This window comes from Mesorhizobium sp. 131-2-1, assembly GCF_016756535.1.
Classification (GTDB): domain Bacteria; phylum Pseudomonadota; class Alphaproteobacteria; order Rhizobiales; family Rhizobiaceae; genus Mesorhizobium.
The window spans coordinates 4,389,072-4,494,764 of sequence record NZ_AP023247.1; the positions used below are offsets into that span (position 1 = coordinate 4,389,072).

Here is a 105,693-nt window from a genome sequence, read left to right on the forward strand (position 1 = left end):
AGGCCGAGAGCACGCCGGTCAGAAGCGTCACCATCACAAGAAGCATGAAGGGGGCATGCGCGTGCTCGATGGCGTAGCCGCCAAGTGCGCGGAAGGCACCCGACACCTTCAGATGCGCGACGACAATCATCATGCCGAGCAGCAGCGTGATGGTGTCGAAATTAATAGCGCGGTAGGCATCGTCCATGCTGATCGCGCCGACGGCGATCATGGCCGCGCCGCCAAGCAGCGCAATGCCGGCACGGTCGAGACGCAGGCCAGGAAAACGGCCGACGGCGACCCCGGCATAGGTCAGGATGAGGATCAGAAGCGCCGCCGCTCCAGTCCATGTCATTGGTGGAAAGTCTCGTTCAAGGTCGATCGGTTCCCGCCCCGGCGAATCTGCCGGTTAGCAACGTTTAGCAAGTGCGCGGCAAAGCGAAAGCGCCGGAAGCGATCCCGGGCAACTTTGGTCAGCCGCGCCGCGACGCCAACGATCTCGCGCGGCCGGGCCTGTTTTGATCAGCCTTCGGCCGCAGCTTCGTCGCTCCCAGGACCCAGAACCCCGAAATCCTGCGACTTGGCCCCTTGCTCCGCCGTCAGGAACCCGTCAGATAACAGGCCGCGCCGCAGCAACTCCCGCACGGCGGCGGACCGGCTTGGCATGCGCTTTTCGAAGCGCCAGTTTTCCAGCGCGGCCAATTCGCTGGTGGTCAGCATGATCTGCAACCGCTCGGGCCTTTCCAGTTCGGCCATCCTCGCCTCCGCCCTCAGACCAGAATACATCGAGTTAGTATGTGGCTCACTATCAGTAGAATTAGAATTCACTGCATTTGGCGTCAAGAGGGACCGATGGGTGATCGACGTGTAAGACCAACGATGAGGACAAGGCGTCGATCAAGCAATCGGCAGACTATACTAACTAATTGATTTTATTTGAATATTCTGAACATTTCGCTTGCCATGGGGAGGCACGCGATGCATCGTGACCATGAGGGACGAACCTGCTCCCGAAAGGCTGTTTTCCATGTTCCGGACATTTTCGAGCCGACTGAGGGAGGATCTCAATTCCCAGGTCCTTGCCGCCCTGCAAGGCAAGGGCGTGGTCCATGTCACCGCCGTGGCCGAGGACGTGCGCCTGCGGAACCTCGACGAGAACGTCGCGCGCGAGGATATTGAGTACCTCGTTGTTCAAACGGCCGAACTTTACGGGGCAGCCATGGAGTTCGATTGCTTGACAATTGCCGAGATCATTGAAGTTCCTTGTCCAGCAACGCCGGCTTCCGAACAAGGATAGGACCTCAGCGCGCATTTTCGACCGCACCACAGCGGTCAATCCATATCGTCGGGAGAGTTCTTCACGTATCGCAACGGCGCTTCGAGCGTCCAGCTTGCACCGTGCTCGCCGAACTCCAGCAGTCCGGTGCCGCCCAGCGCCTGCGGCGCGATCCGTTTCAGCACAATCGATCCGAACCCGCGGCGTGTCTCGCCATCCAGGGGCGGTCCATCGCGCTCGCTCCAGACAAGCCCGAAGATTTCCTCACCATTGGCGGCGGCGGTCACGGCCCATTCGACGTCGACCTGGCCGCCCGGGTGGGACAGAACGCCGTATTTTGCCGAATTGGTGGCCAGTTCATGGAAGGCGATGCCGAGATATTGGACGGCGTTCGGCTTGAGCATGATCACCGGTCCCTGTGCGGACACGCGCGACTGGGCCGCAAAGGCCCTTACCTGCGCCTCGACCAGCTCGGCGACGGTCGCTCCACGCCACTCCGCGTTGACCAGGAGATCGTGCGATTCCGAAAGCGCCAGGATGCGTTCGCGCACCCTTTCCAGGAAAACCGCCGGGGTGCTCGCCTGCTTGCTGGTCTCGCGGATCATCGAAATGATCACCGAGTACTGGTTCTTCACGCGATGGTTGACCTCGCGCATCAGCAGGCGGATGCGCCGCTCGCTCTCCTTGTGGGAGCTGATGTCGCGCGCGATCTTGGAAGCACCGACAATCCTGCCGATGCCGTCACGGATCGGCGAGACGGTCAGCGAAACCGGAATACGCGAACCGTCCTTGCGCTGGCGCACCGTCTCGTAGGACGGCACGCGCTCGCCGGCGCGTATGCGGCTGATGATCGAAGTCTCCTCGTCCAGATGGTCGATCGGAATAAGCATCGTCACCGGCCGGCCGATCGCCTCCGCGGGCGTGTAGCCGAAGAGGCGCTCAGCCGCGTCGTTCCAGCTGGTGATGATGCCGTTTATGTCCTTTGAGACGATCGCATCCATCGACGAATCGACAATGGCGGCAAGCCGTGTGCGAGCCTCGTCCGCCATCGTCTGCGTGCGCAGGTCCAGCAAGGTGTTGATCGCGCCGACCAGATCGCCGGCGGCATCGCGAAGCAGGACGGGGTGCGCACTGAACGGGATGAGTTCTCCGTTCGGCCGCTCGGCTATCGCCCGCCCCCAGCAGACGTCCTTTTCCTGGCGCAAGGCTATGGCCATCGGGCATTCGTCATGCGCCATGATGCGGCCGTCGAGATGACGCAGTTTCCACGAGCCGCACCATCGATCCTCGTTGATGACGGGACGATGGCCCCAAAGCTCGGCCGCGGCTTCGTTGAAGAAGGAGATGCGGCCCTCTCTGTCTGTGGTGTAGACGGCAACCGGCAACGCCTGCATCATGTCGACGGTCTGGGCGCCGGGAAGCCCGATACCCTCATGTTGAATGGTATCCACCGCCCATCGCCTTTCGATGCTCGCGGATTGTCACAAAAGAGAATGCGCGTGACGGGTTTCGGTTCCGCGAAGCGGCGCCGGCCCGCCAGCGCATTCCAATTCCCGGCTGCTTTTCCGGTGAGGAACCGATCTGGCCGCAGTGACGTTTCCCATCGTACCCGAAACAAGGACCTGGGAGAGAGGACGTGGCTTCATCGGCGCTCATCGGCATCCTGATCACCTTCCTGGTGATCATCCTCGTACTCTACCTGGTCCAGCGGCTGCCGTTGGACGGCCGGACGAGACAGATCGCGCAGATCGTCGTCATCATCATCGGCATCATTTCGCTGTTGAAGTATCTGGCTGTGTTCTAGTCTTTGAGGAGGATTATCCAACCGAGGCTCCACAATGAAAGCCCGTTCGATCGCATGGATTGCCGGCGCGATGGTTTTTGCCGTCACGGCCACCGCTGATGCCCGCCCCGACACGCGCACCATGAGCTGCGAACAGGTACGGTCCCTGATCCAGGGCCATCGTGCGGCCGTGCTGACCACTGGCCAGAACACCTACGACCGCTATGTGCGTCCATTCGGCAATGAATGCGACTGGCCGGATGTGCCGACCGCCGCCTCCGTTCCGACACGCGACGGCCAATGCCGCGTCTATCGGTGCGGAGAGCCGGTTTTCGATTTCCCCCGCTGACGCAGGCCGCCCCTCCCCTCACGAGGCGTGGAACCGTTTGCCCCTGGTGCGAATTGATTCGCGGTAGACATTCCGGCGATGTTCGGCCAGCTCAGCCAGAGCGGCTCGTATGAGGAGGAACAGCCATGTCCAGCGATATCAGGCGCAGCGGCAGCTGCCTGTGCGGCGGCGTCCAGTTTTCGGTCACCGGCGAGCCGCTTCGGGTCGGGCTTTGCCATTGCAAGGATTGCCGCAAGACCAGCGGATCGGCCTATCAGGCCTTCGCTATCTGGCCGCTCGAGGCTTTCGAGACGGCCGGTATCGTCAGCACCTATGGCGGCAGGAGCTTCTGCCCGACCTGCGGTGGCCGCGTCACATCGGTCGGCGAAGAGGAGGTTGAAGTGATGCTTGGCAGCCTTGATGTGGCGCCGACGGAGCTTGAACCCACATACGAGCTGTGGACGGTGCGCCGCGAGCACTGGCTGCAGCCCTTGCCCAGTGCCCGGCAGTTCGGACACGACCGGGCCGATGGTGAGGCGATGGACGAAGGCGAAGCAAGCATCGCCGCCGATGGCGACGGGGAGGCGGCGCGCAGTGCGGCTTGAGCCAGCAACAGCCTCCAACCAAGAGGGCAAGCCGACTGCATTTTGCAACCGACGGTCGGTTTGCCGCAGGTACCATGCTCAGTTAAGATTCGACTTGCGGTGGACCTTCTGGAAACCGCTTTGGCCGGCGCGGCTCAGGCAACGCTCCCAACATAGCCGCGTCGGCCTTGCAGAGTCGAAGAACGCGCGGCGTGTTCTTCCGGGCAGAGCGCTACAACCTTTGATATTGTTTTACGACTCACGAAGCCTAATTATCTAGTGAAGTACCAAGTTATGGTTGGGCTGCCAGCGCCATACATTCTTTCGATGAAAGAAAATTCTCTCAAAGTTATATTTTTCACTGCGTCAACTACGCTGTCCAAGTAGCAGACAAGCTGACGCGGGGCGATCCTTGAGGAGTCTTGTACAAAAGGCCACCTTGTTTCTTTTCGTTCATGTCACATACTGTTGCGAATCTTGAAACCGAACGGGGCGGTTTTCATGACGGCGGCAGCTGAAGGGGGGCGCAGAGTTCACCTGCAATACCCCCCAATAGACGGGTTCTGGACCTGGGACATCAAGCGGAACCGTGTCTACGGTGACGCCAACCTCTCCGACTATTTCGGGCTCACGCTCGAGGAATTCTCCCATGGCGCGCCTCTCGAGAGATGCATGGAAAGCATCGAGGCCGATGATCGGCTGAGGGTCCATGTAGCGATCCGCCGGGCGGTGGAGCGCCGATCGAGTTTCCGGGAGGTATGCAAGGTCCGCTCGGAAAAGATGGGGCTACGCAAGATCCTGGCCGTCGGCCAGTGCTATGTCGACAACCTTGGGGAGGCAGCGCTCTATCCCGGCTGGTTCGTCGACCTGACGCAAGAGGAGGATACAGAGGCGGCCTCCCTGCGGGAAATCCACCTCCATATCAAGCAGGCCAAGGAAATCTCGCAGTCGATCGGACACAACCTGCTCTTCTACCTGCTGGATAATGCCCAGGAAGAGGTGCAACTGCGTCTTGGCGGCGGATCGAGGAGGCGCAAATCGTCTTAGCGCGCACCCTAGCTTCTGGGCGGGATCTTGCCGTGCTTGCTGACTTCAGCCGTCACCATGCGCGCGAAATGGGACTGCGGCGAACGACGCTCAAGCAGGCGGGCGCGTTCGAGCGCCGTATCGCCATAGAATTCGACCAGCACCGCGGCCGCCGTGGCCGCGTCGGCCTTCAGCCTGCCGACGTCGGCCTGTTCGCTGTGGCTCGAGGGGCCGTTCCTGGCGATCACATCCAGCATGGCTTGCAACTTGTCAGGAGTGCTGCCCTCGTCTTCGTGCATCGTCGCGGTCCGATTGGTCGCGCAAAATATCGACATTTCCGAAGAATGTCCAACAGCTTCGTTGATCGGGCGTCGATACAACCAAGCACAGCTTCACCGCGAGTCACTCCAAAATCTTGATGCAAGCAACAGTCAGCCACACTTCCCACGCAGATATTGGGGGCACCGATGGACCAGCCGAGCAAAATGGAAAACCTGCAGTTCGCGCAGGGGATCTTGAGGGAACTGCGCCAGAAAGCTGAAGCCGATGGCGAGAAGCTTCTGACCTATCTGATCGATATGGCCTATCTCGAAACCAGCGACCGCATCCGCGCACACTGGATCGGGAGCCATGAGAGCGACGGCCGCCGCGCCAAGGGCTGACGCCTGTCAAAAGTGTGTCGCGGTTCTGGGGCGACGCCATGCATTAGCTTGAAGCGCATCGCCTGAGTTCGTTCGGGCACGACGTGCTTTAAGTCGGCATGGTACCAAGGCAGCCGCGGCTCGTTGCCTGGACCTGAACCGCAAAAAGCCCGCCGTGCCTTTCGGCACGACGGGCGAAAACTGGTGGGATCGGCGGTCCGGGCCGAGTTGTCGATGCAAAGCAAGCCCGCGCCTCTCGCGAGGACGCGGGCCCGGATCGGGATGCCGGCCCCGATCAGGCAGCATACCGTTGCGCGCTGCCGGAACATGAACTCTTAGCGCATGCTGATGTTCCAACGCAGGCGCCAAAAATTTGCCAGGCGGCCGATCGGGCTTATGAAGCGGCCTTTTCGCGGACCGGGAGCTTCCAGCCCGGCCTGACGAAATGGCAAGTGTAGCCGTTCGGATATCTGTCCAGATAATCCTGATGCTCGGGTTCGGCCTGCCAGAAGGGGCCGACCGGCGCGAGCTCGGTGACGACCTTGCCCGGCCACAGGCGTGAGGCATCGACATCGGCGATCGTGTCTTCGGCGATGCGTCTCTGTTCGTCGCTGGTGTAGTAGATCGCCGAACGATAGCTCATGCCGACATCGTTGCCCTGACGGTTCGTTGTTGTCGGATCGTGGATCTGGAAGAAGAATTCGAGCAGTGTGCGGTAGCTCAGCCTGGCCGGATCGAAAACGATCTCGATGGCCTCGGCATGAGTGCCGTGGTTGCGGTAGGTGGCGTTCTGCACATCGCCGCCGCTGTAGCCGACGCGGGTCGAGATGACGCCCGGAAAGCGCCGGATCAGATCCTGCATGCCCCAGAAGCAGCCGCCAGCAAGCACCGCGCGTTCGGTGGAAGTCGCCATGTCACACCTCCCTTGGATTTCTCCATAGATGGGGATTGTGACGCTCTTCGTCCAGCGGCTCAACCCACCGAGGCAGGGTCGCCGATGCCGCAGCAGCGGTCGGCCCGGAGCTTGTTGGGCAAAAATCAATTCTCGGGAAGCGGCAACGGTGTGTCACTCAAGGTCCGCAGGTAAGCGAGGTCTGCCCGCTGCTTCTCGTCCTGCAGACCCGGGAAACTCATATCTGTTCCAGGCAAAGCGAGTGCGGGGTTTGAGATAAAAAATTGAGTTCCTCAAAGGTCCAATCGCCACCAGCGTCCTTCAGACTTGACGAATACTGGACATCGCTTTGCGAAGCTTTCCGTCGTTCTACGATGGTCACTCTTCGTTTGTCGGCTTGAACCTTCGCACGACGACCTCGAATACGATGTCCGATATCCACATCGCCGAGACGCCGATCAGGAAGGCGGCGGCGAGCGTGGTGGTGTCGTCGGCCGGATCGGGGATCGGCAGGCCGCTTGCCTTGAACCAGGCTACGACCGGCAGCGTCAGATAGGCTGCGGCGAGCGCGCCGCAGATCGGCGAAGCGATCATTTCGCGCAACTTGTAGCGATGACGCGACAGGGCCCTAAGCGCGCCGCCGGCCAATCCCGCAGCCACCACCGGACCCTTGATGCCCAGGAGATCGAACATATCTTGCATCAGGGCCTCCAGCCGCAGAGTTCCTGGCCCTTGCGGTTGTGCGCAAGCAGCGCCCTCGCCTCCCGGTCCGACAGCGCGTCGACGGCTTTGACGGAGAGGCGCAGCGGCGCGGAAACGGCGCAGAAGCTTCCTTTGGTCGTGGTGCATCCGGCGGCAACGAGCAGCGGAAGCACGAGGATCAATCCCTTCCCCATGTTTTCAGCTCCTTGCTGGCCGCGCCCGCAGGCAGCGCGCCGATATCGTTGTCGACCTGGTCGGCGAGCGCGCGGGCCGCTGCCTCGGCCTTGGCCTGCCGAGCGCGCTCCGCGCCGGCGCCGGCGAGCCGCTGGCGGAAGCCCCAGCCGAGCGCGGCCGCCACCGAGGCCAACAGGCCAAGGATCGCCGGATTGCCGAGCAGAAAGGAAAGCAGCGCCGTCATGACAGCCACCACACGACAAGTGCCGCAACGATGAGGAGCGCGCCCGCCATCCAGGGCAGCACCTGGCGCAGGAGCTCGGTGAAGACCTCGACCATTCTGCCCCTCATCGATGCCAGTGGAATTTGCGGGCGAGCACGTACCAGGCTTCGGTGCCGAGGCTGATCGCCAGGCCGATGCCGGCCTCGAGCGCCATCTGGATGTCGGGATCGCCAGACAATGCGGCGGCGTCGCCCGCGCCGAGCAGGCCGCGCGCCACGAGGACGGCCGCGCCATAGCGCAACGCGATGCGGATGATGACGGCTATCATGATTTCTTGCCTCCAAGAATGGTTTTGAAGATGGCGAGCAACAGGCGCCAGAATGCGTTGCCGGCAGGCAGGGCCGGATTAGGCGCAACCTCCGGATGGGCAGCTTTAACCGAAGGTACGGATAGGCCCGCTTGCCCAGGCGCTGGTGCCGGCGCGGCCGGCTCAACCGCCGACAGCAGCAGCGCCTCGGCGCGCACGGAGCCTACCCGGTCGCTCCAGCCCCTGCCGAAGGTCGGCCATGTGGGCAGCCGCTTGAGGAACGCCAGGCGTGCGTCGCAGAGCGTGTCAATGACGACGCCGGCTGGCCGGGCCTTGACGGCGCCGAGCGTCGCCGGACCGATCCGGCCGTCCTGGATAACGCCGACGATCGCCTGAAGGTATCTCGCCGCCCTGCCCGGCCCGCTATTCACGGCGAAGTCGAACACGGCATAGTCAATGCCGTCCGGAAGCTCGGCGCCGGCGACGGCATCCCAGTAGAACTGCCGGTACGGTCTGGGGTTGGCCGGTCGGGCGAGGTTTGTGGTCGTCGATGCCTTTGTTGAATGGGCGCAGGCGTCGGCGGATCCAGAAATCAGCAAGCTGGCGGCGGATTGCTTCGAGCACAACCAGATATCGCAGCATGCGGTCTGGCATTCTTCATTGCCGACAGCCACCCGAACTATGCCTGACCGAACTGGGCAGCGAACGTGACGTGTCGGGACATGGAGTTCCCAGGTTGAATCAGGATTTGGCGATAAAGGTTTGTTCGGACGTAATTTTCCGGCCGAGCGCGGCGCTTCTTGCCTTCTCCCCTTGTGGGAGAAGGTGGATCGGCGCGCAGCGCCGAGACGGATGAGGGGTGCTGGACGGAATGAGGCGCTGAAGATCCTGTCGCAAAGTCCCAGTTTGGCAAGAGTCCATGCCAAGCTGGAGCACCCCTCATCCGACCTCGCTTCGCGAGGCCACCTTCTCCCACAAGGGGAGAAGGAAAGGCCTCGCCAAGTCACTCACCCCTTGCCCATCCTCTCCACCTCCGCCGCCGACAGAAACCGCAGCACCACATCGCTCATGCCGAGCAACGGCGTGAAGGTGACGATGGTGATGCCGGCGGTGGCGTTGGTGCGGGTGAGGCCTTCGGAATAGATGTCGAGCGGCGGCTCCTCGTCGAACCAGACGCCGTGCAAGGTCTCGCCCTGCCATTTCTCGCGGCCCTTCTCGTAGGACTTGAAGGACAGCACGCTCTCGCCGGCCTGGACGTCGCCGCCACCGCCCCAGCGCACGACGACGCTGTCGAGCGCCGCCGGCGCGCCACGGCCCATCACGATGTGCACAATCGCGTCGGCCGGGATCATGCCGGTGCCCCAGGCGGCCTGCTGTTGCGGCGGGCCGATGAGCACGCGCTGCGGGTTATCGCGCGTGCCCTCGCCGGTGACGCCGGCGGCCCAGAGCCGCACAGGGGTGTCGAACACCTTGCCCCGCCACCAGTCGGGATAGCGGCCGGTGAGGTGCATGGCCCATTCGGCACCCCCTGCCCTGGTCTTGCCGAGCTGGTTGCCGGCCATGAATAGGCGCTCCCGGTTCAAGGCGCCCGCGGCATGGAACTCCGCCTGCCTGGGATAGGGCCGGTAGGCGGCCAAAAAATTAGCGCGGCGGCGGCGCTCCAGCTCCCTCAGCAGCGCCAGATATTCCGTCCCCGAGGAACGGCCTGACGACGGTTTCGAGGGCGCGGATGCGGGACCGGATCTCCTCATCGCTCAGCGCGTCCAGAGTGTTGGTGTTGGCATCGGGGTCCTTCGGGTCGGGCAGCACCGACAGCACGATCTTCAAATACTGGTCGGGCTTTTCCGCCCTGACCTTGGCGATGACGCCGGCGCCATGGTCGCGAAAATCCTGGCGCAGGGCGGCGGCGAAGTCGTCGCTCAGCGTCTTCTTCGTTCGCCTCGGGCGTGCCGCCAACTTTGGCGCCCGGCGCGAGCGCGATAGTGCGTCAGCCATGGGACGCCGCCGGTTCGCCGCCGCCGGACACACTGGCGGGAACGACCGCCGGCTTCGCCGGCCTGGACCGCGCGCCGGCGGACTTCCCGCGCTTGCCGGATTTGGCGCGCCTTGCCTTGGCTGGCTTCCGCGCCGGCTTGGGCGCCTCGCTCTCGGCCGGAGCCACCGCGCCGGCTGGCGCGAGCTCGCCTGGGATCGCGGCAGGCTCGGCCTTGCCCAGCCTCGCCATCCTGGCGATGCGGATCATTCGGCCGATGCCCTGCGCGCCGTTCGGAAAGCCAAACCCGCCGACCGCGTCGACCGGCCCGCCGCGCACCATGCCGATCGACACGCCGGGCGCGACCTCTTCGACACGGCCGGAGCGCAGCGGCCTGGCGGCGCCTTCGAAAATGCCGATGGCGCTGACAACGTCGCTGCCGTCGTCAGCGGTGATGATGGTGGCGTAGCGGGGCATGGGCTCTCGGTTGGGCTCGCGTGCATTGCGGAACGGACACATCGATGTGATGCTCGCCACTCAACAGCGGATCGGCGAAGAGACCATGACCGACCGGATCGCGAAAACCCTGACGGATCCCACGGCCACTCGCCGCGTCGTGGTGCTCGAAATCCGCGGCGGTCTCTTCCGGTGGAAGGAAGAGGAACTTATCCCTGCCGATCCGGAAAATGGTTTCCCCTTGCCTGAGTGGCGTGGATGGCGGGTATCCGGGCTATTCGCCCTTGGTCAAGAAGCCGAGCACGAAGCGCGCATGACCGTTGCATGGCTGCGGGAGGCAGGCTGAAAACAAAACCCGCCTCGGGGGCGGGTCGTTGGCGCAAATCAGCACCATGGACAAAATAGTAGCATAGCTGCCGTCACCTGGCAAGGAACATTTTCCTAGCAATCTTGTTTCTCGCCACGCCCGACAGGGAACCATGACCTGTCGGGATCGTTGGCGTACATCGAAAGGAGAAAACCATGGCCGAGAACGAGAGCAGCCCGAACAACAGCTCAGCCCAGATGAGCAACGGCAATGCAAGAAGCCAGAGCAGACCAGCGCGCAGTCGTGCCGCGACACGCAACAGCGCGCCACGCAGCAGCAGCTCGTCAAGCGCTTCGGAAGCGGCGATGAAGAAGCAGATCGCGGAGCTGCGGCGCGAGGTCAGCAGGCTCAACCGCGCCCTGGCCGAGCAGGCGGAGGACGCAGTGGAGACAGCGCATGGCTGGTACGACAGTGCTGCCGACCGGGCCTCCGGCTGGTACGACAGTGCCGCCGACCGCGCTTCGCGCGCCGCGCAGCAGCTTCGCAGCCAGGCACAGAGCGTGCGCGGCCAGGCGCATAGCGTGTCGGAAACGGTCAGGCAGAACCCCGGCACGATCTCGACGGCAATGACGCTGGGCGGGCTTGTCGGCGTGCTGATCGGCCTGGCAATCGCCAGAAGCGCCGTGCCGCAGCCCGACTGGTTCCAGCGTCACTGGAGAAGCTGACAACTTCTGCCGGCAGAAGGACGCATGACAGGAAGGCCGGGCGGTACCGCCCGGCCTTTCCGCATGGGCTGGTCATTAGCCGGGCCTTATGGAATCATTCCGTCAGGGAATCGCGGAGAGCGGCATGGACAAACCTGCCATGGCATCCGTCTTTCGGATGCGGCATTTGCCAGCAACCATTTCAGGCGTTCGCAGCCTTGGCAGGGGTCAGGCGGATCCGATCTTCCACTCCAGGCCGCTCGGCGAGGCGATCCGCTTCATTGTCCAGACCGATGGCCAATACGACCTCAGCGCCGTCGCCATTTCCTACGGCGACCGCGCGACCCCGCCGCTCGGCAGCCGCGAGGTCAGGGCGCTCTGGCAGGAATATGGCGAGCGCCTGCTGGAGGTGTAGCTCCGCCGCCGAGACCAACCCGCCCGCCCCTTCTTCGGATCGGAACCGCCCCTTCGCGCGTTAAGGCCCAAACCAATGGGAGGATGCGCCATGAATGTCGCCAATCTGCAGCTCGAAGGCCTGTTGATGGCCGTCGCGTCAATCAACCAGGTGCTGGTGCGCAAGGGGGTGCTGACAGTCGAGGAGATCGACATCGCCTTGCGGCGGGCCGAAGCCTCAGAGACCGGCGAGGAACGCTCGGAAGGCATGTCGGCATCGAGCCGCGATGCCGTCAACTTCCCGATCCGGCTCCTGGAACTGGCCAACCGGTGCCAGCCGGAGGTGGACATGCCGTCCTTCTCCAAGCTGGCGCGCATGGTCGGCCAGATGAAGGAACCTTACAACGACCAGATGTGAGGCAGTCTCCCAGAAGCTGGCGTCGGCCGGAGAATTCGGTTTATGTTGGCGTTGGGAGATCTGGGGGGACTGATGAATTACTGGTTGAAGTGGCTACTGATCAATGTTGGCGCCCTAGTCTTGGCAACCTTGGTCGGACTGATCGTTCTCTCTCAAGTCTATGTCCTCAAGGCCAATGTGGGGCACAACCCAGCTAGTCCGCTCGTTTTAGGCTTTATTGTTTCCTTGGTTGTAGCCATCGCCGCGCCTGCAACACGCTTCATGCCTCGGCTTATCGTCCTTAGCGGTATTTTTGCGGGAGAGTATGTGCTCTCGTTCGTCATATCAAATGCGACCCTTTTCATGGTCAAAGCTTACTGGGACGGCAACATCGAGGCAGCAAAGCCCTGGGTATATGGTGGAGCCGCGATTCCCTTCATCACCGGCGTGACTGGCTTCCTGATATTACGGCGATATCGCCTTTCCGATGTGGCGGATGTGTTCCGGTAATGATGAGTCTTTTGACAGGCCGGGCAATTCAAACCTGCGACGACTGTGGCAGCACTTACTTCGCCGGGTCCAGCGCCATGGCTGAGCTTTGCCCTGATTGCGCGCACTGGCTCTACGGCTACGCCAACTGCGAGCATCGGTTCGAAGGCGGACGGTGTGAGCAGTGCGGATGGGACGGCAGCCGGTCGAAATTCGTCGCCCGGCTGATTTCGTAGGACTCAAGCCCTGCCCGGCCAGCCCTGGCGCAGCGAAAGCACGCTGCCCGGGCCGTGGACGGCGGCGAAAAGCAGGCCGGCGGCGAACGGGAAATGCGACATGAAGGCGCCGAACTCGGCCTGGTTGCCGGCCCAGTGCGAAGGGCCGTGGAAGGCAAAGCCGAGGAAGGTCACATAGACCGCGCCGATCAGCGCTGCCGGGGTCAGCAAGGCGCCGGTCAGGAAGGCGATCACCAGCAGGGTTTCGAGGATCGCCGCACACCAGGCCAGGAACAGCGGGAACGGGAAGCCGGCGGCGGCGATGTAGCCGGCGGTCATGCCCATGTCCATGAACTTGAAGGCCACCCCCATCGCGAACATGCCGGCGAAGATCAGCCGGGCGATGAGGATGACCACGGTCTGCCAGGTCGATTGGGTGTCTTCCATGATGTCTCTCCAAGTAGCTGCGTTTCGCCCACTAGGACGGGCGAGAAGCGGGAGTTCCGACATGGGGGTGGCAAATAGTTTTGGATGACGGGATGGCAAGGCAGGCTTCCCCTTCTCCCCCTGTGGAAGAAGGTGGATCGGCGCGGTAGCGCCGAGACGGATGAGGGGTGCGTGACGGAATGAGGCGGCGGCGATTTCGCACTCATCGCCAAGCTAGCTGGAACACCCCTCATCCGTCCGAGCTTCGCTCGGACACCTTCTCCCACAAGGGGCCTGTTGCGTAATTGGCTGGTTGTGATTCTCTGAGGGCGGAAGCCGTGGAGAGTCGCAATGGCGGTGAAGCAGACAGGTCAGTTGAGCTTGGCGGAGGCGTTTCTTGGCAGCAAGCTTCCAGGTGGCGCTTCGCCACTCGATCGGCTGTCTGGTCTGGTGAAGTGGTATCGCTTCGAGAAGCTGCTTGTCGCGCTGCGCGATGGCGGGCCGGGACGCGCGGCCTGGCCGCCGCTGGTGCTGTTCAAGGCGCTGCTGCTGCAATCGCTCTATGGGCTGTCGGATCGCGAACTGGAGGAAGCGCTGGGCGACCGGTTGTCGTTCCGCCGCTTTGTCGGGCTTGGTCTTGAGGAGAGCATCCCCGATCACACGGTGCTGTCACGCTTTCGCAATCTGCTTGTCGGCGAAGGGTTGATGGAGAAGCTGTTTGGCGAACTGGACCGACAGCTGGAGAAAGCCGGTGTGATCCTGAAGCGTGGCACGATGCTGGATGCCACGCTGATCGATGCCGTCTCGGCGCCGCCGACGCCGGAGCGGGTGTCGAAGGACGCAGACGCTCGCATAACCGCACGCAAGGGCAAGGGCGGCCTCACCTTCGGCTACAAGGCTCATGTCGGGGTGGATGAGGGATCGGGCCTGATCCGCACGGTGATCACTACACCGGCCAACGTCAACGACACAGTGCCGGCCGATCGCTTGATCTGCGGCGACGAGAAGACGGTGTGGGCGGATGCCGCCTATGACACCCATGCCCGCCGTGCCCGGCTCAAGGCTGAGGGCAAGAAGGTGCGCATTGCGCGCCGCCCCAACAAGCATCATGCGCTGCCGGCGCGGCTCAAGCATTACAATCGTCTGATCGCCAGACGGCGAGCGGCGGTGGAGACCACCTTCGCCACGCTCAAAAACCGCATGAGGCTGACCACGATCCGTTATGTCGGACTGGCCAAGGCTGCTGGTCAGGTGACGATGGCGGCGATCGCCTTCAACATGCGCCGATGGGCCGCCATCACGGGATAGGTGCGCCTAGCGACCGGCCAAAGGGCCGGACCACCACCCTTAAACCCCAAACCAGAAGCCCAATCCCGCAAAGCGAAAGCCAACCGCGAAATCGCTCCGCAAGCCTCTCCCCGCTAACTACGCAACAGGCCCCCAAGGGGAGAAGGGGAAGGCGCGCCCCCTACCCAGCCTTCGCGTGCGGACATTGGCTGATCGACTCCCTGACCGTGCCGTACTCGGCGCCCCAGCGGTCGGTCATGTCGCAGCGAATGTCCCAGAGCTCGGGGAAGAAGCGGTGGCGGGCGCCGCCTTCCAGCATCTCCACCGGGCGGCCCTTCAGTGATCTGGAGCCGAGCCCGATCGAGCGGTGGATGAGGTAGAGGTGGTTGGCGCGGAATTTCTGGAACAGCTCGTCGAACTCGATCAGCGCCTCGGCGACGACGTAGGAGTCGCCATGGTCGTAGTGGGCGTCATAGACGTCGGCGACGGTGAGCCCGCGGCCGTCGAGGTATGAGGCCTTGAAGCCCCGCCAGAGATCCGGCGGCATGCGCAAGAGCAGCTTGAAGCCAGGCGATTCCTGGCCGCTGCCATTGCCGAGCTGCAGGCGGATCTGCTGGTATTCCTTGGGCGACATGGTCTCCAGCACATCGAGCTGCGCCGTCATCATGCGCATCAGCCGGTGCACGCGCCCCATCAAGGTGACGATGCGGTGGGTGTCCTGCTTCTCCAAATAGTCGAGGACGTCGGCCAGCGTGTAGGCGATGAGCTTCATCCACAGCTCCTCGACCTGGTGCACGATCTGGAACTGCAGCTCGTCGGCATTGACCATCTCGGCCAGCGGCTTCTGGCATTGCAGAAGCTTGTCGCATTGCAGATAGACGCCATAATCGCGCATCTCGGGCGCCTCGATGCGGGCGTGGTATTCGGACTTCAGCATGGCTCTTCTCCCCTGCCCGGCTTGCGGCGCGGGGCAATCGTTGGATCCTGAGACCAGGATAGGCCTTTTCGCTTGAACATTGTTCCTTTCTGTTATCCAAATAGCATAGATTGAAGGACGAATACCTCCATTTTGGCAATATTTGGAGAACGATTTATGCTGGATACCCTCGACCGCAAGATCGTCGCCGCGCTTGAGCGCGACGCGCGCCTCTCCTTCGGCGAGCTGGCCGAGGAGGTCGGCCTCAGCAAGACGCCGTGCTGGAAGCGGGTCAAGGCGCTGGAGGAAGCGGGCGTCATCCGCGGCTATTCCACCCGCGTCGATCCGGCGAGCATCGGCTTCGGCATCGAGGCCTTCATCCAGGTGTCGATCGACTTCGAGGTCTCGGACGCCTTCGAGGCGGCTGTGCAGAGGCACCCGCTGATCCGCCGCTGCTATGCCACCACCGGCGAGGCCGACTATCTCCTGCAGATCGTGACGGTCGACATGATGGCGCTCGACCGCATGCTGCGCGAGGAGTTGAGCCGGCTGCCCGGCGTGCGGCGCACCATCACCTCGATGGCGATGCGCGAGATCAAGGGTGATATCTCATTCGCCAATGCGGCCGCGCATGCGCTGAGGAGATAAGCTGCGCGGCCCGCCAGGGGGAGATCGGCTGCCTCGGCGTCCCTCTCTTCCCGCCCCGCCAGCGATTTGGCGAAGGCCCGCGTGAGGTCCGCCCTCCGGACCGAGCCGTGGACGCCGGGTGCGGCGTCGAGCCCTGACTTTTTTTGGGAGGGTTGAAGCGCGGGCGTTGAACCGGTCTATGTAGGAGCGGGGATATGCGGGTGGTGGATGTGATCTCAATCAGAATCTGTGCGGAGCCTGCCGGGCGGGCGGCGGCGGGACGCTTACGGTTTTTCGCACCAATGGCCATTGCCAATGCCATGCTCCGTTGTTCCTCCAGGAACATTCTGGCCGCGGCGCTGCTTGCATCGGCCATGCTGCTGCCGACGGCGCTTCGTGCGGCGTCTGTCCTGCCGGAGCCGCGCGACGGATTGCACCGGCCGATGGATCCGGTCGCCCAGTTGCAGGAAGCCAAACGCGCCCTTCTGGCGCAGGCCACCGGCGGCAATGGCAATGGCGGCAGTGGTGGTGCGCCGGGCGGCAACGGTGGCAACGGTGGCAATGGCGGCGACGCTGGCGGCAATGGCGGCAGCGCTGGCGGCAATGGCGGCAATGGCGGCGGCGCTGGCGGCAATGGCGGCGACGCCGGCGGCAATGGTGGGAACGGCGGCAACGGTGGCAACGGCGGCTCCGCTGGAAACGGCGGCGGTGGCAATGGCGGCAACGGCGGCTCCGCTGGAAATGGCGGAGACGGCGGCGGGAACGGTGGTTCCGGCGGCAACGGTGGTTCCGGCGGGAACGGCGGCTCCGGCGGAAACGGCGGCTCCGGTGGAAACGGCGGCTCCGGCGGAAACGGCGGCTCCGGCGGAAACGGCGGCTCCGGTGGAAACGGTGGTTCCGGCGGAAACGGCGGCTCGGGCGGCAACGGCAGCTCGGGCGGTAACGGCAGCTCGGGTGGCAACGGCAGCTCGGGTGGCAACGGCAGCTCGGGTGGCAATGGCAGCTCGGACGGCAATGGCAGCTCGGGCGGCAACGGCAGTTCCGGTGGCCATGGCGGCCGCTACGACACGGGCCATTCGGATGGCGGCCCCCGTTCCTGCGCAACCTCCCAGGGATCGTCCTGCTGATGCGCCTTGGCCCTAAGGGGCGTCGCGCTTGAGCGGATTCGGGTGACGCGCTTCCCGGAGCCGGAGGCGAACGTCGGAGCGCGGCAGGTCGCGCTCCGAACCGCTACTGACCGGTGCGGTAGGCGAAATCGTCGATCGCGGCCTGCCAGTAGTGCTTCGTCCGGATCTCAAGCCGCGTGATGCGCCTGTAATCGGCCGCGAAGTAGACCTGCCCGTTCGCCGACAACACAAGCTGATCCTCATATGCGGGCTGGTCGCCCCGCCAGGCCTTGAGAATCAGCGTCTCGCCCTCCGCGTCGTCCCAGCCCGCGCCGAAATAGGCGCCGGTGAAATCGAACGGCTTGTCGCTGAACACCTGCGCCGGGTGGCCAGAGCTGTTGTAGGCGATGAATTCGCCCGACATGGTGGTGTTGATGTAGCCCGGGCCAGCGGTGAAGCTCTGGTGCATGGCAACGAGATTATACCAGTTGAGCCCGCCATAGCCGGACGGAATTTCGAACACGCCGGGCGACGTCATCAGGTCGTCGAAGCCGACGACGTGCTGGTTGGGCAGCGGCTCCTCGGCGGGTCCGCCCTTGCCCGACAACGCGGAGAGCTCGACCGGTGCGGAGCCGACGACAATTTTGCGCCGCTGCGTCACGCCGTCAGCCGAAAAATCGACCAGCCATTCGCCTGATGTCGCGGGTGCGCTGAAGCGGCCATCCGGGCCAACCTTGGCGGCGGCGGTCACTCCGTCCGGCCCCGTCAAGGAAACGCGCGACCCGGCGGTGACTGTGCCGCTGATCGTCAGATCCGCCGCCAGCCCGACCGGGTGCGTCGTGCGCAAGGCGATCATGTCGCCCGGCGATCCGGGCGATACGACATAGTCGCTTTCCTGCGAGGCGTTGCCGGTGGTGACGGAAAAACCTGGCGGCGGCACGACCCGGAAAGCATAATGTCCGGGATCGACGACTTCGAGATCGCGCTGGATGACCGACATCCGGAAATTGGCGAAGCCGTCGACATTGGTCAATCGCATGATGGTGCTGCCGTTCGGCTTGCCGAGCTCGACGGCCACGCGCGACATCGGCCGGTCGCCGAGATCGTAGACACCGTTCCTGTTGAGGTCGCGGAACACGAGCAGCGACGTGTTCATCTGGCCACCTTCGAAGGAACCCCATGCGCGCTTGGGATAATAGTCACTCGCATCGCCGGCACGCGCCGCGCCGCAGACTAGGCCGATGGCCCCTGCGGTGACGAGGGCGCCCGAAAACAACAAACAACGCTTCACGAAATTTCCTCTCTGGCAGTCCCTGTCGGTCCGATCCCCTGGAGCCGCGCGATGACCTTGTCGACGGCATCCGCATCGAAATAGGCAAGATAGAGCAACGCCATGGTGGCGCTGAACGTGTAGACCGGCAGCGTCAGATAGATGATGGCGTGAAAGGCCAGGCCCGGCAGCAGCAGGTAGCGCCTCGTTGCCCGAAACGGCAGCCCGAAGGCAAGGCAATATTCGAGCGCGACCACAGCGATGGATACGATCGTGGCGAGCCAGGCAAGGCCGGCTGGATGGTCCGAGCCCTCATAGTACCAGAGGAATATCGCCTCGATCCGCGCGCCGCTCAAAAAGGCGTAGCTCGTCTTGTCCAAGGCGGCGAAGAAATAGAGCACCGAGAGCTGTACCACGATCAGCCGCAGCCCCCACAGATTGCCGCGCTCCGCCGGCGGCGGCAGGCCCATGCGCTCGGCGCGCATCACCGCCAGGTAGCGGTCCAGCGAATAGGAGCGGCCGCAAGGGGTAAGTGCGATCAGCAGTGCTGCGACGGCAAGCAGATAGGTATGGTGGTGGGTCCAGGGCTCGCGCCCGAGTTGGAAGCCGAAATAGTAGTACATCGCCAGCCCGACCGCGCCCGTCCAGACGGCGGCGACGCGGCTGTGATAGCCGACGAAAAGCAGCGCCGTGGCGACGAAGAAGTTGGCGGCGAGGAACAGGCCCATCGGCGATTGGTCCATATAGAGCAGCAACTCGCCCGCCCAGCGCGACCAGAACAGCATCGCCAGGCCGACGCGGATCAACGCGGAGGAACGCGACGAGCCCTCGGTGTCGACCGCCCAGCCGACGAAGCGCGCGGCGATAGCGTGCATCAGCCGCCAGCCCGGCCGGTCATCGGCGGCGTCAGTCGGCGCAGGCATTTTCGGCATCGGTATGGATGGTCTGCCAGCCGCTGCGCGTGGCCTGGCGGGCACGGACACGGATGTCGGCGCCCTGCCCGGCGGCCGCACAGAGCCGCTTGATGACGGAGGCCAGTTCGTCGCGGCTTTCGATCCGCTTCAGCCGGCCGTTGCGAGGAGCGCCGAGCATCTCGAAGCGGTCGAGCGGGACAAGCGCGCCGTCGGGCCGGCGGATCTCGAAGGACACGTCGATGACGCCAAGCCCAATCGCACTGAACATGGTCCAGGAGCGCAACCATGCCGTCTGCACTCCTAAGACCTGCTCGGCGGCCGGACCGGCGATCATGAACGCGGCGATCGCCATGAATGCGAGCAACCGCAAGCGGCCCGCCGACACCCGCCCGACAGGCTCCGCACCGCTTCTTATTGAGACGACATCCGCCACCCGCGTACCCCCGTCGCGACTATAGACTGGCTCAACGCCCGTGTTTCAAGCCATCCCAGAAAAAGTCAGGGCCACGATGGCTTGGCGCTCCGGAAAGCGCACCGCCTTCCCGCCTGGGGGGTTGTGGCGCTCGACCGCATGCGGCGCGAGGGGCTCAGCCGGTCGCCCGGCGTGCGCCGGACGATGCCGCGGGGCACGCGCGGCGGTAGGCGGCACCTCGCCCGGCGGTCACCGCATGACGAGGTCCCGCCCCAGCCGCTTCGGCGGCTCGGCCCGCAGCACCACATTCGTCGTCACCGCGCCGTAGCGGCCGATGCCGTCGACGATTGCCTCGAGATCGGGCGGCGACGGGACGACGACCTTGACCAGGAAGCAGTCCTCGCCGGTCACCCGCAGCACCTCGATCACCTGAGGCATCTGCGCGAATTTCTTCAGGCAGGCTTGGATGTGCTCATGCGTGGTGCGCAAGCGGATGACGGCCATGGTGCCGAGCCCAAGGGCCGCCGGATCGATCACCGCCCGATAGCCGACGACGATGCCGCGCTCCTCCAGCCGCTTCACCCGCTCGGAGGTGGCGGGCTGGGACAGGCCGACGCGGCGGCCAAGCTCGGAAATGCCGATGCGGCCATCCTCCTGCAGGATCTCCACGATCACCATGTCGGTGGGGTCGAGCCTCGGTCTTGTCTCGCCGTTCGCCATGCCTGCCTTCAATCCATCGGAATCCATGCTCGTTTTCCGATGATCTCTCATTCCGCCGGACGGCGGAAGACCTAGAATTGGCGGCATCGCATCGGCAGGAAAGGCAATCCATGAGCGAATTCATCATCGTGCCCGGCATCGGCGGCTCGGGCGAGGCGCATTGGCAGACACGCTGGCAGCAGGCGAACCCGGCCATGCGCCGCTTCAGCCCGGCAGACTGGCACCGGCCCGACCTCGACGACTGGATCGCCGCCCTCGACCTGGCAATAGCGGCGGCGAGCGCCCGCCCGTCCTCATTGCCCACAGCCTCGGCTGCCTGCTCGTCGCACATTGGCAGCTTGCATCGCGCCGCGCCTGCGCCGGCGCCCTCCTGGTCGCCGTTCCCGATCCTGCGAGCGAGGCCTTTCCGGCCTCAGTGCAAAGCTTTGCCGGCGCGCCGGCAGGAAGGCTTCGCTTCCCCTCGCTCATCGTCGCCAGCACCGACGATCCCTACGGCTCGCTGGAGCATGCCAGGACAAAGGCCGCGCAGTGGGGAAGCGGCCTGCAGGTGGCAGGAGCGCTCGGCCACATCAATGGCGAGAGTGGGCTGGGCGACTGGCCCGAGGGAATGGAATTGCTATCGGGATTCGCGAGAGAGGCAGTTGCGCCGCTGGATGCAGGCAATGGCTGATCGGGGCGATGCTAGTCAGGCGGGATCTTCGAATTACGGGGCTGCGAGTCCTGCTCGGCAGGCTCCTCGACCTCCTTCTCGGCATCGGCCTTGCGCTTGGGGCAATCCTCGTAGTCGTGGTCGCGACCACCGCAGTAGGAGCAGCATTTTGCCGGGGTGTCGGGGCGAAGCATCGGAGCCATTCCCAAGAATGCACAAAAACCTTTCCGGTTGCAGCAATTCGTGAAGCTGCCGCCGGTTCAGCCCATGCCCCGATATGTCTCCAGACGGAAAGCCGTCTTCAAAGGAGCTCGCCGCTCGCGCGGCGGGCTCCCAGTTAATCACCCGTCACGCATGCGCGTGCGGATGATGGACGTCCCAGACCGCCCAGGCCGATGCGGCAACAACCAGTATGCCAAGGATAACATGGGTCGCCATCGCGTTGGCGTTTGCCATGAAGCCCAGCAGCCAGGGTGAGACGATCAGCCAAAGGCCGAGGACGAGATTGACCCATTCCTCCCATTCGGCGAACACCGAAAGCGTCGCCAAAGCCAGCGCACCGAGCGCAACGCCAACGATCCAGGCGTTCCACGCGGGCATCGTTTCAGCGGCGAACCCGATGATCCAGGGGGAGATGAACAGGCAGATCGCAAGGACCAGATTGATCCAATCCTGGCCCCTCTTTCCTTCCATCATCATTGCCATAGACAACCTCCATGAAGATGAAGCTTGACCAAAGCACTACGTTTCGCGTGCAAGGCACGCTTAGTCATTGATATAATTACGCTTCAACCGGCCTTCAAGGATCGGGTCCTGCAACCAGCGGCGGCAGGGCCCGGCGACGTCCACGCCGTCGGGCTGCCGGCAGCCGCTCTCGTCATCCCGACGCACGGCACCAGAGACTTCGCAATTTTGAGGAACTCCCGGAACGTCGACGCGTTTGCCGGTGGCGGCTTGGCAAATAGTCGGAATTTGCATTGGCAAACAAAGTTGCTATATTAGCTGACTAAACGATTCGTGGTGTCGCAAAGCCGATGGCCAAGAAGAAACCGAGACCCATGCTTTCCGCGATCTCGCCCGCCTCCGCGGCCGAGGCTTACGAGGCGACCTATTTCGCCCGCAAATGCGGTCTGACCCGCGACGAGGCGCTCAGGATCATGCGCGAGGCCCAGGCCGGCGCAAAGACGCCCGCCGAGGGCAAGCCGAAGGGTTAGTCACGACCTCTCTTCCCCGCGACGCAAGGACGGTCCAGCCATCGCGGGTGCGGATGCGTCCCCCAGGCCCCCTGATTTCGAAGAACACTTTCTTGCCGCCCCGTTCGTGACGCCCGACCTCGGCGGCATATCAAAGTTAAATGCGGTCGCCGGCGGGAGGTGGTAGCCGATCCGATGAAGGGACTTTCGGAAGGAGTCCGATGGACGTTCGAAATCCGACCGGCGGCCTTGCCGCGCTGAACTGCCACCCGGGCAGGACGCAAACAACCGGCGAAACTTTCGTTCATCGAAATCCCGTTCTCCGCGGAGCAACTCATGAAATCGGTTCGGACAAACAATCCTCTTGTGGTCCTGAGCGTCGCCGCCGTCACGATCGCGCCCTTTGCGGGGCTGCTGTGGCGAACGAGGGAGTGGTTCGGCTGGTGATCGGCCATGAGCAGGTTCCTGCCTGTGACCATCAGGTTCGCCAATGGCGGCTCGATGGTGGTTTCATCCATAGCCGATGCGAAAAAGGCATTGGGAGGATCCTGGAAGGATAAGGACGCCCCGGCCTATGTCGCGGCGGTCCGTCTGGTCGACGATGCGCTCGAAGGCATCTGCCGGCCTGCGGTCGCCTTCGCGGCGTTCAAGAAAGCCGCCACCGAACAAGGGCTGCTGAAGCCGGTCGCCCCGAGCGCCGCGCTTGCCATGCTGGACCAATTGTGGTCGCCGGGCAGAAAGCCCGATTGACCACGCCATGGTCTGGAACGTCCGGGAGCGGTCGCACGGTCCCGGACGCATGACGCTTATCTCGGCTCCCGGTTCATGCTGAGATAGGTGGGGTCGAACTCGGCCATCTCCACCAGCAGATCCCAGTCGAGGATGGTCACGGTATAGTTTGACCAACTGACCAGACCGATGTTGCGTAGCGTGCCGATGACCCTGTTCATATGGACGACCGACAGCCCGAGCACGTCGGCCAGTTCCGCTTGCGACATGGGGAGCCGAAAACTCATCCCGGCGGTGCGCTTGACGACCTGGAGGCGGACGAACAGCTCGCAAATGAGATGGGCGAGATGCGATGTCTTGGAACGCCGGCCCATGGCCACGATCCACTCCCTGTGGATAGCGCCATCGACAAGCGTGTCCAGCCACAAAAGCCGTGTGAGATGCGGCGCCTGTTCGGTGATGGCGCGCAACTTGCCGTGTTCGGCGGCGGCCACGCGGCATGGCGACAGCGCGATGATGCCATGGTCCATCGTCTTCAGGAGGAAGGCGTGAAGGTCGACGAAATCGCCGGGAACCTGCAAGGACGTGAACTGCCGGCCGCCATCCTCCAGCACCTTGTAACGCGCGGCGATGCCGTCGAGGATCAGGGTGCTATGGGTCGGCCTCGACCCTTCCGCGACGATGTCCTCGCCCGTGGCGACCTGTCTTTCAGTCGAGATGGCACCCGCCAGCAATTTCTCTTCCGCCTCCGAGAGGAGGTCGTGCTGGCCAAGGTTCAGATAGAGGGATTCGAGCATTCGGTTCCGATCCTGTGTTGCAAGAGCAAACGCCGGAGCGAGCGGGGGGTTGCAGCGCAACCGGCGAAGCGCCTGCTCATTCTCCAATGGAACCAGACGTGCCTCGTTCAGTTCTCTTGATGTGCGGACCTGGCATGCGCGGCCGAGCGGCGTGACAACGTCGCTTGGCCGGCGAGCCCGGTGGGCATGATCGTTCCAGCGGAGGCACCAATGTCCCTGAACAAGCTTCATCCCGACCATGTCGACGAAACGCGCATGCATGCCTACTCGACCTTCCTCCCTGCGCTGCTCAACGCGCTGACGCAGCGGCTGGCGCGCTGCCAGGGCGCGAAGGAGCTGGGCGAGGTGGAAAAGTCGCTCATCCGCCTCGTCGAGGACGCCGACATCGCCGCCCCGCATGCCGAGGCGATGAAGGAGTTCGCGATCGAACTCGTGGTCTCCACGCTGAAGAATGCCCGCGAGCACCCGGACGCCAAAAGCGATCTCGAGGAGATGGCCGAGCGCCGAACGCAGGGCCGCTCCGAAAATCCGGACACGCTGGAAGAGCAGTTGGAAACCGGCCTGGAGGATAGTTTTCCGGCCAGCGATCCGCCAGCCGTGGTCTCGACCTCCATTTCCGGCGGCGCCAAGGAGATTGTCGGCACCGACGAGGTGCTGCGGCGGAAGAAGGAGGCCGAGCGCCGCAAACAGGAAAAGGCCGAGGCCAGCTAGCGAAGGAGCCCGCCATGAACCGGCCAAGCCACAAGATTCCACACCGCCCCGGCGCCGGCCGCGTCCCCGAGGCAACCGGCGACCGCTTGCCGACCAAGGGCGGCGACGATCGGCTGGTGCGGTTCCTGGCCGAAAACACCGACCTTTCGCCGATGCAGGCCCGGGAACTCATCCGCGAGCATGGCCATGACCGGGAGCAGCTTCTGAAAATCGCGCGCACGATGAAGGCGGAGAGCTGACCGCGCGCAGGGAGAGATCGGCCGGCAACGCAGTCCTGTCCTTCTCCCCTTGTGGGAGAAGGTGGATCGGCGCGCAGCGCCGAGACGGATGAGGGGTTCTGGAAGAAACCCAGGCGTTCAAAGATAAAGGATTTTCAGGCGCTTACGCCTCCGACTTCGCGCTCCGTCCAACACCCCTCATCCGACCGAGCTGCGCTCGGCCACCTTCTCCCACAGGGGGAGAAGGGGAAGGCGCCCCACTAAAGCGGCATCTCCGAGGTCTGCTTGATCGTCTGGCTGGGCACCTCGGTCTTGACGTTCTGCACGCCCTTGATGCGGCTGAGGTGCTCCGACTGGAAGCGGCGGTATTCGTCGATGCCGGCGGCCACCACGCGCACCATGGCGTCGCAGTCACCGAGCATCAGGTAGCACTCCATCACCTCGGGAAATTTGGCCACCTCGGCGGCGAAATGCTCGATCGTGTCCTCGTCCTGCTGCTTCAGCCAGATGCGGGTGAAGAAGGTGCGGCCGCGGCCGACCTTGGCCGGGTTGAGCACCGCGACATAGCGGTCGATGACGCCAGCCTCCTCCAGGAGCTTCACCCGCCTGAGACATGGCGACGGCGACAGGCCGACTTCCCGCGCCAGATCGTTGTTGGCCATGCGCCCGTCGCGCTGCAGGGCGCGCAGGATGCGCTTGTCGATCTCATCCAGCTTCATGGCTCACGATTCCATCTTTCTTTCTGATTTCGATATCCAATGCCAATTCCTCACAGAAATGGCAAATATTCGCAACCAAATTGCGGCGGGTTTCGCCTATGCTTGGCGGCAGATAGTCATCGAGACCGGATGGTTCGGACGCAGGCGGCCGCAAGGCGCGTCCGCTCTCGTTCGCGCAAGGAAGACCCATGAGCATCTCGCAAGCAAGCTTCACCCTGGACGGGGCGCCAGACCGCCAGCGGTCCGAATTCCGGCGCGGCCTGGCTGCCTCGACGCCAGTGCTGCTCGGCCTCATCCCCTATGCGCTGGTGCTCGGCGCGCAGGCCGCGCAGAAGGGCCTCAGCGTCGTAGAGGTTCCGCTGATGACCGGCATGAACTTTGCCGGCGGCTCCGAGTTCGCGGCGATCCAGCTCTGGACCTCGCCGCCGCATATCCTCTTGATCGCCGCCATCACCTTGCTGGTCAACAGCCGCCATTTCCTGATGGGCGCGGCGCTTGCCCCGTTCCTCAGCCACCTGCCGCGGCGCAAGGTATTTCCGGCGTTGTTCGTGATGTGCGACGAGAGCTGGGCGCTGGGGCTGGCGGATGCAAGGCAGCGCGCCGCGGCCGGCCTGAACCCGGCGTTCAGCCTGCCCTATTATTCCGGCGCCGCCCTGCCCGTCTACTTCGCCTGGGTGGTCTTCACCACTGCCGGCGGGGCGCTCGGCCCGGTGCTCGGCAATGTCGAGAATTACGGCTTCGCGATGGCCTTCCCGGCCGTGTTCCTGGTGCTGATGCGCGGCATGTGGACGGGTCTTGCCGCGGCGCGGCCGTGGCTGGTCAGCCTGGTGGTGGCGGCGCTCACCTATCTCCTGGTTCCCGGCGCCTGGTATGTGGCGGCCGGCGCGCTCTCCGGGCTGGTCTCGGCCTGGATGTTTTCGGGAGACGAGGCATGATCGATCCGGCCAACCTCGTCGCCATCGTGCTGATGGCCAGCGTCACCTATCTGACCAGGATCGGCGGCTATGTCGTGCTGCGCAACCGGACGCTCAGCCGCCGCGCCACCGCGGTGATGGAGGCAGCGCCGGGCTGCGTGCTGATCTCGGTCATCGCGCCGGACTTCGTCTCCAGGAATCCCGCCGACCTTGCCGCGCTTGCCATCACGGTGCTCGCGGCGACCAGGCTGTCGATGCTGCCGACAGTGGTGATCGGCGTGGCCTCGGCCGGAGTGCTGCGGTGGGTGATGGGGTGAGATGGAGCAGCCACTGAAGCTGCTAATCTCCCCCAAGTGGGGGAGATGGCCGGCAGGCCAGAGGGGGGCGCGAAGGAACGCCGGCCTCTCCCTTAGCCATAAACTGCAAACTGCTTTAGGTGTAATTCCAATCAACTGACAAGCTGTCGGGACAGCGCCCCCCTCTGCCCTGCCGGGCATCTCCCCCACAAGGGGGGAGATCGCGGCTTCAGCGTTGCGGCTCAGTCGTCACCGCCTTCTCCACCGCCCTCGCCGCCACCATCACCACCGCCGTCGCCGCCGCCACTGCCGCCGTCACCACCATCGCCGCCGCTTCTTGCGCCATCATGGCCGCCGCTGTCGCCATCATGATGATCGCCCTCGTGATCGTCACCCTCGTCATCGCCCTGGTCGCCCTCATGCGAGCCGCCGTCGACGCTGTCGCCCTTGTGATCGCCTTCCTCATTTTCGGCCACGTCGTGGTCGCGCTCATCGCCTGCGCTGGCGCCCTGGTCGTCATCGTTGGGCAGCGTCGCCGTCACCGGGCCGCCATGGTCCGTGAACTCGCCCGCAAAGCACTGCTGCGTTGCGAGAATGCCGAACAGGCTGACCGAAGCCGCCAGCAGCAGAGGAACAGTCTTCATCGTCGTCTCCCATCCGGCACGCGGGCCGCCATTGTCGATGGCGGATCATTGTCCGGCCGGATTACGGCGCGCTTAAATGAGTAGAAGCAATTTTAGCAGTTGCTTATTTTGTTCGACGATGCCGTCGGCGCCACGCCAATCGGTTTCATGGCCGGCACCATGCCCATCTTCTCACCAGCCGAACAGCTGGCCGCCGCTGCGGTAAAGCACATAGCCGGCGACGACAAAGATCAGCGCGGCGAAGATGCGGTTGAGGGTGTCCTTCCGGCCGGCCAATCTCGTGGCGAGCGTCATGCCCAGCAGGCCGCCAACAATGCCGCCGCCAATGAACTCGGCCACGACGGTCCAATCGACCATTCCGGACAGCGCGTAGTTTGTCGCTGTGGCGAGACCGAAAGTGCCGACGGCCAGAAGCGAGGACCCGACGGCGTTGATGGTCGGCATGCGTGTGGCGAGGATCAGCCCCGGCACGATGAGGAAGCCGCCGCCTATGCCGAAGAAGCCCGAGGCCGCGCCGGCAACCACCGCAACGCCCGCAGTCGCCACGCACATGCGCCGGCTTACCCTGCCGATGCCCGAGGTCTGATCTTTGCGCGGCCTGAGCATCAAGGCGCCGATCACCGTCATCAGCACCCCGAACAGGAAGAGCAGGCGCTGGCCATCGATGGTCTTGCCCAGCGTCGAACCGGCCAGCGCGCCAGCCGCGCCGACAAGGGCGAAGACGATGGCGCAGCGCCACCAGACATGGCCCTTGCGCGCATGGCCGAGCAGGTTGGCATAGGCGTTGACGGAGACCGCCAGCGCGCCGGTGCCGATGGCGACGTGCGGACTGGAAACGCCGACGACATAGAGCAGCAGCGGCGTCGCCAGGATCGAGCCGCCACCGCCGATCAGGCCAAGCGTGAAGCCGACGAGGCTGCCGGAGCCGATGGCTTCGAGGATGGGACCGGTCATGACGGCCTGCCCGCCGGCGATGGCCTCTCGCGAGCGGCGACGAGGCGATCATGGACAGTCATGCCGACGATCATGGCCGCGACGAACAGAAAAGAAGGCGCGAGGCCGAGCGCGAGGCTCGCCAGCGCCGGACCGGGACAGAAACCGGCCATGCCCCAGCCGATGCCGAACAGGGCCGAGCCTAGGATCAGGCGCCGGTCGATCCCGATATCCGGCGGCAGATGGAAAGCCTTGTCGAGAACCGGCCGTCTCATCCGCCGCGACAGCCACGTGCCCAGCATCGCCACGGCTACGGCGCCGGCGAGCACGAAGGCGAGGCTCGGATCCCAGTCGCCCGCGACATCGAGGAAGCCCTTTACGCGGGCGGGATCGAGCATGCCGGAAAGCGACAGGCCGAAACCGAACATCGCGCCCGAGACGAGGGCGGCAAGAAAACGCAATGTCTGGAGATTCACAGTCCGACGATCCTCATCAGGGCAACGGTCGCCACCCCGGCCGACAGGAAGGTCAGCACCGCAACGAAGGAGCGTGGCGACAGGCGGGCGAGACCGGCAACCCCGTGGCCGCTGGTGCAGCCCGACCCCATGCGCGAGCCGAACCCGACCAGCAGGCCGGCGGCGGCGATCATCGGCAGCGAGGCGGTGATCGTCACCGCCGGCCAGTGGCCGAAAGCGGCCAGGAACAGCAGCGGGCCGATCAGCAGGCCGATGACAAAGGCGGCGTTCGTCGAGATGCGCGCCAGCAGCAGCCGGCCGACAATGCCGCTGACGCCGGCGATGCGGCCGTTGAGAAGCAGCAGCACGCTGGCCGAAAGGCCGATGAGCATGCCACCGAGAAGTGAGGGCCAGTAGGGCATCATGGCGTCGGCGCCTGCGCGCAGAAGATGGTGTAGAGCGCTTCGACGAGGCGTGCGGCCTTCGCTTCCGTCAGGCGATAGAAAATCTGCTTGGCCTCGCGCCGCGTCTCGACGATGCCGGCGTCGCGCAGCACGGTGAGCTGCTGCGACAGCGACGGCTGGTGGATGCCGAGTTCCTCTTCGAGCTGGCCGACGGAATATTCGCCTTCGACCAGCGTGCAGACGATCATCAGCCGGGCCGGATGCGACAGGGTCCGCAGCAGGCCGGCCACCTCCCCTGCCTTGCCTTCCATCTCGGCACGAGTCATCGCGATTGCGGATAGTGTCGTCATGATCAACCCCATGCCGCGCCGGCGAGCGCATCGAGCGGGAATTTCAGGTAGCGCAGGCCATTGTCTTCCGGCTCCGGCAGGCGCCCGCCGCGCACATTCACCTGCAGCGCATGCAGGATCAGCTTGGGCATCGGCAGCGTACGGTCGCGCGCCTGGCGAAGCGCGACGAAGGCCGCCTCGTCAACCCCGGCGATGTGCGGATTCGATCGCTTCTGCTCGGCCACCGTGCTTTCCCAGCGCGGCTCGCGGCCGTCCGGCTGGTAGTCATGACCGGTGAACAGGCGGGTCTCATCGGGAAGCGCCAGGATCCGCTGGATCGATCCCCACAGCACCTTCGCGCTGCCGCCGGGAAAATCCGCCCGCGCCGTGCCGCTGTCGGGCATGAACAGCGTATCGTGCACGAAGGCCGCGTCACCGACCACATAAGTTGCTGAGGCCAGCGTATGGCCCGGCGAGAACAGCACGTGGGCGTCGATCGAGCCGACGTTGAAGCGATCCCCATCGGCAAAAAGCCGGTCCCATTGCGAGCCGTCCGCCGGCAGCGTCGGCCAGTTGTAGATGCCCTTCCAGAGACGTTGGACGTCGACGACGCGAGCGCCGATCGCGGTCCGCGCGCCTGTCTTGCCCTTCAGATAGGATGCCGCCGAGAAATGATCGGCGTGGGGATGGGTATCGAGGATCCATTCGACCGTCAGGCCGTTGTCCGCGACATAGGCAAGGATGGCATCGGCATTGCCGGTGCCCGTCGCGCCGGACTTCTCGTCGAAGTCGAGAACAGGATCGACGATGGCGCACCGCCTGGTCGCCGGGTCGGACACGACATACTGGATGCTCGAACTGCGGGGATCGAACAGGCCCCAGACAGTCGGCCGCGCAACGGGCGGATGCTTGGCGAGCCAGGCCTCGGCGCCGGCGAGGTTGAAACCGTGCGCCTCGCCGAAGGCGGGCACGTCCCGTGCGCTCATGCGTCCGTCCAGCACTTCGCCGATGGCATGAAGCGTCAGAGCGCGGGTGCCGCTCTTGCAATGGGCGAGCACAGCCCCCTCGGCCGCGGCGATCGCCGCCTGGAAAGCGCGCACATCCGCGATCGTGATAGTCGCTCCGGTGACGGGGATATGGACATAGGCGAGGCCGGCCTCGCCGGCCGCCGCCTGCTCAGCAGCTGAAGCCGGCTGGCCGATCTCCTCACCGTCCGTCCTGTTGTTGATGATGGCGGCATAGCCCAGCCCTGAAAACGTCGCAAAGGCCCCCAGTGGAGGCTGCCCCACGACCGCGAGCTTGTCGGTGATCCTGACGGGCTGCATGGCTCAATTTCCCTTTGTGGCGTCGTCAATATACAATTGCATATAATGTATAATGTTTGGAAGTCAACAACGAGGGCTGCGACTGGATGCAGCAGGAGCGCCTGCGCGTTCCAGATGCCGGTGAAAAGCCGGTTCGGGTCTGCCGCCTCTACGGCCAAGCCGTCTCAGCGGTCACGCATGTCAGGACCGCCCACGGCAGATCGGCCTCAGCGGCCGTAAAGCCCGATTTCGTCCGGGCCGATGGTTTTCGACGCGTCCTTGACGTCGTCGCCCGCCTGCTTCTTCAGCGCGGCGTCCAGCCTGTCGCTGTCACTGCCGTTCGGATCGATGATCGCATTGACGAGCGTATCGAGCGAAACGCCGAGTTGATCCAACCCCAGCTTCTTTTCGATCGCGATGATCTCGGAGGCGGATCTCTGTTTCAGCGCCTCGACCGCGTTCTTGACGGCCGTGCCGTAGGAAAACAGGGACTGGTAGTCGCCCTGGTCGATGGCGAACTCCTTGCCGACGCGCTCCATCAACCGGACCTTCATGGCCGTGACGTTGAGGCTGTTCACGCTGAACATGGACCCCGAGATCTTGGCCTGCGCCTGGATCAGGGGCGAGCCCGCGCCGGAACCGGCTGGGCTGGAGACGCCATTGACGCTCGCGACGAGGCTGTCTTCCGCCGCCGCGGATTGCGGGCGTTGCTGCTGCAGAATCTGCAGGGCGGCGTTGTTCAGCGCGGAGAGTGAGGACATTGCCGGTCTCGCGGGCGAGCCCGTTCGTCATGGAAGGGCGCGCCGGACATTCGAGCCAAGACATCATGCCTTGAGCGGAACAAGTCGGTTCGGCAAAGCGATAACCTGATCCCGATTAAGAATTTCTTAGGCCGATCGGCTCAACCGACCCGCCTCGCCGGCAAGACCGCATCGCCGACCGCCCTGGCGACGATCGCCTCCAGTGGCTCAGGCCGGTGCAGCAGGTAGCCCTGACCGTAGGCGACGCCCATGTCGCTCAATATGTCCAACGCCACCCGCTGCTCGATCTTTTCGGCCACGACGCCGCAGCCGAGGCTCCTGGCGATGCCGGAAATCGCCGAGACGATCTCGCGGTCGAAACGGCTCTCGGCGATGTGCTCGACGAAGGAACCGTCGATCTTGATGGCGTCGACGGGAAAGCGCCTGAGATATTCGAACGAGCTCATGCCGGCGCCGAAATCGTCGAGGCTGACGCGGCAGTGCCGTTCGCGCGCTTTGCGCACGAAGGCCTCGGCGGCATCGAAATTGGTGACGGCCGCGGTCTCGGTGATCTCGAAGCCGATGCCAGCCGGCGGCGCGCCGGTCTCGGCGATGACGGTGTCGACGAACTCCCACAACTGCGGGTCGCTCAGCGTCTGCGCCGACAGGTTGAAGTCGAGCGAGACGGCGCCCGAGCGCATCGCCGCTCCGTGCAGTTCCAGCGCCGCCCTGACGATCCAGCGGTCGAGCCTGGAGGCGATGCCGAAGCGCTCCGCCACGGAGATGAACTCGCCGGGCGGGATCATCTTGCCGTTGCGGGCGGAAAGCCGCGCCAGCACCTCGACCTGGCGGCTGTCGCGCCAGGGCAGGCCGAGCCGGTGGATCTGCTGACCGAACAGTTTCAGCCTGCCGTCTTCCATGGCATCGACCAGGTCGGCGGCGAGCCGCGCCGCATTGAGGCCGCCGGAACCGGAGGCCGTCTCCACCGAGAACACCGCGAAACGGTTGCGCCCGGCAGCCTTGGCCGCGTAGCAGGCATCGTCGGCGCAGGCCAGCGCGTCGGCGACCCTGGTGTCGCGGTCGCTGACAAAGGCGATGCCGATGCTGGCCGCGAGCTTTCGCGTCGTCGCCGCCAGCTCGGCATTGCGCACGGCGGCAAGGACTGCGCCGGCAAGGCGCTCGGCCTCGGCCTGACCGCAGTTCGGCACCAGCAGCGCGAATTCGTCGCCGCCAAGCCGCGCCGCGTGCGCCGAGGACGGCAGGCTGGCGAGGATGCCGGCGGCGATGCTTTTCAGCGCGAGATCGCCGGCGGCATGGCCGGCGAAGTCGTTCAGCGCCTTGAAGTAATCGAGGTCGACATAGAAGACGGCGAGCGGCAGCCGGCGCGGAGTGGCGATATGGTCCGCCAGCAGCCGGTCGAAGGCGGCGCGGTTCCAAAGGCCGGTCAGCGCGTCGTGGTTGGCGGCGTAGGTGAGCTCTTGCGAGCGCTTCTTGTCCTCGGTGATGTCGCGCACGGTGCCGAGAATCTGGCCGGCGCCACCGGCGCAGGCAATGAAGCGCACCAGCGATTCCAGATGGCGGATCTCGCCGTCGCGCCTGATGATGCGGTATTGCGAGGCGGTTACGGCTTCGGAGCCGGGCGGCGGCAGGTGCGCCCGCTCGGTGGCTTCCTTGTCGTCTGGATGCAGAAAGGTGTGCCAGAGATCGGCCGACACTTCGTCGGTATCGGCGACGAGGCCGAAGATCTCCCGGCTGCGGGCATCCCAGAAACTTCTGTTGGTGGCGATGTCATAATGCCAGATGCCGGTGCCGCTGGCGGCGAGCGCCAGGCGGAAGCGCACATTGACCTCATCGAGTGCTGCTTCGGCCTCTTTCTGCCGGGTGATGTCGGTCTGCACGCCCATCAGCCGCAGCGGCCGGCCATCGGCGTCGCGCTCGACGATGCCGCCGCGGTCGAGCACCCATACCCAATGGCCGTCCTTGTGCCTGAGGCGCAGCTCTGTCTCGATCGAGGGAGTAAGGCCGGCGATGTGGCGCTCGCCGCTCTCCAGCGCCCTCTTGCGGTCGTTCGGATGGGTCAGTTCAAGCCAGAGCTCGCTCGACGCGGCAAGCTCGCCATCCTCATAGCCGAGCATGCGCCACCAGGTCGGCGAATAGTAGCAATCGCCGCTCGCGACGTTCCAGTCCCAGACGCCGAGATGGGCGCGTTCCAGCGCCAGCGCCCAGAACTCCCCCTTGCGTGTCTTGTCGTCCGCCATGCCCGGTTTTTGTCCGCCCTGTTGTGAACAGTGTGCACAAAACCAGACAAGAAACCGTTACTGCCGGCTCAGGCCGGGCGCCGCCAGCGATAGGCTTCGTCGACGATGCGCAGCGTTCCGAGATTGTCGGCGGGCCGGTTTTCCAGGATGCGGCCCGCCGCCAGGCCGTCGAGGAAACAGGCGATCGTGTCGCGGTAGGAGGCGGCGTAGTTGGCGGCTAGGTCGAGCGAGACGGTTTCGGATCTCTTGCCCTGGAGCGTCAGGCGGTCGCGGTCGAGCAGGATGCGGCCGTGCTCGCAGAAGATTTCCAGCCAGTCGAACACCTCGCCCGGATAGCCCCGGGCATGGAGATTGCCCTGCAGGATGACGGGTGCGCCGTCGGCCGTCGTCATCGACAGCAGCGCATGGTCGTCGCCGATCACCGCATCGCTCAGCCGGCCGACGGCGGCCGAGCGCAGGCTGAGATCGCCGAACAGAAAGCGCAGCGTGTCGATGTGGTGGATCAGGATCTCCTTGACCAGCATCTGCTTCAGCCCGGCCAGCATCGGCTGGCGCTTCAGCGCCTGAAGCTCGCCCCTGGCATCCGGCACCAGGCCGCTGGTCAGCACGCTCATCTGCGCCTGCAGCGGACGGCCGACGCCGGCTTCGTCCAGCCAGCGGCTTATCAGCCGGTAGTGCGGCCGGAAACGCCAGTTCTCGTGCACCATGAAGGGCACGCGATCGCCGATCTCGTCGACCAGCGCCTCGGCCTCGGCGAAGCTGCGCGCCAACGGCTTCTGGCAGAGGATTGCGAGCCCCGCCGCCGCCGCCAGCCGGACATGGGCGGCATGGAGTTCGCGCGGCGAGGCGATGTCGACGGCGTCGAGGCTCTCGGCCGCAAGCATATCGGCGGCGTCGGCATAGGTTTTCGGGATTGCGTATTGCGCGGCGCGCTCCTCGCGCGCCTCGGCCGATGGATCGGCGATGGCGACGACGGTGGCCCTGCCGGACAGCGCGCGCCAGGCATCGAGGTGGTGGCGCGTCACCCAGCCGGCGCCGATCAGGCCGATGCGGACGCTCATGGCCCTCCCTTCCGGATGCGGGCGACGGCGTAGGGCGCTTGCCTCATCGCGCGCCCCGGCGGCTCACCAGCCTTTCCACCAGCACGGCGGCAATGATGATGGCGCCGATGGCCGAGCCCTGCCAGAACGGCGACACGCCCATCAGATTGAGGCCGTTGCGGATCATCACCATGATGAAGACGCCGATCAGCGTGCCGATGATCGAGCCGCGGCCGCCGAACAGGCTGGCGCCGCCGATAACGACGGCGGCGATGGCGTCGAGCTCGAGCAGATTGCCGGCGAGCGGATCGACCGAGAGGATCTTGCCGGCCAAAAGCAGCGCCGAGACCGCCGACAGCGCGCCTGACACGACATAGGGCAGTATGGCGTAGCCGACGACGTTGAGGCCGGCGGTACGGGCCGCTTCGGCGTTGGAGCCGATCGCATAGATGGTGCGGCCGCCCTTGGTGTAGCCGAGATAGAGGAAGGCGAGCAGATAGAGCACGATGAGCACGAAGACGTTCATCGGGATGAAGGCGACCTTGGTGTAGACGAAGTCGCTCAGCGATTCCGGTATGTCCGAGATCGAGATGCCGCCGGAGAAGATGTAGCAAAGGCTGCGGCCGATCGACATCATGCCGAGCGTGACGACGAAGGCGGCGAGCCCGAAATAGCTGATCAGCACGCCGGAGACGAGGCCAATCAGGCCGCCGGCAACGACCGCCACCAGCGCTCCGGCCGGCACGCCGAGCGCCGGCACGACAAGGCCGAAGATGATGCCGGTGAGCCCCGCCACCGCCCCGACCGACAGATCGATGCCGCCGGTGAGGATGACGAAGGTCATGCCGATGGCGACTATGCCGACCACCACCGACTGGTCGAGCAGGTTGAGCACGTTGATGGTGGTGAGGAAATAGGGCGAAGCCAGCGAAAGCGTCACCGCGATCAGCACGGCGAGCAGCAGCATCCTGATCTCCAGCCGCGCCGTCAGCCATTTCAGCGGCTGGCGCCGCGGCTCGGTTTCACGGACGGTGCCGATCGCTTCATTGGCGGCCATTCCAGGGCGTTCCTTGTCGGTCATGGGCGGATCGGAGGCATCAGTCATGGTCGGCGTAGTGGGCCCGGATGGCGGCCGCGAGCTGGCCGGCGTCGGGTGGCTCGGCGTCGCCGGGCAGCACCAGGCCGGCCGCGCCCATGGCGTGGCCGCGCGACCCCGTGACGTCGACGATCAGCGTCTTCAGGCCGCCGTCGGCCTCGATCACGAAATGCGAAGCGCGCGCGGCAAGGGCTGCCGGGATGCGCGTTTGCCCAAACGTCACGGCGGCGCCGTCGCCGAAGCCGGGCGCGGCGCGCCGGTCGGCGACGGCAACCTTGAGGCAGAACAATCTCTCGTCCTCGACCAGCCCCCAGAAGGCGGCACCACCGCAGGTGGCGGCGAGATCGGCAAGGAAGCGGACATTGCGTTCCATCGAGGTGCGGGGCGCCGCCAGCAGCGTCAGCTTCTCCTCGTCCAGCACCGCGCTCGGCATGTCGGCGATCGACATGCCGTCGCTGATGACGACGACGCGCTCGCAAATGCCGAGCAGCTCGTCGAAGTCGGACGACACGATGAGCACCGCAACGCCGCGGTCGGCGATGGCGCGCAGCATGGCGTAGATCGAGGAGCGCGTGCCGATGTCGACGCCCTTGGTCGGCTCGTCGAGCAGGATGACGCCGGGGTCGAGCATCAGCCAGCGCGCGATGATGATCTTCTGCTGCATGCCACCGGAGAAGTTGAGCATCGAGGCATCGAGCAACCGGTCCGGCGGCAGGCCGAGCATGGCGAGCAGCTCCTTCACTTTCTCGTCGCGGCGGCGATAGGCGAGGCCGAAGCCGCGATGGGCACCGAGATGGGCGAGCAGAAGGTTCTCGCGCACGCTGAGGTCGGGCACGATGCTCTGGCGGCGGCGGTCCTCCGGCACGAAGCCGACACCGGCGCGAATCGAGTGCGCGGGCTTGCCCGGCGCGAACGGCTTGCCGTTGAGGCGCACCGTGCCGCCGTCGCGGCGCCGCAGCCCGAAGATCGCTTCCAGCGTCTCGGAGCGGCCGGCGCCGACCAGGCCGCCGAGGCCGACGATCTCGCCGCGGCCGAGGCTGAAGGAGACATCGCGGACCAATGGCGCGCTTTTCAGATGCTCGACCTCGAGCACGACCGGGCGCTCGACTTCAGCGCCGGTGGCGCGCTGCGTGTAGATCTGGCTGAGCTCGCGGCCAACCATGTGGCGGATCAGCTCGGTCTGGGAGAGCTCGGCCGTTGCGAGATCGGCGGCGACGGTGCGGCCTTCCCGCAAGACCGTCACCTTGTCGGTGACGGCGAACACCTCCTCCAGCCGGTGCGAGACGAAGGCCAGCGCCCTGCCCTCCTCGCGCAATTTCACCATGATGTCGAACAGCCGCTCGACCTCGCCGGGGCTGAGCGATGCCGTCGGCTCGTCGAAGATGATGAGGTCGGATTCCAGCGCCAGCGCCTTGGCGATCTCGACCAGCTGGCGCTGCGCGGCGGAAAGCGCGCGCACGTCGCCGTCGAGCGGCAACTGCGCGCGCTGGCCGAGGCGGGAGAGTATATCCTCGGCTTTCCGGCGCATCTCGCCGAACCTGGGCAGGCCAGGCCTGCCAAGCTCGGGGAGAAAGATGTTCTCGACCACCGACAGGTCGGGAGCGAGGCTGGTCTCCTGCATCACCAGCGAGATGCCGGCGTCGATGGCGTCGCGGGCGCGGCGGATCGAGAACGGCTTGCCCCTGTAGGCGATGTCGCCGGCATCGGCGCGGATCTGGCCGCAGATGACGCGCGACAGCGTCGACTTGCCGGCGCCGTTGGCGCCGAGCAAAGCATGGATCTCGCCGCGCCGCAGCGTGATCGAGGCGCTGCTGAGCGCGGGGGTGCGGCCGAACGTCTTCTCGACGCCGCTCGCCTTGAACAGGGTTTCCTTCGCCGCTGCCTGCATTCACGCCTTCCCGAAAGGGACCGCGCCGGTCGAGCCGGCGCGGCATTGGACTTCGATGCCGATGCTACTCGCCGAAGACGTTCTTCTTGGCTTCGGGAAGCAGCTCCTCGATGTTGGTGCTGGTGGCGATCATCACCGGCACCAGGACCTCCTTCGGCGGCGACTTGCCGGCAAGGTGGTCGGTGAGCGACTTGGCGGCCGTCTCGCCCATTAGCCAGGGCTGCTGCATGCCGGCGGCCGTCAGCTCGCCGCTCTTCAGCAGGTCGACGAATTCGGGAATGCCGTCGAAGGCGCCGACGATGATGTCACCGGCGCGATTGCTGGCCTTGATGGCGCGCAACGCGCCCATGGCCGGCGTGTCGGCCTCGATGAACATCGCCTTCAGGTTCGGGTTGCCGGTCAGCATGTCCTGCGCGAACTTGAAGGATTCGTCGGCCGTGTAGGCCTGCATCTGCTGCAGCGCGATCTCCTTGCCGTAGCCGCCGGCCTCCATCGCCCCGCGGAAGCCGTCGGTGCGCTTTTGGCCGTTGATGCGGGCAAGCGAGATGGTGATCATGCCATAGGGCGCTTCCTTCATGCCCTTGGCCTTGGCGGCGGCCGCGACCGCCTCGCCGACGCCCTTGGCGCCGGCCGTGTTGTCTGAGGCGATGAAGGAGACGTACTCGCCCTCCTTGGTGCCAATGTCGCAGATGACGACCGGGATCTTGGCGTCGGCAGCCAGCTTCAGCACGCTCGGCGCCGTCGAGGAATCGGTCGGCGAGATGACGATGCCGGCGACGCCGCGCGTGATGGCGTCCTGCGCGTTGGTGAGCTGCTTCTGGGCGTTGTTCTGGGCCTCGAGCGCCTGGAAAGTGTAGCCGCCCTCCTTGGCGCCGGCCTCGACGCCCTTGGCCACGGTGCGCCAGAACGGCACGTCGAGCGCCGGCGCCAGATAGACGATCTCCTTCGACTGCGCGAAGACCGGCGAAACATTGACCAGGGCCGCCGCTGCGGCCGCGAGTGCGATGAATGTACGTCTTTTCATTTCGGTTCTCCTCCGTTGATGTTTGCTGCGATGCGCGCCCGAGGTCCGGCCGGCGCGCCCGATTTCCTGTTCTTGCGACGGACCTCCCGTTCTCCTTCCGTAAAACCCTCAGCCGGCAGCGGGAGCGCGCAGCGCTGCGAAATCAGTCTTGTCCAGCCGCGCAAACAGCTCCGCCCGCTCAGACGGCGAAAGCCGGCGCAGCGGCGGCATCAGCCGTTCCCAGCCGGCGTAGCCGGTCATCGCGGCAAGCGCTGCCTTGACGCTCGCCATCAGCGGGAAGCCGCCGAGCAAGCCGCGGATCGCCATGGCCGACGCCGCCGCCTGGCGACCCTTCTCGCCTTCGGGATCGGACCAGACGATCTGCGACAGCGCGCCGGTGACGTTGGTGGTGGCAGAGATGCAGCCGGCGAAGCGTGAGCTCCTCCACTCGGCCAGGCTGCCCTCGGAGCTCGGAAACACGTCGAAGCCGGGAAACTGCACGGCGAGCGAACGCGAGAAAGCGATGTCGCCTGACGAGTCCTTGAGGCCGACGACGATATCGGGATAACGCTCGCGCAGGCGCGCGATCGTCTCGGAGCCGAACGGCACGCCGGTGTTCTGAGGGATGTGGTAGAGGTAGATCCTGAGGCCGAACGGGCCGGCCTTGGCGATCACCTCGCCGACATGGTTGGCAAGGCTCTCAGCATCGATGCCCTTGTAATAGAAAGGCGGCAGGAGCAGCGCTCCGGCAAAAGCGAACTCGCGCGCCGTCCTGGTCAGCGCCACCGCATCGGCCAGCGCCGAGGCGCCGGTGCCGACCATCATGCGATTGAGCGGCAGGCCCGACTGCGCCACCGCGCGCATGGCGGCGATGCGCTCGGCTACAGAGAACGAGGTCGCCTCGCCCGTGGTGCCGAGCAGGTTGATACCGTCGCATCCGCCCTCGCCGAGCAGCCAGCGGCAATGGCCGATCAGGCGCTCGACATCGATCGACAGGTCGGCGTTGAGCGGCGTGGCGGTGGCGGCGATGACGCCTTTCAGGGTTTTCATGCTGCGGATCCGGAGGCTTCGGTTGAGTGGGGCTGGTCGGCCCAGAACAGGCGACGTGGCGTGTCGACCAGCACCTGCCGGCGCAACGTTTCCGTGGGCAGCCAGCCCCAGACGAGGTCGAGGATCGGATTGTCGTCGGGCACCGCCTCGAAACATTCGGTGTGCGGCCAGTCGAGTGCCCAGATCAGCGACGCCGGGGCGCGCCGGACGAGGCGTTCGACGAAAGGCTTGAGCGCTGAGTAACGGCCGGGGGCGACGCGGTAGGGCGCCGACAGCTTGACGATGCAGCGGCCGGCCGCCGCCAGATCGACCAGCTCGGCGAAGGCGCGGCCGTCCGGCCCTTGCGCCAGGTCGGGAAAGCCGAAATGGTCGACGACGACCGGCATGCCGGCACTGGTTACTATGCTGCCGAAGTCCGCAAAATCCTCAATGTTGACCTGCAGCTGGATGTGCCAGCCCAATGCCTTGATCCGCTCGGCGACGGCTTGAAAATCCCTCATCGTCAGGCCTGCCGGATTGCGCGGATTGACCCGCAGGGCGCGCACGCCAAGCCGATGCGCCAAAGCGAACAGGCTCTCCGGCGCATTGGGTGAAATCACCGCCACACCGCGCAGCCTGTCGGGCATTGTCTCCAGCGCTTCGAACAGCGCGCCGTTGTCGAAGCCATAGACGCTCGGATGCACCAGCACCGCCCGATCGATGCCATAGGCGTCCATGACCTGGCGGTAGTCGATGATGGTCACCGGCGACGGCGTGTAGCCGCGGCCGGGATCGAGCCGGAAGCGCGCGGCCGACCCGAAGACATGGGCGTGGGTGTCGCAGCTGCCTTCCGGCAGGCGGTTGACGTTGCGCCGCACCGGCGCCAGCGGCGGCAGGCACTGGCGGGGTCCCGTCCCTGATAGGGGATGCGCCGTGCTCATTGCGCCTCCTCCTTGCCGGTGGTGCCGGCCGCGGTCAGGAAATCGAAGTCGCAGCCCTGGTCGGCCTGCAGCACATGGTCGTGGTAGAGTTGGGCGTAGCCGCGCGGAGGCCGGGAGACTGCTGGGCGAATGTCTGCTCCCCGGCGCGCCAGCTCGGCCTCGTCGACCAGCATGTCGATGCGGCGCGCCGGCACGTCGAGGCGGATCATGTCGCCGTTCCTCACCAAGGCGAGCGGACCGCCGGCCGCGGCCTCCGGTGAAACGTGCAGCACCACCGTGCCGAAGGCGGTGCCGCTCATCCTGGCATCCGACAGGCGCACCATGTCCCTGACGCCGAGCGCGGCGAGCTTCTTCGGGATCGGGATGTAGCCGGCCTCGGGCATGCCGGGCGCGCCCTTCGGGCCGGCATTGCGCAGCACCAGGACATCCTCGGCAGTGACGTCGAGCGCCGGATCGTCGATGCGCTGGGCAAGGTCGGCGACGGATTCGAAGACAACGGCGCGGCCGGTGTGCTGCATCAGCGCCGGCGAGGCGGCGGAATGCTTGATGATCGCGCCGCGCGGGCAGAGATTGCCGGACAGCACCGCCATGGCGCCCTGCCCCGTCACCGGCCGGCCGAGCGGCCGGATGACGTCCTGCGCATGCATCTCCTCGGTCTTCATGACGCGGTCGCCGAGCGTGCCGCCATCGACCATGGGTGCCTCGAGGTCGAGGACACCAGCGAGCTCGGCCAGCAGCCTCGGCACGCCGCCGGCCTGGTGGAAATGCTCCATATAATGTTCGCCCGACGGCTTCAGGTCGACCAGCACCGGCACCTCGCGGCCGATCCGGTCGAACTCGGCGAGATCGACCGGATGCCCGGCCCGGCCGGCGATCGCGGCGAGATGGATGATGCCATTGGTCGAGCCGCCGATCGCCTGCATCGCCACCATGGCGTTGCGGATCGAGGCCGGCGTGACGATGGCGCTGGGCAGCGGCGCGCCGGAGACGGCAAGCGCGGCGGCGACGCGGCCGCTCGCTTCCGCCGAGCGGACCCGCTCGGCGTGGGGTGCGGGAATGGAAGCGGCGAAGGGCAGCGAGAAACCCATCACCTCGGCGATGATCGCCATGGTGCTGGCGGTGCCCATGACCATGCAGGTGCCGACCGAGGGCGCCAGCCTGCCGTTGACGAGATCGATCTCGGCGGCGTCGATGTCGCCGGCGCGGTGGCTCGACCACAGGCGGCGGCAGTCGGTGCAGGCGCCCAATGTCTCGCCCTTGTGATGGCCGACGACCATCGAGCCGACCGGCACCACGACCGCCGGCAGGTCGGCGCTGATCGCGCCCATGATCTGCGCCGGCAGCGTCTTGTCGCAGCCGCCGATGACGACCACCGCATCCATCGGCTGCGCCCGGATCATCTCCTCGGTGTCCATCGCCATCAGATTGCGCAGCACCATCGAGGTCGGGTGGGCGAAGGATTCGTGGATGGAGATAGTCGGGAACACCATCGGCAGTGCGCCGGACAGCATGACGCCGCGCTTGACCGCCTCGATCAGCTGCGGCGCGTTGCCATGGCAGGGATTGTAGTCGCTGGCGGTGTCGACGATGCCAACGATCGGCCGCTCCAGCGCATCATCTGAATAGCCGGCCGCCTTGATGAAGGCCTTGCGCAGGAACAGCGAAAAGGCCGCGTCGCCGTAGCTGGTCACTCCCTTCCTGAGGCCGCGATACGCCAATCGACACCTTTGGGCTGGATTTCACGCTGACCGCGGGCGCCCCGGCGGGGCGACCGTTGATCGGCACCATAGGCAAACGGTTCAGATTGTCAATAATCCTGATTTTGACTCCTGCGAAGGCACTGCAATTTTGGCACATCCAGTTTCTTGACGTATCATATTATCGATTATCTCGACCGCGCGCCGCAGTTGCGGAAAGGCTCTCTCTGCGGCTAGAGTGACCGCAGAGGACGCGGCAAGGACGAAAAAATGCTCCACGTGGCAGACTATGGCGGCAAGGAAGCCGACGTCGTGCGGGCGCTGGAGGAGGACATCATCTTCGGCCGCCTGGCGCCCGGCACGCGGCTGGTCGAGGACGTGCTGCTTGGCCGCTTCCCGGTGTCGCGTCACACCATCCGCCAGGCGCTCTACCAGCTCGAAAAGCTCGGCGTCGTCACCCGCGAGCGCAACAAGGGCGCGATGGTGAGAAGGCTGTCACCCGACGAGGTCAGGCAGATCTACGAGGTGCGCGAGCTGTTGCAGCGGCAGGCGGCGCTGATGATCCCGCTGCCGGCGAGCGACGCGCTGATCGCGGAGCTGATGGAGATCCACCGGATCTATAGCGCCCATGTCGACGCCCACTACCTGCGCGGCATCCACGAGGCCAACGACCGTTTCCACCTGACCATGTTCTCGGCCTGCGGCAACGACTACCTGGTGTCGTCGATCGACCACTACATGCGGCTGAGCCTGCCGGTGCGGGCGAACTCGCTCGCCGACCCGGACAAGCTCGAAGTCTCGCGCCAGCACCACTGGTTCATGATCGAGGCGATGAAGCGCAAGGACAACTGGGTGCTGGCGCAGCTTTGCGTCGACCACCTGCAGCCGAGCAAGGTGTTTTACCTGCAGGAGATCGAGAAGGCGGACGACGGGGTCTAGGCGGCCCTCACCCAACCGCCAGCCGCCGCCTCGCAATCGCCGCATGAAACCGCGCGCCGTGCAGCAGGCCATCGTCGTTGAAGTCGTAGGACGGATTGTGCAGCGGCGCGGAGGCGCCGTTGCCGAGGAAGACGAAACAGCCGGGCACATGGGCGAGGAAGCGGGCGAAGTCCTCCGAGCCGGTCATCGGTTCGGCCGCGATGCCGACGGCGTCGTGGGCCAGTACGCTGCGGGCCGCGACAAAAGCCTCGTCGACGAGCGCAGCATCGTTGACGAGCGGCACGAACTCGCGGGTATAGGTCACCTCGGCCGAGACGTTGTAGGCTTGCGCCGTTCCCTCGGCGATCCTGCGCATCTCGTTTTCGATCGCCGCACTCACTTCGGGGCGAAAACTCCGGCAGTCGCCGAGGATGCGGGCGAGCCCCGGCAGCGCGTTGCGGGTGCCGTCGGTGATCAGCTCGGTGACCGAGACGACGCCGATATCGGCCGGGCTCAGGCGCCGCGAGACGATGGTCTGCAGGTTGACCACCAGCGCGCAGGCGGCGACCAGCGTCTCCTGGCCGGCATGCGGCCGCGCCGCATGGCCGCCGACGCCCTTCAGCACGATCTCGAAATTGTCCTCGGCGGACATGATCGGTCCGACGCGGGTCTCGAAGTGACCGACGGGCAGGCCCGGCATGTTGTGCAGGCCAAAAATCTCCTCGAACGGGAAGCGCTGCATCAGGCCGTCATCCAGCATGGCGAGCGCGCCCCTGCCCCATTCCTCGGCGGGCTGAAAGACGAAGCGCACCGTGCCGTCGAAGCCGCCTTCGGCGGCAAGCAGCTTCGCCGCGCCTAGCAGCATCGAGGTGTGGCCGTCATGGCCGCAGGCATGCATGGTGCCAGGCGTCTGCGAGCGATAGGTTTGCTGACCCTGCTCGGCGATGCGCAGCGCGTCCATGTCGGCGCGGAGCGCGATCGCCCGGTTGCCGCTGCCCCTTGTCAGCGTGCCGACGACGCCGGTGCCGCCGACGCCCTCGGCGACCTCCAGCCCGAACTCACGCAGTTTCTTGACGACGAAGGCGGAAGTACGCTTCTCCTCGAAGCCGAATTCGGGATGGGCGTGGAGATCGCGCCGCCACGCCGCCATCTCGTCATGAAGTGCATCGAGGTCGAGTTTGGCCATCGTCGCCCTTTTTTGTTATGCAACTGGAAAGCTACGGCGAAGTCGCCGAGCGTGACCGTTGTACACTTTTCCTGGAATGGCTTCAGGCAAACTGCATCAGCAGTCTGTTCGGCGCCGCGCCGACAAGCTCGGCATAGCGGCCGGGGTCGGTCGCGCCCTCCGAGTTGATGACGAGCACGCGCGAATGGCTGTCGAGGTCGAGTGCCGACTGCATGTGCTTGTCGGCTGCCGCGCGGATCAGTCCGGCGAGCCCGGCACCGCCGCTCTCACCGGAGACGATTGCCGGATCGTTGCCCAAGGGTCGCGCCAGCCGCTTCATCACCGCGACCGCATCCTCTTCTTCCACCGTCATGAAGGCATCACCGACGCGTGCCAGCACGCGCCAAGCGACCAGGGACGGCTCGGCGCATTCGAGCATCGCCATGACGGTCGACTGCTGATGCGCGATCGTTGCCGGACGTCCGGCCTCAGCCGAGGCGTAGACGCAAGCCGAGCGCCTCGGCTCGACCACCACGGCCTTCGGCCGCCGCTCGCCGAGCAGGATAGCCATATGGCCGGCAATCGCCGCCGCGAAGCCACCTACGCCGGCCTGCAGGAAGACATGCGTGGGTGGCTCGGCCATTTGCCGCAGCGCCTCGCGCACGATCACGGTATAGCCCTGCATGACCAGGCCGGGGACGCGCTCGTAGCCCGGCCAGGACGTGTTGGAGACGATCTTCCAGCCGCGCTCGGCGCCGACGCGGGCGACTTCGCGCACCGCATGATCATAGCCGCCCTCGACCAGCCCGATCTCGGCGCCCAAACGGGCGATGGCCGCAACGCGCTCGCGGCTTACGCCGGCATGAACGAAAATGACCGAACGCGCGCCGACCAGGCCGGCGCCTTGCGCCACCGAACGGCCATGGTTGCCATCGGTGGCGCAGACGAAGATCATGCTGGACGCGATCTCGCGCACTTTAGCGTCGTTGATCTCGCCGATATCGACGGTGCGGCCGAGCCACTTGCCTGCCTCCTCCAGCACCAGCCGGATGACGGCATAGGCGCCGCCCAGCGCCTTGAAGCTGCCCAGGCCAAGACGCTGGCCCTCATCCTTGACATGAAGCGCCGCGATGCCGAGCTCGCCGGCCAATGCCGGCAAGCCGTGCAGCGGTGTTTCGGCGTGGTTGTCGCGCGCCTTGAGATAATGCTCGGCCCGCTCGGCGCCCGCAATGCCGAGGGCCTCGGCGTCGGCCGCCACCAACGGCTGGTTGTGTTCGGGACGTTGGTTGAGCAGCAACATGGCATTCTTTCTTCGAGGCACTGAACTTATTGGCGCGCGCAAAAATTTGCGTTCTAATCTCGCTGAATGATTGATTTTTGTTTCGGCCATATGTCGCCGAATGTCTGTCTCGACAGGGCCCTACGCTTTCGACCGGACTATTTTTGGTGGTGTTTTGGCTTGGCGGCACTGTGTCGTCGAAGCCGCCAATGCGCGTTTTCTGCTCTTGCGGTCAGTCGGCCGCCAATCTCGCGGCGACGCCGAGCAGGATGTTGGCCCCGGCAACCAGTTCGTCGGCTGGGGTGAACTCTGCCGGGTTATGGCTGATGCCGCCCCGGCTCGGCACGAAGATCATCGCGGACGGCGCAATGCGCGCAATCATCTGCGCGTCGTGCCCGGCACCCGACGTCATGCGCCGGCAGGACAAGCCGTTTGCCCGGGCGCAATCCTCGATCAACGAGACGATCCGGGTGTCGAAGGTGACCGGCTCGAACCGCGCGAGGCGCTCGGCATGGATGGTGACGCCGGCGCTTGCGGCAAGCTTGTCGAGGAAGGCGACGAGTGCCGTTTCCTGTTCGCGAAGGTGCATTTCGTCGGGATCGCGAAGGTCTACGGTGAAGGTCGCCCGCGACGGAATGACGTTGACGGCGTTCGGCTCGAAAGCGATGGTGCCGACGGTCGCCACCGTCGGCGTCGGCGAGGCGCTGGCGCGGTCCGCGAGGAAGCTGACAACCCGCGCGGCGGCGACGCCGGCATCGCGGCGCATCGACATTGGCGTGGTGCCGGCATGGTTGGCCTCGCCCTCGATCGTTATGCGCTGCCAGGAAATGCCCTGCAGGTTCTCGACCGCGCCGATGGCGATTGCCTCGCGTTCGAGCACCGGCCCCTGCTCGACATGCAGCTCGACATAGGCCTGCGGCTTAAAGAAGCCAGGCTGATGCCGACCGGCATAGCCAATGCGCTCCAGTTCCTTGCCCAGGATCGAGCCGTCGGTGCCGACTGCTGCGAGCGCTTCGTCCGCCCCGACGCCGCCGGCAAAGACCAGCGAGCCCATCATGTCGGGCGAATAGCGCACGCCCTCCTCGTTGGTAAAGGCAGCAACGACGATCGGGCGCGAAGGCTCGAAGCCGGCCTCCTTCAGGGTCGCGATCGCTTCCAGCCCGGCAAGCACGCCATAGCAGCCGTCATAGATGCCGGCATCGATCACCGAGTCGATGTGCGAGCCGAGCATGACCGGCGGCTGGCCGGCATTGGCATCGTCCTGCCAGATGCCGAAGATGTTGCCTATGCGGTCGACCGCGACTTCGAGCCCTGTCTCCTCCAGCCAGCCGACGAGGCGGTCGCGGCCGATCCGGTCCATGTCGGAGGCGGCGACGCGAACCAGCCGGCCCTGCGCATCGCGGCCGAGGCTGCCGAGCTCCTGGATACGGCGAAGAAGCCGGTCGGCATTGATCGTCAGATTGCTCATGCCGGCTGCCTCGCCCGCGCAACCTCTTCCGGCGCCATCCCGACCAACTCTGCATAGCGGCCGGGGTCGGTCGCGCCTTCCGAGTTGATGATGAGCACGCGCGAATGGCCATCGAGGTGAAGCGCCGCCCGCATCTTCTTGTCACCGGCAGCGCTGATCAACCCGGCGAGCCCTGCCCCGCCGCTCTCGCCGGAGACGATCGCCGGGTCATCGCCTGAAGGCCGCGCCAGGCGGTTCATCACCGAAACCGCATCCTCCTCGTCCACGGTCATGAAGGCATCGCCGATCCGCGACAGCACGCGCCAGGCAACGAGTGACGGCTCGTAGCATTCGAGCATCGCCATCACCGTTGGCTTGCTGTGTGCGATCGTAGTGGGGGTTCCGGCCTTTGCGGTTTCATAGATGCAGGCCGCCCGCGCGGGCTCGACCACGATTACCCTCGGGCGATCCTCGCCACGCACGATGGCGAGATGGCCGGCCACCGCCGCGGCGAAGCCGCCGACGCCAGCCTGCAGGAAGACATGGGTGGGTGGTTCTGGCAAGCGCTTCAGCGCTTCGCGCACCATCACCGTGTAGCCCTGCATCACCAGTCCCGGTATGCGTTCGTAACCCGGCCAGGACGTGTCGGAGACGACCGTCCAATCGCGCTCGGCGGCGACGCGGGCGGCTTCCCTGACCGAGTGGTCGTAGTCGCCCGCGACACGCACGATCTCGGCGCCGAAGCGGGCGATAGCCGCCACACGTTCGTTGCTGACACCCGAATGGACGAAGATGACGGACCGCGCGCCGACAAGGCCGGCGCCCTGCGCCACCGAGCGTCCATGATTGCCGTCGGTCGCGCAGGCGAAAGTCATGCCTGCGGCTATCGCCTTCACGTCCGGCCGATGCAGTTCCGCGACATCGACGGTGCGACCAAGCCGCTTTCCTGCCTCCTCCAGCACCAGCTGCATCACGGCGTAGGCGCCGCCCAGTGCCTTGAAGCTGCCGAGGCCGAGACGTTGCCCCTCATCCTTCACATGCAGGGCGCCGATGCCGAGCTCGCCCGCCAGCGCCGGCAAGGCATGCAGCGGCGTCTCGGCATCGTTGTCGCGCGCGGCAAGGAAGCGCTCGGCCTCCTCGGCGCCGGCCGTGCCGAGTGTCGCGGCATCAAGCGGGGTCAGTGGCTGGCGGTGGTCCGGGTGGTGGTTGAGCAGGAACATGGCTTGGTTCTCTCCGTCTCGCTGCTGGATATTTATTGCAAGACTGCCGATAAAAGCGCTCTGTTTTGCCAGTTTGAATGCAAGTTTGTTTCGTTGGGAAAACACCATGCCTGTCTTGCCCGATCTCGACGCCTTCGACCGCGCCATCCTGGCCATGCTGCAGAAGGACAACACCACGCCGCAGCGGGTCATCGGCGAGAGGGTCAACCTGTCGGCGCCGGCAGTGCAGCGGCGCATCAAGCGCATGGAGGAGACTGGCGTGATCCGCGCCAATGTCGCGCTGGTCGACCCGGCCAAAGTCGGCCACCCGATCACGATCTTCGTCGAGGTCGAGGTGGAGAGCGAGCGCGCCGAGCTGATCGACGCCGCCAAGCGCGGCTTCGCCGACGTGCCTGAGGTGCAGCAGTGCTATTACGTGACCGGCGAGGCCGATTTCATCCTGGTCGTCACCGCGGCGACGATGGCCGACTACGAGGCGCTGACCAGGCGCCTGTTCTTCGAGAACAACAACGTCAAGCGCTTCCGCACTTTTGTCGCCATGGACCGGGTCAAAGTCGGGCTGGAGGTGCCGGTGGGGTGAGTGGCTAATCTCCCCTCTGGGGGAGATGGCCGGCAGGCCAGAGGGGGGCGCGAAGGATCGCCAACTTTTCTGATTTGACCCATTGCCAGCCGATGCCTGCCGGATGGCGCGGCTGCAGCCAGCTGATAGGCCGGCGGGAGAGCGCCCCCCCTCTGTCCTGCCGGGCATCTCCCCCAAAAAGGGGGGAGATCGGCAGCTTCTCCGCCGGCTGCCTATTCTTACTGGCTCGGAGCCATCGTGTGTTCGCACGACACTTTCGGGTTCATGTCGGCGAAGGTGCCGGTCGGGTTGCCCTTCCAGGCCCAGACATGCAGTTCGTAGAACTCGCCCAGGCCATAGCGGTTGGGGGCGCTGTTGAAGTTGAACAGGTGCCCGTCCAGCGCGGCGGGTCCCTTCGAGCTGATGTATTCGACCGCCACCAGCTTCAGCGTGCCATCGGCCATCGGTTCGTACATCACCGCCTCCGGACGGGCGATGTCGATCTTGTCGTCCTTCAGATACTGGCCGTTGACGTAGTGGATGCCCATGGCGCCGCCGGTGATGCCGCTGGCGCAGGGGATGGGCGCATAGCCCTCGGCCGTTGCGGCCTTGACGTCGAGGAAGCGGCTGTTGGCAGCCCGCACCTTGTCGGCCAGCGGATTGGCGCCTGCTTCAGGCGCTGCTGCCTCCTGATGGGCCTGCGCGAGGGTGGTGCAGGCCGACAGCACGGCCGCGGCCATGAGAAGCCTGTTCCAAAAGTTGGTTTGCATGTTCATTCCATTCTTCCTGAAAAAGCACGGCCGGCCGGCCGCCGGAAATACGGCGGCGCGACAGGCAAGCGCTGAGGGTGTTGCTGGTTGACGATCCCGAATTCGATGCGACGACCGTCGATCATCCCTTCGGCAGATACGAAATCGTTCCGGCCAGATCGGTGTTGTCGATCAGCTGGAAGCGGCTGTCGCTGCCGCCCTGGCGGGCCGAGACGAAGGGCGCGTAGGCCGGATCGCCGGTGAAAGCGCGCGCCGCTGCTTCCGACGGGAAGGCCATCAGCGCGATCAGCGTGGTGTCGAGCGGCTTACCTTCCAGCGTCTTCACATTGCCGCTGCGCGCCAGGTACCTGCCGCCGTGCTTGTGGACGAGGTCGTGCACCGAGGCGGCGTAGTCCGGTATCCATTTCGGATCCTTCACCTTGATGTCCGCGATAATGTAGGTGGTCATGGGTAGTCTCCTGGTTGCGGCGCACAGGGGTATCCCGTGCATCCACCAGAGGGGTCGCATGACGGGGCCGGCGCCAACCAGTCCGCGATCTGTACCGGGCCGGTACAGTTTCTGTACTCGCCGGCTTGTTCATCGGCGCCTAATATGCCGGCCGAGGTTGAAGGGAGAGGCGCATTCATGACCCAGCACGGATACAAGCAGTTCTGCCCGCTATCGATGGCCGCCGAGGTGCTGTGCACCCGCTGGACGATGGTGCTGATGCGCGAGCTGGTGGCGGGCTCCACCCGCTTCAACGACCTGCGCCGCGGCGTGCCGAAAATGTCGCCAACCCTTCTGTCGCAACGGCTGAAGGAGCTCGAGCTGGCGGGAATCGTCGAGCGCAGGGAAGTGCCGGGCGAGAAGGGCATCTTCGAATACCGGCTGACGGAGGCGGGACGCGACCTGCGCCCGGTCGTCGAGGCGATGGGTTTCTGGGGCCAGAAATGGGTCGAGTCCCGGCTCTCGCTCAAGAACCTCGATCCGTCGCTGCTGATGTGGGACATGCGGCGCAATCTGAACCCCACGCCACTGCCCGAAGGACGAACGGTGATACAGTTCCTGTATCAGGAGCTACCGGCGTCCAAGCGCTCGTGGTGGCTGATCGTCGAGAAGCATGGCGAGGTCGACCTTTGCTGGTACGATCCGGGCTTCGAGGTCGATCTTTACGTCTCGACCGACCTGCACACGATGACGGCAATTTGGATGGGCGTGCTGACGGTCGAGAAGGCCGGCGCGAAAGTCGCCCTCACAGGCAACCAGGGCATCGGCAGGCAAATGCAGACCTGGCTCGGGCTCAGCCCGTTCGCCGTCGAGCCCAAGCGCGCGGCGTAACCGGCCGGCTGCTGGTCAGCGCCCAATCGCTCATGCGACCGGGCAAGAGGGGGCGGGCTTGTCCGCTCACCACGGCAGCCTCTTGCCGTCGCGGAAGAAGCCACCAGTCGGGCCATCATCGGGCAAGGTCGCGGCCCAGACGATGCCGGCCGCCCCTGGCGCGACCGGGCGGCCGTCCGGCCCGCCCATGTCGGTCTCCACCCAGTCAGGGCTGACGGCGTTGACCAGGACGCCGGCGCCGCGCAGTTCGGGTGCGAGGATACGGGTGAGCGCATTCAGCGTCGCCCTGCCGGTCGAATAGGTCGGCGCGCCGGCGTTCATCGAGGCCAGCGAACCAGCCTCGGGAGAAACGATGACCAGCCGGCCATGACCGGAGGCGCTGAGCAGCGGCGCGAAGGCGAACGCCATCCGCCAGGCGCCCACGACATAGGTCTCGAAGGTCTTGCGGCCCAACGTGCGGCCAGGCCGCAGCGCCCGAGCGGATAGAGCGTAGTGGATGGCGCCGTTGTTGACGAGCACGTCGAGCCGACCGAACCGGCGCTCCACCTCGGCTGCGGCAAGGGCTGGTCCATCAGGCGCGGCGAAATCCAGCGCGATGGCCTCGACATCGCCGCCGAGCTTCTTCGCCGCGGCTTCGCCCTTGGCGAGGTCGCGCACACCGATGAGTACGGTGAAGCCGAGCGCCGCAAGCTGGCGGCCTGTCTCCAGCACGATGCGATGGTTGCCGCCGGTGACGAGGGCGACCTTGCCGGAGTGATCTGTCGTGCCGGTCATTTTGTTCTCTCAAGCTCTTCGCAAGCAGAATGCGACATTCCCACTGCCGCGCCCAGTTGATTAGGCTGTGTACCCATAAACCCGGCGGCGGGCGCGAAGGCAATGTCTGCTTTGCCCCTGTAGTTGCCGGAGTTGTGCGACAGCGCAAAATGTCGCGATGATCCAAAAGCAGACGGAACGTCGAACGACATTCGAGGTTTCTAAAGATCTACTGCAGTTGTGTTTGTGCACAGCGTGCCAGGTTGGCTCTGACCACGAGATGATGAAAAGGCCTGATCGCGTTGAGATAGGTGAAGCCCAAGGCATTGTGGGTATGCACAACGGTTGTCGCGATGAGCAACGTGCCTATTGGAGAATGGCGTCGGAGCAGAGATAGCCGGAAGTCCAGGTGTCGGTCATCCGTACCGAGCACAATTTCGTCCTTGCCCTCCCAATGCACCGGGAAGAAGTCCACCCGTTCATGGCTGTCCCGGGACGTCCTGACCGTATCGGAGGTTTTGATGCCAAAGGGTGTAACCATGGCGTCGCGCAGCGCGATCAACGCCTTTTGCCGCGCGGGCGGATTGACGAGTGTCCGCGTCGCCAGCTCGCGCATGCTCGACTGTTCCGATGCACTCATGTCAATGCTGTAGCTATCGAGTAAACTGGCGTTCTCGTACCAGCTCGCAACAACACTTTCCGACGGCGGCGTCGTCCGGCGTACCCGCGGTTTGCGGTCTAAACCCATGCTCATGATGATGTCACCTATTCAAGGGGCCATCAACTACGGGGGTGAAGACGAGGCCTATTCACACTCAAACCACGAGGGACTGATTGCGGCTTAGCTGCATTGAGAAGGAAGTCCGGTTTGGGTCATTTCCACCGACTTCGGCGAGGATTGTTGGTCGGTTGATGTCCGCTCCTGTCCGTAAGCGCCGTACCAGGCACACTGCAACCAGCAGCGGCCCTCCCTGCCAGAAACAATCCAGAAACAAGATTCAACAGTCGGGAAAAACTCGCGAAAAAACCGGGTGGCACAACCCATTCCCGGAGCAGCCGAGTGCGGCCAGCGACAACCGATATCGATCTTCGAACAAGGAAATGCCGATTATGAAAAAGACCCTCCTCTCCGTTCTCGGCCTGGCCGTCGCGCTCGCTTTCGCGGTGCCGGCGCTCGGCACCACCGAAGCCAACGCTGCCGCAACCACGGCTGCCGCGACCACGACGACCACGACCGCCGCTCCTGCCGCGGCCACCGAGACGGCGAAGCCCGCAGCCAAGGTCGCTCATCACAAGAAGCACAAGAAGCATCACAAGCATAACGCCCGCAAGCATCACGTGAAGAAGCACCGCAAGCATCACGTCAAGAAGCATCATGTGAAGAAGCACCACGTGAAGAAGCACGTCGCCAAGAAGGCGGCCTAAATCCCGACCCCTCCCACCGGGATGGTTTCTTCATGGCCGGATGGTCCTAACCCCCAGGATCATCCCTCCCCGGAAACGCCGCCTCCCCCCGGAGGCGGCGTTTTCGTTTGATGCATAGATGCGCCGGCCGCTATTTCTTCTTCTGCGGATGGATCGTCTCGCCGCGTTTCAGCATCTCGACGAGGTCGGCGATCTTCTTCCTGCGGCCGGCCTCGGTCTTCATGTTGTGGGTGCGGAACGCGAGCGCGAAGCGGTTCTGGGCGCTGAGCCTTGCCAGCATTTCCTTCGCCTTCGGCTCTGCGTCGATGGCGGCCTGCAGGTCAGGCGGAATGGTCATCTCGCGAGAGCCGCCATAGGCGCGCGCCCAGCGGCCGTCGGCCTTGGCCGCCTCGACCTCGCTCAGACCGTGTTCGGTCATGCGGCCCTCCTCGACCAGGCGGGCGACATTGTCGATGTTGATCCTGCTCCAGATGCTCTTCTTGCCGCGCGGCGTGTAGCGCTGCAGGTAGCTCTTGCCGTCCAGGCTCTTGCGCACCGCGTCGATCCAGCCGAAGCAGAGCACCACGTCGATGGCCTGCTTCGGCGTGATCGAGGGCAGGCCGGAACCGACCTTGTGGATCTTGATCCAGACCTCGGTCTCGCTGGCGTGGTGACGGCCGAGCCAGGCACGGAAGCTGTCGGCGTCGGGGAATTCATGCACCTTGCCGGGATCGACTTTTACAGGGGGCATCGCTGTTCCTCTTTTACCTTCTCCCCTTGTGGGAGAAGGTGGATCGGCGCGCAGCGCCGAGACGGATGAGGGGTGCTGGACGGAATGAGACGTTGAAAATAGACGAATTCTCAGGCACTTACATCCTCGATGTAGCGATCCGTCCAACACCCCTCATCCGGCCGAGCTTCGCTCGGCCACCTTCTCCCACAAGGGGAGAAGGGAGGCTCGCTACTGCAAATGCGGCTTGCGCAAAAAGCTGTTGCGGTCGGCGGATTTCACTCTGAGCCAGGTTTCGCGGCCGTCGCGCACCACGCGCAGCGGGATTTCGGAGCCGGCCGGGTTCTGCCAGAGCTTGCGGTAGAAGTCGGCCAGCCCGTCGACCTCGCCATCCCTGACGTCGGAGATGATGTCGCCCTGGCGCAGGCCGGCCTTGGCGGCGGGGCCGCCCTCGGCGACGCTCATCACCACCACCACGCCGTTCGACTCGGCCGAGAAGGCGCCTAGCCAGGGTCGCGGCGGCCTGGCAACGCTGCCGCGCGTCAGCAGGTCATCGAGGATCGGCGGCAAAAGGTTGATCGGTACGATCATGTTGATGTCGGCGACTTCGCCGGCACGGCTCATCTGCAGGCGCAGTGACCCGACCCCTAGCAGGTTGCCGAGTTTGTCGAACAGCGCCGCACCGCCCCAGGAAGGATGGGCGGGCGCGATGAAGATCGCCTCGTCGAGCAGATATTCCCAATAGCCGGCGAATTCCTGCTTGGTGACGATATGGGAGCGCACGCTCTGGCCGATGCCGTCGACGAGCGTCACGCCGTCGCCGATGCTGGCCTTGTGGGCATCGCCCAGCGCCACAGCTGGCAGGCCGAGTGGCGAAAGCGCCTGCACCAGGCCGAAGCCCGATTCCTGGTCGTAGGCGAGCGCGTGCGCGGGCACGACGCGGCCGTCCTGGTCGGTCAGCCAGACCTCCTCGGCCTCGGTGATGAGATAGCCGATGGTCAGCACCAGCCCGTCGTCGCGGATGACGACGCCACTGCCTTCGCGGCGCGTGCCCAGCGTGTTGGCGGTGAAGGCGTCGTCCGGGACCGTGGCGCGGACAGCCACGACGGAGCGAGAAATGTGGTCGAGAGTCATCGGTTCATCCTGGCAAGATCGTTTCTTCTATAGGTATGGCGGATGGGGTGCGGCGCAAGGGTTGCTTTCCCGTTCCGCTTTGTGGGGTGAGATGGGAACGGCCGTGCCTCAACAATAGTTCAACAAAAATTGGACTTCCCTATTTGACGCCCGCCCGCCCGTACCTAAGTGTAGTTTGCCCCACCCGATCAACCCGCGCCCCGCCGAAACGACAAGGCCTCCCGATGAACCAATACACCCCGCCGAAAGTCTGGACCTGGAACAAGCCGAATGGCGGCACTTTCGCCAGCATCAACCGGCCGATCGCTGGCCCGACGCATGACAAGGACCTGCCTGTCGGCAAGCATCCGCTGCAGCTCTATTCGCTGGCCACGCCCAACGGCCAGAAGGTGACGATCTTGCTGGAGGAGCTTCTGGCGCTGGGCCACAAGGGCGCCGAATACGACGCCTGGCTGATCCGGATCAACGAAGGCGAGCAGTTCGGCAGCGGCTTCGTCGAGGTCAATCCCAATTCCAAGATCCCGGCGCTGCTCGACCGCGGCGGCGACAAGCCGATCCGCGTCTTCGAATCCGGCTCGATCCTCACCTATCTTGCGGAAAAGTTCGGCGAATTCCTGCCGAAGGACCCGGCCGCCCGCGCGGAGACCTTCTCCTGGCTGTTCTGGCAGATGGGCTCGGCGCCCTATCTCGGCGGCGGCTTCGGCCATTTCTACGCCTATGCGCCGGAGAAGATCGAGTACGCCATCGACCGCTTCGCCATGGAGACCAAGCGGCAGATGGACGTGCTCGACCGCAGGCTGGCGGAGAGCGAGTACCTCGCCGGACCGGACTACACCATCGCCGACATGGCGGTGTGGCCCTGGTATGGCGGGCTCGCCAAGGGCCGCAGCTACAATGATGCCGACCAGTTCCTGTCCGTTCATGAGTACAAGCATGTGCAGCGCTGGGCCGATGCGATCGACGCAAGGCCGGCGGTGAAGCGCGGCCGCATGGTCAACCGCATCTCCGGCGACCCGGCCTACCAGTTGCACGAGCGCCACGACGCCAGCGACTTCGAGACCAGGACGCAGGACAAGATGCTAGCGGCGGAATAGGGCCGAGCGGTTGAAGCTGCCGATCTCCCCGCAAGGGGGATTGGCCGCCTCTAGCGCCCATACGTATAGGTCACCGTTGCCGTGCCGAGCGACTGCGCCTTCGCGGCGGCCGCCACGGTCGCGGGAGAAGCGCTCGCCTTGGCGTTGAGCTTCGCCGCCTTGAGGGCATAGAGCGTCAAGACATAGTGATGCGCGCCGCTGCCGGGCGGCGGGCACGGGCCGAAATAGCCGGCGCGGCCGATGTCGCCCTTGCCGAGCACGGCGCCCTTGGGCAAGCCCTTGCCGCCCTTCGAGCCGGCACCTTCGGGCAATCCCTTGGCGCTCGCCGGGATGTTCCAGGCCAGCCAGTGCCACCAGCCCTTGCCGCCGCCAGCATCGGGATCGAACATGGTGAGCGCGTAGCTTTTGGTGCCGGCCGGCGGGTCCTTCCAGTTCAAGGCGATCGAGACGCTGCCGCCGGTGCATCCGCCGGCGCTGTCGCCGATGTATCTGTTGTCCCACTTGCCGTCCGAGACGGAGGGGCTGGAGATCTCGAAGGCCGATGCCTGGCCAGCGAAGACTGACAGGGCAAGGGCGATGAGGCCAAAGCGTGGGGTCATGGCTTTCCTCTCCTTCTGGCTGAACCGCCTGCATTTTAGCCGAGAGGATCCGCTGGAGGCGCGCAACTTCGCGTGACGAGGATAGCGGCTCGGCGAAGCTGCCGATCCCGGCGGCTTTGTCCTCGCGGCGACGGAGATTGCGGCTTAAAGCACCGCCGCCGACAACAGCATGACGAGGCCCACGCCGATCATCAGCAGACCCGGCCAGTTCGGCGACAAGCCAAGGAAGCCCATGCCGCGCCGTCGCGGTTCGAGCGTCGGGCCAGGCGTTGCCAACCTTGCGGCGGAGCGGTCGGCGGGGGTGCCGAGCGGCGCCGGTTCGCTGAGCCGCCCACGCCCGAGCGCCGCGCCCGCCATATAGACAACGCCGGCGACAACGAGCACAGCCCCGATGAGGATGACAGCCATCTCACCTCCAACTGTTTGAACGCTCGGAATGAAACGGCCGGCATGCCAGCAAGGTTCCGGCGGCGGCGCCCACGCGCCCCTTGTGGGAGATGGGAGGGTGTGCCCCCCTACCCCAGCAGTTTCGCCAGCCTTGGAATCCCCTCGCCCACCGCCCTTTGGTCGGCAAGCGTGAAGCTTAGCCGCAGCGTGTTGCGGCCGGTGCCGTCGGCGTAAAACGCATTGCCCGGCACGAAGGCGACGCGGGCTTCCTTGACCGAGCGGGCAAGCAGCGCGGTGGCGTCGCTGCCCTCCGGCAGCGTCACCCAGACGAACATGCCGCCATCCGGCCGGCTCCAGGTGACGCCCGCGGGCATATTGGCCTCGAGCGCGCCGAGCAGGCCGTCGCGGCGGGCGCGGTAGGCGCCGATCAGCTTCTCCACCTGTTGGTCGAAGATCGCCTCGGCGACGCGGTGCATGGCCACCTGGTTGATCGAGGGGCTGTGCAGGTCGGAGGCCTGCTTCATCAGCACAAGGCGCTCCACCACGCGGCGCGGCGCGCAGACCCAGCCGACGCGCATGCCCGGCGACAGGATCTTCGAGAAGGAACCGCAATAGAGCGTGCGGGCATTTTCGATGCCGCCAGAGCGCTGGCAATCCAGCGCAAGGATCGGCGGCACGCCCTCACCGTCATAGCGCAGCGCGCGGTAGGCCGCGTCCTCGATGATCGCGATGTCGAGCTCGCCAGCGAGGTCGAGCACCGCCTCGCGCTGCTTGACGCCCAGCGTCTCGCCGGTCGGGTTGGCGAAGTCCGGCACCAGATAGGCAAACTTCACCTTGCCGCCGGCTGCCGCTGCCGCCGCCTGGTAGGCGGCTGGCGTCATGTTGCCGCCATCGGGCGTCAGCCGGTCGTAGCGCGGCTCGTAGGCATTGAAGGCCTGCAGCGCGCCGAGATAGGTCGGCCAGGTGACCAGCGCGGTGTCGCCCGGCGAGAGAAAGAGCTTGCCGAGATAATCCAACGCCTGCTGCGAGCCGGAAGTGATGAAGATGTTGTGCTCGTCGCAGGCGACGCCGAGCTTGCCCATCTGGCCCGCCAGCCATTTCCTCAGCGGCAGGTAGCCCTCGCTGACCTGATATTGCAGGGCGGCGCTCGCCTCCGCGCCGCCGAGCACCGAGGCATAGGCATCGCTGATGGCGTCCGCCGGAAACAGCGCCGGGTCCGGAATGCCGCCGGCAAAGGAGATGATGTCGGGCTGGTCGAGCAGTTTCAGCAGTTCGCGGATTTCCGACGCCTTCATGCGCGATGCGCGCGACGCCAACAGGTTCATCAAGGTCAAGGCCCACCTCCCCGTGGATGGTGTTAGGAATTTAGGTCAATGTGACTGACCTATTATCAGGCTCTCCCGCCGACTGGAATAGCCAGACGGCCAATCCACGTGGCCCAAGGACACATTTTAGCGACCGCGCATGGAAATCCATTGCGCCAAGGTGAGGTCGGATGCAACCTCGTTCCGGGCGGGCCGACAAAAGAAGAATCTTGGTCCAAAAAGGGGATGGGGGAATGACACTCAAGCTCATCGGGGCCGGATTCGGCCGCACCGGCACGTGGTCGACCTTCGCCGCGTTGAACAGGCTCGGCTTTCCGAGCTACCACATGCAGGAAGTCATCATCAACAAGGCCAACAAGGGACATCTCGACTTCTGGCGCAAGGTGGCGAACAGCCCGCCCGGCACGCAGCACGACTGGAACCGGGTGTTCGCCAACTACAAGGCGACGGTCGACAATCCCGGCTGCTGCGTGTGGCGGGAATTGCTGGCCGCCTATCCCGACGCCAAGGTGTTGCTGACGCTGCATCCGCGCGGCGCCGAAGCCTGGTACGAGAGCACGATCGACACGATCTACTTCACCAAGAACGTCTGGCAGTTCAAGATCCTGGAATGGCTGACGCCGTTCGGTCGAAAATTCGGCGACATGTCGAGCAAGCTTGTGTGGGGCCGTACGCTCGCGGGCGTGATGGACGACCGCGACAAGGCGATCGCGCGCTACAATGCCTATGTCGAGGAGGTGAAGGCGGCGGTGCCGCCGGAAAAGCTCCTGGTGTTCACGGTGAGCGAAGGCTGGGGCCCGCTCTGCCGCTTCCTCGGCGTGCCCGAACCGGCGGAGCCCTTTCCCAACCTCAATGACCGCACCAGCCTGAAGAAGATCATCCGCGGCATGATCATCGGCTCCTATGCCATGCTCGCCGGCGTGGTGGCTGCGGTGGCGCTGGCGGTGGGCGGGTCGTGGTGGTGGCTGGGATAGCGTGGGCGAGGCCTCAACCTTCGGTGTGAGGATCGCTGCTGTTCAGGCTGCACATGCGGATCAGCCAGTCCTCACCGGCCCGGCGCTCGAGGATACCGAGTGAAGTGCCGTCTCCCGAGGCCTCGCCTTCCGAATAGGCAGCGAGGCACCAGGCGAGATCACCGGAACTGCCCGCATCTGTTACCGTCATTTGCTTGTCGGCGCCGCCGCCATCCTTGGTCCAGATGCTATGGAGCGCCTGGATCGCGGCGTGGCCGCGAGCCAGAGGCGCGTAGGGCGAATGCAATTCCGCGTCGAGGGCAAACATTGCCGCGCAAGCAGCGGCATCGCCAGCCCGGTAGGCGGCGGCGTAAGTGTTCCAAAAGGCCTGCAAATCATCGCGGATCGACATGGCATCCTCCCGGTCGAGCGAGCGGGCAACACACGCCCACGGGATTGTTGTTATATTAGAATAGGTGCATATTGCACAGGCCGAAGCATTGCTCCGGTTGTAAACCGCCGTTGGCCATGGCTGCCCAGGCGGTCCACAGGCCACGTCACATGTCAGTGAAAAGACAAGCAACTCGGGGTGCTGCTCACACAATCGAGCAGCCCGGGACAATGATATTTGGAGGAGATACCCATGAAGGTCACCGTGTTGGCAAATTATGCACCCCACGCCGCCAAAGGACTGATGCAGGGCTCGGACCGGCAAGCTGCAGTCAAGGCGCTTTTTGAAAGCGTCGGCGGCAAGATGACCGGCTTGATGTTTACGCGCGGCGCTTATGACGTCGTCGTCAATGGTGAGGTGCCGGACCAGGCTGCCGGGATGGGCATCGCCCTTGCCGTGCGGGCAAGCGGTTCGTTGAGCGACTTTGTCATCCTCGAAGAACTCGACATGAAGGCCGTGCTCGCGGCCGCCAACAAGGCTGCCGGCGCCTACAAGCCCGCCGGCTGATATCAGACTGATCGGAGGAAACCATGACCGCCTACAACGTCGTCCGCTTTCGCACCAAACCAGGCAAGGAGAAGGCCTTCGTCGATGCGCATGAGAAGATCTCGCTGAACGCCAAGGGCTTTCGCAAGGGCGCGCTGATCAAGACCGGCGAACGCACCTTCTGCATGGTCGGCGAATGGAACGACATGGACAGCCTGGCCGCGGCGCGCCCGACGATGATCGGCGTCCTCGACACGTTCCGCGATATGCTTGAGGACCTCGGCGGCGATCTCGGAGTGACGGACCCTGTATCCGGGACAGTCGTCGCGGAAATAAGCTAGGACGCCGCCAATCGGCGATGGCCGGGCCGCCAGGCGTGTGTTCGGCCGGCGCCGTTCGGCTGGACGCGCGGCGGCATGTCGATCGCCGCGCGTGGCCTTGCCCGTTAGAGCCGTTCAGCTTTTTGCTGCAGCCGCTGAACCGCTCCAAGCATTTGGTCTTGGTAATTCCGGACGGTTGACCGATACGCACTTTTCCCGGAATTGCTTCAGAACGGCAGCCGGATTTCGTAGGGCTGGACCGATTCCGGCCAGCTCTCGACCGAGTGCGGCCAGTTGATGTCCTTCTGGGTTTCCGGCGGCAACTCGTTCAACGCACGCAGTGTTTGTTTGCGGCTGGAGACTCGCTTGAGAGCGGCTCCAAGCCAGCCAAGGCTCTTGAACATCGATATCCTCCGTATCGCAGCGGCGCAAAGAGCAATGCTGCCCCCCACGCGGCAACGGTTTTGCGCCGCGTATGTATCCGGTCGATTGCGCGACAACGGTGAAGCGCTTCACAAAACGGCGCCAGCGCGAAACATTTGCATGCAAACCAATTTGCGGCACGCGACCGCGGCTGGCGCGCCACTTGCGATATCCAACACTTGGCCCTGTCGGTTGAAGCGTTGATTCACCCGGCACGAACGAGAGCAGTTCGCGCCCTTATGTCTCCGGCGCCTGCGCATGCGAACCAGCCTGACGGATGGTCTGGCCCGATGAGACCCCACCGGCCGGATGGTCAGTGCCCGGCGCCGCCAGCTTGCTCAGCGCCTGCGCTATCCCCGCATGGGCCGCCGCGTTGCGTTGAACCATCAGCGCCATGGCCGCTTCGGATGCCTTGTCGGGGTGGCCGGCATCGAAAGGCGGCGCCGGGTCATATTCAATCGAGAGCTGGATGGCCTTCGCGACATCCGGCCCGGCAATCTCTGCGATGATCGCGAAGGCGAAGTCGATTCCCGCGGTGACGCCACCCGAGGTGAAGACATTGCCGTCGCGAACGATACGCGACTTCTCGTGGCTGGCGCCAACCAGCGGCAACAGGCCTGTGTACGCCCAATGCGTCGTGGCGCGACGCCCCTTCAGCAATCCGGCCGCGCCAAGCAGGAATGCCCCGATGCACACCGCCGTGACGAACCGCGCACCGGCGGCCTGGCGGCGGATGAAATCGATCGTCTCGACATCGGCGAGTGCATCGACGACGCCAGCGCCGCCGGGCACGCAGATCAGGTCGAGCGGCGGACAGTCTTGGAAGGTACAGCTCGGCATGAGCGCCAGGCCCCGGTCGCTCGTGACTGGCAACAAGGTCTTTGCCGCGACATGGGTTTTCGCTTGCGGGAACTTGCTGGCAGAGAACATCGAGGCCGGCGTTGCAAGCCGGCTCAAGACCTCGAACGGGCCCGTGAAGTCGAGCTGGGTGATACCGGGAAAGATCACGAAGCCGACATTGAAATCCGACATGGCTGTCCCTCCAGAAGCCATCCGGGCGCACTCTAACTGTTCAGGCAATATCAGGCGAGCGATATATAAGCTGCCCGCTTCATCGGGCCATCTTCCCGCCCTGTGCCACCACCTTGCCCGCCCGGTACACCGTCCGCTCCTTCGGCACCGCCACCACCGCCTCCGGCACATGCGCGGCGTACATGACCACGAAATCCGCCCTGGCGCCCACCACGATACCATATCCCTCCAGCCCCAGCGCCTTTGCGCCGGCGTGGCTCACCACGTCAAAGGCGGCTTCCAGTTCCCAATCCTCGTAGAATCCGGAGCGGTAGCCGATCATGTTGGCGCGGTTCATCATGTCGCCGTCGCCATAGGGCCACCAGGAATCGCGGATGTTGTCGGAGCCGCTGAACACGGTGACGCCGGCCTTGCGCAGTGCCGCCACCGGCGGGAAGGCATGGTTGCCTGGCGCATTGGTCATGATGGCGACGCCGGCGGCGGCGAGCATGCCGCCGACCCTGGCCAGCGCGTCGGCCGGGATGTCGCCCAGCGCGTAGGCGTGGCTGACGGCGACCTTGCCTGCCATGCCCAAGGCCTTCGTCCGCGCGGCGATCTCCTCGATCTGGAACAGGCCGAGCATGCCGCCATCGTGCAGGTGGATGTCGACGCCAACGCCATGCTTTTCGGCCAACCCGAACACCACGTCGAGATGGGCGCTCACGTCGCGGTCGAAGCTCGCGGGGTCGAGCCCGCCGACGAGGTCGCAGCCGAGCTTCAGCGCCTCGTCCAAAAGCTCCGGCGTGCCGGGCGACGACAGGATGCCGCTTTGCGGGAAGGCAACGAGCTGGATGTCGATCCGCTCGCGGTATTTTTCACGCACCGCGAGGATCACCTCGAGGTGCTTCAGACCGACCGAGCCGTCGACCATGACGTGGCTGCGCATGGCAAGGCTGCCGTGGCCGATGCAGAGCTCGAGCTGGTTTTTCGCGCGCTCCGCCATCGGGGCCGCGGCGGCAAGATTCCGCGCCTGGAAGGCGACGCGCTCGCGCACGTCGAAACCGTTGGTGCAAGGAATGTGCGGGCGCCAGGCATCGCCATAGAAGGAGGTGTCGAGATGGATATGCCCCTCGACGAAACCCGGCAACACGAGCTGGCCGCCGAGATCGGTGCCGGCGGACGGAGCGGCGCCGGCGGCTGGAGCGGAAGCGGGCATGATGGCGCTGAAGCGGCCGTCCACCACGTGAAGATCGGCCAGCGAGCCATCGGCCAGCCTGGCGTTGCGGAAAATCGTCTGTTCGGTCACGGGCGCCGTCCGGTCTGGTCGAAGCGCCAGTCGTCGCCGCTGGGCCGGCCGAGGTCAATGCGGTGAGGCGTAGAAACTGTTTCTTGGCGATGGCGCAACCGCCGATCGCCAAGTTCGCGTCAGGGTGGCAAGTTCCGAGCTCGAATCCGCATAATCGCGCTGGCATATTCCGCTATCGCGGAAGTTCCGGTTCGCTCCCGATATGCGATGGTGTTTTCGCGGCGGTACGAGCCGCCCTGGTCGACGCGGGCCCGAAAGCACCCCAACATGCGCCCCCGCGGCCCCGTCGACCACGGCCGGCTCACTTCAGAACTACGCTGCGCCATCGGCATGGCGCGGCCCGTGAAGGTTTTCGTTGCGCTTGGTTCCCGGAATGTCCACTGGACGTTCCGCAATATTATCCAATTCGAAAATGCCAAGGGCAACAGCGACGGCATAAGTGGTGGCAGCCCCCGCTCCGCCGGCTGAGATATTGATAACATGCCCTCAGCCGGCGGAGCCGCTCGTTGCGAAGGTTCCCGTCGCGAAGGCACGGGCAAACTCAGCCGTCAGTTCGCCATACTCCTCCATCGCAGGCAGCGCCGCGTAGCTGTGCACCGCGGGCGTCGTTGCCCAGGGCAATTTCTCGCTGGTCCAGGTCTCGATGAAGGGCGTGAACCAGCCTGGATCGTCGAGCATGGTCGGGCGCAGATTGACGAACCAGTCGAGCCCCTCGGGCCGGGTGAACATCCAGCTCATGCAATGCGGGCAGAAATAGTGCCGCGAGGCGCCGTGCAGCCCGCCGATCACCGGCTCGCCTTGGGCAACCTCGAAAGCCTCGCTGGGGATCGCCGCGCTCAGCGAATAGGCGCTGGCCGACATACGCTGGCAGCCGGTGCAATGGCAGGCCATGGTCAACAATGGCGGCGCGGTGATCCGCAGCCGAACGCGGCCGCAGCGGCATCCGCCTTCGGCGGGCAGGTTGAGGCTTGGCATGGTGGGTCTCCCTCGGGGTTGGTTGAAGGGCACCCCCTTCTCCCCTCTGGGAGAAGGTTCAGCGTCCGCTCAGCGAGGCCGCCGTCGCCAGCTTCGCGCCGGCCGCTTCGAAAGCCACATTGTGGCGGGCGATGATTTCGGCCGCGCTCTCGGCGGGGGTGTCGAGCGTCGAGTGCGCGTCGGACACCACGGTGACGCCGAGGCCGCGCGCCATCGCGCCCTTCACGGTCGCCGCCACGCAGAAGTCGCTCTGCGCGCCAAGCAGGATGACCGCGCCGGCGCCCTGCCCGGCAACCCATCCGCCGAGCGCGGCATTGGAGAAGGCATCGCCGACCGTCTTGCCGAAGGTCGGCTCGTCGGCGTCCTGGCCGAGCGCCGGCCATACCGGCCAGCCGCTGGCGCCCGGCGCCAGCGGATCGCCTTGCGGCCCGTCATGGCGGATGAAGGCGACCTTGCGGCCGGACCTGCGCGCCCAGCCGATGACCGCGCGGGCGCGCGCGACGATGCCGTCGGCATCATGGATCGGCGGTTCGAAGCGGCCGTCGAACATGCCGGTCTGGAGGTCGATGACGATGAGCGGAGCGAGGCTGGAATCTGGCATGGGCGCGAAGATAGCGTGGGGGATGGGAGGGTCAAGGATCAAAGCCCTTCCCTTCTCCCCCTGTGGGAGAAGGTGGATCGGCGCGCAGCGCCGAGACGGATGAGGGGTGCCGGAAGAAATGAGACGTGCGAAAAATCAAACGATTTCCGATGCTTAATTGTTCAAGTTCGAGCTCCGTCCAGCACCCCTCATCCGTCCGAGCTGCGCTCGGCCACCTTCTCCCACAGGGGGAGAAGGAAAGGCCGCGCCCCTCACCCGATCCCGCCGGTCACCGCATAGGCGCCGGCGGCGCGGCCGTCGGGAAAGCGCACGACTGCCGTGACGATCGAGCCGTAGGAGCCGCGCCAGATGCTGTGGAAGGCCTGATGCACCGAAGCGGGCACAAGGACGCGGCCGGTGTGGCGACCGCCGTCCAGTCGCATCGTCAGCGGCTCGCCGTTGACGTGAACCTTGAGGCTTGCGGCAGCAGCGTCGCCCGCATCGATGTCCAGCGTGACGACGATCTCGTCAGTGTCGCCGACATGAATGGTCTCGGCGGTGAGGCTCACGGCAAGTGGCATCTCACCGGTCCGGGCGGAAGCGGCGGCGCCCGTCCCGTCCGCCGCAAACACATCGTCGGCCAGCGCCGGCGTGCGCGGCGGGGTGGTGCGGCGGCTCGTGGAGCGCTCGTAGTCGCCGGCCATCCGAAGCAGCGCTGTATCCTCATAGGCCTTGCCGGCGAAGGTCAGCCCCACGGGCATGCCGATGTCGGCCATGGTGCCCATCGGCACGGTGACCGTCGGGATGCCAAGATGCCGCCACACCAGATTGCCATTGGCGACCCAGGTGCCGTTGCGCCAGGCAAGCGCGGCGGACGCGTCGTTGACGTCGGCATCGGCCGAGCCGACATCGGCGGCGGCGGGCAGCACCACGGCGTCGAGCCCGTGCGCGTCCAGCCAGTCCTCGAAATCGACGCGCCGCGTTTCCTCCAGTCCCTTGAGCCCGGCTTCCATCGCCGCGATGCGCTCGAACGGCGTCACGCCCTGCCTCGCCCGCTCGACATAGTCGGCAAGGTCGAAGCCGTCGTCGCCATAGCGGTCGGGCAGCGCGCCCGGCGGCGGCGGGAAGATTTTTGCTCCGTCGACCGAGGCGAGATCGGGAAGTACGGGATCGGCGTTGGCGCGCAAAAAATCGTCCCACGACCAGATGCAAAGGTCCCAGATCTCGCGCTCGGCAAAATCCTCAGGCACCAGCCCGCGCTCGACCATGGTTTTCGCACCGGGACGGTCGCGCTCGTAGTTGGAGACGACGGGGAAGTCGACCTCGATCAGCTCGGCGCCGAGCGCCTCGAGGTCGCGCGCGGCTTGCCGCCAGAGGTCGAGCACCGAGGCCCGGGTCTCGATCGGCTTTGCCGCGTCCGCGTCGCGGCCGATATACATTTTCGGCACGCCGAGCCGCTTGCCCTTCAGCGCGCCCGCCAGCGCCAGCCCGGCGTAGCTTGGCGGCCGGAGCGCCGAGGCTTTCGGGATCGTCACCCAGGGCTGCACGCGCCAGAAATCGCCCCGCGTTTCGGCATCGTCGGCGACGATCACGTCGAGCAGCTCCAGCATGTCGGCGACGCAGCGCGTGTGCGGCACCACCACATCCATGGTCGGCACCAGCGGCCAGTTTCCCCTGACGGAGATCATCCCGCGCGAGGGCGTATAGGCGACCAGCGCGTTGTTGGAAGCCGGCGCGCGGCCGGACGACCAGGTTTCCTCGCCGAGGCCGAAGGCGGCGAAGCTGGCGGCGGTGGCGGTGCCGGACCCGTTGGAGGAACCGGAGCCGAAGGCGGCGGTCAGATAATCGGCATTGTAGGGGCTTTCGGCGCGGCCATAGACGCCGCGCTGCATGCCGCCATTGGCCATCGGCGGCATGTTGGTGAGCCCGATCAAAACCGCGCCGCCGGCGCGCAGGCGCGCTATGGTGAAGGCGTCCTCATTGGGCACCAGATGCTCGAAGGCGGGCGAGCCGGCGGCGACCGTCAGGCCGGCCACCTTGTAGCTGTCCTTGGCGGTGTAGGGGATGCCGTCGAGGGGGCCCAGCGTGGCGCCCGCCCGGCGGCGTCGGTCGGACGCCGCGGCCTCCGCGTACATGTCGGGGTTGAGCACCGGCACGGCGTTGAGCGTAATGCCGTGGCGGTCGTAGTGGGCGATGCGCCGGAGATACGCCCCGACCAGTTCGACGCTGGTGACGGTGCCCGCCTGCAGCGCGCGGCGCAGGTCGGCGATCGAGGCTTCGACGAGGTGGAGGTCGGTCATGGTGTAGCTCGGGTGGCGTTCCGTCACCTCTGCCCTGTGGGGCATCTTCCCCACAAGGGGTAGATCGAAGCTCACGCAGGTTCTCGCAAATCGCTGAGCGTTGTGGGCAATTCGTCTCACAGAGTCTTGCTGTCGAACTGGCCGTTTTCCTTCATGAGCTCCAGATGGGTCTTGGCCGCGGCGTTGCCGTGCTCCGCCGCCTTGAAGAACCATTTGGCGGCTTCCTGGTAGTTCGGCTTTCCGTCGACCCCGCGATAGTAGAGCGTGCCCAGACTAAACTCAGCGTCAACATTTCCAGCCTTCGCCGCTTCCAGCCACCAGATCTCGGCGGCTTTGTCGTCCCTGGGGGTGCCTTCGCCGTTGGCATAGGCGTAAGCCACATACATTTTAGCTGAAACATCCCCCTGCTTCGCCGCTTTGAGCCACCACGAAACGGCATTGGTATCGCTCTGAGTCAAGCCGTATCCTTTTGAATAGGCGACGCCCAGATTCAGCTGCGCATACGCGTCGCCTTGGTTCGCCGCCTTCAGCCACCACGACGCTGCCTCTGTCTCACTCCTGGTAACACCCTTGCCCGCCGAAAAGGCATAGCCCAGCGCCGACTGCGCCGGGATGTTACCTTGCTCGGCCGCTCTGCGGTACCAGACAACAGCTTGGGCATCATCATTTCCGACCCCGCTGCCTAGCGCATAAGCATTGCCGACGGCGACTTGTGCGTCGACCTGACCACGCTCAGCGGCCTTCATCCACCATTCGAATGCTTTGTTGAAGTCCTGATCGACGCCGTGGCCGCGTGCATAAAGCGTGCCGAGCAAACTCTGCCCGTTTGGCTCTCCCTTGTCGGCGGCTTTTCTTACCCAAGTCGCCGCAATCTTGTCGTCCCTCTCCACACCTTCGCCAACGTAGTAGGCGCGACCGATACCGTAGGCAGCTTGGGCGCTTCCTCCATCTGCGGCCTTCCGCCACCAGTAGAGAGCCTGCTGGCGACTTTGCGCGACGCCATGGCCTTGCCAGTACAGGCCCCCGAGACCATACTGGGCGCCGGAATTACCCATATTCGCCAGTAAAGAAAGCTGGCGATACTCTTCCGCATAGTCCTTTGCCAGGTTGGCGGCTTGTGCCTTCCTTATCGCGGACCACTGCTGGTAGTAATTCAGGGCGGGCCCAAACAGCACGAAGCCAGCCAGAACGACTAAGGCGAGGCACAGCATCAGCCCGGGACGCGGCCTGCGCGCGCTATAGACTTCCGTTTGTGACCTCGGCGGCCATTCAAAATTGCTCAAGACCACCAGCCCATTTGCGACCAACAATAGTCAGTAGCGCAAGATTGGCTGCTGTGAAATATCCGCAGCGCTGGATACCACGCTACTCCGGCGCCCCAGCAAACAACACCACGCCATCGCCGCCCGCCGCCGGCCAGTCGCGGATGGTGCGGTCGTAACCTCCGGTCAGCAGCGTGCCGTCGGCGGCGAAGGCGACGGCGTAGATCGGCCCGGTGCCGGGATCGAACTCGGCGATCTGGTCGCCGGTGTCCATGTTCCAGATCCGCGCCGTGCCGTCGAGCGAGACCGACGCCAGCCGCTTGCCGTCAGGAGACAGCGCGATTTCATAGACGGTGCCGGAATGGCCCTCGAAGCGGCGGATCTCCTTGAAGGTGTCGAGATCCCAGAGCTTGATCGTGTGGTCGCCGCTGCCGGTCACCGCATGATGCCCGTCGGCGGTGAAGACCGCGCCGTAGGTGCCCTGCTCGTGCCCGTACCAGCTGCGCAGCAGCTTGCCCGACGCCATGTCCCAGAGCTTGAGCTCGCCGTCGATGCTGCCCGATAGTGCTTTCGTGCCGTCGGGCGAGACGGCGACCGCGCTCACCGACCAGTCGTGGCCGGGCAGCACATGCAGCACGCCGCCCTTTTCGAGATCCCAGGCGATGACGGCGCCGGTGTCGTGGCCGCTGACGGCCACCTTGCCGTCGGGGCTGATCGCAAGGTTCCTGGCGCCGCCATTCTGGCCCGCCGAAAAGACATGCAGCACCGCGCCGTCGGCAAGGTTCCGCAGCACGATCTCACCGTCGTCGCCGGCGGTCAGCGCGCTTTTCCCGTCGGGCATGAACAGCGCCGTGCGCGCCATGTCCTTGTGCTCGCCCAGATTGCGGATCAACCGCTTGCCGTCGATGTCCCAGAGCTTGATCATGCGATCGGTGCTGGCGCTCATCACCTCGCGCCCGTCCCGCGACACCGCCAGCCAGACGACGGCGTCGCGATGGCCGTCGGACCGGGTCGGCAGTGGCGGCGGCGCCGGCGGCGGCGGAGCGACGGTCTCGGGCGGTGAAGCCACCTGCGGTGGCGGAGCCGGTTCCGGTGGCAAGGAGGTCCCGGGTGGCGCAGCGGGAGGCGCGAGCGCGGTCTTCGGCGGCTCGGCAGGCGGCGAAGCCGGCACGACCGGTGGCGGACTTGCCGGCGCCGGCGTTGCCGGAGGCGGCGTCTTTGCCGCCTGTTCCGGTGGCGCGGGAGCTGGAACGGGGGCAGCCGGCGGCGGTGTTATCGGGGTCGGCGGCGCGCTGGCGAGATCCTGTCCGCCCTTGGGTTCGTTCGCCACCTCGCCCGAGCCCCGCCACGGCTGGTCGGCGAGCAGCGCCAGCACCGCGACCGCCGGCAGGACCTGAAAGAAGCGCCTGAGACCCGGCCGGCCCTGATCCTGCAGCTCCGCCGCCCGACCGAACAGCGGCGTTCCGGCCTGATGCGCCGGCCGTCCCGGCAAAAGGCCGGCGAGGAACAGCAGCGCACCAAGCACCAGGGCGAGCGCGGCCACCAGGAAGCCGGTCAGCCGCGCGGAGGCGAAGTCGGCCAGCGGATGCGCGAGGCTCACGGCTCCGGTGGCCAAAAGCGGATAGGCATGGATCACGCAGGCGATGGCGGCCGCCAGCAAGGGAAGCGAGAGCAACCTGTCGATCGTTCTGTTCATAGGATGACCCCCGCCCTTCGTCCCATATCGGCATCCTAGCCCAGCTTCCCGCGCAGGCTAAGTGTCGGAAATCACACGCGCGGGAATAAATCCGTCGTCCGCGCTCCGCTCGGCAAAGCAGTGCGCTCTATCCGGCAGACCTTCGCGCCAGGCGACGTGACTATCCGGATGCGTGCAGTGTCTTTGATGCAACGCAACTGGGATAAAGGCAGAAGAAACACCGGATGCCCCAAGAATAGACTGCAGCATCGGTCGCCATGGTTGACAGAGGACGAGAGTCTGACATCATCCGTCCGCGTTAATGGAGAGTTGGATATGAAGAAGACCTACGAGAAACCGGTCCTCCTCAAGAAGGACAGGCTTTCGGCGGTGACGGCGGGCAACGGCGGTTCCGCCCCCCCTCCGCAGTGATTTCAGCAGGCTAGCGCCCCCAGGCGTTGGCCCCATTGGATACTATTGGATACTATTCAGGTGGACTATCGGAGGCCATGAAATGAAGAGGACCTATGAGAAGCCGATCCTCCTCAAGAAGGACAGGCTTTCGGCGGTGACGGCAGGCAACGGCGGCTCCGTGCTGGCTCCAGGCTGATTCAGGCGGCAAGAGCGCATGCTATAGACAGTGTTCGCCGCAGTAGTTCCGAACATCGGGGAGTTCTGGCATGAAGAAGACCTATGAAAAGCCGGTGCTGGTCAAGAAGGACAGGCTTTCGGCGGTGACGGCGGGCAATGGCGGCTCCGGCCCCATCGGGCCGGTAGGCTGACGCGGCGCGACTGCGCCGAAGCATTGGTCAAGGACACGCGGCACATCCGCCTGGGCGTTTTTTTGAGGATTCGAGCATGAAGAAAACCTACGCGAAGCCGGTGCTGGTCAAGAAGGACAGGCTGTCGGCGATCACCGCCAATGGCGCCGGCTCGAACAACCTGATCTGATCCCTCGCAGGCCTGCTTCTGGAGCGGTTCAGCGCTTCATGGAACTGCTCTAAGTATTTGTTTTGACGCAATTTCGGGCGGAAAGCTACGGCGAAGTCGCCGAGCCCAACGGTTGCGCACTTTCCTGGAACTGTTCTAAAGGGCCAGCACAAGGTCATCCACCACAAGCTGCCAATGGTGCTTGGTCGACAGGCGAACACGCGTCACGGCCTTCAGCATCGGCGCATAGTGGCACGGTGTCAGCGCCGACAGCGTGATCTCCTCGCTCGCGACCAACACGTCCCCCAGCCAGCTTTCGATCAGCGCGGTCTCCCCCTCCGACGCCAGCCAGGCCGCGGTCAGCATCATCGAATGCAGCCCGAAAGGCTGTTGCCGCCCGAATTCGGCGGGATGGCCGCTGCTCGTATAGGCGATGTGGTCGCCCGAGACGTTGCCGTTGACGTAGCCCTCGCTGTTCTTGGTGTGGTCGCCCGCCATGGCGTTGATATTGCGCCAGGAGAGCCCGGCATGGCCCGTGGGCACCTTGCGCAGGCCGCGCGTGGTGACATCGTCGAAGCCGATGGTGCTGAGCGCCGTGCCGGCCGCGATGGCAGGCGTGAGCAGGCCAAGATCGGTCGGATAGGCTGACAACGCGAGCTGTCGGTCGAGGCCGCCGGAGACCACCACTGTGTCGGCCTCGACGGCAAGAGGAATGCGAAAGGCAGCGCCCGCGCCAAGCGGCCGGCTTTCGAGGAGCTGGCCCTTCCCCATCACCGACAGCGTCGCCTCGACCGCGCCGGGCATCCTGCCGCTCAGGATGCGATCAGGCGCGAGGCCGACCGGTTTCGGCAGGTCCTCGCCGACGAGGCCGACCACGGAGCCGGGCGCGTCCAGCAGGCGTATCGACTGGTCCGCGTTCGCGCCGCTGGCGCGCCAGCCCGGCGGCACCGAGACCGAAAACCGGTAGATGCCGGGCGCCCGGATCCTGGCCCGGCGGCGCCTGGAAGACATCGGAAAATTGGCGAAGCCGGCGGGGTTGGTGCGCGCCGCCGCGAGGAAGCCGCCGCGCTCGTCGTAGAGCCGCACCATGATGCCGGCCATCGGCCGGTCGGCGAGGCCATAAGTGCCGTCGCCATCGACATCCATATAGACATAGGACGAGAAATTGAGCTTGCCGGCGGTCGCCCGCCAGGGCGAGCGCACCGCATAGTCATGGGCAGGATCGGCCTGGCGCCGCGTCCGCCGGCGCTCGCGCGCCTGCCAGACGAGGAAGGCCAGCAATGCCACGGCGGCGAGGACGATTGAGGAGATGACGACGGTCAGGCTGGGCAAGGGCGAACCTCGGCGGGGATGCTGTTCAGGGGACGATCCCCGACGGTTTGCGGCACCCTAGCTTGGGACGTCGTGGCTGCACAGATGGTATTGGAAGGTGATGCGGCGCATGTCCTCGCATCCTATGCCGGGCGGGACAGACGAGCGGGTCTGTGTTGCCGCGAAACGAAGAGCCGCTCTAGCCGGCTTGTCCGCGCAGCGACTTTGCCACCGCCTTGCCGCGGTCGAATTCGGCGCGCAGGCGCGCCAATTCCTCGGCCGACAGACGCGCCGCATTCTGATAGTCGAGCTTCCATTCGGCATCGGCACTCCAGACCAGCGGCGACTGCACGGTGGTGCGCGGAGCCGGCGCCTTCTCCAGCACGGCGAGCGCAAGTTCGAGCGTCGCGGCCTGCGATGCCGCATCGTTTGGCCGGCCCGCGGCGTTGCCGAGCGGAAAATCCGAAAACAGCAGCCGCGGCACGCCGACATGCTCGACGATGTCCTTGGCGCAGGCCATCACCACGGTGGCGATGCCGTTTGCTTCCAGCGCGCGGGCAGCGAGGCTGACGCTTTGATGGCAGACCGGGCAATTGGCAACCAGAACCGCCGCGTCGACCGCATCGGTCAGGCAGCGCTCGACGATCTCCGGACAATCGACGTCGAGCGTGGTGCGATGGCTGCGATTGGTCGGCAGGCCATGGAAGCGCGGCGCGACCGAGCCGATCAGCCCGCCGGCAGCGGCGCGACGCAGTTCCGGCAGCGGGAACCAGGTGCCGGAATCTTCGGCCGTCGTGTGCTTGCGGTCGATGGCGACGTGCGAAATGCGCAGATCGTGATCCTTCGACGTGTCGCCGGAATAGACGGTGTAGAATTTCGCCGCCGCATTGTAGGGTGCGCCCGGGCCCTGGTCGCCCTTCCCCGCCTGATAGGGTGCTGCTGTGGTGACGATCGCAACACGGCATCGCGCGAGCGGCCTTGGCAGCGGCTGGAACGGCACTTCGGCATAGTGCGCCCATTCGTATGCCGCGCCATAGCCAAGCGCCGTGTAGTAGTCGCGGATCCTCTGGATGTAGGCGATCGGCGCATCATGCACAGTGGCGAAGCCAAACCCGGCGCCGAGCGCGCTGGTCATCGCTGCCAGCTCCTCGAGCTGCCGTCCAGCCTATGCGGATAGTCAACCGGCATCACGGTCCTTGCCTGCTGCGTGGACAGCATATCACGTCTTCAGCTCCACCCACACCGGCGCATGGTCGCTGGCGCCGTCTTCGCCGCGCACTTCCCGATCGATGCCGGCCACCTTCAGTTTGCGGGCGAGTGTCTTCGACAACAGGATGTGGTCGAGCCGCAAGCCCGCGTCGCGCGGCCAGCGGTTGCGGCGGTAATCCCAGAATGTGTAGAGCGTCTGCTTCGGAAAGGACTTGCGCAGCGCATCGGTCCAGCCCTGCCCGATGAGCGCCGCGAAGGCGGCGCGGCTCTGCGGCTGCACCAGCGCGTTGTCGTCATAGGAGCGGGTGGCGTAAATGTCGCGCGGCTCGGGCACGATGTTGAAATCGCCGGCGAGCACCACCGGCAGGCCGGTGTCGAGAAGCTCAGCGGCGTGGGCGGCAAAGCGCTCGTGCCAGGCGAGCTTGTAGTCGAATTTCGGCCCCGGCTGCGGATTGCCGTTCGGCGCGTAGAGGCAGGCGATGACAACGCCGTCGACCGCCGCCTCGATGTAGCGCGCCTGGCGGTCGGCGTCGTCGCCGGGCAGCGCCTCTCGGGTCAGCACAGGTTCGGCGCCGCGAGCCAGGATGGCGACGCCGTTCCAGGTTGGCTCGCCCTTCCACACCGCGCCATAGCCGGCGGCGGCGAGAGCGGAACGCGGAAACTGCGTGTCGCGCGCCTTCAGCTCCTGCAGGCAGACGACATCGGGTTTTGCCTCGGCGAGCCAGGCCAGCAGGTTTTCGAGCCGGCTGTTGATGTTGTTGATGTTGAAGGTGGCGATTTTCATTTGCCGAAAGCGCCCCTCGCTTCGTCATCCTCGGGCTTGACCCGAGGATCCATGCCGTGACCCTCGCCGTGGAACGCTGCGGGGCAGAATTCTGAACTGTTGCAACGCCTTAGCGTCACGGCATGGCAACTGTGTTCATGCGAAGGCCGTTTTGTCTCGAATGATGGCATTGAGAGTGACTAGGAGCTTCCTTGCGACAGCGACGATGGCAAGTTTCTTCGATCCGGAGCGCGCGGCGAGCGCAGTGTAGAAAGTTCTGAAGCGATCGTTGGCGCGGATGGCGCCCAGCGCCGCCATGTAGAGGGCGCGGCGCACGCGCGGGCGGCCACCGCTGATCTTGCTCTTGCGCTTGGCCTTGCCGCTCTCGTTGTCGAGCGGGGCAAGGCCTGCAAGTGCCGCGATCGACTTGGGCGAGCGCCGGCCGAGCTCGGGCATGTGGGCCAGCAGCGAAAGCGCGGTGATGGTGGAGACGCCTGGTACAGAGACCATCAGCGTGTAGTCGAGAGCGGTGTCCTCGGCTTCGCGAATGGCTTTGGCAATCCGGCTTTCGAGTGCATCGATGCGTGTGTCGAAGTCGGCGATCAGACTTTCAGTCTCGGTTATGACGTCCTCATCGAAGGCCTCGCTGAGATATCTCTTCAACCTTGCCCGGATCTCAACAAGATGGTCGCGGTGGCGGGCAAGCGACTGAAGGCGTTCGCCTTTCTCGCAAGGTGCCGCCTCGGCCGCAGGCTGGTAGCGACGACCGTAGCTGCTCAGCATCCGGGCATCGAGACGATCGGTCTTGGCGCGCTGGGTCGCCGACTTCGCGTAGTGGTGGGTGTGCGCCGGATTGTGCCGCGAGAACGCAATGCCGGCCTTGCCCAGCGCATGGCGCAGCAGCCGGTCATGGACCCCGGTCGCCTCCATGACAACGAAGTCACGACCAGCGCAAAGGCCTGCCACATAGGCTTCTATCGCTTCAGCCTGGTTGGCGATCCGCTGGTAGCGGCCGCTTGCCTCATCAAAGAAGTCGAGCCTCGCTTTGGAGATGTCGCAGCCGACATAGTTCTGCACTATCATGGCCATGCCTCTTCCTGTGGTGCGGGGTCTGCTGAAGACAGCCCCGTGCAACTGTTCAGGTTGATGGTTCATTGGTGGGAAGGGACCGAGCCATGCCGCGGCCTGTCCTCGAAGGGACGACCAGGATCCTCTCGGCCTCCTTCCCACTTCAACCATAGCACTGAGCAAACACACAGGATCCTAGGGTCTGCGCGCGTCGCTTCGCTCCTTGCTCCGCCCTAGGATGACGAGCCCAAGGGTTGTGCCAGCCTGGCCTTCACCGTCTCCGCTACCGTCTTCAGGTGATCCCCCGTGGAGAAACCCGAGATCGCTTTTCGTGGCTTCAGATCGTGGTCGCCATCCTCCAGCCAGATCACGTCGATGGCGTCGGAAAGGCCGTAGGTCGCGACCTCGTCCTTGGTGCCGAATTCGTCTCGCGTGCCCTGGAAGATCAGCGTCGGCGTCTTGAGGCCGAGGAGATGTTTTGTCCTGAGCTGCTCCGGCTTGCCCGGCGGATGGAACGGATAGCCAAGGCAGATGAGGCCGGCGATCTCGCCCTTGGCAAACATCTCGTCGGCGACCATCGAGGCGACGCGCCCGCCCATCGACTTGCCGCCGATGATGAGCTTTCCGGTCACGCCCTTGGCGCGAAGATCGGCGATCGCCTTCACATATTCGGGGTTCACCGTCTCGGCGCGCGGCGGCGGCTTGCGGTGGCCGTAGCGGCGCGCCGCCATATAGTGGAACTCGAAGCGCGCAACTTGGAAGCCGGCGGCGGCCAGAGCCTTGGCGGTGGCGGTCATCGAAGGAGAATCCATCGACGCCCCGGCGCCATGGGCGAGCAGGATGGTGATGGGAGCGGTGTCGAAACCGTCGAAGAGGAAATGGGTCATGAGCACTCCGGCGCGGGCGACCCCTTCTCCCCTTGTGGGAGAAGGTGGCCGAGCGAAGCTCGGACGGATGAGGGGTGTTCCAGCTTGGCGGACACGTTCATCCAAACATTGGCAAGCGACAAAATCACCAGCGGCCTCATTCCTTCCGACACCCCTCATCCGTCTCGGCGCTGCGCGCCGATCCACCTTCTCCCACAAGGGGAGAAGGTGAGGCGCTCACCCCGCCGTCCGCGCCGTATGCAAATCGACGAACTGTATCCCCTTCTGCGCCAGCTTCGCCCACTCTGATTCCGCGTCGAGCTCCAGATAGCGCGCCCATAGCCGCCGGGCCTCGGCCAGATTGCCGGCTTCGAACTCCAGCCGCGCGAGGTTGAAGACCGGGTCGGCATAGGCCTTGTCGAGCGCGATCGCTTTCTGCAGGTGCCGCCGCGCCGATGCCACCTTGCCCTCGTCGCCCATCAGCCCGGCGAGGTTGAACCAGGCCTCGACAAAGCCCGGATCGAGCTTAATGGCGCGGGCATAGTCGTGCGCGGCTTCCGCGACGCGGCCGGCGCCGCGCAGGCAGTTGGCGCGGTTGAAGGCGGCGATGGCGTCCTTCTGGTCGATCGCCAGGCAGCGCTGGTAGAGCGCCGCCGCGTCGTCGTGGCGCCCCTCCTCTTCCGCGGCTTCCGCCTCAGCGAACAGCTCCTCCAGCGTATCATCTTCGGGCGAGCCGAGGTCGAACAGCAGCTGGCCGTCGAGCTCGCTCGCACCGTCGTCGAGGTAGATCGCGTCCGGACGGCCGTGCTGGGAGCCGAGGTTGAGCGACTTGGCGGTAAGCGAGGCCACCGGGCCGGAGCGGTGCACGGAGCGCGCGATCGCGCCCCAGGACGCCCCGCTGGCAATCAGCCCGGCATACTTACGGGCGAGGATCAGGTCGTGGAAGGAATAGGGCTCGCCATCGTGCTCGAAGGCATCGAAAAGCGACAGCAGGTCGAGATCGTCGGCGGCTAGCCTCGATTGGTCGATCAGCGACTGCCGGGACAATGAGGAGGCCTCCGGCGCCTTCATCAGGCCGAGCAGGCGCAGGAACCCGTTTTCGCTGACCAGCGCTCGGCCGGCTTCGCGCTCGCCCCTCACGCGGCGCTCGATCTCGGCATCGCCCGTCCTGCCCGTCGCGGCTTTCGCCAGCAAGGCGCGCCCGAACACGACATGAGAGGTGCGACGGGTGACGCCGCGCCTCAACTCCGCATGGCGGCGCTCGACCTCGCGCGCGGCAAGCCGCAACGGAAAGGCAGCCAGCGCGCCGACGACGCCGAAGACGGCGCCGGGAACGATCACTGGCCCTCCCGTCACTTCTTGCTCTTGCCGACGGCCTTCAGAAGGTTCGCCTTCAGCGGATTCTCGGGCGCGCCTCCGGCCGCCGCCTTCTTGGCGGCGGGCTTTGCCGCCTCGTCAGCCTTGCTTTTCGACTTGGCCGGCGGCTTGGCCTGCTGCGACAGGCTCGCCTTCAGCGCATCCATCAGGTTGATGACGTTGCCGCGCTCCGGTGCGGCCGCGATGATCGGCTTGTGGCCCTTCAGCTTCTCGCGGATCATCGCCATCAGCGCCACCTCGTAGCGATCCTCATAGTTCTTCGGATCGAAGTGGGTTTCCTTCTGCTTGATCAGCGCCTGGGCGAGCTCCAGCATTTCCGGGTCCGGCTTGCCGGCCGGGATGTTGCCGAAATATTCAGCCGTGCCGCGCACTTCGTTGGGGTTCCTCAAGGTGCAGACGAACATGCCGTTCTCGCGCGCGCCGATCGTCACCACGCGCTCGCGGCTGGAGAGCACAAGCCGCGCAATCGCCAGCTTGCCGGATTTGCGCATCGCTTCGCGCAGCACGGCAAAGGTTTCTTCCGCCATGGCGCCGTCGGGAGCCAGATAGTAGGGCGAATCCTGGTAGATGACGTCGACCTCGCCCTCGTCGACGAAGGCCTCGATGTTCATCGTGTGGTTGGATTCGATCCTGACCGCATCGAGGTCGGCGTCATCGATGATGATGTACTGCTTGTCCTCGTACTCGTAGCCCTTGACCAGGTCCGAGCGCTCGACCAGTCCGAGTTCGGGATCGACCGGCTTCATGTTGATACGGTTGTGGGTCTTCTTGTGCAGCTGGTTGAACGCAATGCGTTCGCTCGCGCTGGTGGCCGGATAGAGCCGGACCGGACAGCTGACGAGGCTGAGCTTGAGGTAACCCTTCCAACTTGCCCTGGGCGCCATGATGAACTCCTACGCGGCCATGCACTGACTGTTATTGCAGCGCCTTTTCGTCCGGAGGACGATTGGCGCCGTGGAAATCCTACACCGACCCCCGATGATACCGGCAAATCCCTGACGAAATGTTTTAGCGCGGGTTGGGATGCAGGCGGATGAGGCTGATCGGGAGAATAATTCAAATTGTAGGTAGCGTCGATGGAGATGGAATTGAGACGCTGGCGATTGGCTGAAGGCCTCGACACTTCGTCATTCTAGGGCGGAGCAAGGAGCGAAGCGACGCGCGCAGACCCTAGAGCGCGTACTCAACCCTTGCACGACGTTTGAAGCAGTGATTCAACGCCTTGATTTGGAGGCGATGATGGCACGCTACGATCTAAGCGAGACGGAATGGCAAATCGTGGAGCCGCTTCTGCCGCCGCACGGTTTGGGCAAGAAGCGGGTCGATGATCGGCGGGTGGTAAATGGCATATTTTACGTTTTGAGGACCGGATCGCCTTGGCGCGATCTGCCCGAACGGTATGGCCCCTACACCACGGTCTACAATCGCTTCAACCGCTGGGCCAAGAGAGGTGTCTGGTTGGCGATGTTTGAAGCCCTGGCGGCTAAGTCACCACAGTCTTTGCACTTAATCGACAGTTCGATAATCCGCGCTCACCAGCATGCCGCGGGCGGTAAAAAGGGGGTCCGGATAACGCCATTGGCCGTTCTCATGGCGGACTAAGCACCAAGGTTCATGCCCTTGTCGATCAGGATGGTCTGCCCATCCGTTTGCTTATCACCGAGGGCAAGGCATCCGATAAGACCATCGCCCCGCAGCTGATTGAAGGGTTGCCGCCGGCAAAGGCGCTTGTCGCTGACAAAGGCTACGACAGCTGGCCGTTAGTTGCTCTCATTGCCAGAACCGGTGGCTCGGCCAACATTCCAACCCGCCGTCACGTCAAGAATAAACGTGTGGTTCCGCCAGAGCTCTACCGGGAGCGCAACCGCATCGAACGCTTCTTCTGCAGGCTCAAGCAATTCCGCCGGGCCGCAACCCGCTTTGACAAGCTCGCACGCAACTACCTGGCCATCCTCAATCTCGCATCGCTCCGAATATGGCTGCGACACGTTGAGTCCACGCCCTAGAATCCATGCCGTTACCTCTGCCAGAGAATGCATCGGTTCAGAATAGCTGCTGGCAACGGCGCAAGATAAGATCGCAGCATGACAGGCTATGTTTACATGACCGCAAGCCAGAAAGGCGGCACGATCTACATCGGTGTCACCAATGATCTCGGCCGTCGAATGCCAGAGCACAAGACCGGCCAAGGATCCAGCTTCACCAGCCGTTACGGTGTGCAGCGTCTCGTCTGGTACGAGGAGTATTTCGACATCACCGACGCGATCCAGCGTGAGACGTCATTGAAGCGCTGGCCACGCCAATGGAAGGTGGAATTGATCGAGAAGAGCAATCCGGAATGGTTCGAGTTGTTTCGCGGGGCCGGCTGGTGAACGTTCTGAGCCGTCGCGTTGCTCAGGCGTCACGGCATGGATTCTAGGGTCTGCGCGCGTCGCTTCGCTCCTTGCTCCGCCCTAGAATGACGACGCCGAGAGGCTATCGCCTCTCCTCCAACGCCGGCAAATCCTTTGCCGCCTCATCGATCTCCGCCCAAGGGTCGCCCGAGGTCTCCAGGAGCCCCGGCAGCGAGGCGTAGTTCAGGTCCTGCGGGGCGTCGATTGCTTCCAAATCCGTCCAGCTCACTGGCGTCGAGGCCGGCAGGTTGGTGCGGGCGCGCAGCGAATAGGGCGCGGCGGACGTGTGGCCGCGGGCGTTGCGGTGGAAGTCGATGAAGATGCGCTTCTTGCGGTTCTCCTTGCCCATCGTCGTGGTGAAGGTGTCGGGCGCGGTCGATGCGAGATAGGTCGAGATGGCGCTCGAGGCCTGGTGCAGCTTCTTCCAGTTCTGCTTTCTGGTCACCGGCACCGTAATGTGGATGCCATTGCCGCCGGAGGTTTTGGCGAAGGGCACCAGGCCCAGGCTTTCCAGGCCGCCCTTGATGTGGACCGCCGCCTCCACCACCTCTCGCCAGGAAATCCCCTCGCCCGGGTCGAGGTCGAAGACGACCTGGTCGGGCTTATCGAGCTTGGTGCGGTGCGTGCCCCAGGTGTGGAACTCGACGACGCCGAATTGCGCCAGCGCGAGATAACCCTTGGCGTCCTCGACCGAGAGATAGGTCTTGGTCTCGCCTTCCGAGTTGATGGACTCGAACACCGCCACCGAGGGCGGCATGCCGGTGAAGGCGTGGCGCTGGAAGAAGCAGTCCTGTGGCTTGCCGGTCGGGCAGCGTACCAGCGACACCGGACGGCCGATGATGTGCGGCAGCATGAAATCGCCGACCAGCGCGTAATAGACGGCGATGTCGAGTTTTGTGGGCCCGGTCTTGCCGAACAGCCGGCGCTCCGGATTGGTGACCCAGATGGTGGCGAGGTCGGATTCGGCGATCAGCCGCTTGCGCTTGACCGGCACTGGCGTGGTGAGCCCGCCGACGTCGCGCAGGCCACGAAACACACCGTGGCGGATCGCATTGTCGGCGGTGCGGTTCGAATAGCGGATGCGGGCCGAAAGCAGCGGCTTCACCCAATGCATCTCGCGCATGATCTCGCGTGGCGCGCCTTCGGGCGGACTGGCGCCGGCCGTCAGCCGCTCCAGCCGTGCCAGCAATTCTGTCGCCGTGTCGCGGTCGAAACCGGTGCCGACTTTGCCGCGATAGTGCAGCTCGCCGTTCTCGAACTCGGCCATGCCGAGCGCCGCCAGACCCTCCGCCCGGTCCGAAACCGTGTAACCGGCGATGACGAAGTCATCCGTCTTTTGCGCTTTCACCTTGGTCCAGCTCTTGGTCCGGCCGCTGATATAGATGGCGTCGGCGCGCTTGGAGACGACGCCTTCCAGCCCAAGCTCGGAGGCCTGGTCGTAAAGCCCCTGCCCGTCGCCTTCGACATGGTCGCTGTACTGGATGGCGGCGTTGGCGGCCTGACCCGCGAGCAGCTCGGCAAGCAGCGCCTTACGCTTCCGCAGCGGCGCTTTGCGCAGATCCCAGCCGTCGAGATGGAGAAGGTCGAAAGCGTAGAAATGCAGCTTGGAGCCCGCACCTTCGGCCAGTGCGTCCTGCAGCAGCGCGAAGCGCGAAATGCCCTTCTCGTCGAGCACCATGATCTCGCCGTCGATGATCGCCTCGCGGCAGGGCAGTTTGGCGAAGGCGTGCGGCAGGTCGCCATAGCGCTTCGTCCAGTCGATGCCGCCGCGCGTGATCAGGCGAACCTCGCCATCCACGACATGCGCCATGGTGCGGTAGCCGTCGAACTTGATCTCGTGCAGCCAGAGCTCGCGCGTGTTGTCCGCCGGCCCCTCGCCGCCAGGCGGCTTCGGCACCTGCGTGGCAAGCTGAGGCTCGATGCGGGACGGCGGGTCTGCCTTGACGGCGCCGGGCAGCGCGCCGGGCTTCAGCACCGCCGGCCTTGCCGGCTTGACCGGCTTCGGCGGCGCCACCAGCTCCTCGATGCGGCGGCCGGATTTCACGCTCTCCGGCCGCTCGCTGAGGATGTCGCGGCTGGTGTCGGAGGCAAGGTCGCGCTCCTTGAACAAGAGCCAGTTCTTCTTGCCCTCATCCTCACCGGGCTTCGGCTTCAGGCGGGTCAGCATCCAGCCGCCGTTCAGCTTCCGGCCGGCCAGCCGGAACTTGAAGGCGCCGGTGCGCAGGCTCTTTTCGACATCGTCCATCGGCGCCCAGGTACCGGTGTCCCAAACGATCATCGGCCCGCCGCCATACTCGCCCTCGGGGATGACGCCCTCGAAGTCGATATATTCGATGGGGTGGTCCTCGGTCTCGACCGCCAGCCGCTTGTCGGCCGGATTGAGCGAGGGCCCGCGCGGCACCGCCCAGCTCTTCAGCACGCCGCCAACCTCGAGGCGCAGGTCGTAGTGGTCGGCGGTGGCGTGGTGCTTGTGGACGACGAAGCGGTTGCCGCTCTCGCCCGACTGTCCGCCGCTAGGTTCGGGTGTGCGGGAGAACTCGCGCTTGCCACGGTAGGTTTTGAGTTTTGAGGGGGTGGGCATGTCAGGCGGTGACGGGCGGAAGCAACATACGCTGCGTTCCTTCGCGCCCCCCTCTGTCCTGCCGGACATCTCCCCCACCTGGGGGAAGATCACACGGCGCGCCGGCTATCGCCAATCTCCTACGTTGCAAGATGCGCGCCGCCAACGAACCTGCCAATCTCCCCCTTTGTGGGGGAGATGTCCGGCAGGACAGAGGGGGGCGCTGTCCCGCCAGCCTTGCCGTCATCATCCGTGAGAACTCAATCGTCGGCAGCCGGCGTCAATTCCAGCTCGGCCGGCGATAGCCCTTGCCTGAGCTGCGACAGCCGGAACTCGTCGACCCAGTAGGCTTCGCCGTCAACCAGCACGCGCGCCTGGTAGGTGCCGTCGGAGAAGCTTTGCGCGGTCACATAGACCTTGTGGCGGTCGAGCGCCTTCTTCACCGCGGCGCGGCGGGAATTTTCTCTGGCGACGGGACTGGCCATGGCCTCACTCGAAACACGCTGCCGCACTGGCGGCCTGCCATTAGGATGGCGGAGAGCGGCGGGGGAGTCAATTTGGCGGGAGATTGGCTCTCATCGGCGCGGCGCTATATCCTATGACGATGCCTGCGAGGGAGTGCCTGATGACCCAGATCCGAGCGATGACAAAAAACGACCTCACCGCAGTGTCGCGCCTGCTCGGCCAGTCCTGGCGGCGGACCTATGCGCCGATCATGGGGGCGGAAGCGACGGCGCGGCTTTCCGACGACAGGCATGCGCCGGACAAGCTGGCGGCGGAGCTCGGGGACGACGACAAGATGTCCTTCGTCGCCGAGCGGCCCGACGGCTCAATCGCCGGCTATGCGATGGCGGCGATGGACGATCGCGGCGACGTCATGCTCGACCGGCTGCATATCGAGCCTGGTGAGTTCGGCAGCGGGCTGGCGACCAACCTTCTCCACGCCGTGCTCGCCGCCCATGCCGGCATCCCCAGCATCGCGCTCGAAGTGATCGAGGGCAACGACCGGGCGGTCGCCTTCTACCGCAAGCACGGTTTTGAAGTGGTTGAACGCAGGCCTGCCGCGCACGGCGTCGGCGGCCACGCCTCGCTGATCATGCGCCGGCTGCTATCGAGAGCCTGAGGCCGTCGATCAGCTGGCGCAGGCGGCACGGATGGTCCCGAGGCCGTGGGTTTCGCCGGGAACCATCCGTCCGCCTTGTGTCCTTCCCAAGACAATCGAGTGATACGATCCTTCCCGACCGCTTCCCTTGATCTTGATCAAGCATACGCTGATCTTGATCAAGCATCCGCCTGTCGCTGGACGCTTCGTCCGCGAGCCCTATAGTTTAGCCGGGTTGCAAATTCGACCGGAGCAAAACGAGATGAGCCTGGGCAAACAGAAACTCGGCAACCAGGGGCTTGTCGTCTCGGCGATCGGCCTCGGCTGCATGGGCATGAGCCAGTCCTACGGGCCGGCGGACGAGGCGGAATCGATCGCCACCCTGCACCGGGCGATCGAGCTCGGCTGCACCTTCCTCGACACAGCGGAAGCCTATGGGCCGTTCCTCAACGAGGAGCTGCTCGGCCGAGCGCTGAAGGGTCGTCGCGATGCGGTGACCATCGCGACCAAGTTCGGGTTTCGCATCGTGGACGGCAAGCAGGACGGCACCGGCCGCGACAGCCGGCCCGAGCACATCCGCGCGGTGGTGGAGGCGTCGCTGAAGCGGCTCGACACCGACCGTATCGACCTCCTCTATCAGCACCGCGTCGACCCGGCCGTGCCGATGGAAGACGTTGCCGGCACGGTCGGCGAGCTGGTGGCGGCAGGCAAGGTGCGTTTCTTCGGCCTGTCCGAGGCGGGCATCGTCAACATCCGCCGCGCCCATGCCGTGCACCCGGTCTCGGCGCTGCAGAGCGAATATTCGCTGTGGGAGCGCAATCTCGAGCCCGAGATCATCCCGGCGCTGAAGGAGCTCGGCATCGGCCTGGTGCCTTTCGCGCCGCTCGGGCGCGGCTTCCTCGCCGGCGACGTCAAGCGCGCGGAAGACTATCCGGAAGGCGATTTCCGGCGCGGCGACCCGCGCTACCAGGGCGAGAATTTCGACGCCAATGTCGCGGCGGCAAGCGCGGTGCGCGACGTGGCCGCCGCCAGGGGCGTGAAGCCGGGCCAGGTCGCGATCGCCTGGCTTCTCGCCAAGGGCCCGGAATTCGGCATCGACATCGTGCCGATCCCCGGCACCAAGCGCCGGAGCTACCTGGAGGAGAATGTCGCCGCAGCCGACATCAAGCTCGACGCGACCGAGATGCTGCTGCTCGACATGGCGCTGACACCCGACAGGATCTCCGGGCCGCGCTACAACGAGCGGACGATGTCGATGGTGGATCGGTAGACGTGTCTCACGCCGAACTGCGCAGCATCAGCTCGGCGTTCAGCAGGATGCGGGCGTCGCCGCGCTTGGCGGCGGAGGATTTTTCATCCAGCCGCTCGAGCAGAAGCTCGATGGCCAGGCGGCCGATCTCGTTGTAGTTCTGCGCCACCGTCGTGATCGGCGGGCAAGCGTAGCGCGACAGCGGATGGTCGTCGTGACCGGCGACCCTGAGGTCGCAATCGGCGCCATGCCCTACCTTCAGGCCGAGCTGATAGGCGGCGCCGAGCACGCCGAAGGCGACGCGGTCGTTGGCGCACAGCACGGTTTTGGTCGGAAAGCCGCCACCCTTGAGGATGCGCGTCGCCTCGTCATAGCCGAACTTCTCGAAATCCCATGAGCGCGCGTCCTCGACCGGCACGATGCGCGGCGTCATCTTGAACTGCCGCATGGCCTCGACATAGGCCTCCTGCCTGGCCGAGGCGTTGTTATTGACGAGCGGCATGGCGAAGTAGCAGGGCGGCTCGCCGGACCGGCAGAGATAGTCGACCATCAGCCGGAAACTCTGACGGTTGTCGGTGCCGACGAAGGAAGACGTCTCGTCGAGCGGCGAGTCGACATAGATCAGCGGGATCGAGGCGCCGAGCTCGGCCAGGATGCGGTGGTGCGAGCGCACGCCGAGCGGCGCAATGATGGCGCCGGCGATGTTCATCGAGCGGAACGTCTGGATCGCCTGGTCCTCCATTTCGGCGCGCCCGTCGGAGGACAGCACGAAGGCCAGGAAGCCAGCTTCGTTGGCGATCGACTCGATGCGGCGCGTCAGCGCCATGTAGAACGGGTCGGTCGAATTCGGGATGATGACGCCGAGGATGTTGCTGCGGCGGCGGTTCAAATTGACCGCGAACATGCTCGGCCGGAAATCGGACTTCTTCAGCGCGGCCTCGATGGCGCTGCGCGTGTTCTTGCGAACAGAATTGGGATCGTTGAAGTATTTGGAGACGGTCGTGCGAGACAAGCCGACGAAGTCCGAGAAATCCTCCATCGTCCTGATCGTCTTTGCCATCCATGGCCCCCTGTTCGACCTTCCCCGTCCCCTGTCTACGTGAGTCACCTTGCTGCGCAAAGCAGCAAGGTTTCGACCGTGGTAGTGCCAGTTTGCCGGTTCATGGCGTGCCGTGCATCCTCGCTCAAATGTCCGCCGAAAACTGTACCTTCATCGTCGCCGGATCGCCGCCCGTCTTGGCAAAGAACGGCAAAAGCTCCGCAAGTGGCAACCGGTGGCTGACCAGCCGCGCCATGGTGCCGTCGTCGCGCCTCAGAATGTCGAGCGCCTGCGGGATGTTGCGGTTCAGCGAATGCGAGCCGGCCAGCCTGATCTGCCGGCGGAAGATCTCGAAAGGCGCGACCGAGATCCTGGCATCGGGCGCGCAGACGCCGAAGACGAGCGCGGTGCCGCCATCGGCGGTAAAGCCGATCATGCCTTCGACCACCCTGGCGACGCCGGTGGCGTCGGCGACGAAATCGAAACTTCTCGCCCTTGCCGCCAGCGCCAGCGATCCGGACACCAGCGGCTCCAGCCCGAGCGCCTCAGCGAAGGCAAGCCGGGGCTCGCTGATGTCGGCGACCGCCACCTTCGCCACGCCCTTGGCGCGAAGCGACAGCGCCATGAGCAGGCCGATGGGCCCGGCGCCGAAGACCAGCGCGCTGCCAGGCTTGCTGAGCTCGACCCCGGCCGCGCTGAGGCCGTTGAGCACGCAGGCCAGCGGTTCGGCGAGCGCCGCCGTCTCGAAAGGCAGATCGCCAACGCCGTGCAGATGATCGACGGCAACGACGCTGAATTCGGCGAAGCCGCCATTCTCGGTCACGCCATAGGCTTTCAGCGAGGCGCACAGATTGGTGAGGCCCTTGCGGCATGCGGCGCAGTGTCCGCACGGGATGTTGGGATCGACGGCGACGCGGTCGCCGGGCTTCACGGTCGTCACGTCGCCGGCGACCGCCTCGACGGTGCCGGCATATTCATGGCCGGGAACCAGCGGAAACGCGCCTTCGCCATAGCGGCCATGCAGGACCTCGATGTCGGTATGGCAGAGCCCGGCGGCGCGGACCCTGACCAGTGCGTGCCCCGGCGCGATCTGCGGCATGTCCAGCTCCGCCATGCCGGCAACGCCCGCGGCGGCAAATCGGATGGCCTTCATGTCATTCTCCCTGCGGACTACGCCTCAGCTCATCCAGTTGCCGCCATCGACATTGTAGGTCTGGGCCAGGATGTAATCACTGTCGGACGAGGCGAGGAAGACGGCGAGCCCGGCAATGTCCTCGGGGTTCGCGAAGCGGCCGATCGGCACGGACTTGGCCACCGCCGCCTTCTTCTCGCCGGGCTTCAGGCCCTCCCAGCGGGCGAAATGGGCGTCGACGACATCCCAGTGCTCGCCGTCGACGACGCCGGGCGCGATGGCGTTGACGTTGATGCCGTGCTTGACCAGCGCAAGTGCCGCTGACTGCGTGGCCGAGATGATCGCCGCCTTGGAGGCGCAGTAGAGCGTCACCAGCGCCTCGCCGCGGCGGCCGGCCTGGCTCGCCATGTTGATGATCTTGCCGCCGCGGCCGCGCTTGATCATCAGATTGGCGACAGCCTTCATCATGAATAGCGGTCCCTTGAGATTGATGCCGAAGACGCGCTCGTAGCTTGCCTCGGTGATGTCGGTGATCGGCGCCATGTCGAAGATCGCCGCATTGTTGACGAGGATGTCGATGCCGCCGAACTCGCGGTCGACCTCGCCGGCAACGCTCTCGATCGCGGCGAGATCGGTGACGTCGAGCTTCTTCGCGCTGGCCGCCGGGCCGATCGCGGCGGCAGCGCTCGTCGCGCGCCCGATGTCGATATCGGCGATCACCACCCTAGCGCCCTCGCGGGCGTAGGCTTGCGCAAAGCCAAGGCCGATGCCGCGCGCGCCACCGGTGATCAGGGCAGTCTTGTTGTTCAGCTTCATGTCCAACTTTCTCAAGTTTCAAAAACGATATCCGGGCGGCCGGCGAAAGGCCTCGGGCCAGCCTTGCGCGGAACGCACGGATCCGCTTTGCTCTTGCGGGATCCGTGCATCCTCCGGGCCTGCTGCAACGGGAGGTCTGGGCAGGCCGGATCACCAGGGGCGGCACGCTGCGCCCCTGGCTTAGGCGGGTGCTATTTGATGTAGCCCGCTTCCGTCATCGTGCGCTCCACCTCGGTCTGGGCGCCATTCAGCGCGTCGTCGACCGACTGCTCGCCGGTCACCGCGGCGGCGACAGCCTGGCCGACCTGCGTGCCTATGCCCTGGAATTCAGGGATGGCGACGAACTGGATGCCGGTATAGGGGACCGGGTCCTTGGTCTGCTTGGTCGGATCGGCGGATTCGATCGCCGAGAGCACAGTGGCGGCGAAGGGCGCCGCCTTCTGGTAGTCCGCGCTGGCATAGGTGGACTTGCGCGTTCCGGGCGGCGCCGCCACCCAGCCTTCGGTTTCACCGACGCGCTGGACATAGGCTTTCGAGGTCGCCCATTTGACGAAGGATTTCGCCACGTCCGCCTTCTTGGTCGAGGCCGGGATGGCGAGGCTCCAGGCCCAGCCCCAGGCCGAACCGTTGGGGGTGACCCCGACGGGCGCCTTGGCGAAGGCGACCTTGTCGGCGACCTTGCTCTGCTTCGGATCATAGACGCGGCCCGCGGCGGAAGTGGCATCGATCCACATGGCGCAATGGCCGGAGGAGAACAGCGTCTGGTTCTCGTTGAAGCCGTTGGAGCTGATGCCCGGCGGTCCATATTTCTTCATCGTGTCGACGTACCAGCCGATCGCCTTCTTCCATGCGTCGGAATTGATCTGCGGCTTCCAGTCCATGTCGAACCAGCGGCCGCCAAAAGTGTTCACCAGTGTGCCGACGAAGGCCATGTTTTCACCCCAGCCAGGCTTGCCGCGCAAGCAGAGCCCGTACTGCTCCTTCGACTTGTCGGTGAGCTTGGCGGCGAATTCGGTGATCTGGTCGTAGGTCGGCGCCTCAGGCATCTTCAGGCCGGCGGCGTCGAACAGGTCCTTGCGGTAGAGCGTGAACGAGCTCTCGGCATAGAACGGCACGGCATAGAGGTTGCCGTCGACGGTCAGGCCGTTGCGCACCGGCGCGATCAGATCGTCATAGTCGTAGTCGTCGCCGAGATCGTTGAGCGAGGTCAGCCAGCCCGCCTTGCCCCAGATCGGCGTCTCATAGCCGCCGATGGTCAGCACGTCGAACTGGCCGCCCTTGGTGGCGATGTCGGTCGTGACGCGCTCGCGCAGCACGTTCTCCTCGAGCGTGACCCAGTTGACCTTGTTTCCGGTCGCCGTCTCCCACTCCGGAGTCAGCTTCTGCATGATGATCATGTCGCCATTGTTGACCGTGGCGACGGTGATTTCCGTGGCGAGCGCCGTGCCTGCCGCCAGCGCCGAAGCGGTGACCGATATGGCGAGAATCCCAATAAGCTTACCCGTTGGCATTTCGTCTCCTCCTTTACGAATGCGCATGTGTAAGTGAACATGCGTATATATTTTATCGCGCTACAGAAAATTTGAGTCAAGCCGCTTCCGGTCTGATTTTCGGTGCCCTACCCTCGCCCCGGCGGTAAATTTTGCCCGGTTGGCGCAAACCATAAGGCTGCGCGCGCATTAAAATAAGTGAACATGCGTGTAGTTTATGTTGACTTCGCCTTCGCCGCGATTTACCCGGACTGCAGCCAGGCGCTATCGTGCGGCCGGCGCGCCGGGACAGGCGCACGACAAGGCTGGGGAGAGAAGGACTTGCAGCAATGAGCCGCCGAAGGGAGATCGCCTCCGAGACCGCGGGCCCGACGATTGTCGCCGGCGAGATCCTGGTCGAGATCATGGCGACCGAGCCGGGCCTGGGCTTCCTCGAGCCGCTGGCGCTGATGGGTCCCTATCCGAGCGGCGCGCCAGCGATCTTCATCGACCAGGTGGCGAGGCTCGTCGGCGGCGCCGGCATCATCGCCTGCGTCGGCCGCGACGATTTCGGCACCATCAATCTGGAGCGGCTCAGGCGCGACGGCGTCGACGTCTCGGCGGTGTCGGTCAGCGACCGCTATCCGACCGGCAGCGCCTTCGTGCGCTACAGGCCGGACGGCGGGCGGGACTTCGTCTACAACATCGCCGAATCCGCCGCCGGGCAGATCCGCCTCACACCAGAAGCGCGGCGACTGGCGGACAGTGCCGGCCACTTGCACGTCATGGGCTCGACCCTGTCGGTAGCGGGGCTGAAGGAGATCGTCGCCTATGCCGTGAAGGCGGTGCGGGCGCGCGGCGGCTCGACTTCCTTCGACCCGAATGTGCGCAAGGAACTGATCGACGGCGCAGATGGCGCCCTGTTTTCCGCTCTGGTCGACGATGCCGACCTTCTGCTGCCCTCGGGCGACGAACTGCTCGCCGCGGCCGGCGTCGAGGACGAGACGCAGGCCGTGGCCGCGCTGATTGCCAGGGGCGTCGGCGAGATCGTGCTGAAACGGGGGGCCGCCGGCTCCACCCGTTTCGGCGCCGACGGCAGCCGGATCGACTGCGCCGGCTTCCTGGTCGAAGAAGTCGACCCGACAGGAGCCGGCGACTGCTTCGGCGCCACCTACCTCACCTGCCGGCGCAAGGGCATGGAGCCGGCCAAGGCGCTGTTCTATGCAAATGCCGCGGGCGCCCGCAACGTGACGCGGCGCGGGCCGATGGAAGGCCTTGCCGGCTTCGACGTGCTTGACGACTTCATCGCCGGGACCGATCGGGCTAAATGAGATGACGACCAATCCGCTTGCAGGCCTTGCCACCGCGCGCAGAAATGGGTCGCCCTACGGCATCACCTCAATCTGCTCGGCACATCCGCTGGTGATCCAGTCGGCTATCCGGCGCGCCGTCGCCGACACGCATTCGATGCTGCTGATCGAGGCGACCTGCAACCAGGTCAACCAGTTCGGCGGCTATACCGGGATGACGCCCGACCTGTTCGTCGCCTTCGTGCTGGAAATCGCCAGCCGCGAGGGGCTCGAGCCCTCGCGCATCATCTTCGGCGGCGACCATCTCGGGCCGAACCCCTGGCGCTCCGAGCCGGCGGCGCAGGCGATGAGCAAGGCCAAAGCCATGGTCACGGCCTATGTCTGGGCCGGCTTCAGCAAGATCCATCTCGACGCTTCGATTGGCTGCGCCGGCGAACCCGCCGCCCTTGACGACGAGACCATCGCGACGCGGGCCGCCCGGCTCGCCAAGGCCGCCGAGAGGGCGGCGCGGGCGAAGGGCGGCGCGCTGCCGCTCTACATCATCGGCACCGAGGTTCCCGTCCCCGGTGGCGCCGACCACGCGCTCAGCGACCTGAGGCCCACCGAAGCGGCGGCGGCGCGGCGCACGATCGAAATCCATCGCGAGATTTTCGCGCGCGAGGGGCTCGCCGAGGCATTCGGCCGCGTCATCGCCCTGGTCGTGCAACCGGGCGTCGAGTTCGGCAGCGAGAACGTCATCGCCTACAAGCCCAAGGCATCGGAGGCGCTGACCGGACTGCTCGATGAACAGCCGTCCCTCGTCTACGAGGCGCATTCCACCGACTACCAGAGCCGCGCGGCGCTGACGGCGCTGGTCGCCAACGGCTTTCCGATCCTCAAGGTTGGCCCGGGCCTGACATTCGTTCTGCGCGAGGCGCTCTACGGGCTCGACCTGATCGCCACCGAAATGGTCGCCGGCTATGGCGATCGATCGCTGGCGCGGACGATGGAGCGGGTGATGCTCGCCGCACCCGGCCATTGGCGCAGCCACTATCATGGCGACGAGGCCAGCCTCTATCTGCAGCGGCACTACAGCTACAGCGACCGCGTCCGCTACTATTGGAGCCATCCTAGCGCCAGCGTCGCCGTCGGCCGCCTGCGCGAGGTGGTCACCGGCGTCAGCATCCCCGAAACGCTGATGCGGCAGTTCCTGCCGACGCTGCCGGCGGGCCTCGGGCCGGCGGGCAAGCCCGAAGCCATCCTGCTCGCGGCGGTCGATGCGGTGCTGGCGGACTATGAGGCGGCGTGCCGGGGCGGATGAGCTGAGGCAGGCAATGCCGATAGTCAGAGACGCTGGCGCGATGGATCGCGGCGGCCCACGTTCGCACCCCTACTCAAACCCTACCGCTGGCGCCCGCGGCCCGTCATCCTCCTCCGGCGGCTCGAGGATCTCGATCAGCCGCGCCACCCGCGCGCCCGGCAAATGACGGCCCTCATTGACCAGCGCCTCGTCGGCGCCGATCCAGGCGAAGGCCTCGCGCAGTTCGCCCAGGGTTGCGCCGGTCAGCGCTATATCGGCAATGACGGCCTCATCCACCGGGCCCAGCACCGAAATGATGTCGTTGCGTGTCATGGTCGCCTCCATGGGTCCATGCGAGGTTCTTGTGCATGTCGTTGTCCCAAAGCCGCTTCGCACTTTTTGGGCGACATGCAAGGGCGGGTCCTTGAACGACAGCTGGACCCGGCATCCGGCGGCATCCGGTCTCCAATCAAATCTGCCGACACACAGAATGTGGGTCTTGACTTCGTCCAGACAACCTCCAGATCGACATTTGCCGGCCGCCTGAGGGGACCGGCAACGCCGCCGGTTTGCAGGCCGCCGTTTGCCGGCCACAATTTGGGCAACGGGGCCCAATGCAGCGGCGCGGTTCGACTTGAGAGTCACGCGATCCCAGGCCGGGACATTCGACGACATCTACCGCGACCAGATGAGGAGGAAAAGCAATGGCAATCCGTGATCTCATTCCCTGGGGCCGGGAGAGCAGCCAGCTCTCCGACATGTATCGCGATCTCCAGCGGGGGGGCGACCCCTTCATGACGCTGCATCGCGAGATGAACCGCCTGTTCGACGATGCCATGCGCGGCTTCGAAACGCGCATGCCGTCCTTCGGCGGGGCCTTTGCCGGGCAAGCCTGGCCAAGCGTGGAAATCTCCGACAGCGAGACGGACATCCACGTGACCGCCGAGATTCCCGGCATGGAGGAAAAGGACATCGAGGTGCTGCTTGACGACGGCGTGCTGACGCTGCGCGGCGAGAAGCGCGCCGAGACTGAGGACAAGGGCAAGCAATTCTCCGAACGCTTCTACGGCCGCTTCGAGCGGCGCATCCCGCTCGGCTACGAAGTCGAGGAGGACAAGGTCCACGCCAACTTCCGCAACGGCGTGCTCACGGTGACGCTGCCCAAGACCAAGCGCGCCCAGACCAAGGCCAGGCGCATTGCCGTCAACGAAGGCAAGGCAAGCAGCGCCAAGCATTGAGGCATGTCGGCGGGGAGATGGACGACGGGCGCCTCGCGCGCGCCCCGTCGTCTTCCGTCCGCGTCTTCAGGCGCTGGAATGCGGATCGATGCTATAGGGATGGACGGGATAGCCAGGACCGACAGCGTCTCGCACGCGACTCGTCCAGGCAAGGACCGCCGGATAGTCGGTCAGCAGTAAGCCGCAATCCTCGGCCCTATGGCTGTAGGCATAGACCGCGATGTCGGCGATGGTGAGGGTGTCGCCGACAAGGAACGCAGCGCCGGCGAGGCTGCGCTCCAGCGCCGCCAGCGTGCGCGCGCCTGCTTCGCGCTTGCCCGCAACCATCGCCTGGTGGCGCTCCAGCCGCCCGGTCAGCGTCCAGTAGCGCAGCGAGCCGATCACCGGCTCGACATAATACTGCTCGAAGAACAGCCATTGCATCACCTTGGCGCGGAGAAGCCGGTCTGCCGGCAGATAGGATGTGCCCTCCGCAACGCAGACGAGGATCGCGTTGGACTCGGCGATCGCCTGGCCATTCTCAACGGCGAGCACCGGCACGGCGCCGGCCGGGTTGAGCTTGAGGAAAGCCTCCGTGTGGCTCTCGCCCTCGAAGATCGAGACGATGCGGGTTTCGTAGGCGATGCCGAGCAACCCGAGAAGGACCCTCACCTTCCAGCCATTCTGCGATGGCAGATAATCGTAAAGCGTGAGCATGACGAGGCCTCTTGTGAACCGGGATGGCTTCGCATGGCGCAGGGGTGTGCGCCACCCGATTTATGCGTCGTCGGAAGCCGCCCTCACCCCCGCTTCTCGATATCGGCAGCCACGGCCATCGCCTCCAGGCCGATCTCGCGCAGCAGACCGGTCACCGGATTGTGGAAGCCGACGAGATAGAGGCTGAGCTCGGAGGCGCGGGCGTTGACGCCGCTCTTTGGCGGCCTGATCTCCGCCGGCAGGAACTTGTCGTAGGCCGGGCGATAACCGGTGGCGAGGATGACGGCGTCGAACTCCTCCTGCCGGCCGTCGACGAAGGTGGCGCCACTTTCGCCGAAGCGCTTGATATCGGGTGCCACCTTGATTTTGCCGGCCTTGATCGCCGCCACCGTGCCGACATCGATGACCGGGATGCGCCCGGCGTCGATCTGTTTCAGGATGCCCTCCTTCGGCCTGACGATGCCGTATTTCTCGAGCTTGCCCAGCGCCAGGTCGAGGATGATCGGGAACATCCGGTCGTTGAGGCCCTGCGGCATCGGCCGGCTGGCGATGCCCACCATCTGGATCGGCACGCCGAACAGCTGGCGCGGCACGATGTGGACGCCCTTGCGCACCGACAGCGTGGGGTGGGCGCCTGACTCGGCAAGGTCGAGCGCGATCTCGGCGCCGGTGTTGCCCATGCCGACGACGAGCACCTTCTTAGCCACATAAGGGGCCGCCTCGGTATAGTCGGCGCTGTGCAGCACCTTGCCCTTGAAGGCTTCGATCTCGGGAAAAGAGGGAACGATGGGTTGTGCATTGTTGCCGCTGGCGACGACGACATGGCGCGCCGTCAGCGCGTCGGATCCGGTCTCGACCCGGAAGCCGTCCGCGTCGTGGCGGATGGTGTCGACCGTCACGCCGAAGCGTGGCCTGAGTTCGAAACGCTCGGCATAGGCGTCGAGATAGGCGACCACCTTCTCGCGCGGCACGTAGCGCGGATGGTCACTCGGAAACGGCACGAAGGGCAGCGAGGAGAACGACTTCACCGTATGCAGATGCAGCCGCCGGTAATGCCGCCGCCAGGCCGGCGCCACCTCCGCGGCCTTTTCGAGCATGATGAAATCGACCCCTGCCCGCCGCAGGCAGGCGCCTACGGCAAGACCGGCCGGCCCGGCGCCGACAATCACGACATTGGTATCCAAGCGTTTTCCTCCCCTCCCAGGTCATGGCAGGCTATGACGGGAGGTGTAGGCGGGACAAGTGGGGCTGCGCTCCGTCTCCCTCTTGTGGGGGAGGAGGCGGGATGGGGAGAGCGAGGCTTCTCAGCCCAGCCCCGCCAGCTTCGCCGCGGTGCGGATGGCTTTGACGGCCCCCGGGTTGGTCACGGGATAGCCCGAGATGAAGCCCTCGATGGAAAAGTCGGGGAACTCGGCGGCGAGCCGGGCCACATATCCGGCTGCCTCGGCGTCCTCGCCCGACGCGGCATGGGCGAGCGCCAGGAACATAAGCACATTGGGCGAGTCCGGCGTGCTTCTGCGCAAAGAAGCGATGGCTTCCCGGTGCCGGCCGGCGCAGAACAGGACGCGGCCCTGCATGCCGAAATACCAGGGCGCGGCGAGCGGATTGAGGCGCATGGCGCGCTCCATGAGCAGGATCGCCTCGGCCGGGTCGCCGGCGACCAGCGCCTTGCTGCCGGCAAGCAACGCCAGCGTATCGGCATGGTTGGAGCCATATTCATAGGCCCGTTGGTAGGCGCGCTCCGCCGCCTCGAGGTCACCAAGGCATCCCATGAGATCGCCAAGGCAGTTGCAAGCGCAACTGTCGGACGGATCGAGCCGGATCGCATTTTCGACCGCCGCGCGCCATTTCTCGATCGATCCCCTTGGATCGTGGCCAAAACAGTTGCCGGCCTGGATCGAGTAGGCATAGGCGAGCTCGGTCCAGGCCCTGACCAGCATCGGGTCGAGCTCCAGCGCGCGGGCAAACAGCCGGATCGCCTCCGCATTGCCGGCGCGGCTGAAGGTGTTGTGCTGCTCGACACCCAGCAGATAGAGATCATAGGCGCGCAGGCTGGCGGGCGGCTTACGGCGAACCGCGTTGCGCCCGATCGTGGCGATGGCTCCGAAACAGCCGGCGAGCACATTGATGACGCTTTCGGTCAGGCTGTCCTGCAGCGCGAAGATATCCTCGACCGGACGGTCGTAGCGCTCGCGCCACAGGCTGACGCCGGTCCCGGCGTCGGCAAGCTCCATCGTCAGCCGGACCCGCCGGTCGTCGGCGCGCAACTGGCCAGACAAGATGTAGGCAACGCCCAGCGCCCTGCCATCGGCGGCGAAGTCGGCCGGCTTGCTGCCCAGCGCCTTCATGGTGTGGAAGGCGATGACCGGAAGGTCCGCATAGCGCGCAAGGTCCACGGTGATGTCCGACGACAGGCCGTCGGCGAAGCGGCGCCAGTGCTCTTCGGCGCTCAGGCATTCGATCGGGAATATCGCCAGCACCGGCGAGGCGCCGGGCAAGGCCGACGGCTTGTCCGACACGGCACCGGCGACGCCATTGACATGCGCGGCAAGCGCCACCTTGTTGCGGACGCCGAGCTTCTCGTAGATCGCGGCCAGATGGGTGCGCACGGTCGACGGCGCAATGAACAGCGCCTCGCCGATCTCGCGATAGGTCAGGCCGGCCGCGAATTTTTCGGCCACGACGCGCTCACGCTCGGACAGGACCGGCGAGGACGGTGAAGACATGGCCGCTGTAACGTTGTGGTTCATGCCGATCCCTTGCCCGCGGACGCACGCGCTATCAACGCCTGCCGCGACAAAATACTACAAATGCAGGACCCAAAACACCGCATCTGGCCGATGGCTCGCCAGCCGCTGGAGGTCCAGGCTCCCCGTATACCCTCCAACGCGGGTCCATGCCGAGGAGCCGATCATGAAAACGATGCTGAACACCATTTCCGAACTCTACGGCGCCGTGCGGCTGGATGTCCTCCAGCCGGCGGCCGGAGAACGCCTCTTCCCGCAAAGCGGCCTGTTCACAGCCTGGAGCGAGCGGGCGCGGTTTCGCGAAGACCTGGCGCTCAAGGCCAGGGACACGCCGCATCTCATCGGCGACATCGGCCTGACCATGGCCGATGTGCGGGCGGAACTCGCCAAGCCGTTCTGGCGCCGATGAGGAGCTGCGGCACTCGCACAGGGGTACAAGCTCGCTACGGTCTGCAATCTTGGGAGGTTTCCATGCGACGTGTTTCCATAGTGCTGGCATGCGCGATACTGGGTTCGTCCGCCTCATCGCCGTCATTCGCAAGCGGCTGCAGGCAGTTGCTGGAATCGGATGTGAAGATCGCCAGCATGCGTCTTTATGCCGACATCCTGGCCAATGCCGCACGCAATGGCTGGGACTACGCACCCGATGCGATCGTCAGCGGCTCGAAGCGGCATTTCGACGAGATGAAGCAGCAGTTGACCGCCGTCGGCTATGAGATCGTCCCCGTCGGCGCCCGTCCGCACTGTCCCCGCTTCGACGCGCTGGCGAGCGAATAGCAACCAAAAGGCCGGGGTCGCCAGGCGGCGGCGTCGAGAGCCGATTTCAGCAAAATATCAGCAGCCGTTCAGGACAGCGAGCACCCGTTGCGGCAATGCTGAAGCAATACAGGCCGATGAGCGACCGTGAACCACTGATCCTGGAGATCGATCATGCGTGAGAAAGCTGAGGGAGCGCGTTGGTCCTCGATGCTGGCGCAGGAGGAAACGCAGCGCATCCTGTCGATGGGCGTCGCCGGGCTCATCTGCGGGGAAGCCAATGAGATGCTGGCCTATTTCGAACGGCAGGCGCCTTGCGAGACGGCAGCCCCATCCGGCAAACGGCCGGGGCTATGGCCTCGGATTCGCCATGTCCTGCCGCACGGTGTTTTTCCGGGGACATTCTTTCGGGCTTGACCTTGCCGGCATTCTGCCGCTCCGATAGTCGCCGCGCGAATGGGCACGGCGATGGGGCAAGGGCTTGTCGCAACAGGTCGGCAACGCGGTTCTCGATCTTGACCTGGGCACGCTCAGGCGTGACGGCGAGATTGTGCCGATCCGGCCGAAAACCTTCGACCTTCTGGCGTTTCTGATACGCAATTCCGGGCGGGTGCTGAGCAAGGACGAGTTGCTGCAGGCTGTCTGGCCAGGCATCATCGCCACCGAGGATTCGCTCACCCAGTGCATTCGCGACGCGCGCAAATCGATCGGTGACGAGGCGCAGGCACTGATCCGTACCGTTCCCCGGCGCGGCTATCTGTTCCAGGTCGCGGAAACCCGGCCCACCGATCCGCCTGCGCAGATGGCGGCTCAAGCGGGACGCGCGGCCGAACCGATGGTCGCCATCCTGCCGTTCCGCGTGGAAGCCGACGACACCACCGGCAAGGTGCTGTTCGACGGCGCGGTCGAGGAAATCACCAACGCGCTGTCATACTTCAAGACCGTCGCGGTGCTGGCACGCCATTCGGCCTTCGTGCTGGCCGAGCATTGGACGGAGGATATCAACGCGACCGCCTTGCGGCTTGGCGCCGACTATATCGCGGAAGGCAGCGTGGAATCCGCCGGGGATGGCTACAGCGCTCGCGTCGTGCTTACCGAGACGATATCCGGCCGTCGCGTCTGGACACAGAGTTTCACATTCGCCAAAGGCGAGATCTTCGCCTTCCAGAGGACGGTCGCCCAACGGATCGCGACGGCGCTTGTGGCCAATATTGAAAACGCCGTCATGCGCCGCGGCCAGCCCGCTTCGGCCGCAAATGTCGAGGCCTATCTCCACCTGCTGCGTGGCATGGCCCTGCTGCGCAGCTATGGCGACGGGGTGAACGAGGAGGCGCGCGCGCATCTGCTCAAGGCGCTCGAACGCGACCCGAATTCGGGCCTGGCGCATGCCTATCTGGCGCTCGCCGATTTGATCATAGGAGGCTATTCCGGCGCGCCGCGCGCCGTGCTCGACCAGGCGCGCGACCGGGCGCTGCATGCCATTGCGCTCAGCCCCGACGAGGGGCGATGCCACAGGATCCTGGCGCTGACCCTGCTCTACCGGGGTTGCGACGAGTACGACGCCGCCGAGAAGCATTTCGCCCGCGCGCTGGACCTCAATCCCTATGATGCCGACACGCTCGCCCAGACCGGCTACTTCAAGGCGCTGCGCGGCGATGGCGAAGCCGGGCTGGCCCTGCTCGACCAGGCTTTCCAGCTCAACCCGATGCATCCGAGCTGGTACTATTTCGACCGAGGCGTAGCCTTGTTCATTGCTGGACGCTACCGCGAGGCCGCAACCTCCTTCTCCTCCCTGCCGCGCAAGAGTGTCTGGCAATGGGCGCGACTGGCGGCTTGCCACGCGCTCGACGGCGACACCGAGAAAGCCAGGGCTTGCGTCAGGGAAGGCCGCGCGCTGGATTCCGGCCTGACCATGGCGGAAATCCTTGGAGACCTGCGCATGGAGTGCGCCGAGGACTGTGAACGGTTGCGGATCGGTCTCGAGCGGGCCGGCTGGGACAACACGGCGGCATAGCCAGCCCGCCGCGCAACAGGCATGATGCGGCGATCGCCCGCCGAATCGGGCTCCATTGCCAGTCCGCGGGGCCCATGAAACCAGCCATCGTCTTGCCTTTGCTCGCGGCCATGCTGCCGTTCGCACCGGCGCGGGCCGGCGACTGGAAGCCGGTAGAAAAGGTCGAGACCTACGCCATCTCCGGCCAGACCCCGCCCGAGCTCTACGCTTCGATCGGCGAAAAAGGCCCGCTCATCGGCGACAGCAAGAAGCGCGTCATCGCGCACACCAATTTCAAGCTGACCTGGACCCGCGACTACCAACCGCGAGGCGGCGCCTGCATGCTGAAAACGGCGCGGCCGAAGCTCACCATCACCTACACGCTGCCGAAGCCGGTCGGCCCGCTGCCGCCGGGCCTGCAGAAACGCTGGGACAGCTTCGCCGCCGGCCTTGCCGCGCATGAGAAGGTGCATGGCGGGCAGATCATCGACATGGTGCAAAAGATCGAGGCGCTGAGCGTAGGGCTGACCGTCGCCGACGACCCTGCCTGCAAGAAGATCAGGACCGAGCTCACCGCACGGCTTGCCGCACTTTCACAAGCGCAACGCCAGGCCAGCCGCGACTTCGACCGCATCGAGTTCGGGCCCGGCGGCAATCTGCAGAGGCTGGTGTTGGCGTTTGTGAATGGGGAGTAGATGGCGACGGAGCTTTTTTGCAAGAAGAGAGCCGCCGGCGAAGCTGCCAATCTCCCCCCTTGCGGGGGAGATGGGAATGAGCTTCCGCCGGCAAGTACCGATCGGGCCCTACATCGTCGACTTTGCCTGTCCGCTTCACCATCTGGTCGTGGAAGTTGACGGCAGCCAGCACGCGGATGCCGAACACCTCGAGCGTGACGCTGCGCGAAGCGCTTATCTGGAAGCGAGCGGCTGGACCATCCTCCGGTTCTGGAACGACGACGTCGTCCGCGACATCGACAATGTCTGCCAGCACATTGTCATCGAAGCCGGCCTAGCCGGCGGACCCTGACGAGGACCACCAATCAGATCGCGCGAATAATGCCGCCGTCGACGCGGATGTTCTGGCCGGTGATGTAGCCGGCGCCGTCGGAGGCGAGGAAGGCGATGGTCGCGGCGATCTCCTCGCTGGTGCCATAGCGCTGCATCGGCACGCTCTCGCGGCGCTCCTCGGTGGTGGGCAGGCTGTCGATCCAGCCGGGAAGCACGTTGTTCATGCGCACATTGTCGGCGGCATAGGTGTTGGCGAAGATCTTGGTGTAGGCGGCGAGACCGGCCCGGAACACGGCCGAGGTCGGGAACATCGGGCTTGGCTCGACCACCCACGCGGTCGAGATGTTGATGATGGCGCCGGCCTTCTGCCTGACCATGTGCGGCGCCACGATGCGGACCGGCCGGATGACGTTCATCAGATAGACGTCGAGCCCGGTGTGCCATTGCTCGTCGGTGATCTCGAGGATCGGCGCGCGCGGCCCGTGGCCGCCGCTGTTGACCAGGACGTCGACGCGGCCGAAGCGTTCGAGCGTCAGGTCGGCAAGGCGCTGAAGATCCTCGTTCGACTGGTTGGATCCGGTGACGCCGAGGCCGCCGAGCTCCTTGGCCAGGGCCTCGCCCTTGCCGGACGACGACAGGATCGCGACCTTGAAGCCGTCGGCGGCCAGGCGCCTTGCCGCCGCCGCGCCCATGCCGCTGCCGCCGGCAACGACGACAGCTACTTTTTCTACACTCATCGCGTCTTCCTTTCAGGATTGGTTTTCGGCCTGTACCACCATTGATCACAACGTGTTATATTCGGCTTTTGCCGCTGGTTCGAACCAGAAAGCCTGAAATCAGACTGTAGAAAAACTGCTCGATGCCTGAGGACTTCCTGCGTCTGCCGCCGCTCAATGCGCTGCGCGCCTTCGAGGCGTCGGCGCGGCATCTCAACTTTCGCCTGGCCGCGCTTGAGCTCAACGTCACCCCGGGCGCGGTGGCGCAGCATATCCGCGGGCTGGAGGCCAGCCTTGGCGCGAAACTGTTCGAACGGCGGCCGCGCGGCCTGGCGCTGACCGACGAGGGCCGTGCCTATGTGCCCAACATCCGCCGCGCCTTCGAGCTGATCTCGGAGGCGACAGCGCTGCTGCGGCCGGAACCGGCACGGCTGACGATCAGCGTGACGCCGAGCTTCGCCACCAAATGGCTGATCCCGAAACTGCCCGACTTCGTCGCGCACAACCCGCTCGTCGACCTGCGCATCCTTGCCACCGAAAGCCTGTCGAGCTTCCAGGCCGACGGCGTCGACATCGCGGTCAGGCAAGGCCGTCCGCCCTTCGGTCCCGGCCTCGTCGTCGACCTCCTGTTCCCGCAGCAGGTCATCGCGGTCTGCAGCCCTGCCCTGCTGCCGCCCGGCGCCGGCGAAATCGCCGCGTCGGACATCCAGCATCATATGCTGCTGCACGATGCCCACAATCTGTGGCCGGAGTTCATGGAAACCGTGCTCGGCCTGAAGATGGCGGCGGAGGCCAAGCGCATGCGCTTCAACCAGACGGCGCTGGCGATCGACGCCGCCATCGCCGGCCAGGGCATTGCGCTTGCCAGCCGCTTCCTGGTCGCCGCCGACCTCGCTGCCGGCCGGCTCACCCAGCCGGTCCAGGGGGACATGCGCGGCACGCAGGATTTCCATGTCGTCATGCCGCGCAAGCAGCGGCACCCTGAACCGACCCAAGCCGTCCGGCAATGGCTGCTGGATGCGGGCGATGCGGGCTGAATTTCAAGGCCTGGGTGTTGCGCTTAAAAGCTGATCTCCACCGCGGCCGCACTCCGCTTCGCCTCGCCATGGAACACCGCCTCGATGTTGTTGCCGTCGGGGTCGAGCAGGAAGGCGGCGTAGTAGCCGGGGTGGTAGGGGCGCTCGCCAGGCGCGCCATTGTCCTTGCCGCCGGCGGCGAGCCCCGCCTTGTACCAAGCATCGACCATGGCGCGGTCCCCGGCCTGGAAAGCAAGATGATGGCGGCCGGTGAGCACGCCTTGGGCGGCGCGGCTGTCGGCGCTGGAGATGAACATCTCGTCGGCCCAGAAATAATCCTCGGCCTCGCCGCCGACCGGAATGCCCAGCACCTCGAACACCGCGCCATAGAAGCGCCGGCTCGCCTTCAGGTCGCGCACCACCAGCTGGATGTGGTCGATGAGCCGGCCGCGATAGAGTTCCATGGCATCCTCCTGCATTGAATGGGTCAATCTAGAAGCGATCAACCTCCGGTCAACGTCGGGTATTGCAGGCTCCTGACACTTGGGGCCACGGCGGGACAGAAGGGAAGGAGCGCCAGCGTCGGCGCGTGAAAATCCGCTCTCTTGCGATTTCTAACACTTGGCCTTTTGGCTAAGATGTTGAAATCGCTTTCTAAGGTGCCGCGACATCAAAAATCTGATTAAAAAATGCAACCGGATTGTCGGATCGGTACCGACGCCAACGTCCTTCGGACGCAAACGGCGTGACGAAGCTCGAAAAAGGTTGCGCCGTGTCGACAAACTCTAACTTCCGGCATGGGAGAAGGACATGAAACTTTCCTATCGTTGGGTCATCGTCGCGGCTGGCGCGCTGATGAGCTGTGTCGCCATCGGCGTGATGTTTTCGCTGGCGATCTTTCTCGAGCCGATTTCGCTCGACACCGGCTGGTCGCGCGCCGGCATATCGAGCGCGATGACGCTGAACTTTTTGGTGATGGGCCTCGGCGGCTTCGCCTGGGGCGCCATCTATGACCGCATCGGCGCCCGCCCCGTCGCCTTCGCCGGCGCGCTGCTGCTCGGGCTGGCCATGGTGATGGCCAGCCGCACCGGCTCGCTCACAGTCTTCCAGCTCACCTATGGCGTGCTGGTCGGGCTCGCGGCCAGCGCCTTCTTCGCGCCGATGATCGCGCTCACCACCGCCTGGTTCGACACCAACCGCAGCCTCGCCGTGTCGCTGGTCTCGGCCGGCATGGGCGTGGCGCCGATGACCATCTCGCCCTTCGCGCGCTGGCTGATCACCGCCTATGACTGGCGCACCGCCATGTTCGACATCGGCGTGATGGCCTGGGTGCTGCTGCTTCCCGTCGCCTTCCTGGTGCGCCAGCCGCCGGCCGCGGCCGCAGCAGCCGATGGCGCGCCGGCGCGCGCCACTGACGATCCCGGCATGAGCGTCGGCCAGGCGCTGCGCTCGCCGCAATTCCTGGTGCTGGGCATGACCTTCTTCGCCTGTTGCGCGGCGCATTCGGGACCGATCTTCCACATGGTGAGCTATGCCATGGCCTGCGGCATCGCGCCGATGGCCGCCGTCACGATCTACAGCGTCGAGGGCCTGGCCGGCCTTGGCGGCCGCCTGCTCTATGGGGTGCTCGGCGACCGTCTCGGCGTCAAGCCGGTGCTGATCGTGGGTCTTGCCATCCAGGCCGTGGTCCTCACCGCCTATCTCGCCGTCAGCCGCCTCGAGCAGTTCTACGTTCTCGCCATCATCTTCGGCGCCACCTATGGCGGCGTCATGCCGCTCTACGCGGTGCTGGCGCGCGAATATTTCGGACCGCGTATCATCGGCACGGTGTTCGGCGCCGCCACGATGCTGTCCAGCCTTGGCATGTCGTTCGGGCCGCTTGCCGGCGGCATGATCTTCGATGCCTATCACAGCTATTCCTGGCTGTTCATCGGCTCGGCCCTGGTCGGGCTGGGTGCCGTCGGCATCGCTATTGCCTTCCCGCCGCAGCCGAGCCGGCAGCGGCTGCAGATGGCGTAGTCCTCAAAGGCGCCCGGCGGTCCCGATCATCTCGGGATCGCCCGTCCGTTGGCGCGAAATCCAATTGCCGGACGCCGGCGAGTATGAAAGGCTCCGCAAAGACACCGCATCCGATGAATGCGGGCAAAATCCCATCGTCCGGGGGACATGCAGTGACCGCAGGCTTGGAAGCCGAAGAAGCCAGGAGTTGGTCCAACCTGATGGTCGCGGCCGAGAAAGGCGACGCGCAGGCCGTGCGCGCGGAGCTCGCGGCCGGGGCGGACATCAACCAGACCGACGAAGGCGGCTGGTCGGCGCTGCATCTCGCCGCCCACAATGCCCGCATCGCGGTGCTCGAAGCCTTGATCGCGCACCCGGCGATCGACATCAATTCCAGGAATAAATGGAAGAGCACGCCCTTGAGCCTGGCCGCCGCCAAGGGCCACTACGACTGTATCCAGGCGTTGGTGGGAGATGCTCGGATCGATATCAATGCCCGCGCAGACTATTACGGCAGGACGGCGCTGATCGAAGCGGCAAGGAACGGCCATCTCGACGTCGTCAAGCTGCTCGTCGAGCATGGCGCGGACGTCAATCTGGCCGACAAGACGGGACGGAACAGCGCGCTCATCGAGGCCATCAAGGGACGGCACTACGAGGTCGCCGAGTATCTGCTTGAGTCCAGGAAGGTGAACTTCCTCAACAAGGACATGCGGCTCAACGCATTGATCTGGGCGGGCAGCACCCGCAACGCCCAGCTCATCGAGATGCTGGACACCGCCATCCACAGCTTCTTCGAAGGCAAGTGAGCGCTCGGCGCGGCCGACCGTGACCCACACGCGCCGAAGAACCTGCCGCGCACCGTTCGGCGACAGGCGTCAGACCGGCGGCACGCCCTTGATGAACGGGCAAGTCTATTCGGCGGGCCGTTTCTCCCGGACATAGGTCACTTCGTGGACAACCTCGCGCCCGTCGAACGGATTCGGGGCGGGAGCAGACGTGTAAGTCAGCGTATCTTCGTCGACGTTGCAGAACCGCAACTGCTCTGTGCCGCTCCAAGCTTCATTCCAGCTCATGTCGACATGGTGGACGACCCGATCCGGCTCAACCGTATAGCTGCCCGAATAGGCGAACATCGTGTCGAACAACGCGATCTTGTCTTCGTCCGATGGCGGCATCCGCTCGGGCCGTTTGCGACTGCTCCTGAGGATAAAGAAAATGACGCGCTCAGGTGTATAGATGACGATGCCTTGAGGATGCTGGCCGAGAGCTTCTCGCCGCTCCCCGGTCGCGACG

129 protein-coding genes and 2 pseudogenes (2 of these 131 running past the window's edge) are annotated in these 105,693 nt (G+C 65.2%); 49 read left to right on the forward strand and 82 right to left on the reverse strand.

Annotation, left to right across the window (positions count from 1 at the left end):
- Nucleotides 1–334, reverse strand: partial view of an anion transporter gene (locus JG743_RS21200; protein ID WP_202292703.1) — the start only. The gene continues 893 nt to the left of window position 1, outside the view; the window shows 334 of its 1,227 coding nt (coding positions 1–334); it begins with the start codon at nucleotides 332–334; the stop codon falls past the left edge of the window.
- 167 nt (nucleotides 335–501) lie between these two features.
- Nucleotides 502–735, reverse strand: coding sequence for a hypothetical protein (locus tag JG743_RS21205; RefSeq protein ID WP_202292704.1), 234 nt, complete (start codon nucleotides 733–735; stop codon nucleotides 502–504).
- Between the two features lie 235 nt (nucleotides 736–970).
- On the opposite strand from JG743_RS21205, the gene JG743_RS21210 reads away from it, so the two are divergent.
- Complete coding sequence (locus JG743_RS21210) at nucleotides 971–1,276, forward strand: hypothetical protein (RefSeq protein ID WP_244673210.1); 306 nt, start codon at nucleotides 971–973, stop codon at nucleotides 1,274–1,276.
- A gap of 35 nt (nucleotides 1,277–1,311) precedes the next feature.
- Here JG743_RS21210 and JG743_RS21215 read toward each other — a convergent pair whose 3' ends face one another.
- A complete protein-coding gene (locus tag JG743_RS21215) occupies nucleotides 1,312–2,706 on the reverse strand; it encodes a sensor histidine kinase (protein ID WP_244672847.1) in 1,395 nt (464 codons plus the stop codon).
- 185 nt (nucleotides 2,707–2,891) lie between these two features.
- On the opposite strand from JG743_RS21215, the gene JG743_RS21220 reads away from it, so the two are divergent.
- The 4 genes from JG743_RS21220 (at nucleotide 2,892) to JG743_RS21235 (ending at nucleotide 4,997) form a co-directional block, all read left to right on the forward strand.
- Entirely contained in the window at nucleotides 2,892–3,059 is a 168-nt protein-coding gene (locus JG743_RS21220; protein ID WP_202292706.1) for a Thivi_2564 family membrane protein, read from the forward strand.
- Nucleotides 3,060–3,093: 34 nt separating this feature from the next.
- Entirely contained in the window at nucleotides 3,094–3,387 is a 294-nt protein-coding gene (locus tag JG743_RS21225; RefSeq protein ID WP_202292707.1) for a hypothetical protein, read from the forward strand.
- Nucleotides 3,388–3,512: 125 nt separating this feature from the next.
- The gene (locus JG743_RS21230) at nucleotides 3,513–3,971 is read left to right on the forward strand and encodes a GFA family protein (RefSeq protein WP_202292708.1); all 459 of its coding nucleotides are present in this window, start codon (nucleotides 3,513–3,515) and stop codon (nucleotides 3,969–3,971) included.
- 480 nt (nucleotides 3,972–4,451) lie between these two features.
- Nucleotides 4,452–4,997 carry a hypothetical protein gene (locus tag JG743_RS21235; RefSeq protein WP_202292709.1) on the forward strand — a complete coding sequence of 182 codons (546 nt, stop codon included), beginning with the start codon at nucleotides 4,452–4,454 and terminating at the stop codon, nucleotides 4,995–4,997.
- 8 nt (nucleotides 4,998–5,005) lie between these two features.
- Here JG743_RS21235 and JG743_RS21240 read toward each other — a convergent pair whose 3' ends face one another.
- Entirely contained in the window at nucleotides 5,006–5,275 is a 270-nt protein-coding gene (locus tag JG743_RS21240) for a hypothetical protein (RefSeq protein WP_202292710.1), read from the reverse strand.
- A gap of 168 nt (nucleotides 5,276–5,443) precedes the next feature.
- Here JG743_RS21240 and JG743_RS21245 point away from each other — a divergent pair, with 168 nt between their 5' ends.
- On the forward strand, nucleotides 5,444–5,638 hold the full coding sequence (locus tag JG743_RS21245; protein WP_202303164.1) for a hypothetical protein: 195 nt from the start codon (nucleotides 5,444–5,446) through the stop codon (nucleotides 5,636–5,638).
- 373 nt (nucleotides 5,639–6,011) lie between these two features.
- Here the strand turns inward: JG743_RS21245 and msrA are convergent, their stop codons facing one another.
- The 9 genes from msrA to JG743_RS21290 form a co-directional block, all read right to left on the reverse strand.
- Nucleotides 6,012–6,530 carry a peptide-methionine (S)-S-oxide reductase MsrA gene (gene msrA / locus JG743_RS21250; RefSeq protein WP_202292711.1) on the reverse strand — a complete coding sequence of 173 codons (519 nt, stop codon included), beginning with the start codon at nucleotides 6,528–6,530 and terminating at the stop codon, nucleotides 6,012–6,014.
- Between the two features lie 357 nt (nucleotides 6,531–6,887).
- Nucleotides 6,888–7,211 carry a hypothetical protein gene (locus JG743_RS21255; RefSeq protein ID WP_202292712.1) on the reverse strand — a complete coding sequence of 108 codons (324 nt, stop codon included), beginning with the start codon at nucleotides 7,209–7,211 and terminating at the stop codon, nucleotides 6,888–6,890.
- Entirely contained in the window at nucleotides 7,211–7,405 is a 195-nt protein-coding gene (locus JG743_RS21260) for a hypothetical protein (RefSeq protein ID WP_202292713.1), read from the reverse strand. Before JG743_RS21260 ends, JG743_RS21255 begins: the two co-directional genes overlap by 1 nt.
- The gene (locus tag JG743_RS21265) at nucleotides 7,390–7,629 is read right to left on the reverse strand and encodes an ABC transporter permease (protein ID WP_202292714.1); all 240 of its coding nucleotides are present in this window, start codon (nucleotides 7,627–7,629) and stop codon (nucleotides 7,390–7,392) included. The genes JG743_RS21260 and JG743_RS21265 overlap by 16 nt, the downstream gene beginning before the upstream one ends.
- A 103-nt stretch (nucleotides 7,630–7,732) precedes the next feature.
- Nucleotides 7,733–7,936, reverse strand: coding sequence for a hypothetical protein (locus JG743_RS21270; RefSeq protein WP_202292715.1), 204 nt, complete (start codon nucleotides 7,934–7,936; stop codon nucleotides 7,733–7,735).
- Nucleotides 7,933–8,841, reverse strand: a complete 909-nt coding sequence (locus JG743_RS34665; protein WP_342215653.1) for a glycoside hydrolase family 108 protein — start codon at nucleotides 8,839–8,841, stop codon at nucleotides 7,933–7,935. Before JG743_RS34665 ends, JG743_RS21270 begins: the two co-directional genes overlap by 4 nt.
- Before the next feature lie 81 nt (nucleotides 8,842–8,922).
- The gene (locus JG743_RS21280) at nucleotides 8,923–9,477 is read right to left on the reverse strand and encodes a terminase large subunit domain-containing protein (protein WP_244672848.1); all 555 of its coding nucleotides are present in this window, start codon (nucleotides 9,475–9,477) and stop codon (nucleotides 8,923–8,925) included.
- Between the two features lie 79 nt (nucleotides 9,478–9,556).
- Nucleotides 9,557–9,910 (reverse strand): hypothetical protein, encoded by a 354-nt coding sequence (locus JG743_RS21285; RefSeq protein WP_202292717.1) that lies wholly within the window; start codon nucleotides 9,908–9,910, stop codon nucleotides 9,557–9,559.
- The gene (locus JG743_RS21290) at nucleotides 9,903–10,364 is read right to left on the reverse strand and encodes a hypothetical protein (protein ID WP_202292718.1); all 462 of its coding nucleotides are present in this window, start codon (nucleotides 10,362–10,364) and stop codon (nucleotides 9,903–9,905) included. Before JG743_RS21290 ends, JG743_RS21285 begins: the two co-directional genes overlap by 8 nt.
- Before the next feature lie 46 nt (nucleotides 10,365–10,410).
- Here JG743_RS21290 and JG743_RS21295 point away from each other — a divergent pair, with 46 nt between their 5' ends.
- Nucleotides 10,411–10,689, forward strand: coding sequence for a hypothetical protein (locus tag JG743_RS21295; protein WP_202292719.1), 279 nt, complete (start codon nucleotides 10,411–10,413; stop codon nucleotides 10,687–10,689).
- Nucleotides 10,690–10,762: 73 nt separating this feature from the next.
- Here JG743_RS21295 and JG743_RS21300 read toward each other — a convergent pair whose 3' ends face one another.
- Nucleotides 10,763–11,062 (reverse strand): hypothetical protein, encoded by a 300-nt coding sequence (locus JG743_RS21300; protein ID WP_202292720.1) that lies wholly within the window; start codon nucleotides 11,060–11,062, stop codon nucleotides 10,763–10,765.
- Here JG743_RS21300 and JG743_RS21305 point away from each other — a divergent pair.
- The 4 genes from JG743_RS21305 to JG743_RS21320 all read left to right on the forward strand — a co-directional run bounded on the left by JG743_RS21305 (nucleotide 11,016) and on the right by JG743_RS21320 (nucleotide 12,654).
- Nucleotides 11,016–11,375, forward strand: coding sequence for a hypothetical protein (locus JG743_RS21305; protein ID WP_202292721.1), 360 nt, complete (start codon nucleotides 11,016–11,018; stop codon nucleotides 11,373–11,375). The two genes, JG743_RS21300 and JG743_RS21305, sit on opposite strands and share 47 nt — an antisense overlap.
- Nucleotides 11,376–11,499: 124 nt before the next feature.
- Nucleotides 11,500–11,769, forward strand: a complete 270-nt coding sequence (locus JG743_RS21310; protein ID WP_202292722.1) for a hypothetical protein — start codon at nucleotides 11,500–11,502, stop codon at nucleotides 11,767–11,769.
- A 90-nt stretch (nucleotides 11,770–11,859) separates the two neighbouring features.
- On the forward strand, nucleotides 11,860–12,165 hold the full coding sequence (locus JG743_RS21315) for a hypothetical protein (protein WP_202292723.1): 306 nt from the start codon (nucleotides 11,860–11,862) through the stop codon (nucleotides 12,163–12,165).
- Nucleotides 12,166–12,237: 72 nt separating this feature from the next.
- Nucleotides 12,238–12,654, forward strand: a complete 417-nt coding sequence (locus JG743_RS21320) for a hypothetical protein (RefSeq protein WP_202292724.1) — start codon at nucleotides 12,238–12,240, stop codon at nucleotides 12,652–12,654.
- Between the two features lie 218 nt (nucleotides 12,655–12,872).
- On the opposite strand, the gene JG743_RS21325 is transcribed toward JG743_RS21320, so the two are convergent.
- A complete protein-coding gene (locus JG743_RS21325) occupies nucleotides 12,873–13,295 on the reverse strand; it encodes a DoxX family protein (protein WP_202292725.1) in 423 nt (140 codons plus the stop codon).
- Nucleotides 13,296–13,625: 330 nt separating this feature from the next.
- On the opposite strand from JG743_RS21325, the gene JG743_RS21330 reads away from it, so the two are divergent.
- A complete protein-coding gene (locus tag JG743_RS21330) occupies nucleotides 13,626–14,582 on the forward strand; it encodes an IS5 family transposase (RefSeq protein WP_202292726.1) in 957 nt (318 codons plus the stop codon).
- A 160-nt stretch (nucleotides 14,583–14,742) separates the two neighbouring features.
- On the opposite strand, the gene JG743_RS21335 is transcribed toward JG743_RS21330, so the two are convergent.
- Complete coding sequence (locus JG743_RS21335) at nucleotides 14,743–15,498, reverse strand: tryptophan 2,3-dioxygenase family protein (protein WP_202292727.1); 756 nt, start codon at nucleotides 15,496–15,498, stop codon at nucleotides 14,743–14,745.
- Between the two features lie 156 nt (nucleotides 15,499–15,654).
- On the opposite strand from JG743_RS21335, the gene JG743_RS21340 reads away from it, so the two are divergent.
- Together JG743_RS21340 and JG743_RS21345 are read left to right on the forward strand one after the other, a co-directional pair.
- A complete protein-coding gene (locus JG743_RS21340) occupies nucleotides 15,655–16,125 on the forward strand; it encodes an Lrp/AsnC family transcriptional regulator (protein ID WP_202292728.1) in 471 nt (156 codons plus the stop codon).
- A gap of 194 nt (nucleotides 16,126–16,319) precedes the next feature.
- Complete coding sequence (locus tag JG743_RS21345; protein WP_202292729.1) at nucleotides 16,320–17,231, forward strand: hypothetical protein; 912 nt, start codon at nucleotides 16,320–16,322, stop codon at nucleotides 17,229–17,231.
- A 103-nt stretch (nucleotides 17,232–17,334) separates the two neighbouring features.
- On the opposite strand, the gene JG743_RS21350 is transcribed toward JG743_RS21345, so the two are convergent.
- From JG743_RS21350 to JG743_RS21365, 4 genes are all read right to left on the reverse strand, one after another.
- Nucleotides 17,335–18,501, reverse strand: a complete 1,167-nt coding sequence (locus JG743_RS21350; protein ID WP_202292730.1) for a hypothetical protein — start codon at nucleotides 18,499–18,501, stop codon at nucleotides 17,335–17,337.
- Complete coding sequence (locus tag JG743_RS21355) at nucleotides 18,498–19,403, reverse strand: HTTM domain-containing protein (RefSeq protein ID WP_202292731.1); 906 nt, start codon at nucleotides 19,401–19,403, stop codon at nucleotides 18,498–18,500. The genes JG743_RS21350 and JG743_RS21355 overlap by 4 nt, the downstream gene beginning before the upstream one ends.
- Nucleotides 19,387–19,827 carry a hypothetical protein gene (locus JG743_RS21360; protein WP_202292732.1) on the reverse strand — a complete coding sequence of 147 codons (441 nt, stop codon included), beginning with the start codon at nucleotides 19,825–19,827 and terminating at the stop codon, nucleotides 19,387–19,389. The genes JG743_RS21355 and JG743_RS21360 overlap by 17 nt, the downstream gene beginning before the upstream one ends.
- Before the next feature lie 228 nt (nucleotides 19,828–20,055).
- Entirely contained in the window at nucleotides 20,056–20,553 is a 498-nt protein-coding gene (locus JG743_RS21365) for an Lrp/AsnC family transcriptional regulator (protein WP_244672849.1), read from the reverse strand.
- 83 nt (nucleotides 20,554–20,636) lie between these two features.
- Between JG743_RS21365 and JG743_RS21370 the strand changes: the two are divergent.
- A pseudogene (locus JG743_RS21370) lies at nucleotides 20,637–21,196 on the forward strand (RBBP9/YdeN family alpha/beta hydrolase).
- Nucleotides 21,197–21,207: 11 nt separating this feature from the next.
- On the opposite strand, the gene JG743_RS21375 reads toward JG743_RS21370, so the two are convergent.
- Complete coding sequence (locus JG743_RS21375) at nucleotides 21,208–21,369, reverse strand: hypothetical protein (RefSeq protein ID WP_202292733.1); 162 nt, start codon at nucleotides 21,367–21,369, stop codon at nucleotides 21,208–21,210.
- 154 nt (nucleotides 21,370–21,523) lie between these two features.
- Nucleotides 21,524–21,880 (reverse strand): SPW repeat protein, encoded by a 357-nt coding sequence (locus tag JG743_RS21380; protein ID WP_202292734.1) that lies wholly within the window; start codon nucleotides 21,878–21,880, stop codon nucleotides 21,524–21,526.
- A 353-nt stretch (nucleotides 21,881–22,233) separates the two neighbouring features.
- Here JG743_RS21380 and JG743_RS21385 point away from each other — a divergent pair, with 353 nt between their 5' ends.
- Together JG743_RS21385 and JG743_RS21390 are read left to right on the forward strand one after the other, a co-directional pair.
- Entirely contained in the window at nucleotides 22,234–22,389 is a 156-nt protein-coding gene (locus JG743_RS21385; protein ID WP_244672850.1) for a hypothetical protein, read from the forward strand.
- A 432-nt stretch (nucleotides 22,390–22,821) separates the two neighbouring features.
- Nucleotides 22,822–23,118 (forward strand): DUF982 domain-containing protein, encoded by a 297-nt coding sequence (locus JG743_RS21390; protein WP_202292736.1) that lies wholly within the window; start codon nucleotides 22,822–22,824, stop codon nucleotides 23,116–23,118.
- Nucleotides 23,119–23,174: 56 nt separating this feature from the next.
- Here JG743_RS21390 and JG743_RS21395 read toward each other — a convergent pair whose 3' ends face one another.
- On the reverse strand, nucleotides 23,175–23,894 hold the full coding sequence (locus JG743_RS21395) for a Crp/Fnr family transcriptional regulator (RefSeq protein WP_202292737.1): 720 nt from the start codon (nucleotides 23,892–23,894) through the stop codon (nucleotides 23,175–23,177).
- A gap of 210 nt (nucleotides 23,895–24,104) precedes the next feature.
- On the opposite strand from JG743_RS21395, the gene JG743_RS21400 reads away from it, so the two are divergent.
- A complete protein-coding gene (locus JG743_RS21400) occupies nucleotides 24,105–24,605 on the forward strand; it encodes a hypothetical protein (protein WP_202292738.1) in 501 nt (166 codons plus the stop codon).
- Between the two features lie 14 nt (nucleotides 24,606–24,619).
- The gene (locus tag JG743_RS21405; RefSeq protein WP_202303166.1) at nucleotides 24,620–24,844 is read left to right on the forward strand and encodes a hypothetical protein; all 225 of its coding nucleotides are present in this window, start codon (nucleotides 24,620–24,622) and stop codon (nucleotides 24,842–24,844) included.
- A gap of 239 nt (nucleotides 24,845–25,083) precedes the next feature.
- Here JG743_RS21405 and JG743_RS21410 read toward each other — a convergent pair whose 3' ends face one another.
- Entirely contained in the window at nucleotides 25,084–25,542 is a 459-nt protein-coding gene (locus JG743_RS21410) for an Lrp/AsnC family transcriptional regulator (protein WP_202292739.1), read from the reverse strand.
- A 188-nt stretch (nucleotides 25,543–25,730) separates the two neighbouring features.
- Between JG743_RS21410 and JG743_RS21415 the strand changes: the two genes are divergently transcribed.
- Complete coding sequence (locus tag JG743_RS21415) at nucleotides 25,731–26,477, forward strand: AzlC family ABC transporter permease (RefSeq protein ID WP_202292740.1); 747 nt, start codon at nucleotides 25,731–25,733, stop codon at nucleotides 26,475–26,477.
- Nucleotides 26,474–26,773 carry an AzlD family protein gene (locus JG743_RS21420; protein WP_202292741.1) on the forward strand — a complete coding sequence of 100 codons (300 nt, stop codon included), beginning with the start codon at nucleotides 26,474–26,476 and terminating at the stop codon, nucleotides 26,771–26,773. Before JG743_RS21415 ends, JG743_RS21420 begins: the two co-directional genes overlap by 4 nt.
- 221 nt (nucleotides 26,774–26,994) lie before the next feature.
- On the opposite strand, the gene JG743_RS21425 is transcribed toward JG743_RS21420, so the two are convergent.
- The 15 genes from JG743_RS21425 to JG743_RS21495 form a co-directional block, all read right to left on the reverse strand.
- The gene (locus JG743_RS21425; protein ID WP_202292742.1) at nucleotides 26,995–27,396 is read right to left on the reverse strand and encodes a hypothetical protein; all 402 of its coding nucleotides are present in this window, start codon (nucleotides 27,394–27,396) and stop codon (nucleotides 26,995–26,997) included.
- Between the two features lie 171 nt (nucleotides 27,397–27,567).
- Nucleotides 27,568–28,350, reverse strand: coding sequence for a sulfite exporter TauE/SafE family protein (locus JG743_RS21430; protein WP_202292743.1), 783 nt, complete (start codon nucleotides 28,348–28,350; stop codon nucleotides 27,568–27,570).
- Entirely contained in the window at nucleotides 28,347–28,805 is a 459-nt protein-coding gene (locus tag JG743_RS21435; RefSeq protein WP_342215654.1) for a YeeE/YedE family protein, read from the reverse strand. Before JG743_RS21435 ends, JG743_RS21430 begins: the two co-directional genes overlap by 4 nt.
- On the reverse strand, nucleotides 28,802–29,209 hold the full coding sequence (locus tag JG743_RS21440) for a YeeE/YedE family protein (RefSeq protein WP_202292744.1): 408 nt from the start codon (nucleotides 29,207–29,209) through the stop codon (nucleotides 28,802–28,804). The genes JG743_RS21435 and JG743_RS21440 overlap by 4 nt, the downstream gene beginning before the upstream one ends.
- A complete protein-coding gene (bigR, locus tag JG743_RS21445) occupies nucleotides 29,206–29,538 on the reverse strand; it encodes a sulfite-sensing transcriptional repressor BigR (RefSeq protein ID WP_244672851.1) in 333 nt (110 codons plus the stop codon). The genes JG743_RS21440 and bigR overlap by 4 nt, the downstream gene beginning before the upstream one ends.
- A 2-nt stretch (nucleotides 29,539–29,540) precedes the next feature.
- Entirely contained in the window at nucleotides 29,541–30,842 is a 1,302-nt protein-coding gene (blh, locus tag JG743_RS21450) for a bifunctional sulfur transferase/dioxygenase Blh (protein WP_202292746.1), read from the reverse strand.
- 206 nt (nucleotides 30,843–31,048) lie between these two features.
- Nucleotides 31,049–31,582, reverse strand: a complete 534-nt coding sequence (locus JG743_RS21455) for a hypothetical protein (RefSeq protein WP_202292747.1) — start codon at nucleotides 31,580–31,582, stop codon at nucleotides 31,049–31,051.
- 140 nt (nucleotides 31,583–31,722) lie between these two features.
- Complete coding sequence (locus JG743_RS21460; protein ID WP_202292748.1) at nucleotides 31,723–33,819, reverse strand: EAL domain-containing protein; 2,097 nt, start codon at nucleotides 33,817–33,819, stop codon at nucleotides 31,723–31,725.
- Nucleotides 33,820–33,887: 68 nt separating this feature from the next.
- A complete protein-coding gene (locus JG743_RS21465) occupies nucleotides 33,888–34,880 on the reverse strand; it encodes a Gfo/Idh/MocA family protein (RefSeq protein ID WP_202292749.1) in 993 nt (330 codons plus the stop codon).
- Between the two features lie 43 nt (nucleotides 34,881–34,923).
- Entirely contained in the window at nucleotides 34,924–35,916 is a 993-nt protein-coding gene (locus tag JG743_RS21470) for an ABC transporter permease (RefSeq protein WP_202292750.1), read from the reverse strand.
- Between the two features lie 40 nt (nucleotides 35,917–35,956).
- Nucleotides 35,957–37,843 (reverse strand): sugar ABC transporter ATP-binding protein, encoded by a 1,887-nt coding sequence (locus tag JG743_RS21475; protein ID WP_202292751.1) that lies wholly within the window; start codon nucleotides 37,841–37,843, stop codon nucleotides 35,957–35,959.
- A 64-nt stretch (nucleotides 37,844–37,907) separates the two neighbouring features.
- On the reverse strand, nucleotides 37,908–38,867 hold the full coding sequence (locus JG743_RS21480; RefSeq protein WP_202292752.1) for a substrate-binding domain-containing protein: 960 nt from the start codon (nucleotides 38,865–38,867) through the stop codon (nucleotides 37,908–37,910).
- 108 nt (nucleotides 38,868–38,975) lie between these two features.
- Nucleotides 38,976–39,896, reverse strand: coding sequence for a dihydrodipicolinate synthase family protein (locus tag JG743_RS21485; protein WP_202292753.1), 921 nt, complete (start codon nucleotides 39,894–39,896; stop codon nucleotides 38,976–38,978).
- Nucleotides 39,893–40,816 (reverse strand): amidohydrolase family protein, encoded by a 924-nt coding sequence (locus JG743_RS21490; protein ID WP_202292754.1) that lies wholly within the window; start codon nucleotides 40,814–40,816, stop codon nucleotides 39,893–39,895. Before JG743_RS21490 ends, JG743_RS21485 begins: the two co-directional genes overlap by 4 nt.
- Nucleotides 40,813–42,507 (reverse strand): IlvD/Edd family dehydratase, encoded by a 1,695-nt coding sequence (locus JG743_RS21495; RefSeq protein WP_202292755.1) that lies wholly within the window; start codon nucleotides 42,505–42,507, stop codon nucleotides 40,813–40,815. Before JG743_RS21495 ends, JG743_RS21490 begins: the two co-directional genes overlap by 4 nt.
- A 276-nt stretch (nucleotides 42,508–42,783) precedes the next feature.
- Between JG743_RS21495 and JG743_RS21500 the strand changes: the two genes are divergently transcribed.
- The gene (locus tag JG743_RS21500) at nucleotides 42,784–43,452 is read left to right on the forward strand and encodes a GntR family transcriptional regulator (protein ID WP_202292756.1); all 669 of its coding nucleotides are present in this window, start codon (nucleotides 42,784–42,786) and stop codon (nucleotides 43,450–43,452) included.
- A 7-nt stretch (nucleotides 43,453–43,459) separates the two neighbouring features.
- On the opposite strand, the gene JG743_RS21505 is transcribed toward JG743_RS21500, so the two are convergent.
- The 4 genes from JG743_RS21505 to JG743_RS21520 all read right to left on the reverse strand — a co-directional run bounded on the left by JG743_RS21505 (nucleotide 43,460) and on the right by JG743_RS21520 (nucleotide 48,542).
- A complete protein-coding gene (locus JG743_RS21505; protein WP_202292757.1) occupies nucleotides 43,460–44,617 on the reverse strand; it encodes an amidohydrolase in 1,158 nt (385 codons plus the stop codon).
- A gap of 82 nt (nucleotides 44,618–44,699) precedes the next feature.
- Nucleotides 44,700–45,896, reverse strand: a complete 1,197-nt coding sequence (locus JG743_RS21510; protein WP_202292758.1) for a diaminopropionate ammonia-lyase — start codon at nucleotides 45,894–45,896, stop codon at nucleotides 44,700–44,702.
- A 211-nt stretch (nucleotides 45,897–46,107) separates the two neighbouring features.
- Nucleotides 46,108–47,343 (reverse strand): Zn-dependent hydrolase, encoded by a 1,236-nt coding sequence (locus tag JG743_RS21515; protein ID WP_202292759.1) that lies wholly within the window; start codon nucleotides 47,341–47,343, stop codon nucleotides 46,108–46,110.
- Entirely contained in the window at nucleotides 47,340–48,542 is a 1,203-nt protein-coding gene (locus JG743_RS21520) for a diaminopropionate ammonia-lyase (RefSeq protein WP_202292760.1), read from the reverse strand. Before JG743_RS21520 ends, JG743_RS21515 begins: the two co-directional genes overlap by 4 nt.
- Before the next feature lie 106 nt (nucleotides 48,543–48,648).
- Between JG743_RS21520 and JG743_RS21525 the strand changes: the two genes are divergently transcribed.
- Complete coding sequence (locus tag JG743_RS21525) at nucleotides 48,649–49,122, forward strand: Lrp/AsnC family transcriptional regulator (RefSeq protein WP_202292761.1); 474 nt, start codon at nucleotides 48,649–48,651, stop codon at nucleotides 49,120–49,122.
- Between the two features lie 218 nt (nucleotides 49,123–49,340).
- Here the strand turns inward: JG743_RS21525 and JG743_RS21530 are convergent, their stop codons facing one another.
- Together JG743_RS21530 and JG743_RS21535 are read right to left on the reverse strand one after the other, a co-directional pair.
- The gene (locus tag JG743_RS21530) at nucleotides 49,341–49,871 is read right to left on the reverse strand and encodes a hypothetical protein (protein WP_446720914.1); all 531 of its coding nucleotides are present in this window, start codon (nucleotides 49,869–49,871) and stop codon (nucleotides 49,341–49,343) included.
- Nucleotides 49,872–49,992: 121 nt separating this feature from the next.
- Entirely contained in the window at nucleotides 49,993–50,319 is a 327-nt protein-coding gene (locus tag JG743_RS21535) for a DUF1330 domain-containing protein (RefSeq protein ID WP_202292763.1), read from the reverse strand.
- Between the two features lie 177 nt (nucleotides 50,320–50,496).
- Here JG743_RS21535 and JG743_RS21540 point away from each other — a divergent pair, with 177 nt between their 5' ends.
- Complete coding sequence (locus tag JG743_RS21540) at nucleotides 50,497–51,189, forward strand: winged helix-turn-helix transcriptional regulator (protein WP_202292764.1); 693 nt, start codon at nucleotides 50,497–50,499, stop codon at nucleotides 51,187–51,189.
- 66 nt (nucleotides 51,190–51,255) lie between these two features.
- On the opposite strand, the gene JG743_RS21545 is transcribed toward JG743_RS21540, so the two are convergent.
- Genes JG743_RS21545 through JG743_RS21555 form a run of 3 tightly spaced genes read right to left on the reverse strand, consistent with a single transcriptional unit; the run spans nucleotide 51,256 to nucleotide 52,696 of the window.
- Complete coding sequence (locus JG743_RS21545) at nucleotides 51,256–51,963, reverse strand: SDR family NAD(P)-dependent oxidoreductase (protein ID WP_202292765.1); 708 nt, start codon at nucleotides 51,961–51,963, stop codon at nucleotides 51,256–51,258.
- Nucleotides 51,960–52,154 (reverse strand): hypothetical protein, encoded by a 195-nt coding sequence (locus JG743_RS21550; protein ID WP_202292766.1) that lies wholly within the window; start codon nucleotides 52,152–52,154, stop codon nucleotides 51,960–51,962. The genes JG743_RS21545 and JG743_RS21550 overlap by 4 nt, the downstream gene beginning before the upstream one ends.
- Before the next feature lie 17 nt (nucleotides 52,155–52,171).
- Nucleotides 52,172–52,696 carry a DUF2867 domain-containing protein gene (locus JG743_RS21555; RefSeq protein ID WP_202292767.1) on the reverse strand — a complete coding sequence of 175 codons (525 nt, stop codon included), beginning with the start codon at nucleotides 52,694–52,696 and terminating at the stop codon, nucleotides 52,172–52,174.
- A gap of 356 nt (nucleotides 52,697–53,052) precedes the next feature.
- Between JG743_RS21555 and JG743_RS21560 the strand changes: the two genes are divergently transcribed.
- Nucleotides 53,053–53,367 carry a hypothetical protein gene (locus tag JG743_RS21560; protein ID WP_202292768.1) on the forward strand — a complete coding sequence of 105 codons (315 nt, stop codon included), beginning with the start codon at nucleotides 53,053–53,055 and terminating at the stop codon, nucleotides 53,365–53,367.
- A gap of 130 nt (nucleotides 53,368–53,497) precedes the next feature.
- Here JG743_RS21560 and JG743_RS21565 read toward each other — a convergent pair whose 3' ends face one another.
- Nucleotides 53,498–54,097: a YdeI/OmpD-associated family protein gene (locus JG743_RS21565; RefSeq protein WP_202292769.1), complete on the reverse strand. Its 600-nt coding sequence runs from the start codon at nucleotides 54,095–54,097 to the stop codon at nucleotides 53,498–53,500.
- Between the two features lie 210 nt (nucleotides 54,098–54,307).
- Nucleotides 54,308–55,210, reverse strand: a complete 903-nt coding sequence (locus tag JG743_RS21570) for a S1C family serine protease (RefSeq protein WP_202292770.1) — start codon at nucleotides 55,208–55,210, stop codon at nucleotides 54,308–54,310.
- Nucleotides 55,211–55,434: 224 nt separating this feature from the next.
- On the opposite strand from JG743_RS21570, the gene yghU reads away from it, so the two are divergent.
- Entirely contained in the window at nucleotides 55,435–56,304 is an 870-nt protein-coding gene (gene yghU, locus JG743_RS21575; RefSeq protein WP_202292771.1) for a glutathione-dependent disulfide-bond oxidoreductase, read from the forward strand.
- A gap of 50 nt (nucleotides 56,305–56,354) precedes the next feature.
- Here yghU and JG743_RS21580 read toward each other — a convergent pair whose 3' ends face one another.
- The 3 genes from JG743_RS21580 to JG743_RS21590 form a co-directional block, all read right to left on the reverse strand.
- The gene (locus JG743_RS21580) at nucleotides 56,355–56,903 is read right to left on the reverse strand and encodes a YbhB/YbcL family Raf kinase inhibitor-like protein (protein ID WP_202292772.1); all 549 of its coding nucleotides are present in this window, start codon (nucleotides 56,901–56,903) and stop codon (nucleotides 56,355–56,357) included.
- A 144-nt stretch (nucleotides 56,904–57,047) separates the two neighbouring features.
- Nucleotides 57,048–57,311, reverse strand: a complete 264-nt coding sequence (locus JG743_RS21585; protein WP_202292773.1) for a hypothetical protein — start codon at nucleotides 57,309–57,311, stop codon at nucleotides 57,048–57,050.
- 107 nt (nucleotides 57,312–57,418) lie between these two features.
- A complete protein-coding gene (locus tag JG743_RS21590; RefSeq protein ID WP_202302809.1) occupies nucleotides 57,419–58,615 on the reverse strand; it encodes an aminotransferase-like domain-containing protein in 1,197 nt (398 codons plus the stop codon).
- A 233-nt stretch (nucleotides 58,616–58,848) separates the two neighbouring features.
- On the opposite strand from JG743_RS21590, the gene JG743_RS21595 reads away from it, so the two are divergent.
- Nucleotides 58,849–59,589 (forward strand): sulfotransferase family protein, encoded by a 741-nt coding sequence (locus JG743_RS21595; protein ID WP_202292774.1) that lies wholly within the window; start codon nucleotides 58,849–58,851, stop codon nucleotides 59,587–59,589.
- A 13-nt stretch (nucleotides 59,590–59,602) separates the two neighbouring features.
- On the opposite strand, the gene JG743_RS21600 is transcribed toward JG743_RS21595, so the two are convergent.
- Entirely contained in the window at nucleotides 59,603–59,980 is a 378-nt protein-coding gene (locus tag JG743_RS21600; protein ID WP_202292775.1) for a nuclear transport factor 2 family protein, read from the reverse strand.
- 231 nt (nucleotides 59,981–60,211) lie between these two features.
- Here JG743_RS21600 and JG743_RS21605 point away from each other — a divergent pair, with 231 nt between their 5' ends.
- Both JG743_RS21605 and JG743_RS21610 read left to right on the forward strand, forming a co-directional pair.
- Nucleotides 60,212–60,526, forward strand: a complete 315-nt coding sequence (locus JG743_RS21605) for a GYD domain-containing protein (RefSeq protein ID WP_202292776.1) — start codon at nucleotides 60,212–60,214, stop codon at nucleotides 60,524–60,526.
- A gap of 23 nt (nucleotides 60,527–60,549) precedes the next feature.
- On the forward strand, nucleotides 60,550–60,846 hold the full coding sequence (locus tag JG743_RS21610; protein WP_202292777.1) for an antibiotic biosynthesis monooxygenase: 297 nt from the start codon (nucleotides 60,550–60,552) through the stop codon (nucleotides 60,844–60,846).
- A gap of 206 nt (nucleotides 60,847–61,052) precedes the next feature.
- On the opposite strand, the gene JG743_RS21615 is transcribed toward JG743_RS21610, so the two are convergent.
- The 8 genes from JG743_RS21615 to JG743_RS21650 all read right to left on the reverse strand — a co-directional run bounded on the left by JG743_RS21615 (nucleotide 61,053) and on the right by JG743_RS21650 (nucleotide 70,378).
- The gene (locus JG743_RS21615; protein WP_244672852.1) at nucleotides 61,053–61,229 is read right to left on the reverse strand and encodes a hypothetical protein; all 177 of its coding nucleotides are present in this window, start codon (nucleotides 61,227–61,229) and stop codon (nucleotides 61,053–61,055) included.
- 256 nt (nucleotides 61,230–61,485) lie between these two features.
- Nucleotides 61,486–62,280 (reverse strand): DJ-1/PfpI family protein, encoded by a 795-nt coding sequence (locus JG743_RS21620; protein ID WP_202292778.1) that lies wholly within the window; start codon nucleotides 62,278–62,280, stop codon nucleotides 61,486–61,488.
- 79 nt (nucleotides 62,281–62,359) lie between these two features.
- Nucleotides 62,360–63,565 carry an amidohydrolase family protein gene (locus JG743_RS21625; protein ID WP_202292779.1) on the reverse strand — a complete coding sequence of 402 codons (1,206 nt, stop codon included), beginning with the start codon at nucleotides 63,563–63,565 and terminating at the stop codon, nucleotides 62,360–62,362.
- Nucleotides 63,566–64,051: 486 nt separating this feature from the next.
- The gene (locus JG743_RS21630) at nucleotides 64,052–64,540 is read right to left on the reverse strand and encodes a GFA family protein (RefSeq protein WP_202292780.1); all 489 of its coding nucleotides are present in this window, start codon (nucleotides 64,538–64,540) and stop codon (nucleotides 64,052–64,054) included.
- A gap of 58 nt (nucleotides 64,541–64,598) precedes the next feature.
- Nucleotides 64,599–65,141 carry an isochorismatase family protein gene (locus JG743_RS21635; protein ID WP_202292781.1) on the reverse strand — a complete coding sequence of 181 codons (543 nt, stop codon included), beginning with the start codon at nucleotides 65,139–65,141 and terminating at the stop codon, nucleotides 64,599–64,601.
- A gap of 251 nt (nucleotides 65,142–65,392) precedes the next feature.
- Nucleotides 65,393–67,420 (reverse strand): amidase, encoded by a 2,028-nt coding sequence (locus JG743_RS21640; RefSeq protein ID WP_202302814.1) that lies wholly within the window; start codon nucleotides 67,418–67,420, stop codon nucleotides 65,393–65,395.
- Between the two features lie 116 nt (nucleotides 67,421–67,536).
- Nucleotides 67,537–68,703, reverse strand: coding sequence for an SEL1-like repeat protein (locus JG743_RS21645; protein WP_202292782.1), 1,167 nt, complete (start codon nucleotides 68,701–68,703; stop codon nucleotides 67,537–67,539).
- A gap of 82 nt (nucleotides 68,704–68,785) precedes the next feature.
- Nucleotides 68,786–70,378, reverse strand: coding sequence for a WD40 repeat domain-containing protein (locus JG743_RS21650; protein ID WP_202292783.1), 1,593 nt, complete (start codon nucleotides 70,376–70,378; stop codon nucleotides 68,786–68,788).
- A gap of 315 nt (nucleotides 70,379–70,693) precedes the next feature.
- On the opposite strand from JG743_RS21650, the gene JG743_RS21655 reads away from it, so the two are divergent.
- The 4 genes from JG743_RS21655 (at nucleotide 70,694) to JG743_RS21670 (ending at nucleotide 71,308) form a co-directional block, all read left to right on the forward strand.
- Nucleotides 70,694–70,789, forward strand: a complete 96-nt coding sequence (locus tag JG743_RS21655) for a putative RiPP precursor (RefSeq protein WP_202292784.1) — start codon at nucleotides 70,694–70,696, stop codon at nucleotides 70,787–70,789.
- Between the two features lie 82 nt (nucleotides 70,790–70,871).
- Nucleotides 70,872–70,967 carry a putative RiPP precursor gene (locus JG743_RS21660; RefSeq protein ID WP_202292785.1) on the forward strand — a complete coding sequence of 32 codons (96 nt, stop codon included), beginning with the start codon at nucleotides 70,872–70,874 and terminating at the stop codon, nucleotides 70,965–70,967.
- A gap of 70 nt (nucleotides 70,968–71,037) precedes the next feature.
- Complete coding sequence (locus JG743_RS21665; protein WP_202292786.1) at nucleotides 71,038–71,139, forward strand: putative RiPP precursor; 102 nt, start codon at nucleotides 71,038–71,040, stop codon at nucleotides 71,137–71,139.
- 76 nt (nucleotides 71,140–71,215) lie between these two features.
- On the forward strand, nucleotides 71,216–71,308 hold the full coding sequence (locus tag JG743_RS21670; RefSeq protein WP_202292787.1) for a putative RiPP precursor: 93 nt from the start codon (nucleotides 71,216–71,218) through the stop codon (nucleotides 71,306–71,308).
- Nucleotides 71,309–71,443: 135 nt separating this feature from the next.
- Here JG743_RS21670 and JG743_RS21675 read toward each other — a convergent pair whose 3' ends face one another.
- From JG743_RS21675 to ku, 7 genes are all read right to left on the reverse strand, one after another.
- On the reverse strand, nucleotides 71,444–72,619 hold the full coding sequence (locus JG743_RS21675; protein ID WP_202292788.1) for a hypothetical protein: 1,176 nt from the start codon (nucleotides 72,617–72,619) through the stop codon (nucleotides 71,444–71,446).
- Nucleotides 72,620–72,797: 178 nt separating this feature from the next.
- Nucleotides 72,798–73,733: a glycine reductase gene (locus JG743_RS21680; protein ID WP_202292789.1), complete on the reverse strand. Its 936-nt coding sequence runs from the start codon at nucleotides 73,731–73,733 to the stop codon at nucleotides 72,798–72,800.
- 84 nt (nucleotides 73,734–73,817) lie between these two features.
- Complete coding sequence (locus JG743_RS21685; RefSeq protein ID WP_202292790.1) at nucleotides 73,818–74,591, reverse strand: exodeoxyribonuclease III; 774 nt, start codon at nucleotides 74,589–74,591, stop codon at nucleotides 73,818–73,820.
- Between the two features lie 135 nt (nucleotides 74,592–74,726).
- A complete protein-coding gene (locus JG743_RS21690; RefSeq protein WP_202292791.1) occupies nucleotides 74,727–75,659 on the reverse strand; it encodes an IS110 family transposase in 933 nt (310 codons plus the stop codon).
- Nucleotides 75,660–75,871: 212 nt separating this feature from the next.
- A complete protein-coding gene (locus JG743_RS21695; protein ID WP_202292792.1) occupies nucleotides 75,872–76,525 on the reverse strand; it encodes an alpha/beta hydrolase family protein in 654 nt (217 codons plus the stop codon).
- Nucleotides 76,526–76,741: 216 nt separating this feature from the next.
- Entirely contained in the window at nucleotides 76,742–77,845 is a 1,104-nt protein-coding gene (locus tag JG743_RS21700) for a tetratricopeptide repeat protein (RefSeq protein ID WP_202292793.1), read from the reverse strand.
- 11 nt (nucleotides 77,846–77,856) lie between these two features.
- Nucleotides 77,857–78,765 carry a non-homologous end joining protein Ku gene (gene ku / locus JG743_RS21705; RefSeq protein ID WP_202292794.1) on the reverse strand — a complete coding sequence of 303 codons (909 nt, stop codon included), beginning with the start codon at nucleotides 78,763–78,765 and terminating at the stop codon, nucleotides 77,857–77,859.
- A 355-nt stretch (nucleotides 78,766–79,120) separates the two neighbouring features.
- Between ku and JG743_RS21710 the strand changes: the two genes are divergently transcribed.
- Together JG743_RS21710 and JG743_RS21715 are read left to right on the forward strand one after the other, a co-directional pair.
- A protein-coding gene (locus tag JG743_RS21710) for an IS5 family transposase (protein ID WP_202292541.1) occupies nucleotides 79,121–79,887 on the forward strand; the annotation gives its coding sequence in 2 pieces (ribosomal slippage) (nucleotides 79,121–79,456 and nucleotides 79,459–79,887; 765 coding nt in all).
- Nucleotides 79,888–79,965: 78 nt separating this feature from the next.
- A complete protein-coding gene (locus JG743_RS21715; protein WP_202292795.1) occupies nucleotides 79,966–80,253 on the forward strand; it encodes a GIY-YIG nuclease family protein in 288 nt (95 codons plus the stop codon).
- Between the two features lie 103 nt (nucleotides 80,254–80,356).
- Here JG743_RS21715 and ligD read toward each other — a convergent pair whose 3' ends face one another.
- Nucleotides 80,357–82,855, reverse strand: coding sequence for a DNA ligase D (ligD, locus tag JG743_RS21720; RefSeq protein WP_202292796.1), 2,499 nt, complete (start codon nucleotides 82,853–82,855; stop codon nucleotides 80,357–80,359).
- Between the two features lie 239 nt (nucleotides 82,856–83,094).
- Complete coding sequence (locus JG743_RS21725; RefSeq protein ID WP_202292797.1) at nucleotides 83,095–83,319, reverse strand: hypothetical protein; 225 nt, start codon at nucleotides 83,317–83,319, stop codon at nucleotides 83,095–83,097.
- Nucleotides 83,320–83,459: 140 nt separating this feature from the next.
- Between JG743_RS21725 and JG743_RS21730 the strand changes: the two genes are divergently transcribed.
- Together JG743_RS21730 and JG743_RS21735 are read left to right on the forward strand one after the other, a co-directional pair.
- Nucleotides 83,460–83,957, forward strand: a complete 498-nt coding sequence (locus JG743_RS21730; protein ID WP_202292798.1) for a GNAT family N-acetyltransferase — start codon at nucleotides 83,460–83,462, stop codon at nucleotides 83,955–83,957.
- 241 nt (nucleotides 83,958–84,198) lie between these two features.
- Nucleotides 84,199–85,206 (forward strand): aldo/keto reductase, encoded by a 1,008-nt coding sequence (locus tag JG743_RS21735; RefSeq protein WP_202292799.1) that lies wholly within the window; start codon nucleotides 84,199–84,201, stop codon nucleotides 85,204–85,206.
- 7 nt (nucleotides 85,207–85,213) lie between these two features.
- On the opposite strand, the gene JG743_RS21740 is transcribed toward JG743_RS21735, so the two are convergent.
- From JG743_RS21740 to JG743_RS21755, 4 genes are all read right to left on the reverse strand, one after another.
- On the reverse strand, nucleotides 85,214–86,224 hold the full coding sequence (locus tag JG743_RS21740; protein WP_202302816.1) for a LacI family DNA-binding transcriptional regulator: 1,011 nt from the start codon (nucleotides 86,222–86,224) through the stop codon (nucleotides 85,214–85,216).
- 145 nt (nucleotides 86,225–86,369) lie between these two features.
- A complete protein-coding gene (locus tag JG743_RS21745) occupies nucleotides 86,370–87,377 on the reverse strand; it encodes a zinc-dependent alcohol dehydrogenase family protein (protein WP_202292800.1) in 1,008 nt (335 codons plus the stop codon).
- Nucleotides 87,378–87,401: 24 nt separating this feature from the next.
- A complete protein-coding gene (locus tag JG743_RS21750; protein ID WP_202292801.1) occupies nucleotides 87,402–88,172 on the reverse strand; it encodes an L-iditol 2-dehydrogenase in 771 nt (256 codons plus the stop codon).
- 191 nt (nucleotides 88,173–88,363) lie between these two features.
- A complete protein-coding gene (locus tag JG743_RS21755; protein ID WP_202292802.1) occupies nucleotides 88,364–89,683 on the reverse strand; it encodes an ABC transporter substrate-binding protein in 1,320 nt (439 codons plus the stop codon).
- 308 nt (nucleotides 89,684–89,991) lie between these two features.
- On the opposite strand from JG743_RS21755, the gene JG743_RS21760 reads away from it, so the two are divergent.
- Both JG743_RS21760 and JG743_RS21765 read left to right on the forward strand, forming a co-directional pair.
- Nucleotides 89,992–90,972, forward strand: a complete 981-nt coding sequence (locus JG743_RS21760; protein ID WP_202292803.1) for a tagatose kinase — start codon at nucleotides 89,992–89,994, stop codon at nucleotides 90,970–90,972.
- A gap of 1 nt (nucleotide 90,973) precedes the next feature.
- Nucleotides 90,974–92,251, forward strand: coding sequence for a D-tagatose-bisphosphate aldolase, class II, non-catalytic subunit (locus JG743_RS21765; RefSeq protein WP_202292804.1), 1,278 nt, complete (start codon nucleotides 90,974–90,976; stop codon nucleotides 92,249–92,251).
- 69 nt (nucleotides 92,252–92,320) lie between these two features.
- Here the strand turns inward: JG743_RS21765 and JG743_RS21770 are convergent, their stop codons facing one another.
- On the reverse strand, nucleotides 92,321–92,563 hold the full coding sequence (locus tag JG743_RS21770; RefSeq protein WP_202292805.1) for a hypothetical protein: 243 nt from the start codon (nucleotides 92,561–92,563) through the stop codon (nucleotides 92,321–92,323).
- A 371-nt stretch (nucleotides 92,564–92,934) separates the two neighbouring features.
- On the opposite strand from JG743_RS21770, the gene JG743_RS21775 reads away from it, so the two are divergent.
- Entirely contained in the window at nucleotides 92,935–93,468 is a 534-nt protein-coding gene (locus JG743_RS21775; protein ID WP_202292806.1) for an Hsp20/alpha crystallin family protein, read from the forward strand.
- Nucleotides 93,469–93,534: 66 nt separating this feature from the next.
- Here JG743_RS21775 and JG743_RS21780 read toward each other — a convergent pair whose 3' ends face one another.
- The 3 genes from JG743_RS21780 to JG743_RS21790 all read right to left on the reverse strand — a co-directional run bounded on the left by JG743_RS21780 (nucleotide 93,535) and on the right by JG743_RS21790 (nucleotide 96,914).
- Nucleotides 93,535–94,164 carry a glutathione S-transferase family protein gene (locus JG743_RS21780; RefSeq protein ID WP_202292807.1) on the reverse strand — a complete coding sequence of 210 codons (630 nt, stop codon included), beginning with the start codon at nucleotides 94,162–94,164 and terminating at the stop codon, nucleotides 93,535–93,537.
- Between the two features lie 83 nt (nucleotides 94,165–94,247).
- The gene (locus JG743_RS21785) at nucleotides 94,248–95,348 is read right to left on the reverse strand and encodes a flavin-containing monooxygenase (RefSeq protein ID WP_202292808.1); all 1,101 of its coding nucleotides are present in this window, start codon (nucleotides 95,346–95,348) and stop codon (nucleotides 94,248–94,250) included.
- A 120-nt stretch (nucleotides 95,349–95,468) separates the two neighbouring features.
- Nucleotides 95,469–96,914, reverse strand: coding sequence for a LuxR C-terminal-related transcriptional regulator (locus tag JG743_RS21790; protein WP_202292809.1), 1,446 nt, complete (start codon nucleotides 96,912–96,914; stop codon nucleotides 95,469–95,471).
- Between the two features lie 163 nt (nucleotides 96,915–97,077).
- On the opposite strand from JG743_RS21790, the gene JG743_RS21795 reads away from it, so the two are divergent.
- The 6 genes and pseudogenes from JG743_RS21795 to JG743_RS21820 form a co-directional block, all read left to right on the forward strand.
- A complete protein-coding gene (locus JG743_RS21795) occupies nucleotides 97,078–97,320 on the forward strand; it encodes a DUF1127 domain-containing protein (RefSeq protein ID WP_202292810.1) in 243 nt (80 codons plus the stop codon).
- Between the two features lie 62 nt (nucleotides 97,321–97,382).
- Nucleotides 97,383–97,688 carry a hypothetical protein gene (locus tag JG743_RS21800; RefSeq protein ID WP_202292811.1) on the forward strand — a complete coding sequence of 102 codons (306 nt, stop codon included), beginning with the start codon at nucleotides 97,383–97,385 and terminating at the stop codon, nucleotides 97,686–97,688.
- A gap of 153 nt (nucleotides 97,689–97,841) precedes the next feature.
- Nucleotides 97,842–98,084: a hypothetical protein gene (locus JG743_RS21805; protein WP_202292812.1), complete on the forward strand. Its 243-nt coding sequence runs from the start codon at nucleotides 97,842–97,844 to the stop codon at nucleotides 98,082–98,084.
- A gap of 64 nt (nucleotides 98,085–98,148) precedes the next feature.
- Nucleotides 98,149–99,681, forward strand: coding sequence for a winged helix-turn-helix domain-containing tetratricopeptide repeat protein (locus tag JG743_RS21810; protein WP_202292813.1), 1,533 nt, complete (start codon nucleotides 98,149–98,151; stop codon nucleotides 99,679–99,681).
- 74 nt (nucleotides 99,682–99,755) lie between these two features.
- Nucleotides 99,756–100,355 (forward strand): DUF922 domain-containing Zn-dependent protease, encoded by a 600-nt coding sequence (locus tag JG743_RS21815; protein WP_202292814.1) that lies wholly within the window; start codon nucleotides 99,756–99,758, stop codon nucleotides 100,353–100,355.
- A 70-nt stretch (nucleotides 100,356–100,425) separates the two neighbouring features.
- A pseudogene (locus tag JG743_RS21820) lies at nucleotides 100,426–100,686 on the forward strand (endonuclease domain-containing protein); the annotation flags it as partial.
- 13 nt (nucleotides 100,687–100,699) lie between these two features.
- Here the strand turns inward: JG743_RS21820 and JG743_RS21825 are convergent.
- Entirely contained in the window at nucleotides 100,700–101,404 is a 705-nt protein-coding gene (locus JG743_RS21825; RefSeq protein ID WP_202292816.1) for an SDR family oxidoreductase, read from the reverse strand.
- A 122-nt stretch (nucleotides 101,405–101,526) separates the two neighbouring features.
- On the opposite strand from JG743_RS21825, the gene JG743_RS21830 reads away from it, so the two are divergent.
- Nucleotides 101,527–102,420: a LysR substrate-binding domain-containing protein gene (locus JG743_RS21830; protein ID WP_202292817.1), complete on the forward strand. Its 894-nt coding sequence runs from the start codon at nucleotides 101,527–101,529 to the stop codon at nucleotides 102,418–102,420.
- A 23-nt stretch (nucleotides 102,421–102,443) separates the two neighbouring features.
- Here the strand turns inward: JG743_RS21830 and JG743_RS21835 are convergent, their stop codons facing one another.
- Nucleotides 102,444–102,863 carry a VOC family protein gene (locus JG743_RS21835; RefSeq protein ID WP_202292818.1) on the reverse strand — a complete coding sequence of 140 codons (420 nt, stop codon included), beginning with the start codon at nucleotides 102,861–102,863 and terminating at the stop codon, nucleotides 102,444–102,446.
- A gap of 346 nt (nucleotides 102,864–103,209) precedes the next feature.
- Between JG743_RS21835 and JG743_RS21840 the strand changes: the two genes are divergently transcribed.
- A complete protein-coding gene (locus JG743_RS21840; RefSeq protein WP_202292819.1) occupies nucleotides 103,210–104,418 on the forward strand; it encodes an MFS transporter in 1,209 nt (402 codons plus the stop codon).
- 152 nt (nucleotides 104,419–104,570) lie between these two features.
- On the forward strand, nucleotides 104,571–105,206 hold the full coding sequence (locus JG743_RS21845; RefSeq protein WP_202292820.1) for an ankyrin repeat domain-containing protein: 636 nt from the start codon (nucleotides 104,571–104,573) through the stop codon (nucleotides 105,204–105,206).
- Nucleotides 105,207–105,311: 105 nt separating this feature from the next.
- Here the strand turns inward: JG743_RS21845 and JG743_RS21850 are convergent, their stop codons facing one another.
- Nucleotides 105,312–105,693: the 3' portion of a lipocalin-like domain-containing protein gene (locus JG743_RS21850; protein ID WP_202292821.1), read on the reverse strand. The gene runs 11 nt beyond the window's last position; the window shows 382 of its 393 coding nt (coding positions 12–393); its start codon lies off the right edge, out of view; its stop codon occupies nucleotides 105,312–105,314.

Coding starts and splice junctions, on each gene's coding strand:
- JG743_RS21205 (WP_202292704.1), bottom strand. CDS start 735: ATGGCCGAACTGGAAAGGCCCGAGCGGTTGCAGATCATGCTGACCACC.
- JG743_RS21210 (WP_244673210.1), top strand. CDS start 971: ATGAGGGACGAACCTGCTCCCGAAAGGCTGTTTTCCATGTTCCGGACA.
- JG743_RS21225 (WP_202292707.1), top strand. CDS start 3,094: ATGAAAGCCCGTTCGATCGCATGGATTGCCGGCGCGATGGTTTTTGCC.
- JG743_RS21230 (WP_202292708.1), top strand. CDS start 3,513: ATGTCCAGCGATATCAGGCGCAGCGGCAGCTGCCTGTGCGGCGGCGTC.
- JG743_RS21235 (WP_202292709.1), top strand. CDS start 4,452: ATGACGGCGGCAGCTGAAGGGGGGCGCAGAGTTCACCTGCAATACCCC.
- JG743_RS21240 (WP_202292710.1), bottom strand. CDS start 5,275: ATGCACGAAGACGAGGGCAGCACTCCTGACAAGTTGCAAGCCATGCTG.
- JG743_RS21245 (WP_202303164.1), top strand. CDS start 5,444: ATGGACCAGCCGAGCAAAATGGAAAACCTGCAGTTCGCGCAGGGGATC.
- msrA (WP_202292711.1), bottom strand. CDS start 6,530: ATGGCGACTTCCACCGAACGCGCGGTGCTTGCTGGCGGCTGCTTCTGG.
- JG743_RS21255 (WP_202292712.1), bottom strand. CDS start 7,211: ATGCAAGATATGTTCGATCTCCTGGGCATCAAGGGTCCGGTGGTGGCT.
- JG743_RS21260 (WP_202292713.1), bottom strand. CDS start 7,405: ATGGGGAAGGGATTGATCCTCGTGCTTCCGCTGCTCGTTGCCGCCGGA.
- JG743_RS21265 (WP_202292714.1), bottom strand. CDS start 7,629: ATGACGGCGCTGCTTTCCTTTCTGCTCGGCAATCCGGCGATCCTTGGC.
- JG743_RS21270 (WP_202292715.1), bottom strand. CDS start 7,936: ATGATAGCCGTCATCATCCGCATCGCGTTGCGCTATGGCGCGGCCGTC.
- JG743_RS21280 (WP_244672848.1), bottom strand. CDS start 9,477: ATGGCCGGCAACCAGCTCGGCAAGACCAGGGCAGGGGGTGCCGAATGG.
- JG743_RS21285 (WP_202292717.1), bottom strand. CDS start 9,910: ATGGCTGACGCACTATCGCGCTCGCGCCGGGCGCCAAAGTTGGCGGCA.
- JG743_RS21290 (WP_202292718.1), bottom strand. CDS start 10,364: ATGCCCCGCTACGCCACCATCATCACCGCTGACGACGGCAGCGACGTT.
- JG743_RS21305 (WP_202292721.1), top strand. CDS start 11,016: ATGAAGAAGCAGATCGCGGAGCTGCGGCGCGAGGTCAGCAGGCTCAAC.
- JG743_RS21310 (WP_202292722.1), top strand. CDS start 11,500: ATGGACAAACCTGCCATGGCATCCGTCTTTCGGATGCGGCATTTGCCA.
- JG743_RS21315 (WP_202292723.1), top strand. CDS start 11,860: ATGAATGTCGCCAATCTGCAGCTCGAAGGCCTGTTGATGGCCGTCGCG.
- JG743_RS21320 (WP_202292724.1), top strand. CDS start 12,238: ATGAATTACTGGTTGAAGTGGCTACTGATCAATGTTGGCGCCCTAGTC.
- JG743_RS21325 (WP_202292725.1), bottom strand. CDS start 13,295: ATGGAAGACACCCAATCGACCTGGCAGACCGTGGTCATCCTCATCGCC.
- JG743_RS21330 (WP_202292726.1), top strand. CDS start 13,626: ATGGCGGTGAAGCAGACAGGTCAGTTGAGCTTGGCGGAGGCGTTTCTT.
- JG743_RS21335 (WP_202292727.1), bottom strand. CDS start 15,498: ATGCTGAAGTCCGAATACCACGCCCGCATCGAGGCGCCCGAGATGCGC.
- JG743_RS21340 (WP_202292728.1), top strand. CDS start 15,655: ATGCTGGATACCCTCGACCGCAAGATCGTCGCCGCGCTTGAGCGCGAC.
- JG743_RS21345 (WP_202292729.1), top strand. CDS start 16,320: ATGCGGGTGGTGGATGTGATCTCAATCAGAATCTGTGCGGAGCCTGCC.
- JG743_RS21355 (WP_202292731.1), bottom strand. CDS start 19,403: ATGCCTGCGCCGACTGACGCCGCCGATGACCGGCCGGGCTGGCGGCTG.
- JG743_RS21365 (WP_244672849.1), bottom strand. CDS start 20,553: ATGGATTCCGATGGATTGAAGGCAGGCATGGCGAACGGCGAGACAAGA.
- JG743_RS21375 (WP_202292733.1), bottom strand. CDS start 21,369: ATGCTTCGCCCCGACACCCCGGCAAAATGCTGCTCCTACTGCGGTGGT.
- JG743_RS21380 (WP_202292734.1), bottom strand. CDS start 21,880: ATGGCAATGATGATGGAAGGAAAGAGGGGCCAGGATTGGATCAATCTG.
- JG743_RS21385 (WP_244672850.1), top strand. CDS start 22,234: ATGCTTTCCGCGATCTCGCCCGCCTCCGCGGCCGAGGCTTACGAGGCG.
- JG743_RS21390 (WP_202292736.1), top strand. CDS start 22,822: ATGAGCAGGTTCCTGCCTGTGACCATCAGGTTCGCCAATGGCGGCTCG.
- JG743_RS21395 (WP_202292737.1), bottom strand. CDS start 23,894: ATGCTCGAATCCCTCTATCTGAACCTTGGCCAGCACGACCTCCTCTCG.
- JG743_RS21400 (WP_202292738.1), top strand. CDS start 24,105: ATGTCCCTGAACAAGCTTCATCCCGACCATGTCGACGAAACGCGCATG.
- JG743_RS21405 (WP_202303166.1), top strand. CDS start 24,620: ATGAACCGGCCAAGCCACAAGATTCCACACCGCCCCGGCGCCGGCCGC.
- JG743_RS21410 (WP_202292739.1), bottom strand. CDS start 25,542: ATGAAGCTGGATGAGATCGACAAGCGCATCCTGCGCGCCCTGCAGCGC.
- JG743_RS21415 (WP_202292740.1), top strand. CDS start 25,731: ATGAGCATCTCGCAAGCAAGCTTCACCCTGGACGGGGCGCCAGACCGC.
- JG743_RS21420 (WP_202292741.1), top strand. CDS start 26,474: ATGATCGATCCGGCCAACCTCGTCGCCATCGTGCTGATGGCCAGCGTC.
- JG743_RS21425 (WP_202292742.1), bottom strand. CDS start 27,396: ATGAAGACTGTTCCTCTGCTGCTGGCGGCTTCGGTCAGCCTGTTCGGC.
- JG743_RS21430 (WP_202292743.1), bottom strand. CDS start 28,350: ATGACCGGTCCCATCCTCGAAGCCATCGGCTCCGGCAGCCTCGTCGGC.
- JG743_RS21440 (WP_202292744.1), bottom strand. CDS start 29,209: ATGATGCCCTACTGGCCCTCACTTCTCGGTGGCATGCTCATCGGCCTT.
- bigR (WP_244672851.1), bottom strand. CDS start 29,538: ATGACGACACTATCCGCAATCGCGATGACTCGTGCCGAGATGGAAGGC.
- blh (WP_202292746.1), bottom strand. CDS start 30,842: ATGCAGCCCGTCAGGATCACCGACAAGCTCGCGGTCGTGGGGCAGCCT.
- JG743_RS21455 (WP_202292747.1), bottom strand. CDS start 31,582: ATGTCCTCACTCTCCGCGCTGAACAACGCCGCCCTGCAGATTCTGCAG.
- JG743_RS21460 (WP_202292748.1), bottom strand. CDS start 33,819: ATGGCGGACGACAAGACACGCAAGGGGGAGTTCTGGGCGCTGGCGCTG.
- JG743_RS21465 (WP_202292749.1), bottom strand. CDS start 34,880: ATGAGCGTCCGCATCGGCCTGATCGGCGCCGGCTGGGTGACGCGCCAC.
- JG743_RS21470 (WP_202292750.1), bottom strand. CDS start 35,916: ATGGCCGCCAATGAAGCGATCGGCACCGTCCGTGAAACCGAGCCGCGG.
- JG743_RS21475 (WP_202292751.1), bottom strand. CDS start 37,843: ATGCAGGCAGCGGCGAAGGAAACCCTGTTCAAGGCGAGCGGCGTCGAG.
- JG743_RS21480 (WP_202292752.1), bottom strand. CDS start 38,867: ATGAAAAGACGTACATTCATCGCACTCGCGGCCGCAGCGGCGGCCCTG.
- JG743_RS21485 (WP_202292753.1), bottom strand. CDS start 39,896: ATGAAAACCCTGAAAGGCGTCATCGCCGCCACCGCCACGCCGCTCAAC.
- JG743_RS21490 (WP_202292754.1), bottom strand. CDS start 40,816: ATGAGCACGGCGCATCCCCTATCAGGGACGGGACCCCGCCAGTGCCTG.
- JG743_RS21500 (WP_202292756.1), top strand. CDS start 42,784: ATGCTCCACGTGGCAGACTATGGCGGCAAGGAAGCCGACGTCGTGCGG.
- JG743_RS21505 (WP_202292757.1), bottom strand. CDS start 44,617: ATGGCCAAACTCGACCTCGATGCACTTCATGACGAGATGGCGGCGTGG.
- JG743_RS21510 (WP_202292758.1), bottom strand. CDS start 45,896: ATGTTGCTGCTCAACCAACGTCCCGAACACAACCAGCCGTTGGTGGCG.
- JG743_RS21515 (WP_202292759.1), bottom strand. CDS start 47,343: ATGAGCAATCTGACGATCAATGCCGACCGGCTTCTTCGCCGTATCCAG.
- JG743_RS21520 (WP_202292760.1), bottom strand. CDS start 48,542: ATGTTCCTGCTCAACCACCACCCGGACCACCGCCAGCCACTGACCCCG.
- JG743_RS21525 (WP_202292761.1), top strand. CDS start 48,649: ATGCCTGTCTTGCCCGATCTCGACGCCTTCGACCGCGCCATCCTGGCC.
- JG743_RS21530 (WP_446720914.1), bottom strand. CDS start 49,871: ATGCAAACCAACTTTTGGAACAGGCTTCTCATGGCCGCGGCCGTGCTG.
- JG743_RS21535 (WP_202292763.1), bottom strand. CDS start 50,319: ATGACCACCTACATTATCGCGGACATCAAGGTGAAGGATCCGAAATGG.
- JG743_RS21540 (WP_202292764.1), top strand. CDS start 50,497: ATGACCCAGCACGGATACAAGCAGTTCTGCCCGCTATCGATGGCCGCC.
- JG743_RS21545 (WP_202292765.1), bottom strand. CDS start 51,963: ATGACCGGCACGACAGATCACTCCGGCAAGGTCGCCCTCGTCACCGGC.
- JG743_RS21550 (WP_202292766.1), bottom strand. CDS start 52,154: ATGTCGTTCGACGTTCCGTCTGCTTTTGGATCATCGCGACATTTTGCG.
- JG743_RS21555 (WP_202292767.1), bottom strand. CDS start 52,696: ATGAGCATGGGTTTAGACCGCAAACCGCGGGTACGCCGGACGACGCCG.
- JG743_RS21560 (WP_202292768.1), top strand. CDS start 53,053: ATGAAAAAGACCCTCCTCTCCGTTCTCGGCCTGGCCGTCGCGCTCGCT.
- JG743_RS21565 (WP_202292769.1), bottom strand. CDS start 54,097: ATGCCCCCTGTAAAAGTCGATCCCGGCAAGGTGCATGAATTCCCCGAC.
- JG743_RS21570 (WP_202292770.1), bottom strand. CDS start 55,210: ATGACTCTCGACCACATTTCTCGCTCCGTCGTGGCTGTCCGCGCCACG.
- yghU (WP_202292771.1), top strand. CDS start 55,435: ATGAACCAATACACCCCGCCGAAAGTCTGGACCTGGAACAAGCCGAAT.
- JG743_RS21580 (WP_202292772.1), bottom strand. CDS start 56,903: ATGACCCCACGCTTTGGCCTCATCGCCCTTGCCCTGTCAGTCTTCGCT.
- JG743_RS21585 (WP_202292773.1), bottom strand. CDS start 57,311: ATGGCTGTCATCCTCATCGGGGCTGTGCTCGTTGTCGCCGGCGTTGTC.
- JG743_RS21590 (WP_202302809.1), bottom strand. CDS start 58,615: ATGAACCTGTTGGCGTCGCGCGCATCGCGCATGAAGGCGTCGGAAATC.
- JG743_RS21595 (WP_202292774.1), top strand. CDS start 58,849: ATGACACTCAAGCTCATCGGGGCCGGATTCGGCCGCACCGGCACGTGG.
- JG743_RS21600 (WP_202292775.1), bottom strand. CDS start 59,980: ATGTCGATCCGCGATGATTTGCAGGCCTTTTGGAACACTTACGCCGCC.
- JG743_RS21605 (WP_202292776.1), top strand. CDS start 60,212: ATGAAGGTCACCGTGTTGGCAAATTATGCACCCCACGCCGCCAAAGGA.
- JG743_RS21610 (WP_202292777.1), top strand. CDS start 60,550: ATGACCGCCTACAACGTCGTCCGCTTTCGCACCAAACCAGGCAAGGAG.
- JG743_RS21615 (WP_244672852.1), bottom strand. CDS start 61,229: ATGTTCAAGAGCCTTGGCTGGCTTGGAGCCGCTCTCAAGCGAGTCTCC.
- JG743_RS21620 (WP_202292778.1), bottom strand. CDS start 62,280: ATGTCGGATTTCAATGTCGGCTTCGTGATCTTTCCCGGTATCACCCAG.
- JG743_RS21630 (WP_202292780.1), bottom strand. CDS start 64,540: ATGCCAAGCCTCAACCTGCCCGCCGAAGGCGGATGCCGCTGCGGCCGC.
- JG743_RS21635 (WP_202292781.1), bottom strand. CDS start 65,141: ATGCCAGATTCCAGCCTCGCTCCGCTCATCGTCATCGACCTCCAGACC.
- JG743_RS21640 (WP_202302814.1), bottom strand. CDS start 67,420: ATGACCGACCTCCACCTCGTCGAAGCCTCGATCGCCGACCTGCGCCGC.
- JG743_RS21650 (WP_202292783.1), bottom strand. CDS start 70,378: ATGAACAGAACGATCGACAGGTTGCTCTCGCTTCCCTTGCTGGCGGCC.
- JG743_RS21655 (WP_202292784.1), top strand. CDS start 70,694: ATGAAGAAGACCTACGAGAAACCGGTCCTCCTCAAGAAGGACAGGCTT.
- JG743_RS21660 (WP_202292785.1), top strand. CDS start 70,872: ATGAAGAGGACCTATGAGAAGCCGATCCTCCTCAAGAAGGACAGGCTT.
- JG743_RS21665 (WP_202292786.1), top strand. CDS start 71,038: ATGAAGAAGACCTATGAAAAGCCGGTGCTGGTCAAGAAGGACAGGCTT.
- JG743_RS21670 (WP_202292787.1), top strand. CDS start 71,216: ATGAAGAAAACCTACGCGAAGCCGGTGCTGGTCAAGAAGGACAGGCTG.
- JG743_RS21680 (WP_202292789.1), bottom strand. CDS start 73,733: ATGACCAGCGCGCTCGGCGCCGGGTTTGGCTTCGCCACTGTGCATGAT.
- JG743_RS21685 (WP_202292790.1), bottom strand. CDS start 74,591: ATGAAAATCGCCACCTTCAACATCAACAACATCAACAGCCGGCTCGAA.
- JG743_RS21690 (WP_202292791.1), bottom strand. CDS start 75,659: ATGGCCATGATAGTGCAGAACTATGTCGGCTGCGACATCTCCAAAGCG.
- JG743_RS21695 (WP_202292792.1), bottom strand. CDS start 76,525: ATGACCCATTTCCTCTTCGACGGTTTCGACACCGCTCCCATCACCATC.
- ku (WP_202292794.1), bottom strand. CDS start 78,765: ATGGCGCCCAGGGCAAGTTGGAAGGGTTACCTCAAGCTCAGCCTCGTC.
- JG743_RS21715 (WP_202292795.1), top strand. CDS start 79,966: ATGACAGGCTATGTTTACATGACCGCAAGCCAGAAAGGCGGCACGATC.
- ligD (WP_202292796.1), bottom strand. CDS start 82,855: ATGCCCACCCCCTCAAAACTCAAAACCTACCGTGGCAAGCGCGAGTTC.
- JG743_RS21725 (WP_202292797.1), bottom strand. CDS start 83,319: ATGGCCAGTCCCGTCGCCAGAGAAAATTCCCGCCGCGCCGCGGTGAAG.
- JG743_RS21730 (WP_202292798.1), top strand. CDS start 83,460: ATGACCCAGATCCGAGCGATGACAAAAAACGACCTCACCGCAGTGTCG.
- JG743_RS21735 (WP_202292799.1), top strand. CDS start 84,199: ATGAGCCTGGGCAAACAGAAACTCGGCAACCAGGGGCTTGTCGTCTCG.
- JG743_RS21740 (WP_202302816.1), bottom strand. CDS start 86,224: ATGGAGGATTTCTCGGACTTCGTCGGCTTGTCTCGCACGACCGTCTCC.
- JG743_RS21745 (WP_202292800.1), bottom strand. CDS start 87,377: ATGAAGGCCATCCGATTTGCCGCCGCGGGCGTTGCCGGCATGGCGGAG.
- JG743_RS21750 (WP_202292801.1), bottom strand. CDS start 88,172: ATGAAGCTGAACAACAAGACTGCCCTGATCACCGGTGGCGCGCGCGGC.
- JG743_RS21755 (WP_202292802.1), bottom strand. CDS start 89,683: ATGCCAACGGGTAAGCTTATTGGGATTCTCGCCATATCGGTCACCGCT.
- JG743_RS21760 (WP_202292803.1), top strand. CDS start 89,992: ATGAGCCGCCGAAGGGAGATCGCCTCCGAGACCGCGGGCCCGACGATT.
- JG743_RS21765 (WP_202292804.1), top strand. CDS start 90,974: ATGACGACCAATCCGCTTGCAGGCCTTGCCACCGCGCGCAGAAATGGG.
- JG743_RS21770 (WP_202292805.1), bottom strand. CDS start 92,563: ATGACACGCAACGACATCATTTCGGTGCTGGGCCCGGTGGATGAGGCC.
- JG743_RS21775 (WP_202292806.1), top strand. CDS start 92,935: ATGGCAATCCGTGATCTCATTCCCTGGGGCCGGGAGAGCAGCCAGCTC.
- JG743_RS21780 (WP_202292807.1), bottom strand. CDS start 94,164: ATGCTCACGCTTTACGATTATCTGCCATCGCAGAATGGCTGGAAGGTG.
- JG743_RS21790 (WP_202292809.1), bottom strand. CDS start 96,914: ATGAACCACAACGTTACAGCGGCCATGTCTTCACCGTCCTCGCCGGTC.
- JG743_RS21795 (WP_202292810.1), top strand. CDS start 97,078: ATGAAAACGATGCTGAACACCATTTCCGAACTCTACGGCGCCGTGCGG.
- JG743_RS21800 (WP_202292811.1), top strand. CDS start 97,383: ATGCGACGTGTTTCCATAGTGCTGGCATGCGCGATACTGGGTTCGTCC.
- JG743_RS21805 (WP_202292812.1), top strand. CDS start 97,842: ATGCGTGAGAAAGCTGAGGGAGCGCGTTGGTCCTCGATGCTGGCGCAG.
- JG743_RS21815 (WP_202292814.1), top strand. CDS start 99,756: ATGAAACCAGCCATCGTCTTGCCTTTGCTCGCGGCCATGCTGCCGTTC.
- JG743_RS21825 (WP_202292816.1), bottom strand. CDS start 101,404: ATGAGTGTAGAAAAAGTAGCTGTCGTCGTTGCCGGCGGCAGCGGCATG.
- JG743_RS21830 (WP_202292817.1), top strand. CDS start 101,527: ATGCCTGAGGACTTCCTGCGTCTGCCGCCGCTCAATGCGCTGCGCGCC.
- JG743_RS21835 (WP_202292818.1), bottom strand. CDS start 102,863: ATGGAACTCTATCGCGGCCGGCTCATCGACCACATCCAGCTGGTGGTG.
- JG743_RS21840 (WP_202292819.1), top strand. CDS start 103,210: ATGAAACTTTCCTATCGTTGGGTCATCGTCGCGGCTGGCGCGCTGATG.